The sequence below is a fragment of the Maribacter sp. genome (genome assembly GCA_020629415.1).
GTDB classification, from domain to species: domain Bacteria; phylum Bacteroidota; class Bacteroidia; order Flavobacteriales; family Flavobacteriaceae; genus Maribacter; species Maribacter huludaoensis.
The window spans coordinates 22,780-127,863 of the sequence record JAHDDL010000006.1 but is presented as its reverse complement, the minus strand read 5'-3'; the positions used below and the strand labels follow the sequence as shown (position 1 = coordinate 127,863).

Sequence of the window (105,084 nt, the reverse complement as noted above, 5' to 3'; positions counted from 1 at the left end):
GCGCACTTGATTACGGCTCAAGAGGTTACAGGTTTGAATCCTGTCGAGGTCACTGAAAATAAAAACCCTGCAAATTAAAATTTGCAGGGTTTTTTGCTTTCAATTAAAGTGCCACCTTCTAAATAAATTTGGTCATTTTACAAACATTTGCTTTTTATACTCCAGAAAATGATAAAAATGGCAATTCAAGTTAAGGTACCTTAGCTGTAATTAAAACAATAAAGACTTCATATTAAAAAGTATACTCCAAAACAATACAGAACTCAATACCATATTACAAAACCTAAAATATTAAATCCATCAAAACATCATAAATAATATGTGGTGATCTAAATTTTAAATAAACTATCTATTAATTGGCAGATAATAAAATTTTATAACTTGCCTAACATTTAGCTTAGATGACATGGAATACTTAAAGAAATGGAATAATAAATACCTCAAATTTAAACTAAGACACTCACCACAGCAGAACTTATTTTATGGTTTTTTGACTTATATAGTTGCAGGCTTTCTTTTACTATCCTTACCTATTTTTCAGAAAACCTCAACATCGTTGCTAGATAATCTATTTATAGCAACATCAGCAGTATCCACTACAGGTTTGGTCACTGTCAGTATTTTTGACAGCTACAATTTTGGAGGTCAATTTATAATTATGTTGTTATTTCAATTAGGTGGTATTGGCTATCTCACCTTTACTACATTCATGCTACTATCAACTACTAAAAGAATAACTAGGTGGCATAAGGCCATTTTAAACTCTGAATTTACCTTACCCACTTCTATTAAAATAAAAGACTTTTTAAAATCGGTAATTATCTATACTTCTATTATGGAGCTAATAGGCGCCATTTTATTTTTTGTAGCCTTTAAAATAGATGGAATGGAAACTTTCCAAGCACTATGGAATGCTGTATTTCATAGTATAAGTGCATTCTGTACTGCAGGTTTTAGTCTTTTTAATTCAGGTTTCACAGAATACATCGGTAATGGCTTCATAAACTTTATAATTTCTTTCTTGGCCATTGGTGGCTCACTCGGATTTATTGTGGTGACCGATTTTGTTCTTTTAATCAAAAAGAAAACACATAAGCTTAGCTTTACAACCAAAATAATTCTAATAGGCTTATCAATTCTATTAAGTATTGCTTTCCTATTCTTTTATTTTTATGAACCAACGATTACTACTTTAAACGGATCAACCAGAATATATGCAGCCTTTTTTCAAGCAATGTCCGCTATGACCACGGTTGGCTTCAATACTTTGGATTTTGGAAATTTTTCTACTCCTATATTAATAGCTACCGTTTTTTTGATGTACATAGGCGCGTCACCCTCAGGAACCGCCGGCGGATTAAAAATAACTACACTTACTGCCGTATTTGCCATAATTAAAAGTCGATTAAGGGGTAGTCATCAGATTACTTTTTGGGGTAGAACAATCCCATTTGAACGTCTATATATTGCAACCTCCTCTTTTATTTTTTATACCTCGCTAATTTTTTTAGGATTATTTATTCTCACCTTCTCAGAGGAATTTAGTTTAGATAAAATACTATTTGAAGTTGCTTCAGCCCTAGGCACGGTAGGTATTAGCATGGGAATAACAGGAGACTTGAGCTCCGTTGGTAAAATCACTATTATTTTATTGATGTTTATAGGCAGATTGGGCGTTCTTACCTTTGGTCTTGCAATTTGGTCTAGGTCTGTAGCCAACAACGAAAATAAAACCTTAGAAGATGACATTGCCGTTTAAGTGTATGAACAATTGATAAAAATATCATTCATAACTTTATTAAAAAAGTTTTATCCTTTTGGGTAGATATGCCTAACATATACTCTTCGCATCAGCCTCTGACTTTGGTCTTAGTGGTAACCATGATTTTACTATGCAAGTACTATGGCTTTGAACATCCTTTTTTTTACAGATGTTCATATAAAAATAGATTATTTAGTTTTAAAAATCTTTAAACATTAGCCTCAGTACAGTACAGGATGCCTTTTTTCTAAAACTCGGTTATACTTGTGAAAAGACCGATGGCTTTTTCCGTTACTTCTTAATGGAGTCAAATTTAATAGCATGAAAAGAAAAAAATTCATTCAACTATCTGCCATGGGCGGTGTAGGTTTAACATTACCATTTACAACCTTTTTAAATTCATGCAAAGAGAATTCATCCCCGCAACCACATTCAACAGAATTTAGAACACTTACATTCAATTTACTGAGAGATTGGTGCAATGGCCTTATACAAACGCAGGTCATAAATCCTAGTGATCCCAAAACACATGGTATGTTTATATGCCCTGCTTGTAATAAAGTACATGGTAGAATGATGGATGCCGTTTACCCTCTACTTGCAATGGCAAAATATACAGGTGATAAAAAATATCTAGAATCAGGTATTGCAGTAATGGAGTGGGCAAAAAATGTTACATTACCTAGTGGAGCGTGGTCCAATGATCTAAATCCAAAATCATGGAACGGAATCACGGTTTTTGGAGCCATATCGCTTGCAGAAGCATTACATTATCACGGAGATCTTCTTGATAGCGACCGACGTCAACAATGGACAGATAGATTAGCAAAAGCCGCAGATTTCGTATACAAAAAGTTTCCTTCAATGGATGTTACCAATGTTAACTACGGGGCAACCACCATATATGCATTGAACCTTATTGGTAAGATGCTCAATAAACAGGAATACATTACCCGCAGCAAAGAACTTGCGCATGCAATAAAACCATATTTTACCAATCCTAATCACTTTCTTTACGGAGAAATTAAACCAAGTGCTCACAAACTAAGTGCTAAAAAATTACCTGGTATTGATTTAGGGTATAATGTAGAGGAGTCCTTAAATAATATTGTTTTATATGCCGTACATGAAAATGATAAAGAGTTACTTGACCTTTTGGATAAATCGTTAAGCACACATTTAGAATTTATGCTACCTGACGGTGGTTGGGACAATGGATGGGGCACCCGTATGTTTAAATGGACGTATTGGGGAAGCAGAACTTGTGATGGTAGCCAACCTGCTTTGGTCTTAATGGCAGATAGAAATCAGGCATTGGGTACGGCAGCGGTAAAATACACAAAACTATTAAAAAGGTGTACCAATAACGGATTGCTACATGGCGGGTTGCACTATGTTTCACATGGCATAAAACCTTGTATACATCATACTTTTGCCCATAGTAAGCCATTGGCACATCTATTGGATAACTGGGATAACCTACCAAAAATAAGTACCTCTACCCCGTTACCTAGAAGTATCGCCAACGGCATAAAACACTATAAAGAAATTGATACTACCCTATTTGCCCGTGGAGATTGGAGGGGAACCATTACTGCATATGATGCAATTTATAAAGATGGCCATTACCGCCAAGCCACAGGTGGGGTAATGTCCCTATTATACCATAATAAAGTTGGTCTTTTATTAGCTGCAAGTATGGCTGAATACAAATTGGTAGAATCATTAAATCAACAACCCAACCCAGGAGAAGATTTTCCATTTACACCAAGAATAGAAACAAGGCTCAATGGCAAATGGTATTCTAATATATTTGACCGTACAGCAATTATTACTTCCGAAGATACCAACGGAAAAATAAGCGTAGATGCTCAATGCACCTTAAAGGACCATAATAATGATGTTGTTCAACAAACAGCCTCTGATTTTAATTTAAGCTATCACGTTTCAGAAAACAACATACGGATTATTGCAAAAACAGATAAAAAAATTACCAACAAGACAACATTTGTTTTACCTATAATTTCTCCATCTAATGAAGTGGTTACACAAGTTAGCTCTAATGAAATCATAGTGAATAAACCAGAAGGCGTAGTAAGTATAACTTCTAGCGCAGCACTTGAAATAAAAGAGACTCCTAAAAATCGTATTTTCAATATGGTTCCTGGAGCAGAAGCAATTCCTATCATGGCGGTATTCAAGGTTAATACTAATAAATTGGAAATAACAATTCAAGTATCTTAATCTATATAATTTTAAATAAAATGCATTATAACTTGATATCTAAACATATTGTTCAAGCATTCATTTGTGTGGTGGTAATCTGCCATACGGCATGTAATGAAAAGCATAACTTAACGGCCGCACAGAACTTAATAATTTCTGAAGGTTTTAAAAACCCTTTAGGTTTTTATGATAACGAACCTACTTTTTCTTGGAAATTACCAGTTGATAAGGCTATTACTGCACAATCTGCCTATAGAATTGTAGTTGCCAGTAGACCAGACTTATTACCGGACCAAGCAGATTTGTGGGATTCAAAAAAACAACTAACGGACCAATCTAATTGGGTAAAATACCAAGGAGCCCCACTAAATTCACGTCAAAAAGCATATTGGCAAATAAAATACTGGAATCAAGCGGACCAAGATTCTGACTGGAGTGAAATTCAAAATTTTGAATTAGGATTACTTAAAAATAGTGATTGGCAAGCAAAGTGGATAGGTCTAAACACTGTAAAAGATAGCATACGTGGTCGTGACAACGTACTTATTCATAAACCGCAATATCTGAGAAAACAATTTAAGCTGACAAATACAATTTCATCCGCTAGGTTGTATATCACCGCCAAGGGGGTTTTTGATGTTTCTGTAAATGGTAAAAATGTAAGTACTGATGTAATGTCTCCAGGGTTTACTACATATGATAAAAGAATTGAAACATTAACCTATGATGTTACCAACTTAATAAAAACTGATCAAAATACTATTGGCGTGGAGCTGGCATCCGGTTGGTATTCCGGTAGGTTACTGTGGGGAAAAACACCATGGGACAATTCTATTTCACCTAAAATTCTATGTCAATTAGAAATCAATATGGAAGATGGATCTAAAGAAATCATCATTTCAGATGATAGTTGGAAAGGAACAACCAACGGACCAATTCAATTTTCTGAAATATATGATGGTGAAATTTACAATGCCAATTTGGAAATGCCCAATTGGACTACCAATGAATTTGCTGATAATAAATGGCACAGTGTAGAAACCATGAACCTTGACGACCACATTGCTTTAGAACCAAAAAGACACACAACGGTAAAAGCAAAAATAACGCTGAACCCAAAAGAAATTACAAAAAGAGATGATACCGTAATTTTTGATTTAAAGCAGAATATGGTTGGCGTACCGCACGTAAATGTGCCTATGAAAAAGGGTGATACACTAAAAATTAAATTTGCTGAAATGTTATCGCCAGAGGGCAATTTTTATACAAAAAATTATCGTTCGGCAAAATCAACAGATTATTATATTCCTTCGAAAGATGGTGATATTGAGTATATACCCAAATTTACTTTTCATGGTTTCAGATATATTGAATTAAGTGGATTTGATACATCTAAACAACCTAACAAAGATTGGGTAAAAGGTATTGTACAGTATTCAGATTTTGACGACAATGGTACGTTTACATCATCTAGTGACAAATTAAACCAACTACAAAATAATATTATCTGGGGGTTAAGAGGTAATTTCTTTGATATTCCCACAGATTGTCCTCAACGTGATGAACGTTTAGGGTGGACAGGTGATGCCCAAGTTTTTGGACCAACATCTATGTTCAATGCCGATGTCTATAAATTTTGGGCAAGCTGGTTACAAAGTGTTCAAGAAGCTCAGTTTGAAAATGGAGGTATCCCTTGGACAGTGCCAGATGCACGTGGCAATAAAATTGGTAGTTCCGGTTGGGGTGATGTTTGTACCATTATTCCTTGGAAAATTTATATGCGTACAGGTGACAAGAGCATATTGGAAGATAATTTTGAAATGATGGAAGAATGGTTAAAATATCATAAACTGAAATCAAAAGACAATATTTCCAATATGATGTCTTTTTCAGACTGGCTGCAGCCCTATCCAGAAAACGGTGACAATAGAGGAGACACTTCACTTAATCTTATTGGCACTGCTTTTTATGCCCATTCGGCAAAACTTGCTTCTAAAAGTGCTGCTGTATTAGGGAGAATAGAAGAACAAAAAAAATATGAAGAGATATATAAAACAGTAGCCAAATCATTTGAAAACACCTTTTTTGATGAAAGCGGCAAAGTTAAGGGAGTATCATCTACCCAAACATCTTATTTGTTGGCCTTGGCTTTTAATTTACTATCCGAAGACAAAATAGTAAATGCCAAAAAGTATTTAATGGAAGAAATCTCTAAAGCTGATGATCATTTACGCACAGGATTTCTAGGAACCCCATTATTATCAAAAGTTTTAGATGAAACCGGCGAGATAGACATGATGTACAAATTACTTTTTAACGAAACGTACCCGTCATGGTTCTACTCTATTAATCAAGGTGCTACAACTATTTGGGAACGTTGGAACAGTTATAGCAAAGAAGAAGGATTCAATCCACAGAACATGAACAGTTTAAATCATTACGCCTATGGTGCTATCGGTGAGTGGATGTATGAAAGAATTGCAGGTATATCACCCTTAAAAGCTGGTTACAAAGTCATAAAAATTGCCCCTATACCCAACTCAGATTACTTAACCAATGCCTCGGCAACTTTACAAACTCCATTTGGCACGGTATCAAATTCTTGGAAAATTTCCAATAATCAACTTAAAATGGAAACTCACATCCCACCAAACACAACGGCAAATATTACGGTACCAAAATCTGGAGAAAATGATATTTTGATCAATAATCAACCACTAAAAGAATATAAAAAAATTAAGTTATTGAGCACCACTGATAATTATGTTGAAATTGAAGTTCTACCGGGCACTTATAAATTTACGGCACCTTACAAACTAGATAAATGAAAATTTATAACTATGTTTTTTTGATATTGGCTACGATGCTACTACCTTCTTGTCACGAGAAAAAAAATCGTACAGATACTTTAGAAGAAAAGCAGCCAAATATTCTTTTTATAGGCGTAGACGATCTAAATACGATGATAGGTAGTTTTGACGGCCCTGCAAAAACACCAAATATAGATAGGCTTGCAGCTATGGGAGTTTCCTTCACAGATGCGCATTGTCAAGCACCATTATGCGGCCCATCAAGAGCATCCTTAATGACAGGATTAAGACCTTCTACCACAGGAATTTACGGAATGACTCCAGATAATGAAATTCGACGAGAAGGAAATTCTACCACAAAAGATATTACATTTCTACAAGAGTACTTTGAAAACCACGGGTACCACACAATGGGGATTGGTAAGTTATTTCACATACATGCTCCAGACAGTACTTTTAATGAATCTGGAGGTCGTGTAAAAGGCTTTGGACCCTATCCAGAAGAAAGATTTGTTTGGGATGGATTTGGTACGGCAGACAGAAAAAAATATGGTAGAACTAGCACAGATTGGGGCGCCTTTCCTGAGAATGACACACTAATGCCAGACCACAAATCCGTTGATTGGGTCATTGATCGGTTACATAAGAAATATGATAAACCATTTTTTATGGGTCTAGGGTTTTTAAGGGTACATGTACCCTTATACGTACCACAAAAATGGTTTGATCTATATCCTTTAGACGATATTAAAACACCTCCATACAAGGCAAACGATCTAGTAGACATACCACCTGTAGGGCTTCAAATAAACGATTTACCTATGATGCCTACTACAGATTGGGCAAAAGAAAACGGAGAGTGGAAGAAAATAGTACAGGCATATTTAGCGTGTATCAGTTATGTTGATTATGAATTAGGTCGTGTTCTAGAAGCCTTAGAGCATAGTGAATACGGTGATAACACAATTATTGTATTATGGTCTGATCACGGGTACCGTTTAGGAGAAAAAGGAACTTTTGCAAAACACGCATTATGGGAAACTGCTACTAAAGCGCCATTAATATTTTCGGCACCAAATTTACCTAAAGGAAAGAAAATTGATGCTCCAGTTGAAATGTTGTCCATTTACCCTACACTTTTAGAATTAAGTGGACTACCTAAATATTCAAAAAACGAAGGGATTAGTTTAGTGAATATGATGAAAAATAATGAAGGGTTAGTCGATGCACACGCCATTACTACTTTTGGGATGAACAACCATACCATTAAAACAAACGGATATAGATATATTAGATATGAAGATGGCACCGAAGAGTTTTATGACCATAGTACAGACCCTAATGAATGGACAAACCAAGCAAAAAATTTAAAGTACAAATCTCAAATTGAAAGAATGAAAGATAAATTACCTGAACGGAATTCAAATTGGGATAAAAAATCTTCTTATACTTTTCAACCTTATTACGTAGAACAAAAAGAACGTACTAGTAACTCTAAATCCTAAAGATACCAAAATAGTTACTGCAGGTTGAAAATAGTTAATTAAAAGTTGTTTGCACCCCCCTTATAATTATTAAGAGGGGTATTTTTTTATAGTGGCCACATTTTGATTACGGTTAAAAATTTCAACTGAAATGATAAATATCTACGCGGTTTTAAAGCAATATGCAATAACCTACCAATACAAATTTTGAAATTAAAAGCTTAATAAATAATCAAATTAAAAATAAAATCGACATTTTTTAAGAATTTAATTTTTTATTCACATATCCAATAAACATTCTACATATAGCCCTTTTCAAGTTAAAAATTATTGACCACTACAGTACAGTACAGGATGAATAAAAAAAACGTTAACGATAGCTTAACATAATCAAAATGAAATTTTCAACTTTATGAAACAACTTTATGAAAACTAAACTAACATCATTTAAAACTAAAACTAAGGCATTTACTATTCTATTTGCCTTGTTCGCATTTACTTCTTGGTCTCAGCAGACCGTGAGCGGTAATGTATCGGATGAAGAAGGACCACTACCCGGTGCTTCGGTCATCATAAAAGGGACAACTAGGGGAACCACTACTGATTTTGATGGTAACTTTACAATAGAAGCAAACGCTTCAGATGCATTGCAGGTTTCCTACATTGGTTATGAGCCTCAAAGTATCACTGTTGGTAACCAAATTCAATTGAACATTATTCTTAAAGCAGGAAATAAGCTTGACGAAGTAGTCGTAATTGGTTACGGTACCCAACGTAAATCGGATTTAACGGGTTCGGTAGCATCGGTCAGTTCGGAAGACCTAACTCAGGTACCTTCTTCAAGAGTCGATCAAGTACTACAAGGTAGAGCTGCAGGTGTACAGGTAACCCAAGTTAGTGGTGCACCAGGTGCAGGTACGGCCATTAGAGTAAGAGGTGGTAATTCAATTACAGGTAGCAACGAACCTTTATGGGTTATTGATGGTATTGTAGTTGGTACCAATTTTAATTTAAACAACATTAACGCTAGCGACATTAAGTCCATAGAAATCCTTAAGGATGCTTCTTCTATAGCCATTTATGGGTCAAGGGGTGCAAACGGTGTTGTATTGGTTACTACTAAAAATGGCGTTGGTATAGGCAGCGGTAAACCAGAGGTAAGCGTTAACATATATACAAGTATGCAAATGCTACCTGAATTGCCAGATTTGTTAACACAAGAAGAGCAAATTGCATTTACAAATGAAAGCGCTGAATTTAGATCGGCCGCAATACCCTTTCCAGATGCCCCTTCTTCATATCCAGATAATGACTGGGTAGATCTACTATTGGGCCCGGCACCGATCTACAATGCAGATATTTCAATTTCAGGTGCATCTGATAATGTAAATTACTATAACTCTATCAATTACTTCAATCAAGAAGGTATTGTAAAAAGCTCTGGCTTGGAAAAATTTATTTTTAGATCAAATTTAGACATCAAACTTAATGATAAATTAAAAGCAGGTCTACGAATCAATTACTCTAGAATTAACCAAGATAATGGCTTAACTAGTTTTGGTTCTGCTGCTTTCGGCATATTGCGCACACAACCAATATTCAATGATGATGGCACATATAATGGTTTTAACGATGTAGTTGGATCTCCATTCTCGAACCCACTTGCCAATATTGAACTGAACACTAATGAAACGTTTACCAATAACCTTTTAGGAACTGTATATCTTGAATACAGGCCGGCACCTGATTGGACCATTAGATCAACCTTTAGCCCTGAATTCAATAATACAAAACAAAATAGATTTACTTCTAGCCAATCGCCCGGTAACCTAGCCATAGGCGTAACAGACGGCGGTACTGCAAGTGTAAGAACCGTTGCCAGTACAGGATGGAACAATGAGAATACTATTCAATATCAAAAAGATTTGAATGAAAACAACAGTATAACGGTACTTGCCGGTGCTTCATTTCAAAAAGTTTCTACCGAGATAACCGAAGCAGAAGCGTTCGGGATTACAAGTGATGCCACTGGCTTTAATAATTTAGGCAATTCTGACCCCGCAAGGTCTATAGTAACCAGTGGTTACAACGGTTTCCAAATTGCTTCTTTCTTTGGAAGGATAAATTATGATTACAAAGACAAATATTTATTGACATTGGTAGGACGTACTGATGGTAGTTCTGTTTTTGCGCCAGGTAACAAATATGAATTTTATCCATCTATTGCAGGTGCATGGAAGATCAGTGAAGAGGCTTTTTTACAAGAACAGACTTTTTTCAAAGATCTAAAGTTGAGAGCTAGCTGGGGCCGTTCCGGTAACCAGGCAATTGGTCCTTATAGAACATTAGGTGTTTTGACCGAAGCGAATACTACTCTAAATGGTTTTGAAGTTCCTGGATTGACTTTGGGCAGACCATCTAACCCTAATTTAAAATGGGAAACCACAACTTCTTTTGACATTGCTTTAGAAGCATCAATGTTTGAAGGTAGATTATTTACGGAATTTAATTATTACCAAAAAGAAACCAATGATCTTTTGTTAGATGTTACTATTCCAAGACAAACAGGTTTTACAAGTCAATTACAGAATGTAGGGTCACTTGAGAATAAAGGATGGGAACTATTGGTAACTTCTACCAACGTCACAAATGATAATTTTAATTGGAACACCACCTTAACACTTGCGTCCAACAAAAATAAAATCTTGGACCTTGGTGGCCAGGAATTTATTGATGTAGTCGTAGATCCTATTATAGGTTCTGGTAATACACGTTTAATAGTTGGCGAATCGGTCCCGGTATTTACAGGTGTAAATTATTTAGGAACTTGGAAGAGCCAAGAAGAGATTGATGCTTCAGGACTTTCATCACAAGTAGTTGGTGGTGCCAGATTTGAAGATTTGAACGGAGATGGAATTATATCTACTGAAGATAATGTGGTATTAGGCAGTCCATTACCAGATTTAATTTTCGGATTTGAAAATTCATTTTCATACAAAAACCTAGATTTTTCACTTTTCTTTCAAGGTACTACAGGTAATGAAGTTTATAACCTAAGAATGCGAAATCATTATTTCAACAGAGGTGAAACCGTGAAGTTCGGAGATTTAAGAGATAGATGGACACCAAGTAACCCTACATCAGACATTCCTAGAGCTGGTGCAGATTCTGTAACCAACACCCCTAGTAATTCGGAATATGTAGAAGACGGCTCTCACGTTCGTCTAAAAACAGCAAGGGTAGCATATAACTTTCCTGTTGAGAAAATGGGATGGGGAGATAGTGTTAAAAACATGAGCGTTTATTTATCAGGAAGTAATCTTTTACTATTCTCGGATTTCAGATTAATAGATCCTGAGCAAAATAATTTTGGAAGAACTGGTTTAGGAAACATCGCACAAGGATATGCGAACGGTTCATATCCAAATCCAAGAGTAATAACACTTGGTATGAACGTAACTTTTTAAAAAAATAAAATATGAAAACAAAAAATATAATTGCATACGTCTTCATAATTTTCTCATGCTTCTCATGCGAGAAATTTCTTGAAGAAGAGCCTAGGGCTATAGTTGCACCAGAAACATTTTTTGCATCGGAGAACGACGCAAGACAAGCTGTAAATGGCACATATGCCATTTTAAAAAATAACTCTATCTATGGTCAGGTTGGTCTTGATCATTTCTATGACAATGGCGCGGATATCATTGAACCTAACCGTTCAGCAAATTTCGTTGAACCCATAGGCAACTATTCATTGAACGAAGCTCTTGCAGACGTTTCTGTTCAGAAAATGAGTGTCTCGGATACTTGGAAAGATCTTTACCGAGTTATATACAATGCTAATTTTATTATTGATAGAGTAGCTGAAAACGAAGCAATTCTTGATGCGCCCAGAACAGAAATTGTTGCTGAAGTAAGTTTTTTAAGGGCATTATGCTATTGGCATATTACCAATTTGTGGGGTGATGCTCCTTATTATACAGAAGTACTTACTCTAGAAGAAATTAGTGCACTACCTAGAACAGATGAAGAAACTATAATTAACGGTGTACTAGCAGATTTACAGTTCGCACAAGCCAATCTACCAGATTCATATGCTGATGATCAAAGAGGCCGTGCTTCTAAATGGGCCGCCGCAATTATTGAGGCAAAAATTTATATGAAGCAAGAAAACTGGCTAGCAGGTTTAAATAAATGTAATGAAATAATAGACCAATCTCCTCACAGTTTATTACCTACCTATAATGAGGTCTTTGACCCGGCCAATGAATACAATGCCGAAATTATCTGGTCTTTAGATTTTGCCAGAGATATAGAGGGTATTTTTGACCCAGCTTTTCCTGGTGCAGCATTTGCAGGTAATAATAGCTGGAGACCAAGTATGTTCAATCCTAGATTGCGAGACGAACCAAAAAATTCAGATGAAAGAGCTGCTTTGAGAAATGCCCTTTCAGAAAGAGGAGAAGCTTTTAATGGTACCGGTTTACAAGTTGCATCGAAAGACTTTGCAGAAAAATTCCCAATGAACGATTTAAGAAGAGAATTGAATATTGTAGATAATTATTTGGGTTTTGAATTAAACTTTCCATACATGGCCAAATTTTGGAATTTAGATTTAGAAAGCTCTCCTCGTTTTAACCACTCGGACAATAGAATGGTATTTCGTTTGGCAGATGTCTATTTAATGGCAGCTGAATGTGAGAATGAAGCTAATGGTCCTGGTAATGCTTATCAATATATTGAACCAATTAGAAGCCGAGCGTATGAAACAGAAGCGGAGTGGAAATTAGAAGGGCTAAGCCAACAAGGCTTTAGAGAAGCAATTTATGATGAGCGCAAGTGGGAATTAGCAGGTGAAGCACATAGAAGATATGACCTTATACGTTGGGGCATTCTATTGGATGTTGTTACAAATTTAGAATATCGTTTTTGGGAACCTAACTTAAATATTAGGCCATGGCATGTTAAACTTCCTATTCCGTTACAAGAATTGGAACAAAACCCTGCCCTTCTAGAATCAGATCCAACAAATAATGGATATAGATAATAGTTATTTCGATTTAAAAAAATTACCAGCATAGGTAAGGTATATCAGTTGTTTAAAGTTAGTTGGTAGAGTGGGACAAAAAATGTTTTTGTCCCACTCTCTTTTTATGATATGTCATAAAACACAAAGACTTGAACAATCTCAATTCCAACTTTAAAAAAATTATCATGAAAAAAATATTGTCGATCTCTCTTTTAATCTTAGCTAGCACTATAACCTGCTTCGCTCAAATTAGACATGGTCTACGTGATAGTCAAGATAGACATATTATACCTAGAGGTTTCGTAATTAACACCAATGACCACAGAGGCGAAGTTTTCTTTAATTCAGATGATTATGCACGTATGGTTCGCATGGGAAGTAATACTCAAGTTATAAGATTAGAATTGGGAAAACTAAGTAAGTTCCCTGGTGGTAAATTGGACAATGATTATTTAATTAAACTCGATTCTTTAATTGATCTGGGGCGAAATGCCGGAATTAAAACGATTTTTAAAATGACCGTTTATGGTGTAGATAGTTTTATTTGGGAAGATTTTTGGTTAAATAACAATAACGAATACAATACCTATATAGCAGCTTGGCAAGTAATATGGAAAAGATATGCCAAAGAATCTTCGGTTTTAGGCTATGACATTGTCAACGAACCTAGAAAGCTTACAATGGATATCACGTATAATGAACTTACTAGAAAATACTTAATTCCGTTATATCAAAAAATTATAGATGCCAGCAATTTAATAAACCCGGATAAAAAGATACTGTTACAGTCCATTTTCATGAATAAAGGTGAAGCTATTGATAATAACCAATATGCCGAAATAACTACAAATGTGAATAGAAAAAATATAGTATTTGCACCTCACATTTATCAAAATAAAATAGAATACATTAAACCGGTAATGGATCGTTTTAATAAGGAATCTATTTTTTTGAACGCACCAATTTTAATTGGTGAATGGGGTTTTCCAACATTTGCAACAACAGACACTTTGGTTTCGGGTAAATTAGGGCAACTAGAATATAGGGAACTGTATATTAAAACCGCAGAAGTCTTTGACAGAATGGGAGTTGGCAGCATAAAAGCTTGGTTTTTAGGTAATCGAAGCATGCAGAATTTTTTACCAGGTGGTCCGTCAACATGGGCAATATTCAGTGACAAAAAAGCTGCAGGAACAGTAGAACGTAAGTATATCACAGATATTATTGCCAGACCTTATCCACAGAACATAGCCGGTGACATAAAATCATTTTTGTTCAATCATGCCACACGCACTTTGGACGTAACAATAAAACCGGATAGCAAAAAAGGATCTTCAGAAATCTTCATTGGTGCTAACAGACATTATCCAGATGGGTTCTCAATTCTTATAGACGATGATTTTGTCATGTACCACGACCCTATTAAAAATAAAGGTCTAGAGGTATATAAATGTCCAAAAAGCATGCAACCAAAAAATTTTATTTGGAATTCCTTCACCCAAAAACTTACTATACTAAAATGGCCTGACAATAAAACTGAACTTCAAATACAAATAGTACCCGGTATTAGAAATTATATTGAAGAGTCAAATTAAAAATATGTAAAATGTACTTTAAATTCAAAGATTATAATGTGATCTATAATCCTTGAAATAAAGGCTCTTTGAATAAAATCAAATAATCAATTACTTATTGACTACAACAACATCACTTGGTTTAAAACCAATTCTATGGGCTTGTACTTTAAGAGTATTATTATCCTGTAATTCAAAAGGACCGGTATAGACTTGCCACTCTACCGGTTCTTTTTTATTACTCTTTATAATCTTATAGCCAATTGAAGCTCCTTCTGTATTACACGCAATAGACACTGATGATTCATTAATATCAACGGTAGGCACTAGGGTAATGGGCTGTACATTTTTTCCATTCCATAATTGCTTTAAAAGCTCACTTTCAGGTAAATTAGGTTGATCTCCAATATTGTTTATCCAGTTATCAAGTTCATTACTTAATTCGTTCAAAATTTCTGCATATTCCGGGTTTTCCGCCAAATTATTAATTTCATGGGGATCAACTTTACAATCGTACAACTCCTCCATTGGTTTTTTGTTTCCAAACCATAAAGATTGTACAGAATCTAACTCACCGGCATCCCTTAAATTCAACAATTCTTGCATGGTGGGTATATTTTCTCTGTAATCTATAGGTAAGTAATAACCTTGTTCTGGCCTATAATTTCTAATATATTTAAAGCGGTTATTACGCACCGCACGAATTGCATCTGTAAAACCATCAAAGCGATCTGCGGCGGCATAAATGTACTCCCTCTTATTTTTGGCTGAATATTCACCTAAAAAAGCTTGACCTTGCATATAATCATGTGGCTCGGTTTTAATCAACGAAAGTAAGGTCGGTGCAAAATCTACAAAGCTTAGTAACCTATCATCTTTGGTACCTGCGTTAATTTGATTTGGAAATCTAACTATCATGGGGGTTTTCAAACCAGAATCATAAATTAATCGTTTTTGTCTTGGCATTGGCCCACCATGATCCCCATAAAAGAAAATAATGGTATTTTCCAAAAGACCATCATCTTCCAATTGCTTTAAAACAGCACCTACTTGGCTGTCCATTTCAGCGATATTATTATACATTTTCCACATATCCCTCTGCACAACTTCAGTCTTGGGCAAATAAGGAGGAATATTGAATTTTGTATCTTTTTTTAAATGCTTTGGAGTTTCTTCCTCAGACATTCTACCTTCTTTCCATTTGAAGCTTCTATCTCCTAACCGATAATGCCGTTGCTCAATATACCGATGTCCATAAGGTTCAAATAAACCGGACTCATGGGTTTCTGTAAAATTAACGACAGAGAAAAATGGCTGATTATTACTTCTATTGCGCCAATGCGCATAAGGTCCACTTTCATCCCAAGCGGTAACGGGATGTTTAAACTGATAGTCCGTTTTATAATTATTGGTGCAGTAATACCCTTCTTTACGTAAAAGTTCACTGATCATTTTAACCTCTGGCGGTGGTACCGCACCATATGCAGGTAAACCGGTTACCTCTGTGAACGATGTAGTTCTCATATGGTTTGCACCTATACTTGAAGGATACATACCTGTTGTAATCGCAGCCCTACTCGGAGCACAAACACCAGAAGTAGAATACAGATTTGGATAAATTACACCTTCTTTTGCCAACCTGCTTAGGTTTGGTGTAACTATGGTAGAATCACCAAATGATGGTAAATAAGCACTCATATCTTCTGTAACCAACCATAAAATATTTGGACGCTCCGGAAGGTCTATCCCCTTAATTTCAACATGGCTTACTTTTTTTTGCTTCGCATTATTACAACTAACGGTCAACAAAACAAAACATAAGGCAATTACCTTAAAAAAACTAAAAACTGTAGAAGTCATATTTCTTTGATTTAAACACTTGGTAAAAGCTAAAAATAATGTACTCTTAGATAAAAACCATACTGGTGTGTAGGCTATAAAAAAACACCCGAAAAACGCATACTTATACAAGATTTTAAATTATATCTTGTCAATATATATTCAGGACAGCACAGGATGGATACTACTACCTTGAAACTTAAGTTTGGTAATGCGCTCAAAAAAGGGCGTTGCGTTAAAATCAACATAAAAAACTAAAATCAACGTATGCTGAAAATAATGAGACATTTAGCTATTTTCTTATTTTGTATAATAGGAAACATATCATATGGTCAAAACAACGATAAACCAAATATCATATTTATTTTAACAGATGACCAAAGATTTGATGCCATTGGTTATGCAGGAAATAAATTCGTAGAAACTCCAGAAATGGATGCTTTGGCCAAGGCAGGTACATACTTCAACAAAGCAATTGTTACCACTCCTATTTGTGCCGCAAGTAGAGCAAGCATTATTACAGGCTTACATGAGAGATCACATAATTTTAATTTTCAGACCGGTAATGTTCGCGAAGAATATATGCAGAACTCGTACCCTACTCTATTAAAAAATAATGGCTATTACACAGGTTTTTACGGAAAATATGGTGTTAGATACGACGATTTAGAGAAGCAATTTGATGAGTTTGAATCGTATGATAGAAATAACCGCTATAAGGACAGAAGAGGATATTATTACAAAACTATAGATAATGACACTGTTCATTTAACGCGTTACACAGGACAAAAAGCTTTAAATTTTATTGAAAACAACGCATCTGGCAGTGAACCATTTTGCCTATCGTTAAGCTTTAGCGCACCGCACGCACATGACCCTGCAGAAGAACAGTATTTTTGGCAGAATAGCACCAATAATTTATTGACAGATGTTACCATACCAAAGCCTGCATTATCAGATGATAAATATTTTAATGCACAACCAGAGATAGTGAGACAAGGTTTCAATAGACTACGTTGGACCTGGAGGTACGACAACACAGAAAAATATCAACATAGTACAAAAGGTTATTACAGAATGATCTCTGGAATAGACCTAGAAATCAAAGAAATTAGAAAGAAACTAAAAGAAAAGGGTATTGAGGACAACACGGTCATTATTGTTATGGGCGATAATGGTTACTTTTTAGGAGAACGCCAACTTGCAGGCAAATGGTTAATGTACGACAAATCTATACGTGTACCATTAATAATTTTTGACCCACGGGTAAACAAACATCAAGATATTGATGATATGGTTTTAAATATAGACGTTACTTCTACAATTGCAGATCTGGCCAATGTAGAAATACCAGAAACCTGGCAAGGAAAAAGTTTAATGCCACTAGTTAAACAAGAAAAAAAATCAATAGAAAGAGATACTATTTTAATAGAACATATTTGGGATTTTGAGAGTATTGCCCCAAGTGAAGGTGTACGAACCGAAGAATGGAAATATTTTAGATATGTAAACGATAAAACCATAGAAGAGCTATACAATCTTAAAAAAGACCCTCAAGAAATCAACAACTTGATCGGTAAAAAAAAGTATGCCGAAACAGCTAATAAATTACGATCTAAATTAGATGAACTTATAAAAAAGAACAGTAATGAATTTAGAGCTGCACCCACTGATCTGACTGTAGAATTAATAAGAGCTCCGGAAACCGAAGTTGAAATCTTTGATCTTCAACCTGAATTTGGCTGGACAGTTCCTTCGGCATCAAAAATTCAATCTGCATATCAGATTTTAGTAGCTACCGATAAATCAACTATTGATGCCAATAATGGCAATGTTTGGGATAGTCAACGAGTAGCTTCTAATGCATCTACTAATGTAGAATATAAAGGTAAGCCCTTAGAAATAGGCAAAACATACTATTGGAAAGTAAGGATTTGGGATGAGGACAATCGTTTGGTAGACTATTCGGAAACTCAAAAATTTACAACAGGAAAAAGTGACAGCTATATCATATCTACTGAAAATAAATTTGTTACCACAAAGATAGAACCTGTTGTTTTTGAAAAAAGAGGGGATTCATATTTTATGGATTTTGGTAAAGCGGCATTTGCAACCATTGATTTTACCTATAATGCAGAAAAACCACACACCTTGACCTTTAGAATTGGTGAAATGATAGATAGTGAAGGTAATGTAAACAGAACACCACCTGCAAAGAGTAACATTCGCTATCAAGAGATACAAATTGATGTAAAACCAGGTCAAACAAAATATCAAATAGAAGTTCAAAAAAACGAAAGAAATACTAGACCTAACCAAGCTGTAGCATTACCTAAAGGGTTCCCCCCACTTGTTCCGTTCAGGTATGCCGAAGTAGAAGGAGCCCAAGCAAAGGTATCTAAAGAGAACTTTCAACAGCTTGCATTTCATACCTATTGGGATGAAGGGGCAAGTAGTTTTCATAGTGATGATGAAATTCTAAATCAAGTCTGGGAACTATGTAAATATTCTATCAAAGCAACAACCTTTAACGGTCTTTATGTAGACGGTGATAGAGAAAGAATACCTTATGAAGCCGACGCTTACTTGAACCAATTGAGTCACTATACTACAGACCGTGAGTTCGCCATGGCAAGACGTACCATAGAGTACTTTATGAAAAACCCTACTTGGCCAACAGAGTGGCAGCAACATGTACCTCTTTTAATTCATGCAGATTATATGTATACGGGAAACACTGAATTAATTGAAAAATACTATGAAGCACTTAAGCATAAATCTTTATTTGAACTCTCTAACGAAGACGGTCTTATAACCTCTACTAAAGTTGATAAAGAGTTTATGCGTAAACTTGGTTTTCCAGACGGTTATAAAAAACCGTTGACCGATATTGTAGATTGGCCGCCCGCCAATTTTAACGGTAGCAAAACTCCGGGAGAAAGAGACGGATTCGTTTTTCAACCATACAGTACCGTAATAAACTCATTCTTTTATGAGAACATGAAAATTATGGCAGAGTTTGCCAAAATTTTAGGAAAAACTCAAGAAGCCCTAGATTTTGAATATCGCGCAACAAAAGTCAAAAAAGCGGTCAATGAACAAATGTTCGATAAGGACAGAGGTATTTATGTGGATGGCGTAGGCACTGATCATGCTTCTTTACATGCCAATATGATGCCATTGGCATTTGGGCTAGTACCAAAGGAACATTATAGGACTGTAGTAGATTATGTAAAATCTAGAGGACTTGCGTGTAGCGTATATGGCGCCCAATTTTTAATGGACGGACTTTATAATGCAGGAGAGCAAGATTACGCCTTAGATCTACTAACCGATACCAGTGATAGAAGTTGGTACAATATGATCAAAATAGGTTCTACAATAACATTAGAAGCTTGGGACAATAAGTATAAAAACAATTTGGATTGGAACCATGCTTGGGGTGCTGTCCCTGCTAACATTATTCCTAGGGGGCTTTGGGGCATTAAACCTAAAACACCAGGTTTTGGCATTGCCACTATTAAACCTCAAATGAGCACATTAAAATCGAGCTCTATTGAGGTACCAACTGTACGTGGTACTATAAAGGGCACATATACCCACAACGGACCCAGATTACAAACCTATGAAATAGAAATACCTGCTAACATGGTAGCAGAGTTCAGTTTAAATAATTTAGACGGTAAAGATTTCATTCATAATGGCAGCAAAGTACCACCTGCATTTGAAAGTGTTAGGCTTTCTCCGGGCAAGCACACCATTCAATTAAAAATAAATTCTTTTTAAACAGTAATCATTAACTTTAATTAAAATCAAAAAATAACATTAATTATATTTTTGAAAATGAGGTTTTTTAGTTTAAAAAACCTCATTTTATTTACAACTTGTTTACCAAGATTTTAATAATGAGTTCTTTTCATTACGTATTTAAAGTCAAAAATATTCAATTAACAAGAGAATTTCACATCAATCTACTTGGTTGCGAAGAAGGCAGATATACCGAAACATGGTTCGATTTTAATTTTTAACAACCAATTATACGCTTATATAAGTACTGAATTTCCAAAACTCTACAATTGTGGAAAGGTTAATGATACAAGTGTTCCATACCATATCTTGGATGTATTTTAAATAGCTATACTTTTAAAGAAATAGAAAGATAATTTGAAGAAAGTAAAACACCTAAGGCAAGCCAATGAGGCGTTCAAAGGAGACAAATTTTAAATTCGAGGCAAGCATCTGGGTATTATACCCTTTGGCGGTGCCAATAAAATAGAGTTCGTCGTTAAACCTAAAAAAAGGTACGAAGGAAAAAACAGGAGAACAGCTTACTATGGTCGTGTTCGATTATAGTGGTAACCCACTAGAATTTAAGGCCTTCTCAAATAATGATGAAATATTTTCTTCATAAATAAACAAATAGGGCAAGTAGCTTTGACTACTTGCCCCATTATTCCTTTAAAATTTATATTATGATAATAACTTTATAACATAAACTTACTTTTCCAAGAACCCTCATAAGGTTTATTCCAATGTTTCATAGCTTCTCTATTGAACATGGTACCCTTTGTATTATCAATATCAAAATTTTGATTGATACGCGACGCAACATTTGCATAGTGAACCATAGCCATTGAAACGTTTGCATCATCTATAGGTGCTTGTAAAGATTCATTTCCTCTAATAGCTTCAAAGAAGTTCATAACGTGTACAGTAGACATATCGCCTCCGCCGCCAAGAGCAACGCCACCCTCTTGGCCACCACTTGAAACTTCTTCTATAAGCTTACCTTTTCTATCGAATAGTTTATAATGACCTCGGTTGACAAATACGGACCCTTCGGTGCCATAGATAATAACACCACGACCACTACCATATGTACTGTATGCATTTCTACTTTTACCGTCCCATTCGATCTGCTTATTATCCTCAAATGTAAATTTGGCCATCATGGTATCGTACATTTCCCATCCATCATCTACAAAGTGTTTTTTTGTAGCATCTACTTCTACTCTATTAGGCAGGTCTACATTTAAGGCCCAACGAGCAACATCTAATTCATGGGTTGCGTTATTGCCCATTTCTGCCGTACCATAGTTCCATCCGTACCAGTGCCAATTATAGTTCCAAGTTTCCGAGGTGTATTCCCTATGAACTGCAGGTCCCTGCCAGTTATTCCAATCTAAGCCCTCTGGCACAGCCGCTTGTTTCTGGTGTGGTACCGCTCCTCTCCCATTATTATAAAATGCCAATGCTTTGTACGCCTTCCCTATGGCACCGTCATGAATTTTCTGAATGATTTTTTGGGTATGTAGAGAAGAACGCTGCTGGTTTCCCATCTGCACAATCTTACCAAACTTTTTGGTTGCTTCTACAAGAAGTTCATTTTCTTCCATTGTACAACTACTAGGCTTTTCAACATAAACGTGCTTACCGGTTTTCATGGCCATGATCGCCCCAGGTGTATGCCAATGATCAGGCATGGCATTTATAAGAACATCTACTTTATCGTCATCTAAAACTTTAAAAATATCTTGCTCAAGTTTAGGACTATAAGTAATATACTTTTCAAAATTAGAAGCGGCTTTAGTCATTTGTGATTGCATTGCATCGCACAAGTAAAGCAACCTAACATTACTCTTTTTATGGGCAATTGGCTCGTAAAATGCACCCAATCTACGACCTAGGCCAGCAATGGTAACATGAAGTCGATCATTGGCCCCCAAAATGCTATTGTAACTTTTTGCACTCATACCCATTGAAGATGCACTGGCCAATCCTAGACCAGCTAATGTAGATTTCTTAACAAAACTTCTTCTACTATTATTCTTACTCATAAGTCTTAATTTTTATGTTTTTGAAAGACACTAGATCACCATGATCTTGTAATAGAATATTTCCTTTTTCCAATAGTCCAAAATTTGGCCAGTCTTTATATTTACTTTCTTCTACCAATTTCAAAAATGCTTCACTACCTCGCTCATATTCCAAAACTTTTACACCGTTCAACCAATGTTCAACTTTATTTTGCTTAGAAATTATATGTGCCGTATTCCATTCCCCTATGGCGTTCAAATGCTTATTTTCATCTGCCTTGATCAAATCATAAAGAGACCCAACTGTTCTGCTTCCTTCATGGTTACCAAGCTTTGCGTCTGGGTGACGCTCATCATCTAAAATCTGAAACTCAAGACCAATTGACGACCCTTCACCCTTATTAAGTTCAGTATCAACATAATATTTAATACCGCTATTTGCACCTTCAGTAATTTTAAAATCGGTTTTCATTTCAAAATCAGCATACATTTTTTCTGTTACTATATCTCCACCGGCAGTAGACTCGCCGCCACCTGATGCCAGTACACTTAAAATTCCATTTTCAATTTTCCATCCTTTCTTAGGAAAAGCATCTAGCTTGGCACCTCTCCAACCTTTGGTCGTCTTACCATCCCATAGCATTTGCCAACCATCTTTTTTCTCTTGAAAAGTAAGATTGTTTTTTGTGACAATAGGTTCTAATGGAGATGCTTTGCTATACGTATCCAAGTTCTGGGTAATAAGCTCCACATTTTTCCATTTGATTTCCACTCCCGGTTTTCCTTTTTTCCCAATACTATGTACTTGCAGGGCAATAAAACCCTCTTTGGTCATGTCATCTATTAAATGAGCTGCAGGTATATCATTGATCCATGTCTTTAAGGTGTCGCCAATGACTTCAATTCTAAAATGATTCCAATCATTAGGTTTATATGCTTTTTGCGCCGGTTTATTGCCTTCTAGCGGATTTAGCCATTTTCTTCTTTTTTCATCATAAATACCACCGCTCCAAGATCTTCTTGAAGGATCGATCTCAACTTGGTAACCGTGAACAATACCATCTCTATACCAAGGAAAACTGTTGCTTCTTATTTGAACGCCAGAGTTGGAAACCGAATCTGTTTTAAAATCAAGTTCCAGAATAAAGTCTGTATATGTAGCGTCCGTAACTAAAAAAGTATTCGGTGTATTGGCTACCGTTTTACCAATTATCTCACCATTCTCCACGCTATACGTAGCTTCACCACCAATAATATGCCAACCAGTTAAATCCTTACCATTAAAAATTGGTGTTAAATGATCTTTCTTTTCAGTTGTACAGCTTGCCAATAAGGCAGAAACCAAAACATAGGAAATTCCTATAAAATTCTTTTTCATTCTTTTATTCATTTGATAACTAATTTACTTATCGCTTAAAGTTAGCTCAAATTCCCTAAGAACTATCCTGTGCTTTCATGGGTAACAACTTATTCTATTTTTAGATAATTCTTAAAAAAATAGCACTAAAATTATAAGCCTAACACTACAGGACACCTTATAGGTGTCAAAATCTTAAATTGCTTTAATTCAAAATTCACTGTATGAATATGTCGTTTCAAAATTGTTTTTTACTCTTGATCCTAGTTTTTATTTCTACAAAAACTATGAACGCCCAAACATCTGAACTAACAGATCCAATAATTGATGAAAACAACTTTTTTGAGTCGCAAAACAATACAGTTGCGGTCGAGGCAGAATTTTTTTATCGACAAACAAAAGATAGTCTACGTAATTGGTACCGATTTAATAAGCACGAAATTGCGAATACTACTAATAAAAAAATAGAAAATCATAGTTATGGTGCAAGTAACAATGGTTACACACAAGTTTTGCCAGACACAAGGATCACCCATGCCGATGAACTTAAACATGGTGAGAATTTCTCCAACAAACCGGGTGAAGTCGCAATCATGCATTACAAAGTTAAAATAAAGGAACCTGGTCGTTATTATGTTTGGGTCAGAGCATATAGCACCGGAAGTGAAGACAACAGCATACATATTGGTCTAAACGGAAAATGGCCGGAACATGGCCAACGTATGCAATGGTGCGATGGCAAAAATGACTGGTCATGGTCTAACAAGCAAAGAACAAAAGAAGTACATTGTGGAGTTCCACATGAAATATATCTAGATATTGCAAAAAGCGGCATTCATGACATTCAATTTAGCATGCGTGAAGATGGCTTTAAATTCGATAAATTTATTTTAACAAAGGACAAAGATTACCAACCGGAAAGTAAAGACAAACCAGCAATAATAAAATGGCCGGAGCCTACTTATTATCAGTTAATTTCTTTATCAGATATAGATAACAAAACCTTACCTGTAGCAGATTTCCCAATGGACAATACTGGTTATTATAAAGATGCCGGTGGCCAATGGTTTGCCATAAACCCAAATAAGAATAGGAAAGCAAGCACTACCACGAATTTTAATTTTAAAGATGGAGCTTATGACATTGTATTTGTTGGTGTCGGCGAAAATGATGGACAATCTAAGTTTACAGTTTTAATAAATAATAAAGAATTAGGGTCGTTCACACCATCCTTAACCTCTAAAATGTTTGATGAAGGGGAAGATTTTAATGGCTTGTGGCAAAATGTCTCCCTTAAAAAAGGAGACAAAATTACGGTCCAATCTACCATAGGAAGTGCCGACGGTAAAGAATGGGCCAGAGCAAGATGGTCCGGTCTAATTTTTACACCAGTTGGTAAAGGCGAAAAAGTAAAAAAAGCCGATGGCACACTACAAAACACAGCTGTTAATAGCATTCCAAAGGTGAAACCACCAAAGGGTCGTATTGCCATTATAGCCGATGGAAATTCTCCTGACCCCGATGATCTTGGAGGTACTGCAGTTTCATTGGCCCTTTTAAGGGCGACAGGATTTGAAAATAGACTTGTGCATTATTCCCATAGCTGTGATCTAATCCGAGTAAACCGAATATCGGAACGAGCAGAAAAAGAAAGACACGCCATGATGCAAACTGTTTGTGATGTAACGGCAAGGCGTTGGGGAGGCTTTGATGATATTACCTTTTTTGATGCCAAATGGCAACAAGAGCAAACTATTAATGATTTAAAAAACGCCATAAACGCATCATCGACTAATGATCCTTTATGGATTGTAGAAGCAGGCGAACCAGATATTATTGGATATGCTTTACAGGCGTCAAAAAAATCTAAACACAAGTATGTTAAAGTAATAACCCACCACCCGGCCAACGATGATGCGGGAGATTTCTTTTCATGGCAAGATATTTTGGATTTTGGTGTAGACGAAATAAGAATACCTGATCAAAATACACATTTAAAAGTTGCCTTACCTGAGTGGGATTGGGCAAAAAATCATACCGACCCTAGAATGCAATGGGTTTGGCTTCAAGGTAAAATTGCCGAAGTAGATGATGTAATAAAATTTCAAAAAGGAAAATGGGACTGCTCTGATGCGGGTATGGTACTTTATTGGCTAACTGGTGCTACAAACGGCGGTTTACAACTAGGTACCGTAGAAGATGTAAAAAATATATTGTTGAGTTTTATCGAAAAGAAATAAACAAGACACAGTCAACCATAAATATTAAAGGTTATGAAAAATATTATTATTGGTATACTATTGGCAATGAGTGTAGTTTGTACGGCACAGGAAAAAATCAAAGTACTTATCGTCGATGGTCAAAACAACCATCAAATTTGGCCCAAATCGACCATAATGATGAAACAGTATTTAGAAGAAACTGGCTTGTTCAATGTAGATATATCACGTACTCAATATATATGGAAAGCTGAACGAGAACAACAATATTTAAAGCTTGCGACCGATCAAAAACAGCAACAAGTAGAACAACCTATAACCGACCCAAATTTTAGACCCAAGTTTCATAATTATGATGTAGTCATATCTAATTTTGGATGGAAGGCCGCACCTTGGCCAAAAAAGACCCAAAAATTATTTGAACGCTATGTAAAAAAAGGTGGGGGTTTTGTAAGCATACATGCTGCAGACAATTCATTTCCACAATGGGATGCCTATAATGAAATGATCGGACTAGGCGGCTGGGGTGATCGATCAGAAAAAGATGGGCCTTATGTATTTTACAATAATGCCAATAAAATGGTTATAGATACAACAAAAGGTCCTGCAGGGTTTCATGGAGCCAGACATAGGTTTCCCATAACGATAAGAGACAAAGAACACCCAATTACTAATGGAATGCCCAACATTTGGATGACCGGTATTGACGAATGTTATGCCAAAATGCGTGGTCCTGCAAAAAATATGACTATACTGGCTACAGGCAAAGATCAAAGCGCCAAAGCCCCCACTGATAGACATGAGCCTATGCTAATGGTTATAAATTATGGTAAGGGCAGAATTTTTCACAACACCCTTGGCCATGATTTGGATTCATTTGAAAATGTAGGTTTTATTGTTTCTATTTTACGTGGTACGGAATGGGCCGCAACAGGTAAAGTAACCCAAACTATACCAGATGATTTTCCAACAGAATCAAAAGCTACCAGACGTACTTTTCACTTGAAAAAATAACTAAGACAAACATTTTTCTCAAATTAATGATAGCTATTATTTTTAAAAATTCAGTCAAGTATATTTTCAGTATTAGTTTGGTGTTATCAATGTGTTTTGCCCAAGCACAGTCATTAAACCACCCGGTCATTATGACGACTAAAAGTGAAAAGGAAAAAATATTAAAAAATATTGATAATTATGAATGGGCAAAGAGCTTGGTTGAGCAATTACATATTCAGGTTGATAGCGCTTTAAACGTACATAAGACCAATCCTGAACATATATTAAGTAAAATACCCGCTTTTGCAACAAGTGACCATCAAAATAAAGAAAGACAGGCTGGGCCAATTGCCGCTGCCCATAACAAAATACTAAGATTGGCCGCCAATTCAGGTATGCTATTTTATTTAACGGAAGATGAAAAATATGCGCAATTTTCTGCGGATATCATTAATGTCTACTTTAACCATATTTCACCACTTACACCTGAAACTACGACCATTTGTGGTTATGCATTTTTTGACCCCAGAACAACATATGACCAACTTGCCATCGCCTATGATTTTATTTATGAGTATCTAAAAAAACCGGGGACTACGGTCTACGATAATTTACAAGGCACCCAGGTCGCTTTTAACAATAATAAAGCACAAATGGCCATCAAGAATATAGTAGGCAATATGTTACAAGAATATGGTGAACCCGATGTTTATGGTAAACGAATATCAAATCACCCTATACTTACAGCACCAGGTGCATTATTTGCTATTCTTTGCGTAGAAGACGATACAGAACGTGAACGTTTGTTCCATATATTTTGGGAAACTGGTACGGCTCATCAAAACTCCTTCACCAGGACCATACTACCCATGTTCTCTAGTCAAGGAATATGGCCAGAATCTTTAAGCTATAGTTTCATGCCCATAATCACCATGGTATTGAATATTGTAGATAGGGTAAAACCAGAAATGAACGTAACAGAGAACAATCGCCATATTTTTGAAGGAAATTTTCTTTTTGATTATTTAAGAAACCCAGATAGAACTTTTGTGCGCTATGGAGATTCTAAGCGATACAATGATTTTACCGCTCCTTTGTATCGTTATGCCCTAAGTATTGCAGATCGCCGAGGATTCACCTCATTAAAGGAAAAAGCAGAAGTTGCCCTACAACAATCTTACCAGTCTCAAGGCGGTTACCACCCCAATCTTGGTCAAGGAAATATTTTCAACAATTACAATGCGTTACAATTGTTTTGGGGCATTCCATTACCAGAAGCGATAGACAAAACGGTAGATTTAAACAAACCAACAGTTATCGTTGATCATGCAGGTATAGCGCTACAACGTAATTATGTAAAAACAGATAACGAATTGTATGGCCTATGTGGCATTATTGGTGGGGCGCATTATGTACACTCTCACCTTACCGGTATTACCATGGAGTTGTATGGAGCAGGGTACATTATGGGACCAAATGCCGGACTACCGCCTACGGTCTCGGAGCGTCAAATACCATTACACGAACATTATTTTAGACTTTACGCAGGTAATAATACCGTAATAGTAAACGGTACCTCGCATGGTTTGGATGAGGGTTCGTGGAAAAGAAAAGCAAACGTTTGGCAAAACACCACCGTAAATATTGCGGCAGAACCAAAACATTTAGAAGACCCAATTTCAAATGAATTTAGTTTTGCTACCCAATATCTGAACGATACCGTAAATGATGCCGAACAAGAACGCACATTAGGAATTATTAGGACCAGTGACAGTACCGGATATTATTTTGACATGTTCCGCTCAAAATCGAATATTGAAAATAAATTTCATGATTATGTCTATCACAATATTGGTGATAAAACAATACTGACCAATGAAAAGGGAAAAGCTTTATCAGTACAGCAAACGGACCGTTATAAAAATGATATTGGAGATATTGTCAAGTCTCCAGGTTGGCGGTATTTTGAAGATACCAAGTCTACCAAAAGTATAAAGGAAACTGTAAAAGTTAGGTTTGATGTAAACTATAATAAAAGATATATGCACATGATAATTCCAAAAGAATCTGAACGCGCATATACAACCGCATTGGCACCGGGTACGCGAGAGGCTAAAAACGGTTATGTAGACAAACAGACCCAAGTATTGGTCATAAGACAAAAAGGTGAAGCATGGGAAAATCCTTTCATTTCAATTTTTGAACCTTCAACGAACAAGAAATCAAGTATTCAAAAAGTTGAGACATTAAAGCAAAATGGACAAACTGTTGGCGCCATAATAATTTCAAAAGTAGGAAAGTCTTTAATTACCGATTATATCATTTGTCAAGATACCGAGAAAGCCCAGTACCAGAGCAAAAAATTAGGCATAAGTTTTCAGGGCCGTTTTGCCATTGTACGCACAACAATAGAAGACGATAAAACAGAAAATACACTCTATATAGGTGATGGCAAAAAACTCCTATTTGGGGGTAAAAAGTTAGAAACCAATGGCAACACTAGCGCAGTATTACACTATAATCCTTAAAAAATTATGAGATCATACACTAAACTAGCCATTCTTGCTCCCTTACTTTTTGTAACGGCCTGTAGTAAACCACCTCAAAAGAAAAATGTACTTTTTATACTAATAGATGATTTTGGCTATAATGATATGAGTTTTAGAAACAGTAGTTTCTATGAGACTCCGAATATTGATCAACTCGCCAAAGAAAGTACCGTGTTTAATGAAGGATACGCAAATTCTAGGGTCTGTAGTCCATCAAGAGCAAGTATCATGACAGGCAAGTTTACTGCTAGACATGGTATAACCGATTGGATAGGAGCTACAACGGGAAAAGAGTGGCGAAAAAAAGGCAGGTTCAGTAAATTATTGCCACCCAAATACATTAAGAATTTGCCTGAAGAAAATATCACCTTGGCAGAAGCACTAAAACAAAGTGGCTATAATACATTTTTTGCGGGAAAATGGCATTTGGGAGAAGAAGGTTCTTGGCCAGAAGACCATGGTTTTGATATCAATATTGCGGGTTTTGGAGCGGGCAGCCCCCCAGGCGGATATTTTTCACCGTTCAACAACCCAAAACTAAAAAATAATATAGAAGGTGAAAACCTGAGCATGAGATTGGCAGAGGAAACCGCAAAGTTTATTAAGAAAAATAAAGAGAAACCTTTTTTTGCTTTCTTATCTTTTTATGCGGTACACGGCCCAATACAAACCACACAAAACAAATGGCAGAAATACAGAGAAAAAGCCAAAGAAAACGGTATTAGAAATAGCGGCTACGCCATGGGACACTTTTTACCGATACGTCAAGTACAAGACAATCCTATTTATGGTGGATTAGTTGAAAATATGGACGATGCCGTTGGTCATATTTTAAGCTCATTAGAAGAAATGGGGTTAGATAAAAATACTTTGGTAGTTTTTACATCAGACAATGGTGGCGTTGCATCGGGAGATAATTATTCAACTTCAAACTTACCATTACGTGGAGGAAAAGGATACCAATTTGAAGGAGGTATCAAAGAACCGTATTTTATAAAAGCTCCCTGGATAAAAAACACGATTAAAGAAACAAATTTACCTGTAACCGGCGCCGACCTCTACCCTACTATTTTAGATTTAGTAGACGCCAAACTAATGCCAGAACAACATATAGATGGTTTGAGTTTGAAATCTGTTATACAAGGAGATAGTTTAAAAGAGAGACCTTTGATCTGGCATTATCCTCATTATGGTAACCAAGGCGGTGAACCCTCGTCTATTATAAGAAAAGGCAAATGGAAAATGATCCATTATTACGAAGACAAAAGAAACGAACTTTATAATCTGGAACAAGATCAAGCTGAAAGAAACGATATTTCTTTAGAAAATAAGGGGTTAACCAAATCTATGTTGAATGAGTTATTCAATTATTTAGATGACGTTGGTGCTAAATATCCAGTTAAAGACCCCAGCTATGATCAAAATCTAGAACAGAATTACCTCAACAAAATCGCTACAGAAAAACTTAGGCATTTGGAAATTGAAAGGTTAAAAATATTAGAACCTAATTTTAAACCTAACAATGATTGGTGGGGCAGCCAAATAACAAAAGATTAATATGTATTTAAAATGTATAAAATATAAAATTTCAAATCTACTTTTAATTGCATTACTGTTCACCGGTATTTCATGTAAAAAAGAGAAGGAAAAACTGCCTGAGGATTTAGTTCAAAATTTTAAGAATCCTCCAAATGAATTCAAGCCAATGCCTTTTTGGCACATAAACGGTGAATTAACTACCACCGGAATAAAACAACAAATGAAAGATGCAAAAGAGAAAGCAGGTTTCAGTGGCATTAGCGTATTACCATTAGCTCCTAAAAAAAATGGTAGACCTGGTACAACACCAAAATTTCTTTCGAAAAAATACCTAGAACGGTATCAAGATGTCTTAAATACAGCTGAAGATTTAGACATGCAGGTAATTTTATATGATGATAATGATTTTCCAAGCGGAATGGCCGGTGGAAAAATAGGCGAACTTTTTCCTCAACACACCATGAAACGTTTAGATAAGGTGGAAAAACGCATCGAGGGACCTTCAAGGTTTAAACAAAACATACCTGCTGGTAAATTAGTATCGGCTGTAGCGATGAACCAAAAAACTAGACAACTTATAGAACTCAACAGTTATATAGAAAATGAAACATTACAATGGCAAGTACCAAAAGGAACCTGGAAAATAATGTTTTTTGTCATGGTCAAGGATAGTTACCATAAGGCATTTCCTGTGGTAGATTATTTGGATACTACTGCGGTAAGGGAAATGATACGTTTAACATATGATGTTTACAAAGAAAATTTTGAATCTTACTTTGGTAATACAATTAAAATGACCTTTTTTGATGATGTAGGTTTTTTTAAACATCCAAGAACCTGGACCGGTCTATTCAATAAAAAATTCATGGATCTTAACGGTTTTGATCCAAAACCCTGGTACCCGGCATTGTGGTATGATATTGGACCCGAAACCGAAGCAATTCGTCATGCATTTTTCAATACCCGAGCAGAACTTCTTGCGGAAGGTTTTCCAAAACTTGTTGGGGAATGGACCAAAGAAAATGGACTCAAAGACACAGGGCATCCGCCAGGTAATTATGATCCTACCCCAATAGACATGAACGGAGATATTTTCAAATTTTTCCGTCATACAGAAATTCCGCTAACTGATGCCATAATCGAATATCAATTTGGTCAAAACGGTCATAAACTTATAAGTTCAGCGGCAGATTATTACGACAAACCTATCGTATCTACTGAAATTTACGGTGCCTATAAGGAACAAGCTTTCGATTCGTTAATGCTTTACCGTTCTGCAATGGATCTTTTTTCTCGCGGTGTAAATTTGGTTGTTCCCCATGGTATGTGGTATAATCCAGATCAGGTATACATTTCACCCTTGGTCTCTTCTGATAGTGAAAAATTAGCACCCACCCTACCCCGTTATTCAAACTTTGTTGGTAGGTCGTGTATGTTATTGCAAGGAGGTAAAAGAGTAGCCAATATTGCAGTGTTGTATCCGTTCGAAGAATTGGCTGGTTGGTATCATTTTGAGGCGCCAGACAATCCTCGACAAGGTTTCTACGTATCGCCAGAAACCAACTACCAAAAAATTAGTGGCCTATTGACAAATGATATTCGACAAGACTTTACATTTATTCATCCAGAATATTTCTTAGATAACAAATATAAAATAGAGCAAGGATCAGTACTATTGAACAATGCAACTAACAAACAAAAATACGACGCACTTATAATTACCGGCTGTAAAATTATTTCATTAAAAACATTACAAAAAGTAAAGAGCTATTTTGACCAAGGTGGTTTGGTAATTTCTACCGGGCAACTACCATTTAAATCTTCAGAATTGGGCCAAGATGAAAAAATTAAGAAATTAATAATTGAAATTTTCAATATAAACCCTGAAAACACCCAAGTTTCTGAAATTAAAATTAATGGTAATTCTAATGGTGGAAAAGCTATTTATATCTCAGAACCAAATGAACATACCCTATCTGGAGCTATCACAGAAAATGTGGTAACAGATGTTGCATTCAACCCAACTCCAAAACTGTCTAGCAACAAAGGCAAATTCAATTATATCCATAAAATAAAAGATGGAAAGAATATCTATTTCTTTTCTAATTCTAGCGACGAAACCATTACTACTGAGGTAACGCTACAAGGTAAACATTACCTATTTAATGCAAACCCGCATAATGGAGACATTCAAGAAATAAAAAACCTTACTCATTCAAAATTCAACAATCAAGAGTTTACAAAAGCTACACTAATGTTAAAACCAGTAAGCTCAACATTTTGGTTATCAAATCAATAGAAATATGAAAACAATAAATCAAGCCCTTATTCTAACCTTCTTTTATGCAGCTTTTGTAAGTTGTAATAATGAAGTAAAGACAAAAGCTGTTGAACAGCATAAAAAACCAAACATTGTATATATTTTAACCGATCAGTGGCGCGGGTCAGCGTTGGGCTATGCCGGTGATCCAAATATAAAAACGCCCAACCTAGATAATTTTTCAAAACAATCTGTAAACTTTACAAATGCCGTATCCGTAACCCCTGTTTGTACTCCTCATCGTGCAGCACTTTTAACAGGTAAGTTTCCTACTTCAACAGGTATGATTGTCAATGATGTTTATTTGCCATCTGAAGAACTCACAATGGCAGAAATATTTAAAGCAGAAGGCTATAATACTGCTTATTGGGGTAAGTGGCATTTAGACGGTCATGGGCGCTCAACGTTCATTCCCAAAGAAAGACGTCAAGGATTCGATTATTGGAAAGCTCTTGAATGTTCACATAATTATAATAAAATGCCTTATTATGATAATGACAATCCCCAATTAAAACATTGGGAGCAATATTCACCCTTTGCCATAGTAGAAGATGCCAACACTTACTTAAAAGAGCATGCAAAAGATGAAAAACCATTCTTAGCTATGGTATCTATTGCAACACCACATTTTCCTCATGATTCAGCGCCTCAGAAATATAAAGACCTATATCAACCAGAATCATTAAAACTTAACCCAAATGTTACTAAATCATCTATAGAAAATAGAATTCGAAAAGAATTACAAGGTTATTATGCCCATGCTACCGCCACCGATGAAGCCATTGGCCAATTACTACAGCAGATAGAAGATTTAGGCCTTTCTGATAATACGATTATAGTTTTTTCCGCAGACCACGGTGAAATGATGGGAGCCCATGGGGTAAGACCTTTTGCAAAACAAATGGCTTGGGACGAGTCTTTACGAGTACCATTTTTAATAAAATATCCTGGTATAAAAGAAAACAAAGGTGCTGTGGTAAATGCACCTATTAATACTCCTGACATATTACCTTCATTGTTAGGCCTATCTAATATAAAAATACATGATGAAATAGAAGGTGAAGATTTATCACAGTTAATACTAAACCCTAACCCAAATACAGACCGGGCCGCTTTGGTTATGAATGTTGCTCCTTTTGCAGGAAATTATAATGATACGCCATTTAGAGCTATAAGAACAAAACGTTACACTTATGCCATAAGTATTGATGGACCAAATATGTTCTATGATAATGTAGTAGACCCGTACCAACAAAATAATTTACTTGACAAACCTGAATTTAAAACTATACAGACAGAATTAGATAATACCTTAAAGGAAAAGCTAACTAAAATTGGTGATAAAATACGGCCTAGAGAATATTATTTAAATAAGTATAATTATTCTTTTGATGAGAAAAGAAAAGCAATTCCATATTGGGAATTTGATGAAGGTACCGGTGAGGTTCAATCACCTAAACCAATACAACTAGATTAATGATAAAATGTACCAAGAACTAAATGAAAAAATTTATAATACTATTCATTACTACTTTTTATTTCGTAGGTAGTAATGCACAGGAAAAACAGCCAAATGTTCTAATATTCTATATAGACGACCTAAGAGCCGAACTAGGTTGTTACGGTAGTAAAACCGCCATTACCCCGCACATTGACAAACTGGCAAATGATGGTATATTATTCAATAAAGCTTATGTACAGCAAGCTATTTGCGCGCCCTCAAGAATGAGCATGTTAACGGGTCTGCGACCAGAGACATTAGGCATATATAGCATATTTACTCCGTTGAGAAAAGTTCATAAAGAAATTGTTTCAATTCCTCAATTGTTTAATAAGAACGGTTATAAAACTGTAAGTATCGGTAAAGTATACCACCATGCCAGTGACGACAAAAATGAATGGTCAACTTATTTTGAAAAAGAACAAAACAGTTATTATAAACCAGAAAATATTGAAATATTAAGGCATTTAAAAGAAGAAGGCAAACCTTTAAAGGGACCTGCTTTTGAAAACGCAGATGTAGCTGACGACGCCTATAAAGACGGCCGTGCCGCTAAATATGCCATAGAAAAACTACACAAGCTAAAAGATGATAAATTTATAATGTTCGTAGGTTTGAGCAAACCACATTTACCATTTAATGCCCCTAAAAAATATTGGGACCTATACGATAAAAATAATTTTGAAATTCCTTCCAGAAAAAAACCAGAAGATGCGTACAGACTGGCATTAAGTCCTTGGGGAGAATTAAAAGCTTATTCAAATATTCCCGGCAAAGGAAATTTAGACGATGATTTAACACGGAACTTAATTCACGGATATCATGCTTCCGTAAGTTATGTAGATGCCCAGATCGGTAAAATAATGAAAACGTTGAACAATCTAGATCTTAGAAAAAATACCATGATTATTTTCATGAGTGATCATGGTTATAAAATTGGCGAGTACGCTTCTTGGTGCAAACAATCTAATATGGAAATAGATGTAAGAATACCAATGATCATTAGTAGAGAAACTGATCATAAAAATAGGAATACGGGTAAAATATCAAATGCCTTAATTGAAAGTGTAGATATATATTCCACATTGGTTGAAGTTTGCAATTTAAAAGGTGCCCCTAAGACAGATGGTAAAAGCATACTACCCATAATGGAAAATCCTTCTAAAAAATGGGACAAAGCAGCATATAGTGTGTATGCAAGAGGTAAAAAGATTATGGGTGTTACAACTACCGATGGTGATTGGCGCTATACGGAATGGAGGAACTCTCAGACCCATGAAATTTTGGGAGCAGAATTATACCAACATAAAAATAATCTCCTGTCGTATAAAAACCTATCCGGAAATTCAGACTTTACATCAGTAGAACAAAGAATGAAAAAGTTACTAGAGAAAGAATTTCCAAGAGATAGCAACCCATTCTTGCAGAATGATATTCCACGAAATAATTAGGAGGTGCCAAATTTATTCTTCGTCAATTAAACGGTATATCCTAAAAAAGTTAAAACATCAATTAAGCATGACATTACAGGATGATATAGATAAGTACTTCAGGTAGATTTATATCAAATATGTAAACATGAAAAGATTGATCTTAATTCTTGCAGTAATTTGCCTTAACAATTTGTTTGCGCAAGAATTTAAGTCTTTGGAACAAGGTTTCCACACCCCTCCTAATGAAGCCAAAGCAAGAACTTGGTGGCATTGGATCAGTGGTAATGTATCTAAGTCTGGTATCACAAAAGATTTGGAAGCTATGAAACGAGTAGGTATTCAAGAAGCGCAATTATTCAATGTGCAATTAGAATTTCCTTCAGGTGATTTAGAGTATTTAAGTAAAGAATGGTTAGACTTGTTTCATTTTGCAGCTGAAGAAGCAGAACGTTTAAACCTAGAATTAGCATTTCATAACAGTGCCGGTTGGTCTTCAAGTGGCGGACCTTGGGTAACACCCGAGAATGCCATGCAAACTGTAGTTTTTAGTGAAGTTAATGTGATAGGCAACCAAGTATTTAATCAAAAATTACCACAGCCTGAAACTAAACTAGACTACTATAAAGATATTGCGGTTTTAGCATTTCCAAAACCAAAAATAACCAAGAAAGTCAATGGGTTGGATTATAAAAACCTTTCGGGCCGTATTCGAAATCATTTATTGCCGGACGTAAAAGATATAATGGCAGAAGCTTTAATTAGCAAACCAGATATTATAGACTTAACTACAAAATTATCAAATGACGGAACTCTAACATGGACCGTTCCAAAAGGAGAATGGACCGTTATTCGATTTGGACATACCCCAAAAGGCAAAAAAAATCATCCTGCACCTAATGGTGGCCATGGTCTAGAAGTTGATAAAATGAGTAAAAAAGCTGTTGATGCTTATTGGAATGAAGGTGTACAACCTATAATCAATAAACTTGGTAATTTAATTGGATCAACAGTAACCAACTGCCTGATAGATAGTTATGAGGTAGGCACAACTAATTGGACAATAGGTTTTAATGAGCAGTTCAAAAGATTGAAAGGTTATAATATTACCCCATTTTTACCAACTTTAGCAGGGTATTACGTAGAAAGTGGAGAAATAACAGAACGCTTTCTCTGGGATTTTAGAAGAACTATTGGTGATTTAATGGCAGAGAACTATTATGCTCATTTCGCTAAATTATGCCACGACAATAACCTAAAATTCTCTGTAGAACCTTATTGGGGTCCTTTTGACAATATGCAAGTAGGAGCTACAGGTGATATTGTCATGTGCGAGTTTTGGAGTGGCGGGTATCCATTCTTTGACTCACCAAAATTTGTATCTTCTATTGCACATTTAAACGGTAGTGCCATTGTCGGGGCCGAATCTTTTACGGGTATTGGTGGATGGGACGATCACCCCGCGCAATTAAAATCTATTGGTGACAGAGCTTGGGCAGAGGGTATAACACGATTTATTTTCCACACCTACGTTCATCAACCTTGGGATATAGCGCCAGGATTGGCCTTAAGTTACCACGGTACAGATTTTAATCGTTTAAATACATGGTGGGAACAAGGCAAAGGTTTTATGGATTATATTGCCCGTTCTCAATATTTATTACAACAAGGTAAAAATGTAGCCGATGTTTTGGTTTTTACCGGTGAATCTTCACCTAATACTGCATTTTTATTACCTGAGATTAAAACTTTAGGTTATGATTATGACTTAATAGGGTCTAATAAATTTGATGACCTCTTGGTTAAAAACGGAAAAATATATACTTCACACTCGGGTCCTTACAGTGTTTTGGCATTAACCGATACCAATTGGATGAAACCCGAAACCTTAAAAAAAGTAAAAGAACTGGCAACCGCAGGTGCTAAGATAATTGGTGCAAAACCAAGTAAATCTCCAAGTCTTGAAAATTTTCCGGTATGTGACAAGGAAATTATCTCCATTTCCGAATATTTATGGGAAAATGGTTTAGTGAACGATCAACCTGTTATTGAATTTTTAAAAAGTAATGACCTCCCTGCCGATTTTTATATTGAAGAGGGCAATGCTGCGGACATATCTTTTGTACACAGACAAACCAAAGATGCTGATATTTATTTTATTGCCAATGCAAAAAAAGAACGTCGAGATTTTGTGGCGCGTTTTAGAGTTTCAGCAAAACAACCAGAGTTATGGAATGCAGAAACCGGAAGTATAAAAGATATGGTAGTTTTTAACGAAAATACCGATGGCACCACCAGTGTTCCCATCACATTAGGTACAGAAGAGGCAGTATTTATCGTATTTAAAAAACCTATAAACTCCAATCATCTTATCAACACCAAAATTGAGCTTGAAAGACCTAGTTCAGAACCACTTTCAAATTTAAAAATTATAAAAGCTGATTATGGTACGTTTTTACAGGAAGGTCTTTTAGATATTACAGACCTGGTTAAAAAAGAAGTGAAAGACAATCAACTTGATTTTTATGCCTCTAGACAATTTTGCGATTGTGACCCGGCAATGGGTTACGTAAAAGAATTTCGTATGGAATACCAAATAGATGGAAAAACACAATTTAAAACTGTCTTAGAAAAAGAACATGTATCTATAGATGCAGGCGATAAAGAACTAACAATAGTGAGAGCTGTTTTTGGTAAATTTAAACCTGAAACTAAAAATGTACCCAAGTATTATCCATATCATGACATTACGGAAACCATTAAAAAAAAGGTAAGATCAGGAGTTTTTGAAATACCTGTAACAGATGCATTGTTAAACAATGAAAAAATTGCAGGCAGTCATAAAACATTGAAAATTGTATTTTCTACAGATGGTGAAAAACAGACTATTTTAGTTCCTGAAGGTCAAATTTTAAAATTGTCAAAAGACAATACAAATCCAGAATTAATTTTTACCGATAAGGACATTCAATGGGTTACGCCTTATAACGGTAAAATTACATACACAACTAATACAGGGCAGACACAACGTACAAAGGTAAAATCAGTGCCAAAACCGTTAAAACTATCAGGTGAGTGGAACGTTTCATTTCCGCTAAATTCAGGAATTCCAGAAAACACAAAGTTCCCCGAATTAATATCTTGGTCTGCTGTTGAAGACGAAAGAATTCAACACTTTTCTGGTACAGCTACATACACGAAAGAATTTGAGTTAACCAGTGATTATCTTAAACCCGATAAGCAATTAGAATTGGATTTAGGCAGCGTTGCGGTAATTGCCGAAGTGACGGTTAACGGTAGTAAGGCGGGTATTTTATGGAAAGCTCCCTTTAGAATAAAAATTGATGATTTTATAAAAAAAGGCAAAAACATATTAGAAATAAAAATCACGAACCTTTGGCCCAATAACCTAATTGGTGACGAAAAACTACCATTGGACATAGAACGCAAGGGAGCCCAGACAATAGCTATACCTAATTGGTTGAAAAATATTAGGGAACGCACGTCTGGCAGAACTACATTTCCGTCATGGAACCATTACAACAAAGATTCTAATTTACTCACTTCTGGTCTATTGGGTCCTGTTCAAATTAATGTGTTATCAGTAAACAAATTATTAAATACTGATTAAAAAATTTGTAAATAATAAGCGTCATAAAATGAAAAAATCAAAAGTCATAACAATTCTTTTGGCATTCGTAATTATCACCTCATGTAGGGAGTATAAAATAAATAAAGTAACATTAGATAACCCAGCTCAGCCCAATATCATTTTCTATTTGGCGGATGACCAAGATGTATATGATTATGGTTGCTATGGTAATGAAAAAGTACATACAACTGCCGTAGACCGTTTAGCCCAAGAAGGTTTATTGTTCACAAATGCGTTTACCGGTCAAGCAATTTGTGCACCAAGTAGATCTCAACTCTTTACAGGAAAATATCCATTAAAGAATGGTTGTTTTGCCAATCATACTGCTACGAGACCAACCATTGAAAGTGTTACCGACCACATGAAAAAATTGGGGTATGAAGTAGTATTGGCCGGAAAAAGTCATGTAAAACCCTCTAATGTTTATCAATGGGATAGAGAATGGGAACCAGTACCTAAGGAAAACGTACCAAGAGATTACATTCCGTTAGATAGCATAGAAAATTATTTAAAAAATAAGACTAAACCATTTTGTATGTTCATAACCTCAAAATATCCGCACGGAAAATATTTTGAAGTTGATAACCCTAAAGCAGAGGATATTAAATTCTATCCATTTAATGAGGATAAAAAGACAGACCCAGAATATGTAAAGTCTAAAGCAGGTTATTATAGAAGTATAAAAGAAGATAATACGCAACTAGAACGTGTTCTAAATTTAGTTGACACGTATTTAAGTAACAATACACTTTTTATTTATAGTGCAGATCATGGTGTTTCTGGCAAATTCACTGTTAAGGATATTGGTCTTAAAGTACCCTTAGTAATGCGTTGGCCAAAGGTAATAAAGGCCGGCACAGTCTCTGACCAACTTGTTCATTACACAGATGTACTCCCCACCTTTTTGGATATTGCAGGCGTTAAAGCTATGCCAGATATGGATGGCAAAAGTTTTCTGCCAATCCTTAAGGGTAATGATGTTGAAATAAACGAATATGTATACGGTGTTAGAACCAACCAAAATATACTGAATTCAGAAATTTTCCCTTCAAGAATGATTCGTAACAAGAAGTACAAATACATTAGAAACTTTAATTCTCTAGAAGTAGTAGAGAATAATCTCACGGGAAAAACATATGTAGATTACTTTATTAAAAGGGGGGCAAATAAATTTAAAAATGAACCATTTGAAGAGTTATATGATATTGAGAACGACCCATTTGAACAGCACAACTTGGCAAATGTTGAAGAATTAAAATCAGTAAAAGACACCCTTTCAAAAAAAATGTTCAGTTGGATGAATTCTCAAGGCGATATTCTTAATAAAATCGCCGGTAATATGCCCATTATAACTCCTAGAGGAAATAAAGGATTTAAGTTGGATCAAGATACGCCAACACGACAAATTGCCGATTCACTAAAAAACACATTGCAAAAAGAAGACTATACCATAATTGAACATTGGTAAACATAAAAGAATTCACATGAATAGATTTTTATATATCATATTATTTTTGGCAACCTTAATATTTTCATGTAAAAATGAAAATAATAAACCTATTGTAACCCAAGATAAAAAACCGAAAAACATATTGTTCATTGCAGTTGATGATCTGCGCCCTGAATTAAATTTCTATGGTGCCAAACACATAATTTCACCAAACTTGAACAAATTGGCCAGTGAAAGTTTAGTCTTTAACCGCGCATATTGTAATATACCGGTATGCGGTGCATCAAGAGCAAGTATACTTACTGGTATGAGACCTACAAGAAATCGTTTCATTGATTATAGCACTAGAGCAGATGTGGACGTACCCTTTGCTACTTCATTACCTAAGTTTCTTAAACAAAATGGTTATGCAACACGATCAAACGGTAAAATTTATCATCAAATAGATGATGATAGTTTAGCTTGGGATGCCATTTGGTTTCCTGACGGTAATATTCGTAATTATCAACTTAAAAAAAATATTGAAGAAAACGGTAATGCCAATCTAGCTGTTGCAGGAGCTACCGCATTTGAAATGGCAGAAGTTAATGACACCGCTTATTTTGATGGCAAAATTGCCCAAAAAGGTATTGTCGACCTAAAATTGCTGAAAAACGAGAAAAAACCTTTTTTCTTGGCTCTAGGTTTTATGAAGCCACACCTACCGTTTACTGCACCAAAAAAATATTGGGACCTTTATGATAGAAACGAAATAGAATTACCTCAAAATTATATACAACCAGAAACTACACCTAGTGAAGCCTTTCATAATTTTGGAGAATTGCGCAACTATGGTAACATTCCTAAAAGTGGGGAAATCCCTGATGATTTAGCAAAAGAACTCATACATGGTTATTATGCTTGCGTAAGTTATGTTGATGCGCAAATTGGTTTGGTATTAGACGAGTTAAAACGCTTAGATTTAGAAGATGATACAATAGTTGTTCTTTGGGGAGATCATGGCTGGAATTTAGGAGATCATAAATTATGGTGTAAACATGTCACATTTGAAACGGCTTTAAGAACACCCTTACTACTAAAAGTTCCAGGGAAAACCAGTGGACAAACAACAGATGCCATAACAGAATATATAGATATTTACCCAAGTATTGCAGAACTTATTGATATTGAAAATGTTCCAAAAACCGTACAAGGCAAAAGTTTTGTCCCTCTTTTAAATGGTAAAAAATCTAGTAAAGATTGGGCAGTAAGTAAATTCAAAGATGCCGTTACATATATCAAAGGCGATCTATTTTATACTGAATGGATCAAAGATGATGGTACTGCCTACGCAAGAATGTTATTTGACCATTCAACAGATTCTTTAGAACTTGATAATTTGGCGGAGAAACCTGAATATCATCAAAAAGTTAATTTACTTTCTAAAGAATTAAGACAAAATTGGGGCAAAGATTTTTTAAACAAATAAAATTTCATGATGATCTGTATTAAATATCCGAAAAAAATAAAAACAGTATTCTTTACCATTTTTATTTCACTAATTGCCTCATGCCAAGATAAAAACAAGTCGGTTAAAAATGGGCAACCCAACATAATTTACATTTATGTTGATCAAATGAGTACAAACATGATGAGTTGCGCCGGCAACACATATTTAAATACGCCAGCTATAGATTATATAGCCAATAACGGTATTAGGTTTACAAAAGCATATACGACCAACCCGGTTTGCTCTCCGGCAAGGGTAAGCTTAATGACAGGTAGATTTCCAAGTTATTTTAAAGATAATCAGGGAAATGAAGTTAGGGAGAACAGAGCTTCTATGAAAATACCTGAGGTATCGTCAGAAGTAAAAAATACGACCATTGCATCTTTTCTTAAAAAGGCGAATTATGAATTGTATTTTGGAGGCAAGGAGCATTTACCCGAATCTTTAACACCTAATACACTAGGTTTTAACAAATTCTCTGACAATGAAAGGGGCGAAATGGTAAATAAAGCGGTAGAGATTATTAATGAGGAGCATAAAAAACCTTATTTTATGGTGGTATCATTAATAAACCCACATGATATATGCTACATGGCCTTAAGAGAAAAGGCAACAAGTGCAAATGATGCCTTATTACTTAAACGCGCAGAAGTTGAAATAGCTACCTTGAATAATGCCATGAAAATACCAGAGGGCATCAGTGAAACTGAATTTTACACAGATTACTGCCCGCCTTTACCCCCCAACTTTGAACCTCAAAAGGATGAGCCAAGGGCCATCAAAAAATTAATTAATGACAGACCCTTCAGAAAAAATGCCAGAGAGAATTTTACAGAAAATGATTGGAAACACCATAGGTATGCATATCATAGGCTAACAGAAGTATTAGATAAAGAAGTTCAATTATTATTAAATGCCATAAAAGCAAGCGGACAAGAAGAAAATACCTTAATAATATTTTCAAGCGACCATGGCGAAATGAGTGCAAGTCACCGTATGGAGCATAAATCTACCCTTTATGAAGAATCAGCTAATATTCCCTTATTGGCAATGTGGAAAAACCATATTCCAAAAGGTCAAATTAATGATCAAAATCTGATTTCAAACGGTTTAGATATATTACCTACCGTTTGCGATTATGCAAATATTACTGGTATTTCAGACGTAAGAGGTAAAAGCCTAAGGCCACTGTTAGAAGGTAAGAATGTTAAATGGCGAGAAACCTTGGGTGTTGAAAGTGAAATAGGCAAAATGGTTATTGATACTGATGGGTTAAAATACATTCGCTATGATGCAGATGGCATTGAAGAGCAATTATTAAATTTAGAACTAGACCCATTTGAGACTACTCACTTTACCAATGACCCCAACTTTAAACAAGACTTGGTTAGAATGCGTGCAATTTATGAGAAGGAGTGGTTTGATTAATTAGTATAAATTCTACATGTAATATATCTTTCATAATACTACTTACCAAAAGAAAAAAATGAATATGAAATTTGAGGCAATTTCAATAAAACACCCAATAAAATAACTATTTAACATTAATTACAACAAACCAATACAGATACTACAGGATACTGCCATAAAAAAATATTGATAAGTTTAGTTTTCAACAAACCAAGACAAAGACTTATCATATGGAAACCTCAAATTGGATACTTCAACTTTTAGGCAGGCTGCACCCTTTGCTGGTACACTTTCCTATAGGATTATTAGTTGTTTCTTTTGTTTTAGAACTACTTACCCTTAAAGGCAAAAGAAATTCTCTTAGAGAAGGTATTAAGTTCATGGTATATATTGGTGCTTTTTTTGCTATACTCTCTGCCATAGTAGGATGGTTATTAAAAACACAAGAAGATTATGCCGGTAATTTAGTAGATAACCATCAATATACTGGTATAGCTACCGCTGTACTCGCTCTAGCAACGGCATTAATTTTAAATTACAGTTTACGTAAATCAAAAAAACTAACCCTTTATAGATTCATCTTTACCATAACAATTGTTTTACTTAGCGTAGCAGGTCATTTGGGCGCAAACCTTACACATGGAGAAGATTATTTAACAGCTGTATTACCAAGTAATAATACAAAATATGACAACGAAAATACAGTTGCATTATTACAGGACTTAAAATCTGCCGATTCACTTTCTATCTTACAAAAAGATAAATTAAATCTTGAGGTAAGGGGTATTTTTGCCCATAAGTGTTACCAGTGTCATGGAGAGAACAAAAAGAAAGGTGAATTAGTTCTTGAAAATAAAGCCGGTGTCTTTAAAGGTGGTGAAACTGGTTTGGCAGTTGTGCCCGGTAATGCAAAAGAAAGTGAAATCTATAAACGAATTATTCTTCCGGCCGGTCATAAAGATGTTATGCCAACCAAAGGCAAACTACTTACTGCAGATGAAATAGAACTTGTTAGACTTTGGATCGATGAAGGTGCACATTGGTCTGATCAAGCCCTTAAAGTATTTCCTGAAGCTGAATTGTCTTTGACAAAACCCAATTTACCAAACCAACAAGATATTACACACCCCATAGACAAACTAATAGATGTTTATTTTGATAATAACAATATTGAATGGGAAGAGATTATAGACGATAGAACTTTTATTAGAAGAGTATATATGGATGCTATTGGTCTACTACCCGAACCTAAAGTAGTTGACTCTTTTGTAACGAACAACAATAGTAACAAAAGAGAAGAACTAATAGATTCTTTACTTAACGATAATCAAAATTACACACAGCATTGGCTAAGTTTTTGGAACGATCTTTTACGCAATGATTATTATAGTGTTGGTGGAAAACAACCCATTACGGAGTGGTTGTATAAATCATTGATGGCCAATAACTCTTATAACCAGATCGTCACAGAATTGGTGAACCCCATAAAAGGATCAGAAGGCTTTATTAACGGCGTAAAATGGAGAGGTGTAGTCAATGCAAGTCAAAGAACAGAAATGCAGGCAGCTCAAAATATTGGACAATCTCTGATGGGGGTAAATGTTAAATGCGCCTCTTGCCATAATAGCTTTGTAAGTAATTTGACCCTAGACCAGGCTTACGGTTTTGCAACAATTTTTTCTGACTCTATACTAGAGCTCAACCGCTGTGACAAACCTATTGGTAAAATGGCAAAAGCTAATTTCCTATATCCTGAATTAGGAAGTGTTGAAGGTAAGACAGTAAAAGATAGATTACTGAAGCTAGCAGAGGTAATGGTACAAAGAGACAATGGAAGGCTCTACCGTACTCTAACCAATAGATTTTGGCATCGATTAATGGGGCGTGGTATCGTAGAACCTTTGGACGAAATGGATAATGCACCATGGGATGCCAATGTGCTTGATTGGCTATCAGCGGACTTTATTGATTCAGGTGCAGATTTAAAACACTTAATAAAGCGTATAATGACATCTAAGGTATACCAATTACCAATTGTCAATTATAAGAAAGAAGAAGATTTAAAGACAGAATATGTGTTTAAAGGTCCAGTAACACGCAGGCTTAGTGCAGAACAATTTTCAGATGCCGTAAGTCAAATTATTGCACCAATGTACCCACAAGCGGCATTTAATCCCAACGGTGATGATATAAAGGCAATAAGAATTTGGCATTTGGAAGAGGAGTTGGAAAGGGTGGTTCTACCTGAACCTGGAAAAAGGTACTTCAGAAAATCGTTTAACGTAACCCAACAGACTTTGAAAAAAGGAACGATACTAATTTCGGTCGATAATTCTTATGAACTGTATATTAATGGAGAAAAAATATTTCAAAATAAAAATTGGAAAGCAGTAGATAAAATAGACATAACCCAATTCTTGATAACAGGTAAAAATACGATAGCCATTATAGGGGAAAACGGTGGTGTCATAGCAAACCCTGCCGGTATATTGTTCGCTTTAAAATTAGATTATGAGTCTGGCAAAAGTGTACTCATAAAATCTGACGAAACCTGGTTAAGTTCACGTGAGCTACCAAAAGGAAATTGGGTTGCCATAGATTACGATGATAGCTCATGGATGAACGTTAGGAATTATAGTACCGGCAATTTTAAAAACTGGGGACAATTACTTGATTTTACGTTTAAACCCCATAATGAGAAATTTACCCGTGCAAGTTTAGTAAAACAGCATCCTTTTATGAAAGCTTTAGGTAGGCCAAGTAGAGAAATAGTAACTACATCAAGAGAAGACCAAGCTACGTTATTGCAAGCTTTAGAGCTTACAAATGGAGAATTCTTCAATACAATTTTAGAAGAAGGAGCACAATCATGGCTAGAAAACCATGGCAACGATAGTGCAATAATCATTGACAACGTTTATAAAAGAGCATTTAATAGGCCACCAACTAATGAAGAAAAATCACTTATGCTAAGTGCGTTAACGAATACGCCTAAAACAGAACAATTACAAGATACCTTTTGGGCTGTTTTAATGTCACCAGAATTTCAATTTATCAATTAAAATCATGAAAATGGATTCACAAAACTCACGAAGAGATTTTATAAAAAAAATGAGCGCCGCAAGTTTATCGGCAGCAGCTACAACTATTCCCGTGACCAGTTTTTTAAGTTCATGTTCTCCAGAAGTACAGAAAATAGCATCTAGTGCAGATACCGTTATATTACTTTGGATGGCAGGTGGCATGGCCCATACAGAAACATTTGACCCTAAGGCTTATGTACCATATGAAAAAGGGGTAGAAAGTAAAAGGGTGTTGAGTACTTTTCCTAAAGCACCTACCGTTGTAGACGGATTGGATTTTTCAGAAGGTCTACAATCAATTGGTAATGTTATGGACAAAGGTGCCATTATACGATCATATAAATCAGCAGATTTAGGTCATATTTTACACACTCGCCACCAATATCATTGGCATACGTGCTATGAGCCGCCACAATCGGTACAAGCACCACACATAGGCGCATGGATAGCTAAAGAATTAGGTCCTTCCAATCCCGTAGTACCACCTTTCATAGCTATGGGACAACGTTTTACAATGGGAGAATCAGAAGAGTTGAAGGCTTTTCATTCCGCAGGTTTTTTAGGTGCGGAATATGGTCCTTTTTTAATACCGGACCCTTCAAGTGGTCTTGATAGTGTTAGACCTCCTAAAGGTATGTCTCTTAAAAGGTTCGAGGCACGTTACAAACTTTATAAGGAGTTGACCGATAAAAGTAAAATAATGGAACAGGGCAGCGATTATCAGCGAGAATCCTTAATGCGGTCTATGGAGCAATCCTATCGCCTGCTAAACTCACCCGAAGCTAAAATATTTGATTTATCGGAAGAGCCAAAAGAGGTTTATGATACCTACAATACAGGTCGTTTTGGATTGGGTTGCCTTTTAGCAAAACGATTAGCCATGAATGGCGGAAGATTCATTAGTGTATCTACAGAATATGAACCTTTCTTAGGTTGGGACACCCACGAAAATGGACACACACGACTTAAAAAAATGAAGGCACTAATAGATAGACCAATAGCACAACTAATAAAGGATTTAGACGAAACGGGTCATTTAGATAGAACACTTGTAATTCTCGCCAGTGAATTTAGTCGTGATGCCATTATGGAAGGTAGACCAGGAGAACTTGTTAAAAACCAAGTAAATCAACCAGATGTTATTGAACATGAAAAGCATTACGGAATGCATCGTCATTTTACAGATGGTAGTTCTATCTTAATGTGGGGCGGTGGCGTCAAAAAAGGACTAGTGTATGGCAAAACTGCAGACGAAAGACCATGCGCTTCTATTGAAAAACCTGTAGTGATCGATCAGGTACACCAATCTATATATCATGCTTTGGGCATAGATTCACAAACACATTATGAAATAGAAAGTAGACCCTTTTATACCACACCAGACGGTAAGGGAGAACCTATTTTAGATTTATTCGGCAAAACGCCAAATACAAAAGAACAGATTACCAAGAACGTATAATCATCATGTCAAAAATAGAAATCAATAGAAGGTATTTCTTGAACAGATCTGCAAAAGCAGGCTTAGGATTAGTTTGTACCCCTCATTTTAATATTATAAAATCAAAACCAAAATTATACGAAACCATTATTGGCCACAGTGATTTCAAATACCGAGTTCATAAAGATTGGGGGAATTTAGACAAAAGCCGTACGCCTGTAAAAAACTGTCATGAAATGGTTATGGATTCTCAAGGTAGACTCATCATGGTTGGTGATGATACCCATAACAATGTTTTAATATATGACAAATACGGTAAACTTTTAGATGCTTGGGGTATTCGCTATAATGGTGGTCATGGTCTATCTTTATGGAACGATGGTTCAGAAGACTTTTTGTTTATATGTGATACTAAGGGAGAAAGTGTAATTAAAACCACCATCAACGGTAGAGAACTAATGATTATAGGCCATCCATCAAAATATGGTGCGTATAATGTCAATGACAATTTTAAACCCACAGAAAGTGCCATTGCCCCTAATGGCGATATTTATATAGCTGATGGTTACGGTTCTAACTATATATTACAATTTACTAAAGATGGTGAATTTATACGTAAAATTGGAGAAGGACGCGGTACTGGTCAAAACCAATTTCAAACCGCACATGGTGTTTGTATAGATTATAGAGGAAAGGGACAGCCTACCCTACTAATAACATCTAGAGCTACCAATTGTTTTAAACGTTTTACACTTGATGGCAAGTTTATTGAACAAATAGATTTACCTGGTGCATTCGTATGCCGACCTGTTATTCATAAAAGCAACCTCTATGCCGGTGTATGTTGGTCTTCTGAAACTGACTATATTGAGGGAAATGCAGATACACACCCAACACGCACAAGTCCAAATTCTGGATTCATAACAATTCTAGATAAAACCGGAAAAGTAGTTTCAAATCCTGGTGGCGTTGAACCTAAATATAAAAAGGGTCAATTAGAAAGAATGGTTCAAAAAGAACAAATATTTAAACACTGTCATGATGTTTGTGTTGATAATGATGAAAATTTATACGTATGTCAATGGAATGCCAATAACAGCTATCCTATAAAATTAGAAAGGGTTTAAGAATGTAACCGCTAAATTATATCAATATTTTATTTCTGATAAGATGATACTTAACCAAATTTCAATTAAAACCAAACGCTAATATTATTTTGAAGCGACCCTTATTTAGCAATTAATTTCACATATCTTTTTCAATAATTTATTCTGTTTTTTGAATATAGTATTTGCCAAATAAATTTATACCCCCCTATTAATCTGTATGCACTTTATCTAAATCTACCTAAAAAATGATTCAATTAATAAACATCAAAACAAATATATTTTTCAAATATCAGTTGTACTGAATAATAAAAAAGACTGCCTATTTTAGACAGTCTCTTTTAACTCTTGAAGGATAATTTAAATAAATAAGTTTAATTTTTAATAAAAATTTCCGAACTATAAAGTTCATTGTTTATATAAACCTGCAAATAATAGGTACCTATTGGCAAGGTATTTATTGATAACTCAATTGTTTCGATACCTTTCTTAATGCGCTGTGTTTTTTCAGCAATGCTATTACCGCTATTGTCTAACAGAAGTAATTTAACCGTACTATTTTTTTTGGTATCAATGATGGCTTTTATAGAAGTCGTAAATGGGTTTGGATAAGTACGTATACTCAATTCTGCATTATTTGAATCTCCAGTGCATGCTCCCAGTGTATCCCCATGTTCTAAATGTGCTTTTACTGCCGTTTGTGCAACGCAAATTGTTTTACCCTTATGGCAAATAAGTATCTTTGGGTTGTTATCTGTTCCACAACTTACATCAATTACTTCAACCGTAATTTCCGCGGTTGCTTCGCAGCCATTAGCGTCTGTTACAATTACCGTATAGGTTTGTGTACTATCTGGGCAAACATCAATCATTTCAGTTGTTTTCCCCGTACTCCATGCAAAATTATATGGCCCTTCTCCACTTGTAACGGTTGTTATTCCAATGGTAGCACAGTGTTCTGCTCCATCATATCCTGCGTACAATACTGCATTATCTGATACCGTCACGACGATATTACTAGGTGCGGTTATTTCTGTACTTGCCGTTATGGTAGCATTTAAAGCATCAGTAACCGATACGGAATAGGTGTCTGCTGCAAGATTGTTTAAGGTTTCCGTTGTTTCACCAGAACTCCATAAATAATTATATGGTGCTATTCCTCCAGTAACCGAAACACTGACCGTACCATCATCTGCTCCGGCGCAGCTAACATTTGTGGAAACTAATTCTAATAGTAAAGGTTCTCCTGGTGGTATAGCTTCCCATACACTTCTATTATCTGTTGCAGGTACTTTACTATGTGTTACCGTTCCATCTTCATTTTGATATAGATATCTGCCAGACGTTCTAGATTCAAATCGATATGTATCTTTAGTTTCGTCATAATATATAATCCAGGTTTTATCGGTATCACCTGCTGGTGGGGCTTTTGTAGTACTTACAACTACATAAGGCCCTCCAGGACCACCAGCACCAGGTGCTCTTAAAATTCCGGTTCCTCCATTTTCGCTTTCACTATCTATATTGTAAAAAGCTCCATTTTTGACAAACGTCCATTTTGTATTTTCCGCTCCACCTGAAACTGACATGGTAACAGGTTGAGTGCTTCCTGCTCCAGCGGTTAAGAATTCTCCTGTTTCTACATTTCTTAATGCAACAACATCAACTGTTGGTTCTGGACCTGGATTAGGATTTTCATCTACTACTTCTGCTTTTTCATAGGTAGTTTCTGCCCACCTTATTTGAGCTCGTCCACCTTTTACACGATAGGCACCATATCTAATACCAGATTGCAGTCCTCTTTCTGGGTCAGGAATATTCCATTTAAAGGCTTCGCCACCAATAACCGCATCGCAATAATGTATTTTTTTTGAAGCATCGTTTGGATCAGCTCTAAACCCAATCTCTAATTCAAAATCAATTTCCGCATTTTTAGCTACTTGTTTTAAGAATACAACTTCTCTACCGCTACCTGATCCTCCTCGTTCTAAAATACGTTCTGCATAAATATCAAAGGCTATTTGCTTATCTGCATCTTCACCCGTACCATAAACGGGCTTTGCCAAATACAAACAGATTGCAGGGTCTACTGAGCCTCCGCCACCTGTATGTTTACCTTTGGCTTGTATTAAGTAACTCCCGTCTTGGTTAAAAGAACCAGCATCACCTACTTCTAATATTCTTACAATTCCTTTGAACCTTGCAAAACTTCCAACACCAGTTTCTTGAGATCTGTTTAAAGAACGCTCCATTCTGGGTTGTAACGTATTAGGCGCATCAATATGATTAGATCCATCGGTAATATTATATACACCCCAAGTTTTGCCATTGACAGAAACTTCACTGTAATCTGAATAACATGTTCTGTCATCTATAGTTCCTACATTTTCAGGGTTTGGAATATCAAAATTTCTAGTACTGTTATTGTCAAATTCACCTGAACAGGATAAATCTGGATTCGTATCTTCATCTGGAGCTGCCCCTTCTGGTATTTCTACAAATGGAATAAGTTTCCAATTACTACGATCATCAGTAGCATCGACTATAGAATGAGTTACGGTTCCATCTTCATTTTGATACAAATATCTACCAGTGGTTCTAGAGCCAAATCTATAGCTATCAGTGGAACCGTTATATTCTATTGACCACGTTTTATCGGTATCCGCTGCTGGCGGAGCTTTTAACGTACCTAAAACTACGTAAGGACCTTCTGAACTACCAGCACCTGGTGCGCGCAGTATTCCTGTAGCACCAGATTCACTTTTACTATCAATATTATAATAGTCTCCACTTTCTACAAGCGTCCAACGTGTATTTTCAGCTTCTCCTGAAGCAGACATGGTTACGGGCTGATTGCTCACTGATGCAGTGGATAAGTACTCTTCTGTCTCTACATTTTGAAACAGAAGAGTTGTTCCTACAGGAATTTGTATAACAGGAATTTCCGAAACAGCAATAAGTTTCCAATTACTTCGATCATCTGTAGCTTCAACTTCAGAATGCGTTACGGTTCCATCTTCATTTTGATACAAATATCTACCCGCGGTTCTAGATTCAAATCTATAGCTGTCAGTAGCTGCACTATACTGTATTGACCACGTTTTATCGGTATCCGCTGCTGGCGGATTTTTTAGGGTACTTACAACTACATAGGGACCTCCTGGTCCACCAGCGCCAGGCGCACGTAAAATCCCTGAAATTTCACTGTCTATATTATAATAGTCTCCACTTTCTACAAATGTAAAATGTGTGATTGGGTCGTCACCTGAATCTGACATAGTAACTGGGGATGTGCTTGCTCCAGCATCTGTTAAGAATTGCCCTGTAGCAACATTTTGTAATTTAAAAATCCCATCAGAGGGTGGTGCGTTTTGTGCTGTAACTACAAGTGTAATAAGCGTAAAACAGTAAATTAATAATGAATTAAGAGTAATTTTTTTCATAATGTGAGGTTTTCACGAAAATTATCTTAATGTTTTCTTAAAAGCATCCTGCACTGTACTGATGTCGTAAAAAAACAACAACCTATTTATTAATTATCATAATTTTTAACTAACAAACAAAACATTTCTCAACAAAACGCTTTTTTTAAACTCTACATCACTTAGACCAATTTTGATTCAAAATACCAATAGTTTTATTCACATTTATGCTTTGCTAGGAATCTAGATGTAAAAATTAATTTATTAAGCTCACCTACAATTTAACCATATAGTACAGGATACCCTAACAGTACAAAAAAAGTACATTGCCATAATTACTATCTAATAAACAAGAACTAGCATATATTAATTATGGAATTGTCAAAAATATTTTATCTATTAAAAAAACTTGGCTTCATATTGATTTATTTATTGTTGAGTTCATGTAATCAAACTACTGAAACATTAAGCTTATCTTTTAATAAACTAACTGCTAATAATTTACAAAACAGAAAAAAAAGTACACCTGTTTTTTCATGGGTTGTAACTTCAGAAGGGTTTAACAAATCGCAATCTGCATACCACCTTCTAGTTGCAAGTAAAAAAAACTTATTAAATAAAGACAAAGCAGATATTTGGAACACTAACAAAACAGCTTCGGCTAAATCAACTTTTATCACCTATACTGGCGAGCCTTTAAAACCTATGCAAACCTATTACTGGAAGGTTAAAATATGGGATGAAAAAGAACAAGAGTCCAATTGGTCTGAAATACAAAAATTTGAAACAGGTGTTGAAACCGAAAAAGAATGGGGTGCCTCTTCTTGGATCACATTAAACGAAGACAAAAGAAGATCGCCATACCAATACCGAGATTATAAAACCGGTAAAATGGATAAACCTACTGCCGTAAAAGGTTTCGCTGCCAGTTATTTTAGAAATGAAATTGATGTAACAAAAGAGATAGAAAGTGCTAAAGCGTATATCTGTGGCTTAGGTTATTATGAACTATACTTGAATGGAAATAAAATTGGAGACCACGTCTTGGACCCGGCACCATCAAATTACGATAAGCAAGCCTATTATGTAGATTACGACCTTACAGAAATTCTAGAACCAGGTACCAACGCCTTAGGTATTATTTTAGGAAACGGATTTTATGGTCAAAACATCTCTTGGAAAAATGACCCCGAATCTGAAAAAGACTTATCATATGGTCAACCTGCAGTTAGGCTTTTAATAAAGGTAACCTATACAAATGGTCAAGAAGATGACTTTTATACCGATGATACTTGGAGAGAATCTACAGGACCAATTGTATTCAACAACATTTATGGTGGAGACACCTATGATGCCAGGTACGAAATAAATGGTTGGAACACGGTAGGGTATAACGATAAAGATTGGAACCACCCAAAAGTAGCCAACCCAAAAATTAAAAAAGTCAGTGCACAACAAATACCTGCCATTAAAAAACTTAAAGAATTAGAACCTAAAAAAGTTTTTAAAAGTGTAGATGGAGAGTGGATTGTAGATTTTGGGCAAAATATAGCGGGTTGGGTCAAAATTAATGTTCAGGAAAAAGACGGACAATTAATACAGATTACTACCACCGAAGCTCTTAAAACAGATAAATCAGACATTTTCCAAGGTGCTACCGGTGGTGGTGCCAATGGTATGCCGCAGATTTATGAATATATCTGTAAAAGTAGTAAACCTGAATCTTGGGAGCCAAAATTCAGCTACCATGGTTTTAGATATGCAAAAATTACAGGCGTTTCAAAAGAACCAGATGCAAATATGATAAAAGCTGTTTTGGTCGCTACGGATATAAATGAAACTGGAAGTTTCACCTCATCAGAAGAACTATATAATAAAATGCATAAGGTAAGCAAATGGACCATTGTAGATAATTTACATGGTATACCAGAAGATTGTCCACATAGAGAAAAATGTGGTTGGCTGGGAGATTCCCATGCTTTTGCGGAATATGCACTTTATAATTATGATATGTATGATTTCTACCAAAAATATATGGAAGATATACGTACCCAAATGCGACCAACAAAAGGGCACAATAATCCGGATATCAAATTTCAAGTACCTACTATGATAGCTCCTGGTAAGCGCACATCTACCTATGCTAAGATTGATTGGGGTGTTGCCACTATGTATTTGCCTTGGTATAGCTACAATTATTATGGGGACGAAACCATAGTTCAAGAATACTATAATGAAATGAAAGAATTAACCAATTTCTATCTCTCGTTCAAAGGTGAAAACGGCATCATGCAAGACGGTATGGGCGATTGGTGTCCGCCGTTATGGGACAGAAGGTTAAATCCGAGTGCCATGGAAACAGATCCTATCATTTCTGCCAATGCATATTTTTATGATGTATTGGGCATAATGGAAATTTATGCAAAAATGAATAATGATACAGCTTTTGAAAGCAAGATGAAAAATGAAAAAGAATCATTAAAGCTTGCGTTCAACAAAGAGTTTCTTGTTGGTATACCTAATACTGAACATAAATGGTACCAGAGTCAAACGGCTACGGTACAAGCCTTACAATTTGGAATAGTTCCCGAAAAAGAGCTGCAAAATGTTGTGAACGGTTTAGAACACAACATCACCAAGGTAAAGGGAGGTCATCACGCCACTGGCATTCATGGCAATAGATATATTTATACGGTACTGACCAAATACGGAAAAGAAAACTTAGCCCATGAAATATTAACAACACCAGATTTTCCGAGTCAAACCTATGTAATGAATTCTGGCTTTACAACATGGCCGGAGCGTCAATTTGAATGGGAGAAAATGGAAGGACCTACAAATTCCCTGAATCACCCAATGCACAGTGGTTTTGCGGCATACTTTTACGAATCTTTAGGAGGTATAAAATCATCAAAGTCCAAACCGGGATATAAAGAATTCATTGTAGACCCAAAATTTCCAAAGCAAGTAAACTATACAGAAGTATGTGTACCTACACCCTATGGAAATATTGATTCTAAATGGTCTTTAGATGATACTATTTTCAAAATGGAATTAACTGTTCCATTCAATACCACCGCACTTTTACCATTAAACGAAAATGAGAAGAACAGTTTAAAGATCAATGGTACGGATTGGCAAACTTTTCAACAAGAACCAATAAGTAATAATGAGGTTAGATTAGGCTCTGGAACTTATAAAATAAGCTACAAGAAATGATAAAGACCTCCTTTATTAGAACAATGTTGCTATCCGTTTTTTTGACATTAAATTTCTCTTGTAGTTCAGATGCTATTACAGATGAACCTATGGAACAAATAACAGAGGATAATGTTAATACAGAAGAAGGTGATATGAGTGACCCTAGCACACCTAACAGCAATGCAAATGTCATTAGCTATACCGAAAATAATGGAATTATTAGCGTTGAATTTGAATCAGCTGAGGGAGATTTGGAATGGGAACGCGGAAATACATTAGATGATTTTGAAGGTAACGGCTATTTACGCTGGATTAAAGAAGATAATTTTAATACGCCAGGCATAGGCACTTTGGTCTACAAATTAAATATTGCAACACCAGGAACCTATCAGTTCGTTTGGCGTTCAAGAATTTCTGAGGGAGATGTTCAATCTGAAGGAAATGATTCTTGGCTTCGCTTTCCAGATGCCACTGACTTTTTTGGACAACGCGAAAGTAGTATAGTATACCCTAAAGGAGTTGAGAAAACACCAGTTGTTGAGGGCAGCAGCTCAAACGGTTGGCTAAAAATTTATATGAACCGTGTAGGCGAATGGTTATGGCGCTCCAATACCAGTGATAATGACCCACACAATATTTTCGTAAAATTCGATAATCCGGGCCTATACACCATGGAAGTTTCAGGTCGTTCTAAATTTCATGCTTTAGACCGTTTTGTTTTATTCATAGAAGGAAAAACATTGACAGAAGCACAAAATGCAGACAGAAGTACCATTGTACAACCATAAGAAATTACATAATACCTTAAAGTAATTTAGTTAATAGAAATCAACAATAATGAAACCAATGAAATATCAAATCTTATATTTTCTTTTCCTAGTAACGATCGGTATATCGGCACAAAAAAACAAAATGCCATACAAAGATGCATCTCTTTCTATTGAAGAAAGGGTAAATGATCTTTTACCAAGAATGTCATTGGAAGAAAAAGTAGCCCAAATGAGAATTTTTCATGCCAATATCGGCGTTAAATCAGATGAGAAAGGAAATATGGAGCTATCTGAACGGGTAATAGAAAAATTAAAGCTTGGTATTGCGGGAATAAAAAATCCAGGAGAACATATATCTCCTTTGGCTGCGGCAAAACTAAACAATGAACTTCAAAAGTATATAATAGAAAGTAATCGTTGGGGCATACCAGCATTGTTTGTCACAGAATCATATAATGGTGTTGATGCAGAAGGCTGTACAAAATTTGGAAGACCTATTACTTCGGCCGCATCATTTAACCCAGATTTGGTACGCCGCGTTTGGGACGTTGTTGGAAAAGAGGCAAGACTAAGAGGTATGCACATGTGCCATTCACCAGAGGCAGATATTGTTAGAGATCCTCGTTTTGGCAGAATGTCCGAAGCATTTGGTGAGGATACTTATTTGACCACACAAATGGTCGTCAATGCTATTAAAGGTGTACAAGGTAATTATGAAGGTTTAGGAAACGGAACTCACATTGGTGCCGTTGCAAAACACTTTGCCGGATATGGCCAAGTTCTTGGTGGTTCTAATTTTGCGGCAATAGAAATATCTCCACGTACATTAATAGACGAAATCTACCCTCCATTTGAAGCAGCGGTAAAAGAAGCTAGAACATTGGGTATAATGGCATCGCATGGAGATCTAAACGGAATTGCAAGTCATGGTAATCCAGAACTACTTACAGGAGTACTTAGAGACCAATGGGGTTTTGATGGCTATGTGGTTTCAGACTCTAATGATATAGCTCGTCTATACTATTTTATGAAAGTAGCAGAATCTCCTGAAGCAGCAGCATTATTGGGATTAACAGCTGGCATAGACATTGACCTTTACGCAGAGGACTCGTATGCATACTTACCAGAAATGGTAAAAAAAGACCCTAGCATCGAAAAAATGATCGATCGTTCTGTAAAAAGGGTACTTAGAACTAAAATGATCTTAGGTCTTTTTGATAATCCTTATGTGGATATAAAAAAGGTTAAGAAAGAAGTTCGCTCACAAGCCTCATTGGCATTGGCGCAAGAAGCAGATCTAGAATCCATAATACTCCTAAAAAATGAAGCAAACACGTTGCCACTGAAAAAAACCACCAAAAAAATTGCCTTGCTTGGACCTCTATTGAACGAAAGTACAAAAGCAGCTTTTGAGTCTGTAGCAGGTAGCAATGTAAACTTCATTGCAGATAAAGGTTTTGAACTAACTGACCAAAATAAGGGCGTACCTCAACTATTAGAAACAAGCGATAGTACCATTGATAAAATGGTAGGCATGGCCAAAGAAGCAGAAGTAACTATTCTGTTTTTGGGAGGGGATGAATTTACTTCAAAAGAAGCCTTTTTCAACAATGCGCTAGGAGATCGCGCAACCATTGATCCTGTTGGGGCCCAAGATCAACTAGTAGAAAAAGTAAAAGAACTAGGCAAACCCGTAATAGTGGTACTAAAACATAGAAGAACTCTTTCTATAAATACTATAGCTGATAAAGCAGATGCAATTTTAGACGGATGGGATTTAAGCGAATTGGGCGATTCCTCCTTAGCAAAAATAATATTTGGCGAAGTTTCACCATCAGGTAAATCTCCGGTAACCGTACCAAGATCCATTGGACAAATTCCCTTTCACTACAGCATGAAGGAAATAAATAATAAAAAAGGATATTTATTTCTTGAAGATGGTCCTATATATCCTTTTGGCCATGGTTTAAGCTACGCTCAGTTTACTTATGAAGATTTGAAAATATCCAACAGCGTAATAACACCAAATTCAGAAATTACAGTAAGCACAACAATTACCAATACCGGTAAAATGAAGGCTAAAGAAGTGGTACAAATGTATGTTAAAGATGAAATAGGTACCGTTACACGCCCAGATAAAGAATTAAAAGGTTTTCAAAAAATTGAAGTTGCTCCAGGAGAATCTAAAAATATTAGCTTCAAAATAACCCCAAAGATGCTTGAATTTACAGGTTTGAAAATGGATAAAATATTAGAGACCGGTGATTACAAGGTAATGATCGGTTCTTCTTCACAAGATGTAGTATCAGCTAAATTTAGACTAGAAAAATAGCTATGTACAGAAGGGATATGTTTAATTGGTTATTAAAAAAGCAGGGTTGCCTTAAACAACTAATGTTAATAGCTTTATTGTGCTATAATATTAGCGTATTCCCTCAAGCAACTGAACGGCCTTCTATTTGGGTAAAGCAAGCCGATAAGTCAAATATTCTCAATAAAATACATACCAATAAAGAGATAGGCACTTATTACAAAAGGTTTACAGATAGGGTGAAAAATGATTTGGAAGCATACCACAACGATAAAGAGAACTATCTAAAAAAATTGCCCTGGAACTATACCGGCATAAAAGCTAAAGAATTTCCGCCATTACATACCTACGTTAGTTTTGACAGTCATGCAAGAGATCAGCAAAGCATGCTAATACATTATTTACAGACCGCTATCGATTGTGGAGTTCTTTATTTTTTAACCGATGATGAACAATATGCCGAATATGCCGGATCGGCATTATACAATATCTCAAATGGATTATTAGCACTGCCCCAACCAGAAGCAAGCCATAATGCCGGATGGTTGTATACACAGGATCATTTAAGGGAAGCCCGTGAAATTGGTGCTCAATTACCTATTATTTATGATTTTGTTTATCATTATTTAAAAAATAACGGCAAAGTATATGACCTAGGTAAGAGTTCTATGGTTACCTACAATTTTGAGGATGGTCAAAAAGTGTTTCGTACTTATGTAAAACTGGCTCTTGAGCGTGGTATAATTAACTGTAATTGGCCTATTTTAGAATCACCAAGCCTAGTAGGCAATATATTGGCATTGGATGATGAAGGTGAACGTAAAAGACTGCTCCCCTATTTTTTGACCCTAAACACTAAACATCAAGATGCCTTGCAAAAGATTGCTGATCACTATCTAGAATACAATGGTGACTGGCCAGAGAGTATAAACTATGCTAATGGGGTAAATACTTTTCTAACCTATTTAATGACCTTACTGACCAAGTATGATCCATCTTTACATTTAGGTCAAAAGTATCCTCAAATTCTAGAAGCGTTACCCAAACCGTATTACTTAACTTATCCAAACAAAAAGGAAACTATATTATTTGGAGACGGTCATCGTGAATACAACCCAAATTATCACGCTTACGAAACGGCATATTACCTGGCAAAATTAGAAAATCAAGAAAAGTTCGCAACCATATTTGGATCTGTTTTAAAAAGTAATATCGCCAACGGAAATTATAGAAGATTTCAGTTAAGCGGGCGTAACTATGGAGCTAGTTTTTACAATGAACCTACCAAATTACTTTGGTTCGAAACCAATATTGAAGGTAGTGTCAAAGATTACCCATTGCCTGTTACAGATGAACTACCTTTTGCCGGCATTATTCTACAACGTAATTTAAACAAAAATGAAAATGCCGAAGATGACCTTATGACTTTTGTAGGTGGCGGGCATTATGTACATGGGCATGCTACAGGAATGTTTATGGAATTATATGGTAAAGGTTTTGTTTTAGGAGGCAAATCTGGCAGAAGTAGATACCGTACAGAAATTCATGAAAATTACTATAGGTTATTTGCATCTAACAACACTGTAATTGTAAATGGATCATCTGAAGGTAAAGGCGGTTGGGCCGGTCTAGAAATAAATAGGGTGGAAAAAATTGTGGTGGAACCAGAACCAAGAACAGAAGCTATTTCTCCTTATAATTCATTTTCTAGAACAAGCTTTAAAGATGATAAGGGAGATTTTACAGAAGCAACACAAGAAAGAACTTTGGGTATAATAAGAACTTCACCAACCACTGGTTATTATGTTGATGTATTCAGGTCTAAATCTGCGCTTCCAAACCAATATCATGACTATATATATCACAATATTGGAGATTCTTTAAATATTATAGGTAACGAAGCGCCACTACCGCTATTTCCTGACCAAAAGAGGTATTCGAATTCAAAAAATAAGCCATGGACAAACAACAAAAAAGCGAAGCATCCTGGGTGGCATTACTTTGAATCGGTAAAAACATCTAAACAGACATCAGAAAATGTAACTGCAATTTTTACGGCCAATAAACTTAACCCAGAACCCATAAAAATGAAAGCTTTTATTCTTGGAGCAGAAGATAGAGAATATACTTCTGTTATGGCACCACCAAGCACCGAGGGACCCAAATCTTACAGATCAGAAAAAACTCCAACATTGGTTATTCGTAAAAAGAATGAAGCTTGGCAAAACCCTTTCGCTTTGCTATTTGAACCTGTTAAAGGAGAAAATGGGAGTATAGTTTCGGTTACAGAAATTAAACAAGACAAAATTTTTAAAGGTTTTGAGGTAATAAGCTGCATTGATAAAAAAAACATAAAGCAATTAATTCTGGTTCAAGATTCAAAAGACGCCACTTTTACCGATCATCATAAAGAAATTGTATTTACTGGCAGTTATGCAGTAATTACTTTAAATGAAAACGAAAATTTACAAACAATTTATGTAGGTGAAGGGTCATACTTAAAATTTAGAAATACCATTATAAAGTCAAACTCAGGACAACCAACGGCGCTATTTATTGATTTTAAGAACAATGGACCAAAAGTTAAAACCAAAGAAGGTATTACACTTAAACGTAGTACAGATGTAAAGATTTACAACTCAAAAAACTATTAATTCTATTTAAACAATTGATAATGAAAAGTAAACAAATTAGAAAAATACTAAATACTACTATAGTATTTCTTTCATTCTTGCACATAGTAAATACCAATGCGCAAAAGAAAATTGAAAAATCAGATATAGAAAACGCTATGGTGAAGGCCATGGAATGGCAAGAAGCCCACCCTATTTTTGCTTTAGCACCGACCGATTGGACCAATGGTGCTTATTACATTGGTGTTACACGTGCACACCAAGCCACGGACAACCCTATATTTTTAGCAGCGTTAAAAACTATGGGATATACTAATGACTGGAAACCATTGTACCGTACCCATCATGCAGATGATGTCGCTATTTCATATGCTTACCTATATGCAAACTCCACTAGAAAAAATCTTGTAGACTTATCTCCCACCAAAGAATTTTTAGACATACACCTCTATGAACCAAATGCATGGAAAGACGGAACAGATAAACATGCCGAAAAAAAAATACTATGGTGGTGGTGTGATGCTTTATTTATGGCACCTCCCGTAATTACGCTATATGCAAAACAAACAGGTGAACAAAAATATTTAGATGCCATGCACAAGTATTATAAAGAAACCTATGATAAACTCTTTGATCACGAAGAACAATTATTTGCAAGGGATACACGCTATCAATGGGGTGTGAATAAAAAAGATTTAAAAGAACCTAATGGAAAGAAAATTTTCTGGGCCAGAGGTAATGGCTGGGTACTTGGCGGACTTGCTTTAATACTATCTGATATGCCTGAAGATTATGAACATCGTGATTTTTATGTAAACCTATATAAAAAAATGGCTGCTAGAATTAAAGGACTACAACAAGAAGATGGGCTATGGCGTACAAGTTTACTTTCACCAGAATCTTTTAATCATGGTGAAGTTAGTGCAAGCGGTTTTTACACTTTTGCGCTAGCCTGGGGAATAAACAACGGACTTTTGAATAAAGCAGAATATACGCCTGCAGTAAAAAAAGCATGGCAAGCATTGGCTGCTTGCCAACATGAAAATGGTATGGTAGGCTGGGTACAAGATATAGGTGCAGATCCTCAACCAGCATCTGCAGATAGCTGGCAAAATTATGGTACTGGGGCATTTTTATTAGCTGGTAGTGAAATCTTAAAACTTAAATAAGTTATTTTTAGATGAACAAAAACACTTTAAAAGCTACTTTACTTTTAGTAGTGTTCATCATCATTAATGCTAGTGGTCAAAAAAAAGAAAAAACGGTAGGTACATATAAAGACGATGTACCTACTATTTACTCCACTACGCCCAATTCTTATATTGTTGATAATAAGCTGACGGTTTACGACTACAAACTGCTCTCTCAAGTAAAACTAGCAATTAAAGAAAAAGATGACAATTTTCTACCTGCCTATAAATCGCTCATCAAAGCGGCAGATAAAGCGCTAAAAGAAGGTAGTTTTTCGGTGATGACCAAAAAGCAGGTTGCCGTTAGCAATAATAAGCATGATTATTTAAGTCTAGCGCCCTATTGGTGGCCAGACCCTAGTAAAGATGATGGTTTACCTTGGGTCAGAAAAGATGGTAAAATTAATCCCCTAACAAGGGGTCAAAACGTTGATGAGCCCGTAAAGGATAAAATGATAAATAACGTCAAAATGCTTTCTTTGGCGTACTTTTTTTCTGGAGATAATACATATGCTAAAAAAACCAAAGAGCTACTTAAAGTATGGTTCGTAGACAAGGAGACTAGAATGAATCCTAACCTGAATTATGCCCAAGGAGTACCAGGTTCCAGTACCGGAAGATGTTTTGGCATAATAGAGTTTTCAGGAATTACACATATCATTACCGCCATTGAAATTTTAGAATTAAACAATTCATTAGAACCAAATTTAAGAAATGAACTTAAAGCCTGGTTAAAAAGCTATCTAAATTGGTTACAAACAAGTGAACTGGGGCAATTGGAAAAATCGAGAAAAAATAATCATGCTACGCTTTATGAAGTGCAAGTGGTAGCTTTACTCCTATTCCTAAATAGAATAGAAGAAGCAAAAAATATTCTGTCATCAGTAGTTGAGAAACTAGTTGAAACCCAAATTGAAGCAGATGGTAAACAACCCCATGAACTTCAACGAACAAAATCATTAACGTACAGTATTTTAAATTTAACAGGATTATCAAAACTTGCATTTTTTGGCAGGAAAGATGGTGTTCAAATAGATATATGGAATTACCGGTCAAATACAGGCGATTTACAAAAAGCTTACGACTACCTCTTACCCTTTTTAAAAACTCCAGATCAATGGCCCTTTAAGCAGCTGGGCAGTATGGAAAACGCAGTGGAAAAACTAAGAAGAATGTTTAGAAACACAGGTAGCATGTTAAGCATAAAAGAGTATTGTAAACTAGGTCATAATACAAAGAAAGTAGACCATTTAGATATTTTACTATACCCATGTAACCGGTAATACATTACTATGAACCAAAACAATTATTATGATGAAACGATTGTCATTTAAAATGAAACTAAAAGCCGGTGCTAAAGAAGAATATACAAAAAGGCACAATGAAATATGGCCAGAACTAAAAGAACTGCTAAAGAAGGCTGGCGTAAGTGAATACTCCATCTTTTTAGATGAAGAAACAAACACACTTTTTGCATTTCAAAAAGTGTCAGGCAATGGTGGTTCACAAGATTTAAGCCAGAACCAGATTGTAAAGAAATGGTGGGCATTTATGGCTGACATTATGGAAACCAATGATGACAACTCCCCTATTTCAAAACCTTTGGACGAGATATTTTATATGGAGTAGTATAATAGGTTGAAAACGACTAACGATGGTAAGTTCTAAGCTGTAAACTTGATGCATTTGGAACGGTCAACTCATGAGGTAGTTTTGTAAGTTTTCCTGTTTCAATATCGCGACGAAAAATAACAACATTATCTGTGAATTGATTGGCCACTAAAAGAATTTTCCCTGAAGGATCAATGGCAAAATTTCTTGGGTGCTCGCCATGAGTATCTTGATGACCTTCTAACCCTAATTTACCTGTTTTTTCATCAATGGAATAAATAACTATAGAATCTTCATTTGGACCTCTATTAGAAGCATACAAAAACTTACCGTCTGGTGAAATATGTATATCGGCAGCCCTGTAAATTTCTTGATCACTCCTATATGTTAAATAATTTTCTATAAAATTTAAATTCCCATTTTCATAAGAGTATGCGGTAACGCTACCACTTAATTCTGCTATACCGTAAGCAAAAGAACCGTTAGGATGAAAGGTAAAATGTCTGGGACCGCTGCCTGGTCTTACCTTTACAAAACCATTGGACACTAAGTTTAATTTACTATCATTTTCTTTCTGAATTTTGAATTTCCAAATTTTATCCGATCCTAAATCTTGGGCAAATAAATACTTCCCATCTGGAGAAAAATTAGTAGAGTGTATATGGGCTTCATCTTGTCTTCCCTCTATGATACTGCTGTCTTTGAATGTAAAAATTTGATCTAATGGCGCCAAACCTCCACCCCTCTTTATATTGAAAACAGAGAAACTAGCATCAGTATAATTAGAATTTACTAAAAATTTCTCATTTTCATTTATTGATAAATGAGCCGGATTTCGTCCTCCGGAATCTTGAGTGTTTATTAACCGTAATTTACCACTTAAAGAGTCTACGGCAAAAGCCGCTATCCTACCGTTATAAGGTAATTGACTTTCTAAAACGGAGTACAAATACTTACCGTTTGGCGCAATTTTTAAAAAAGAAGGGTTGATGAGATTTTGTTCTGAGTTCAATAAACTTAAACCTCCTGTTTCAGTATCCAATTCATAAATATAAATACCAGTACTTGCTATACCTTCTGTAAAACTACCAACGAACAATAAGGTCTTAGTTGAACCTTTTGTACAAGAATTACCTAGAATTAATAAGAATATTAAATACTTTATATATTTCATAAATTTAATAGTGGGCTAAATATTGTATCTATTTTAAATTTCTTTAAAGGCATTGACATGTACAAACGAAAAGAAAGAAATATTTAGTTTTTAAAGTATAAAAATGCCGTGTTCCATTAGTAGAACACAGCATTTAACTAACTACACAAATAATCATTATTTTTCAATACTTAAATAAGTTCCTTTGAAATTCTGATTCATTACCATTACTTTTAAAGTAGTATCTGTATCATCAGGTTTTATTTCTAAAGACGCTTTACCATTGGCCATACCGATTACTTCACTTCCTGTGGGCGTACCCTGATTTTTTATGCTGCAACCACCTTCTAAAGTTTGAAAATAAACCTTCTCTTCATAATCTAAACATCTTAAACCGTTTTCATCAACGGCAATTGCGGTGATCATGTAATTACCATCATCTAGTTTTTCTGCCGTTAAATTTAATCCTACGGCCACGTCGTTTTTGATATATCTATAGTTTACCTCAACGGCATCTTCCACAACATTTCCATTTTCATGCTTGGCTACTGCCATGAGTCTATTATCTCCTTCTAAAAATTCTACATTCCAGGTTAAACCTGATGCAGGAAATTTATTGATATCCTTTACTCTTGTACCAAGAGAATTTCCATTATGAAACAGGGTGACTTCTTTACAATTGCTAAAAACGCTTATTTCTCTTTTTTTACCTTTTAGACCCTGCCTATCTGTCCAACTATGCGATTCTATATATGCAAATGGTTCTTTTGCCCAATAACTTTTAAATACATAAAATGCATCTTTAGGGTTACCTGAACGGTCAACTAAACCTTTTTGGTTCATGTACGGAATATCATTCTCTGGTCGTAATGGTGTGCCAAAATCTTTAAAAGCCCATTGCACGTTACCTACAAAAGTAGAATCTGTCTCAGAAATTCGTAAATGCCAATCAAAAAGATCTACAATATAATTCTCGCTCCAGTCGCCTATTTGGGCAATATTAGCCGCTTTGGTCTGCACTATGGCCTCTTCCCATCCGTCTGAATTTATAACGCCTTCGCCGGAAATAGGGTTTTCTGTATGCCGACCAACATGACTTGAACCACCATATTCTGCATGTAAAAAACTTTTATACTGAGGTTTGTAAGTATCTATAGCCTTTTGATAACTTTTATAGCTACCCGAATACCACCCAGACCAAATAGAAGGAGAAAATATATCTACAATATTTGCGCCTTCATAGTACTTGCGTATGGCAGTTTTTCGACTTGGGTCCATATTATGCGCAATGGTATTGAGCTCAGTTAAAAACGTATTCATGTTTTCAGTATTATCGCCATTTTCAAAATCGGGCAACCAGTACATTTCATTACCCAAAGACCATATAATAACACTTGGATGGTTAAAATTTTGATGAATCATTTCTTGTAACATATTTTTAGTGTTCTTTTGCCAAACCTCTCCACCTAAACCGCCACGACACCACGGCAACTCATCCCAAACCAACAGACCTAGCTCATCACAAGCTTTATATATTTCTGGATCTTGAGGGTAATGTGCCAAGCGAACAAAATTTGCACCCATTTCCTTTATGAGCTCCATATCTTTTCTATGAAGCTCATTAGACATTGCTGCCCCAACACCTGCATGTTCTTCATGTCTATGCGTACCACGTAACAGAACCCTTTTGCCGTTTAAGTAAAAGGGACCATTCTCCTCAAATTCAAACCATCTAAAACCTACTCTTTCAGAAACTTTATCCAATTCTTCATCACCGCTCTTTAAATGAACATCAACAGTATATAAATATGGTGAATCAATGTCCCAAAGTTTGGGTTTTTGAATGGTGTTAAAGCTGACTCTCATAGAGTTGCCCATAACTTTCTCTAATTCTGAACTTATTATTTTACCTTCAGGGTTTCTCAAAAAAACATGTAACATTAAATCAGATAAATCTTCATTTACAATTAAAGGTACATCGACAACTAATTTTGCCGATTCTCTAGAAACCGTAGGTGTGGTTAATTTTATTTTACCAATAGATTGCTCTGGTCTAGTTATTAACCAAACATCTCTTGTAATACCGCCGTAAATAAAAAAATCGCTTTTTTGAGAAGGAATAATATTTGGGTCATAGCCATTATCGACCTTTACCATTAATTCATTTTTTCCTATTTGAACATAAGGTGTAATATCAATTTCAAAACCTAGATAACCACCTATATGGGCACCGGCTTCCTCACCGTTTACGTAAACTGTTGTACTAATATTTGAACCTTCAAAATAAAGTAGATATGTATTATTTTCAATTACATTATCTAGAACAATGTCTTTCTTATACCAACTTATTGCTCGCCGGTAACCGGGTTCGCTATCTAGCACATCTTCACTGTTCCAAGTATGTGGTAAATCTATTGACTTCCAATCTAATTGAGCATTGGCAATATTAATTTCCTCCGTGGAATATTCCAAGTAAGACCAATTTTCATTAATGTTCTGTTTTGTTCTTAAACTGATATTATCCTCTTTTTGAGTACAGCTTATAAATAGAACTACGCATAAAAAAAGGTTATAATAAAATTTCATTTTCAAGCTTTTAACCTTAAGGAACACTAGGTCCTAAAAACTAGTGGACTCTTAAACATATATTATTTTTGACTGAGCAATTGGTGCATTGACTTCAAAGAAACATAGAGTCAGTTATTCATATTTTTTTTAAGTTCCGTTTCCTTAACAAGGCCTCTAAAAAATAATAATCACCATATACTATAGGCTCGTCCATTTCGTCATTTTTGGGCCAATTACCAGTACTATGCTTTAGGATAAAAGGCGCATCATTATTTGTGTCGAGTATATATTCTGTTGTCTGCAGATTTTTTAAGACTTTATCTGCATATGCTACATATTTTGGATTATTATCATACTTGGTCAATTCATAAAATGCAGACGAAACAATTGTAGCAGCAGATACATCTCTTACCGCATTTGGTATTTCCGGATCATTAAAATCCCAATAAGGTATACCATCTTTTCTTAAATTAGGATGATTTAAATAGAACTTAGCACTAGCCTTTGCCCGCTCTAAATATTTTACATCTTTGGTATATCTGTAACACATAGTGTAGCCATAAATAGCCCAGGCCTGACCCCTTGCCCATGCAGAATTTGCATTATAACCTTGATGTGTAACCTTATCCTTTGATTTCCCTGTAATGGTATCATACACCACAACATGAAAACTACTATTATCTTCTCTAAAATGGTTTTTCAATGTGGTATTTGCATGGGAAACCGCAATTTTATGATAGGTACTATCGCCAGAAATTTTAGTAGCTTCAAACATCAACTCCAAATTCATCATATTGTCTATAATTACTGGAAATTCCCATATATCCCGGTTAAAATCCCAAGAACGTAGACTACCAACATTTTTATTGAATCTAGAACTTAAAGTGTTTGCAGCGTCAATGATTACTTGCTCATAATGTGCATTAGGTGCTACTTTGAGACCTTCGCCAAAACTTGAAAAAATTTTGAAACCCATGTCATGTGTACCCCCATTTAATTTCTCTTTTTCCATAAATACCGTCCAAGCTTTTGCCTTTTTCTTGTATTCTGAATTATTGGTAAGTTGATATAAATGCCATAAATTACCTGGAAAAAACCCACTAGTCCAATCTTTAGATGGCACTTTGCGAACCTTTTTAGTCTTTAAATTATAGTTTCTAGGAAAACCTACAGAATCTAAAGGATACGCTAACAATTTGGTGTAGCGTAGCTGCAATAAGGAGTCAATTGACACCGTAGTAGTTTCCTTTTGTTCTCTTTTATTTGATTTACATGCGCTGACGAGGAAAAAGAAACCAAAAATTAAGATAATATAACTAATTCTATTCATTTATCTCTTTTTAAACATACTCCTTTGAAAACCTCAATTAATTAAAAATGAACCTCAAAGGAGTTTTGATTGAATTTAATATCCTGGATTATTAGGTGCTAAATTTGGATTTCTGTCCAACTCATCAAAAGGCAGTGGAAACAGGTAATCTCTATTGGGGTCAAAGTTAGGTTGAGGCTCTAAACCGCTTGCTCCAAAAACCTCAGGTCCAATTTGTCTTCTTTTAATATCGTACCATCTTTTGAACTCAAAAGCAAGCTCCCATTTTCTTTCTTCAAGTACCATATCCCTAAAATCTGTTTGTGAAATACCTCCTGTAATATTCTCGGGATATTCAGAGCCATTACCAGACCTTGCTCTTTCACGTACGCGATTTACATAGCCCGCAGCTTCCGCTGAACCTGGGCTAACTTCATTTAAAGCCTCTGCAGCTATTAAAAGTATCTCTGCATAACGCATTAGACCATAATTTAAGCTAGAAGCTCTACCATTACCTGTTCCTGTAGGACCTATAGCCCGTGTATACTTAGCAATGTAAGCGCTTGGTATATTTCTGGAATCAAATTCAGGAAATTTTGTAAAAGGTTCAATTACACCTCCAAAAATACCTGTTGTATCTAAACTAACGGCTTTACGGTAATCTCTGCCATCCCAAGTATTGTATACTTCTATAGAAGGTACGGCCACAGACCAACCACCACCAATATCACCTCTTTCATTACCCCTAATGCCTGTTAACGCAGGAGCGTAATCTCTACCTGTATCTCCATTACTAAATCCATTAAAATCTAAACTCAATAAAAATTCATTAGTACTTGATTGCTTGCTATAATCAAAAAGATCTTGAAAATCTGCGGCTAAACCTATTTGAAACTTCGCTTCATTATCTATTACAAATTTTGCTTGATCATACGATTTTTGATATTCACCCAATGTTAGATAAACTGATGCCAAAAAACCAGCTGCAGTTGCCTTTGTAGGGTACGCAGATGAAGGCTGCGTTTCCGGTAGCGTTGATAATGCTTGCTCTAAATCTTTAATAATGTTTGCATACACCTCATCAACAGAAGATTTAGTTAGTTGTTTCGCTTCTTCAATATCATTGACAGGTGTGTCCAAATAAGGTATTGCCCCAAACAATCTTACTAAATGATAATATGTATAAGCTCTAAAAAAATATGCTTGACCGGTTATTGGGTCTATTTGATCAGGTTCAGCGTCAATTAAAGCTGCACCGGCAATAGCTTCGTTCGTACCTGCAATTACTTGATATGCCTTTGGCCAAAGGGCTGTTACCATACCGTTATCAGGTCCCATAGAAAAGTTATCCACTTCTTGTCTGCGGCCAGGGGTACCAGCGTCGCCTATTGTGGCCATATCACTTCTTAACATGATAGGTAATGACAATTTTCTTCCCCAATATGCCTCTGTAGCCATGTTGCCAATAGCACCGTTTATTAATGTCTGTATATCTTGTGGAGAATTTACGAGACCGTCTGGTGAAAGCCTACCTACAGGTACTTCTTCCAAATCTGAACAACTTATAAATATGGCAACCAAGAGTAGTCCTAAATATTTAATATTTTTCATAATTTTTTTCTTTAGAATTTTAAGTTTACTGATATTGTATAAGATCTAATATTAGGGTAACTACCATAATCGAAACCTCTATTGGTATTACTATTTTGGTTACCGCTACTTCTATAACTAGCTTCGGGATCTGTACCCGGAAAGTCTGTAAACGTTAGCAAATTTTGTCCACTAAGACTCAGCCTAATGCCGTTCATTCCAATTTTATTAGCGACATCAAACGGAATATTATATCCAAGTGACAGGTTTTTTAATCGTACATAACTACCGTCATATACAAAACGATCTGTGATACGTTTTTCACGAACTGCCGCCGAAGGAATATTGGTATTGGTATTAGACGGGGTCCATGCATTTAAAACATCTGTGGTTGCATTAGACTCGCCAGAAGCCAACTCCAAGAAAGTATAACTAAAAATGTCACCGCCTACCGAAGCTTGAAAGAAAACATTTAAATCAAAATCTTTATACCTAAAGCTATTGTTAAGACCTGCCTGCCAGTCTGGGTTGGGGTCACCAATAATTTTACGATCATCACCATCAATTACACCATCATCATTTAAATCTGAAAATAATTCGTCACCGGCAACTGCGTTTGGATAACCAGCCGTACCAGGTTCAGGTGTACCTTGATTTACTCCTCTATATTCATAGCCCCAAAATACGCCTACAGGCTCACCTTCTCTTAACAGGTGCGTTTCATCTTGCAAGAATGATCCTGGTGAAGAATCTAAAAATATATCTTGACCATCAACTAAAGCCACAACTTCGTTTCTATTGCGCGACCAATTAAAATCTGTAGACCAAGAAAAATTCTCTTTTACGATATTTTTGGTATTCAAAGTAATTTCAAAACCTTTGTTATTGATTTCACCAATATTGCGTAAAGAGGTTAAATTTGCAAAACCTATATATTCTGGAGCAGAGGAATCCCCCAATATCAAATCTTTTGTATCTATCGTATAGAAATCTAACGTTAGCCCAATTCTATCGTTAATTAGACCTAAATCTAACCCCAAGTTAGTTTGATATGATGTTTCCCATTTTAAATTAGGATTCGCCAATTGCTCAGGAACCACAGCATTTACGACCTGATCGCCAACATTAGAGTAAATACTTTCAAAATTTGCTAAAGATTGGTAAGGTGAAATAGCCGGGTTACCGGTTACACCATAACTAGCACGTAACTTTAAATTAGAAATTGTTTCACTATCCTTTAAAAACTGCTCGTTAGAAATTCTCCAACCAAGAGCTCCTGAAGGAAAGAAAGCATATTTATTATTTTTTGAAAAATTAGAAGCACCGTCTCGTCTAGCTGTAAAAGTCACTAAATAACGATCATCATATTCATAATTAAACCTACCAAACTGAGAAATGATCTCTTGTTCTGTCAAAGAAGAAAACGGAGTTTGTATATCTGAGCCAGCACCTAAATTAAAATAGCTTAAACTGTTACTAATGAAGTTTTGTGCCGCTGCCCCATAAGATTCATTTCTAGACTTTTGATATGAATACCCTAACAATGCCGTTAAATTACCTTTACCGATCTCTTTGGTATACGTTAGGTAGTTTTCTGAAAGAATATTGGTACCTTTTAAAGACTCTACACTACCAATACCACCTTGAACACTTGCCTGCCCTATTAAGGTAGAAGGTAAAAATCTACCTCTTGTTCTATTCTCAGAACTAAATCCAAAAGTCGTTTTAAAGGAAAGACCATCTAAAATTGTATAATCAGCATAGAAATTAGCCCTGTAATCATCGGTTTTAGTTTCATCAATGGATTCTGTAGCTATCGCAAAAGGGTTATCGAACTGATCACCAACAGGATTTGTAGTATTAACACCGTTTTCATCTTGCACTGGTGTATCTGGTGCAAAACGATAGGCTGTAGAAATCACATCTCCTCCCCCACTGCCGCCGCTACCTGCCTGGCTTTGAACGCCATCTTTTGTACCTCTATTGGCATAAGCGTTAAAACCAAGTTTTAACTTATCGGTAGCCTGAACATCTATATTACTTAAAAATGAAAATCGTTCGAATCCAGAATTGATTACAACCCCCTTTTGATTGAAATAATTACCGGATACATAATAATTTATTTTTTCAGAGCCACCAGAGAACGAAAGTTGATGATTTTCAACTGTACCAGTTCTATATATTAAATCTTGCCAATCTGTTTCGGCATTACCTTGTACATATGCAGGATTAATTACTTGACGATAAGCACCGAATTGCGTTGCATTTAACAAGTCTAATCGGTTGGAAACGTTTTGTGATGAGTAACTACTATTAAGTTCTATCTGCATTTTACCGCTACGCCCCTTCTTAGTTGTTACCAATATAACTCCGTTAGCACCCCTAGATCCATAAATAGCCGTTGCTGAAGCATCTTTTAGAACCTCTATAGATTCTATATCAGTAGGTTGCGGTAAAGAACCTCCTACAAAACCATCTACAACCACAAGCGCCGCACTACTTGCACCAATTGAGGTATTACCTCTAATACTTACATTAATGGGAGCACCTGGTTCACCACCATTGTTTGACTGAACCGCTACACCGGCAGCCCTCCCTTGTAGCGCTTGTTCTGCATTTAATACGGGGAAAGCTGCAAGTTCTTCTGCCTTAACCGAAGAAACCGAACCGGTAATATCACTTTTCTTTTGTGATCCATAACCAACCACTACCACTTCTTCCAGTTGACTGGCATCTTCAACAAGAATTACATTTAATACCTTTTCACCATTTAATGTTATTGATTTTTTGGCATAACCTATAGATGAGAACTCTAAAACATCGCCCTTCTTAGCGGATATTGAATAATTACCGTCAAAATCAGTAGAAGTTCCGGTAGTTGTATTTTTAATGACAATGCTGGCTCCAGGTACAGGAAAATTTTGCTCATCTGTTACCGTACCAGATAAATTATAACTCTCTTGGGCGAAACCTAAGCCAGTTATGATCAAAAAACAACTAAAAAGTAGCATTTTGATCCATTTTGTTTTTTCATGTGTTAACATAAGTTTGATTTTTTGAGTTTTGTTGATTATTAATACATCAGATTTCTTGTTTCAACAACATAGATAAAATGGAATACTAATTATTGAATTAGAATATCTCCTTGTTTTCAAAACTATGTATATATCTGATAATAATAATCCAAAAATAGGGGGTCAAAAATACATATTCACCTAAAAAAACCTTGTAAATACTAGTATTTAATCTATATCATATAGATTTTCTGAGAATTTATCAATATATGCAGAAGGACTTAAACCGTATTTTTTTTGGAAGCACTTGCTAAAGTATTTCGGATTTTTATATCCGACCATATAACTTATTTCAGATATATTTAAACTTCCTTTCTCCAATAACTGAGCAGCACGTTTCATTCTAATTTCTTGAATGAATTCATTGGGGGTAAAATTAGTCCAAGCTTTTATTTTTGTAAATAATAAGGTTCTACTAATACCAAGTTCGGTACTAAAGGTTATGATATCAAATTGATCGTTTGAAATATTCTCCTCTACAATAGAGAGTGCTTTTTTAAGTAATTGCTCATCTAATGAAGAAATGGCTATATCATTGGGTGCAAAATTCTGATCTGCAGCAAATTTAGATCTCATTCTACTTGAAGAATCTATCAAATTTTTTACTCTTAATTTAAACTCTTTTACGTTAAAAGGTTTACTTATGTAATCATCTGCCCCACTTTCCAGACCTTCATATTTATATAACAAAGAGGTTCTAGAGGTTAATAACACTACAGGTATATGACTGGTCTTTATGTTTTCCTTAATTTTAGCACAAAGTTCTGTACCTACCATTTCCGGCATGATCACGTCTGAAATGATTAATGAGGGTATATATTTTAATGCGGTGACCATAGCTTCTTTACCATTATTTGCTTCAAGAATGTTATAAGAATCTTTCAATAAGTCTTTAATAAACCTTCTAAGGGGTACATTGTCTTCTACCAAGAGTACAACATCACGCTCCTTATCAAGGACTATTGTTTCTGTATTAAGAAAAGACTTCTCCAATAAAGTATCTGTTAATTGCGAAGTATATAAACCTAGGTCATCACTAAACTTAAAATCTTGAATTATTTCTTCATCAAGAATATGTGCACTTCCTAATTTAAGTTCTACAACAAAAACACTACCGCTATTTTTTCCATTTTGGACAGAAATATAACCCTTATGAAGTTCAACAATACTTTTTGCAATGGATAGCCCTATACCGGTACCTGTGCCTTGAACAGAATCGGCAGAAACATATTCTGGGACTTCAAAAAAGCGTTCAAAAACTTTACTTTTATACTTATGAGGTATACCCGGACCCGAATCAATTACCTTAATTATTACCGACTGTTTTTCTTTTTTAACAACAATTTCTATAGTACCATTGACCGGAGTGTATTTAAATGCATTTGAAATAAGATTATAAAATACCTGCTCTAGCTTAGATCTATCATAATAAACCAATATCTCATCATTACTTGTTTCAAAAGAATATTGGTAATTATTAACTTTTGCGAATTCTGAGAATGACAAGTATATTTCCCTTAAGAATTTTACTAAATTACCTTCTGCCGCTTCAAGCGTAAAATTTTTATGTTCAAGCTTTCTAAAATCCATTAATCTATTGATCAACTGTAATAAATGATTCGCATTACTTTCAATGACCAGAAGTTTTTTGTAAACAACTCTACTACCCTTATAATTTTCTAGCAACTGCTGTAATGGACCTGTAATTAGGGTTAAAGGAGTTCTAAATTCATGCGATATATTTGTAAAAAAACGCAGTTTGGCAGCGTTGACCTCTTGGTTTCTTTCGTTTTCTAAATGCTCTAATTGTAATTTATGCTTAAGCTTGGTTTTTGATCTAATAATATTATAGAGCCCAAACAGCCCCATAACTATAAATAAGGTATAAAGAAAAAGCGCCCAACTACTTAACCATGGCTCCGGTTTTACCAAAATAACCAATGATGTTGGCGTAACATTCCATAGTCTGTCATTATTAGCGCCTTTTACCTCAAAAATATATTTACCCGGTTTTTGTATGGTATAGTTAGCCCTGGTACGATCGGTAATTATCCAATTATCGTCTAAGCCTACCAAACGGTATTGGTATTGATTACTATCTGGATTTATAAAATTGGGTATAGAATAATCTATTGAAAAATTCGCTTTGTCATATTCTAGAACTATTTCTTTGGTAAATGGCATACTTTGCGTTAAAATACTATTTTCCCCATCTACAGAAATAGAATTATTTTTAACCTTTAAATCTGTCAAAATAACTTGAGGAGCGTAATTATTTCTGGCTAATTTACTTGCATCAAAATAAGATACACCTTCTGCCCCTCCAAAATAAAATTTTGTTTTATCAATTTTTAAAGCAGCACCACTACTAAACTCATTACCAACAAGGCCATCCTTCTTAGTGTAGACCACAAAAGTATCTTCTGGCACATTATACTTTAATATTCCTTGGTTACTACTCATTAATAAGGTATTATCGGTACCTTCTAGAATAGAATAAATTGAAGTTATTTGATTATTGGAATTTAGCTTTATATTTTTAAATTTTCTACCATCATATCGGTAAAGTCCCTTGGCCCTGATACCAACCCATATAACACCATTACTATCTTGAAAAACAAAAAGAATATCATCGCCCGAATCGGTTTCTGGATCGTAAAAAAACCTAGTAACATTGGCATTGGAATAACCTTGTTCAGAAAGAGGTAAAAGATTAAGACCGCTTTGGGTACCAATCCAAATATTTGAATTTTTATCTACCAATAAACTTCTGACCCGATCACTGGATAAACTATTTTTTTCACCAGAAAAATGTACAAATTCATCTATAGATTTACTTTTGGTATTGTACTTGATTACACCCTGCCCAAATGTACCTAACCAAACATCATTATTTATACCTGTTTTAATAGCGTATACACCTGCTTGATCAAGTAATTGATTCAGCTGGTCTGACACCAAATTGTTCTTAAATCTTTTGGTTTTTATATTATAGGTTTTTACTCCTTTATTAAAGGTTCCTATCCACAAATTTGTTTTATTTAGCATTAGTGATTTTATATTATCACTCTGCAACATATTTGAATTTACAGTATTTATATAATCTGTTTGGTTTTGTTTTTTATTGAAAATAGTTAGACCACCACCTTCAGTACCAAAATATATATTTCCATTATCGTCATTTACTATAGAGCTTACAACTTTATGTCCTAGTCGTTTTTTTCCAAAATTTTCAGTATAATTGATAAAATTGGCATTAGAAATATCCCAAATATCTACACCGCCATAATAAGAACCTACCCAAATAGAACCCTTTCTATCTTTATAAATGGATTTAATATAATTATGGCTTAAACTATTTTCATCAGATGGTTCATATGTAATAGACTTAGCATTATCATCTTTATCGAATACAGTAATTCCGTTAGAACTGCCAACCCATAACATTCCATTATCCCCAGCCCTTACGGCTCTCACATCTTCATTTTCCTTGATTGTTTTATTTGGTAAAAAACGTTCCGATATTAAATCAAATTTTAACAGCCCCATATTCTTAGTGGCAATGCACATAGTATTTTCATCGCAAGCGGAAATGTCTTGAACAAAAGGATCTTTTTCATTACCAGATGGTCTAAAAACGGTAAAATCAAATTTATGGTCTTTTGATGCTCTTACTTTACATAATCCTTTTGAGGTACCTAGCCATACGGTTCCGTTCTTCGCCTCTATTATACTTAGAACATAATTAGAAGGCAACCCACTACTACTCTTGGGATTTTCTGTATAAATATTAGTAAATCTATCATTGATTTTGTCATAAATAGAAACTCCATTTGATGTGCCTATCCAAATTTTACCATCAGAAAGTTCTTCTATGTCCCATATAGTATTATTACTAAGTGATGTTTTATCATTGAAATGATAAAATCGTTTAAATGAATCTTTAACAGGATCATATCTATTTAAACCGTTATAAGTACCTACCCATATGTAGCCATCACTATCTTCTTTTATTGCAAGTATATCACTATTGCTAATAGAGGTACTATCAAAAGCAACATTTCTGTAAACTTTAAAATCATTACCGTCATATAAGTTAAGACCATCTCTTGTACCCAACCACATACGCCCTAAATCATCTTGCTCAATAGTTATTACGGAACTTTGCGATAAACCATCAGAAGTACTTAAGTGTTTAAACTGATAAGTGTTTTTTTCAATTTGAGCAAAGCATAACCAAGGCAATAGCAAAAAACACAACTTGTATAATCTATTTATCATACTATTAAAAATGTAAACTTCTTTAGAAATAGGGTAGTAATAAAAGCAATTTTAGATAAACTTAAACACACTAGTTATATTAAAAAAATTAGCACACGAAATTAATAACCTTATTAACCCCTGACCTTTTTGTCAAAAATTTCATCTATAATTTTACTCAAATTTCTTCACAAATAAAATCTTCAGGATATAGTTTTTAAAGGTAAAATCATTCAAATCATCTGTATTAAACAAGATACTACAGGATGCATAAAAGAAAAGTAAAAAGTAGACTTGTAATATTTAAAATGAACGAATTGACCCCTTAAAATGTACTATTGTTCAAGTAAGTCCTTAGTTCGTTTAAATTAAAATTTTAAAATTTGAGAATAGTGTCAAACGATACTTAAAACAACGCTGACAAAACAAAACAATAAAGCATAATGATAAAAAAAGTAGTAGTATTAACTGGTGCTGGTGGTGTACTTTGTAGCACTTTGGCAAAAGCACTTTCTAAAGAAAGTTATAAAATTGCCGTATTAGATCTTAGCAAAGACGCAGCGCAAAGAGTAGCAGATGAAATTAATACAACTGGCGGCGAAGCTATTGGGGTTGTAGCCAATGTTCTTGACAAAAGTTCATTGGAGAAAGCAAAAAAAGAAGTCAATGACAATTTAGGTCCTTGTGATATTTTGATCAATGGAGCTGGAGGTAACCATCCATTGGGTACTACCAGTAAGCCATATTTAGAAGAAGAAGATTTGATAAATACTACAGAAGGCTTTAAGACCTTCTTTAATCTAGAAACTACAGGTATTGAGTTTACTTTTAATCTTAATTTTATTGGTACACTCTTACCTACACAGGTATTTGCAAAAGACATGATCGGCCGTAAAGGCTGTAGCATTTTGAACATATCGTCCATGAACGCTTTTACGCCATTAACGAAAATACCAGCTTATAGTGGCGCAAAAGCAGCTGTTTCTAATTTTACACAATGGCTGGCCGTTCATTTTTCTAAAGTTGGTATTCGAGTAAATGCTTTGGCGCCCGGTTTTTTTCTAACCGACCAAAACAGAGCATTATTAACGCAAGAAGACGGCTCTTTGACTGCCAGGGGCAATACAATAATAGAACAAACTCCTATGGGGCGTTTTGGAGAACCAGAAGATTTAGTGGGCACTACATTATGGTTGTGCGGAGATTACGCTGCCTTTGTTACCGGCGTTGTGGTACCAATAGATGGAGGATTTAGCGCATTTAGTGGAGTATAAAACAATTATAAAAATATGTTAGAACAAACTTGGAGGTGGTACGGACCAGAAGATCCAGTATCTCTTTCTGATATTAAACAGGCAGGGGCCACAGGTATAGTTTCTGCATTGCACCATATACCAAATGGCGAGGTATGGTCTATATCAGAAATACAGAAAAGAAAAGATTATATAGAAGAAGCAGGTCTTACGTGGTCTGTTGTAGAAAGTGTACCTATACATGAATCTATAAAAACCCAGGCAGATGGCTATATGCACTATGTAGAAAACTACAAATTAACTTTAGCCAATTTAGGGTCATGCAATATAGATATTGTCTGTTATAATTTTATGCCCGTGTTAGATTGGACACGTACAGATTTAGAGTATCAAATGGAAGATGGATCTACTGCACTACGTTTTGAAGCCAAGGCCTTTGCTGCGTTTGAACTTTTTTTGTTAAAAAGACCAAACGCAGAAAAAAGTTATACAGAAGAAGAAATATCTTCAGCTAAAACCTATTTTGATTCTTTAACCAAAAGTGAAAAAGAAAAACTGACCAATAATATTATTGCGGGTCTACCTGGTGCCGAAGAAGGCTACACTTTAGCAGAGTTCAATAGTATTTTAGCTAACTATAAAGACATTACGCCTTTAGACCTAAAAAAGCACTTGTATGATTTTCTAGGACATATCATGCCTACTGCAGAGAAGGCCAAGATTTTAATGTGCATTCATCCAGATGACCCCCCTTACCCAATACTTGGATTGCCTAGAGTAGTAAGTACTCAACAAGATATACTTGAATTGTATAGGGCTATAGACAGCCCCAACTGTGGTCTCACATTTTGCACAGGCTCTTTTGGTGTATTAGAGAATAACGATCTTCCTGAAATGGTTAAACGTTTAGCTGATAGAATACATTTTATTCACTTAAGAAGTACCAAACGAGATAGCGAAGGAAATTTTCATGAAGCTAACCATCTTGAAGGTGATGTAAATATGTACGCTGTAATGAAAGCGTTGATTCTAGAACAGGAAAAAAGAAAAAAAGTAGGCAGAAAAGATATAAGAATGCCCATGAGACCAGATCACGGTCATAAAATGTTAGATGACCTTACAAAAAAAACCAACCCAGGCTACTCTGGCATCGGTAGATTAAGAGGATTAGCGGAACTACGCGGTCTTGAATTAGGAATTAGAAAATCAATACTTAACTAATATTAAAACAATAAAAATGTCAATATCATACGAAACTAGATATGCTTCCAGTCCTGAAGCTGTAAAACAATATGACACTACTGAATTACGCGAAGAGTTTTTAATCAACAATTTAATGCAAGAAGGCAAAATCAATCTTACCTATACCCACTACGATAGGTATATTGCTGGATCTGCAGTACCTGTAGAACCGCTAAAGCTTGAGGCCATTGATCCGCTAAAATCAAAATACTTTTTAGACCGCAGAGAGCTAGGTATCATAAATGTAGGTAGTTCGGGTAAAGTAGAGGTAGATGGTACAGTTTACAGTTTGGGTCATAAAGACGCACTTTACATTGGTATGGGGGCCAAAGAAGTTACATTTAAGAGCGATGACAAAAAAAATGTAGCTAAATTCTATCTGAACTCAGCACCTGCACATACTACATACCCAACCAAAAAAGTTAGTCTTGCCGATGCAAATAAACTTGAACTTGGTTCTTTAGAAACCGCTAACCACAGAACGGTTAGCCAAATGATTATTGGCGGCGTAGTAACCACTTGTCAACTACAAATGGGAATGACAGAGTTAAAGACCGGTAGTGTATGGAATACCATGCCCGCTCATGTTCATGATAGAAGAATGGAAGTTTATTTCTACTTAGATGTACCAGAAGGACAATCTGTTTGTCATTTTATGGGGCAACCACAAGAGACTCGCCATATCTGGATGCAAAACCACGAAGCAGTCATTTCACCACCTTGGTCAATTCACTGCGGTTCAGGCACATCCAACTATACTTTTATCTGGGGTATGGCAGGAGAAAATTTAGATTATAACGATATGGACGTTGCTAAAATAACTGAGTTAAGATAGAAAATAGAAATATGAGTATAGAACTGTTTAATTTAAAAGGAAAAATTGCCTTGGTAACCGGTAGCACCCACGGACTAGGAATGGCCATGGCCAAAGGTTTAGGTAAAGCCGGCGCAATCATTGTAGTCAACGGAAATTCATCTCAACAAAAAATTGATGATGCCGTTGCCCTTTATAAAAGTGAAGGTATTCATGCGGTTGGCTACAAATTCAATGTAGCAGATGAATCTCAAGTCATTAACGCAATAAGTGATATTCAAACTCAGGTAGGACCTATTGACATTTTAGTAAACAATGCCGGTATAATAAAACGTACTCCTTTAGAAGAAATGGAGGTAGCAGATTTTAAACAAGTAATTGATATTGATTTGGTAAGTCCTTTCATAGTATCTAAACATGTTGTAAAAAGTATGATATTGAGAAAACAAGGTAAAATAATAAACATCTGTTCTATGATGAGCGAGCTTGGTCGTAATACTGTTGGAGCTTATGCAGCCGCAAAAGGAGGCCTAAAAATGCTTACCCAAAATATGGCTACGGAATGGGCCAAGCACAACATCCAAACCAATGGTATTGGTCCCGGATATTTTGCCACTTCACAAACTGCGCCCATACGGGTAGATGGGCACCCTTTTAACGAGTTTATAATTAATAGAACACCTGCCGCAAAATGGGGAGACCCTGATGATTTGGCTGGAGCGGCTATATTCCTGGCATCAAAAGCTAGTGATTTCGTTAATGGTCATATAGTTTATGTTGATGGCGGAATTTTAGCCACTATTGGTAAACCAAGTAATGAAAATTAAATATAGAGTTTTATGAGAAAATCCATCCTATTACTAAGTTCCTCTTTACTAATTTGTCTTTTTTCCTGTAAAGAAGAAGGTTTGTCCAACCCACAAATAGTTATTGAAAATACCTCGGGAACAAATCGTTCTTTTGAAACTGTTTCTGTTGATTTGGATAATTTTAAAATTGAAGATTCAGATCAGACCATAGTAATCAGAGATTTAGATTCGAAGGAGGAATTAATATCGCAAGTTGTAGATAAAGATGGTGATAATAGGATGGATATTCTTCTGTTTCAGCCCAAAATGCCCCCGCTTAGCAAAAGGACTTTTGAAGTTATTTTTAAAGAAAAAATTAAAGTACCAGATACTATACCTGCTTGTTATTCAAGATTTGTACCTGAGCGTACCGATGATTATGCTTGGGAGAACAATAGGGTAGCTTTTAGGACATATGGCCCTGTTGCTCAAAAAATGAAAGAAGATGGTGTTAAAGGCGGCACACTATCTAGCGGTATAGACGCTTGGTTAAAAAGGGTAGACTACCCAATCATCAATAAATGGTATCATAAAGAACTAAATACCGAAGGTAGTTACCATAAAGATGATGGTGAGGGTTTAGATAATTTTCATGTTGGTGTTAGCCGAGGTGTTGGCGGTATAGCAAAGAAAGTAGATTCAACTTATTATTACTCTAAAAACTTCACCACGTGGAAAACCATTACTACAGGACCCATAAGAACAAGTTTTGTATTAACTTATGAAAACTGGGACGCAAATGGAAATATGATTTCCGAGGAAAAGAAAATCTCACTGGATTATGGCAGTAATCTGTCAAAATTTGAGATTACGATAAAGGGTACAGATACTATATCCGCAGGACTTACGCTTCATGACAAGGATGGAGAAATTGCGGTAAACGACCAAAATGGTTGGGTAAGCTATTGGGAACCACATGATGATTCTGAGTTAGGTACGGCAATTGTAGTGCCTGATTATAAAATGACCGGTTATGACCATTATATTACCGATAAAAAAGATGAAAGTAATCTATTTGCAAATATTAAGGTAACTGAAATTACGGCTTTATACTATGCAGGTTTTGGCTGGAAAAAAAGTAATCAATTTAAGTCGCAGAAAGAATGGAACGGATATTTGAACATGTTTGCGGAAAGACTAAAAAACCCATTAAAAGTAACCGTTCAACAATAATTCTAAAACCAATTTACCTCTACTTTTAAGGTTTGCGGTATAGTACAGGACACTACCTTTACTACAAAACTGTAATTTTAGAATAAACCCTAAAAATTTATAATGTCAAAAAATATAATGGACGAAACCTATGATGCTATAGTTGTAGGTACTGGTATTAGTGGCGGTTGGGCAGCAAAAGAATTATGTGAAAAAGGTCTAAAGACACTTGTGCTTGAACGTGGTAGAATGGTCAATCATGTAATTGACTACCCGCATATGCACCTAGACCCGTGGGATGTACCAAATGCGGGCACACTTTCTTCTGAAGTAAAAGCAAAATACCCAAAACAGTCACGTTGGAAAATAGACGAGTTCACGAGGCATTTTTTTAATGATGACTCAGAGTATGATTATGACGAAGCCAAACGTTTTGATTGGATTAGAGGTACTCAAGTTGGTGGGCGTTCTTTAATATGGGGCAAACAAACATATCGTTGGTCAGATCTAGATTTTGAAGCAAATGCCAAAGATGGCGTAGGTGTTGATTGGCCTATTCGCTATAAAGATATTGAGCCATGGTATACCTACGTAGAAAAACACGTTGGTGTAAGTGGAGAATCACTGGGTCTACCTCATTTACCAGATAGTGTTTTTTTGAAACCAATGGAATTGAATTGTGTTGAAGAGCATTTTAAAAATGGTATTGAAAAAAATTATGACAATAGAGTGCTTACCATTGGTAGGGTGGCCCATATAACCGAAGGTTCAAAACCCGGTGGCGGTAGAGGAACCTGCCAAAACAGAAATAGGTGTAAACGTGGTTGCCCTTATGGTGCATATTTTAGTTCCAATTCTTCAACCATACCAATGGCCGAAGCCACTGGAAATATGACCTTGAGACCAAATTCTATCGTAACGGAAGTTTTGTACGATAAAAATAAAAAGAAAGCAACCGGTGTTCGTGTAATAGATAGAATGACCAAAGAAGTTATAGAATTCAAGGCAAAAGTCATTTTTCTTTGTGCTTCATCAATGGCATCTACAGCAATATTAATGCAGTCTAAATCAGACGCTTTCCCAAACGGTATGGGTAATGCAAGTGGCGAACTTGGCCACAATATTATGGATCATCAGTTAGGCGGTGGCGCATCGGCAAAAATTGATGGTTATGATGACAAATATTACAAAGGAAGAAGACCTAATGGTTTTTATATACCCAGATTTAGAAATATAGATTCAAAATCAAGTACAAAAGACTTCATTAGAGGTTATGGATATCAAGGTAGTGCCGGCCGTAGTGATTATAGTACGGTAATACCGGAGTACCAATACGGAGCAGAATATAAAGCAGAGATGTTAAAACCTGGCGGATGGAGAATAAATCTAGGTGGGTTTGGAGAAGTACTGCCCTACCATGAAAATCACATGTGGCTAAACTATGACAAACTAGATCAATATGGTTTACCCACTATTGTATTCGATGCCGAGTTTAAGGAAAATGAAAGGCTAATGAAAAAAGATTGGATCATTCAAGCTCAAGAAATGCTGGAAAAATCTGGTTTTAAAGATGTAAGGGCCAACAAAAGAAAATCTCACATGGGCGGTGGCATTCACGAAATGGGAACTGCTAGAATGGGACATAACCCTAAAACATCGGTTTTGAACAAACATAATCAACTACACGAGGTTTCTAACGTTTATGTTACAGATGGTGCTTGTATGACCTCATCTGCAAATCAAAATCCGTCATTAACATATATGGCCCTTACAGCGAGAGCCGCAAACCATGCTGTGGAAGAATTGAAAAAACGTAATATTTAATAGCTAAGTTTTGGGCAAAGTCGGTAAGTGATCGGTAAATCATTTACTGGCGCCCACTTAATTTCTCTAAAGCTTTCATTACTATAATCCCCTCCTTTACAGAACAAGGATTTTCAGATTCCCCATTAAAATAAGATACCACAGATGCAATCATAGGTTCTTGAATATGTTTAGGGTTGCTAAATTTTAAAACATCATTTCTGGTTTTAGTTTTTAAAACCACACATTCACCATAGAAAGAAAAATTTATATTACCGTTTGTACCATATATTATACATTCTTCTTTATTGTTAACTTCAGATCCGTTAAAATTCCAAACCCCTCTAAATTGAACACCGTTATTAAACGCTATTATGCCGTTTACCGTATCTTCTATCATCTCATTTGTAACTGAAGTAGAGAACCCTGCTATGCTTTTAAAAGCACCAAAATAATGATACATTAAATCAATTTGGTGCGGTGCTAAGTCATAAAATAATCCGCCACCAGAAACCTTGGGATCCAAACGCCAATTTTCTTCTGATTGGGCAACTATTTTAGATTTTTTAGGCTGAAGAATTTGTATATCTACAACTAAAATTTCACCAATACTGTTAGCATCAATTAATTCTTTCACCTTTACAAAAGCCGGTAATTTTCTTCTATAATGCGCTACACTTAGTTTTCCTTTTGATTGTTTTACCGCCTCACCGATCATCTCAGCTTCCACAGAAGTCAAAGTCATTGGTTTCTCTAGATATACATTTTTATCTAGGGACAAAGCTTTTAAAGCGTACCTTAAATGAGTTGAGGGCGGAGTTGCAACATATATAGAATTAATATCCTTATGGTTTAATAAATCATCGGCATTATCTGTCCAATAAGGAACATTATGCCTTTTGGCAAAATCTTCCACTTTTGCCCGGTTACGTCGCATGACACCAATTAATTCTGAATTTTCAATTCTATTAAAAGCTGGTCCGCTTTTTACCTCAGCAACATCTCCACAACCAATAATACCCCACCTAATAACCTTCATAACGCCATATACGTTTAAATAATAAAACTAATAAAATGTACTAGATTTGGTCTGGCTTTACGATAGCAATAGTATTTAATAAAGTAGTATACGCTATATAGTTAAAATTTCTTTTGAAACTTTTTACTGAACATTAAAAACAATACGCCGCACAGTAACCATGCAGGTAAGGTAACAAAGGACAAGAAAACTTCAAATTGAATAGATATAAAATAAAAAAGACCAAAACTTATACCCCATGCCAATAGTACCGATTTGCTAAACTTTTCTCCGGATACTTCTGCGTAATTCTTTACGATACCTACTTGTTTATGAAAGAAATGTTCAAATACGATTACCGCACCTACAGGAGCTAAAATAAAACCATACAGTGCTACAAAATCCAGTAATTTCATGGCAAATGCCGGAAAAAGACCAGCAACCGTAGCAATAGAACCTGCCAAAATGGTTACCCAGAATGTAGACGTCTTAGGCATGATCGCTTGAAATGCAAGACCAGCTCTATATATTGTAGGATTAGCGGTTGTCCAACCTGCCAATACTACAGCAAGGATACCGAATACCCCGATTGCGTTGTAAGCCAAAGGACCCGGAGCAACATTAGGAGCCTGACCTTGACTCAATAATGCTTGAGCTTCAGGCGATTGTACGTAAACGGCATATAACAAAGCCGCTGCTATCCAAGCCATATAATGCCCCACATACATACCTGCGGCAGTTGTCCACCCAGAGCTTGCTTTTTTTGCAAAACGAAAAACGGAAAGATCTGACATACCTATATGCATGGCCCCATTTGCAAACCAGGACCAAAAGAAAACATGCCAAAAAGTATACTTAACTTGACCCGGAAATGGCTCACCACCATCACCCCAAATATTCCAAAAATCTTCAAAACTACCAACACCCAATTGTTGTAATGCAACAATACCGCAAGCTACAAATGCCAGAACGATAATTGGAGACATCCAGTTAGCCGCTTTGGAAACGGTATCATAACCCTTAGATGCTATTAATGAAATAACGGCACCGATAACCAGTACTATAATTATCCAAGTAGGACCATTAGGCAAAGTATCTGTCAATTTTGGCATCTCCATATTAAAAGGTATACCTACGGCAGTTGCCGAAACGGTAATCATTGCACCCGCCAAAAAACAGAACAAAATACCGTTGGCCAAATTATAACCGATGACCAGTTTTTTACCGCAAATTTTTTCCAATTGATAATAAAGGGTAAGTCTTCTTTTAACCGCGATTTCCGATGTTAGAAAACGCCAGCTTAATACTGCCATTAAATTGCCCAATAATAACCCTACAATCAAATCAAAAGCACTAACGCCCGTTGTTAAAAACAGGGGACCAATAACAAATTCTGTACCTGCAGCATGTTCGCCCGCGTACATGCCAAGAAAGCTTTTCCAGCTTTTTAATTTAGATTGGGGAACCGGTTCTCTTTCAAATTCACCGCCAGCAATTTCTTCAACAATATCTTCTTCGTGATGGTTTTGGCTCATAATTTTGGTTGTTTTTATTTAATTAGGTGGTTTGGCAAATCTTCGACACGATCGCAACAAAGCTGATCCATTACCTGCTTAAACTGTGTTTTCAACATACTAATAGTGTGATCGCCTCCTTTATTCCCAAGGGCTCCAGTTCCATAAATGAAGGAACGTCCCATGAAAGTAAATTTTGCACCACTTGCCATGGCTCTAGCAATATCAGGACCTGACCGTAGACCACTATCCATCATAACTTCAATTTGATCACTGTATTTTACAGCAATTTCCTGCAGCGAGTTTATAGTTGATTGAGCCGCATCTAATTGTCTTCCACCGTGGTTGGAAACGATAACGCCATCAAAACCCATGCGTATTGCATCTTGTGTATCTTGTTCCGAAGCTACTCCCTTCAATACCAATTTACCCTTCCATTTATCCCTTATCGGCTTTATTTTCTCTTCATTTAGCCTACCGGAAAATGTTTTGTCCATAAAGGCACCCAATTGTTTTAAATTAAGTCCTTCTGGAGTATAAGGTTTTAAAGTTTCAAAAGAGGGTTGGCCATACTTAAGTGTATTCAATGCCCATGTAGGGTTGCCCAAAATCTGCATAATGTTCGCTGCGGTCATTTTAGGTGGTAGTGCCAGTCCATTTTTGAAATCCCTAGGTCGGTAACCAAAGGTGGGAACATCACAAAGTAACACCAATACAGGACAACCTGCTGCTTCGGCCCTGTCAATAATATCATCGCGAATAGCATCATCTACAGGATTATATAATTGAAACCAAGCATTACCTTCTGTAAGTTCACTTGCCTTTTCAATATCCATAGTAGTTACCGTACTAAGTATAAAAGGTATATTATGCTTAAAAGCGGACTTTGCCAAAATTGCAGGTGTATTTGGCCACATTAACCCCTGTAAACCTACCGGTGCTATGCCAAAAGGAGCATCGAACTCCATTCCCATAACTTTAGTTTTAATGGAGCTTGTACCATGATTTCTTAGATAACGGGGCTGTAGTTGAACCTCTCGTATTTCTGAAGTATTTCTGGATATACTAACATCTTCGTTACAACCACCATCCAAATACTCAAAAGCGAACTTTGGAATTCTCCTCATTGCTTTATTTCGTAAATCGTCTACAGATGGATAATCTGAATTGAATTCCTTTGACATATAATTCTACTTATTTGATAATAAAGGGAACGTGTTTTTTCAACGCGTAGTTCTTTTTTAAGAATTTTGAATTAAGCTTCGTGTCAGATATAGCAATGGCGGCACCCAAAGCCGAACCTAATGATGAATCTGTGGTACGTAATTCCATGTTTCTTAGGTAATGGGATACCAGCTTTATATAGACATCATTATCACTAAAACCGCCATCTATGTATAATTTCTCTATATCATCATTACCAGCCGCAGTTTTTATGCTATCTACCTGTAATAAAACCAACTCAACCATTAGTTGATGGTAGGCATGCTCAAATTGATCAAAATTGAATTTTGTTTCTGCCGGCATATTTTTATCAGCAATACTTTCCCATTTAAAGCAATAATTAAAATCTTTCATTATTGCAAAAAACGTATCATAACTAAAAGCGACCGATTTATGATAATCATTGGGCACATTAAAATACTGGGTCAATTTTTTTACTTGCAAACTATATTCATTACCCAAAAATATACGGCTTGCTTTCGCTGGTTTGCCGTTAATTCTCATGTAATTAATACAATTCTTTTCTATATCTTTTTCCGTTAAGTGCTTTTGAGAAAAAGGGTTTAAGGCAATACTCCATGTTCCGGTAGAAACCAAGATAAATTTTTGCTTAATACTTCTTACATAGGGTAGCAATGCCGCAGAACTATCATGAATACCTACACCTATTTTAATGCGTTTACCATTATAGTTCATATTAATACTTGTCTCAGTAGAAACAATTGGGGGCAGTATACGATCTATACCTTCTTTGTAAACCCAAGAATGGTAATCTTTATCTGCATAGTTCCACAAGCCTGTATGACAACCAATACTAGTGTATTCACTTAACGGAATACCCGTAAAAACATAACTTAGGTATTGGGGTAAATGTAATGAAAATGCAATTTTCTCATAGATTTCCGGTTTCGTGTGTTTTATCCAAAACAACTGCATGCCTGAATTTAACATACCCGAATCAGAAGAACCTGTAGCTTTTACAAATTCATTTTTAGGACCATACTTTTCATAAAAATCATTCAAAACCTTTTCATCCATTGGTTTTGTATAATTATACAAAGGGGTAAGTACTTTTCCGTTTTCATCTAGATGTACAAAACTGGCACCGTAAGTAGAAAAATTTATGGCCGTTATATTATGTTCCTTAGCATTAAGAATTCTATCAAAAACCTCTTTTAACCATATCTGTAACGAATGTAAATCTTCCGTCGGATGACCATCTTCATCTTCAATAGGCTCAAATCGAGTATATTCTCGATAGATTTCCTGATAATCTTCGTCAAATAGAAAAAACTTTTTATTGGTCTTTCCTATATCAAATACTGCGGTTACGTTGGTTTTCATACTCTTCATTTATAATCCCGATGCTACCGAGTTCACTCCTCTTTCTTTTATTAAACCTTCTCTTACTTTTAATGCTCTATAAGTTTCTATAGGGTTGATTGCTCCTCCTCTACCAACTCTTGCTTTTTCTATTAAAGGTCTCACATCTGTACGATAAGCATTCTGAAGAATTTCTTGACATTTTACAACATCATTATTCTTTTGTGCAGCAGCAAGTTCGTTTTGATCAATTAACAATGCCTTGGCATACGCTTCTTGAATTGCCTCTAAAGATTGTATCAAATCTTCTAAAGGATCTTTAATATTATGACTAGCATCTATCATCCAAGCCGGATATGGATTTTGAGGATTGTTTTCCATTCCGTAAACCAAAGAGTTAAAGATCAAGAACAAAGAATAAGGTTTAATACTACCAACGGTAACATCATCATCTCCATACTTACTATCATTAAAGTGAAAACCACCTAATTTACCTTTCATCATCAATGTTGATACGATCTGCTCGATATTCGTATTGGGTAAATGATGTCCTAAATCCACCAAGCTATATGCTTTTTCGCCACAAGCATTCGCCAGCATAAATGACGTTCCCCAATCTTGAATTACAGTACTATAAAAATTTGGTTCATAGGGTTTGTATTCTATAAACATTTTCCAATCTTCCGGCAATGCTTTATATATTTCCTTAACACTATCCTCTGTATTTTGAAGTACATGCTGAAAATTGCTTTGACCAGGAAAATTAGATCCATCTGCCAACCAAATTGTTAAACTTTTAGAGCCTAATTTATTACCTATATTAATAACATCTATATTATGTGCTATTGCTTGATCGCGAGAAGCTTTGTTAATATTTGACAATGACCCAAACTTATAGCTCTCTTTAGCATTTTTTTGATCTTGAAAAGTATTACTATTGACAGCATCAAAAACAATATTATGAGCGGCAGCTACTTCTTTGATAGCTTTATAATCACTTGGTACATCCCAAGGAATATGTAAAGAGATCGCCCCGGCCGTTTGGGTTAATTTATGAATGATACCTACATCATCTATTTTTTGCTCCAATGTACTAGGTTCTCCCTGAAAGCCAAAGCGTCCAAATCTGGTTCCACCAGCTCCTAATGCCCAACTAGGAATGGCTACCTGAAAATCTCCAAGCATTTTAAGGATGCCATCAACATCTTTTCCTTGTTTTGACAATATGTTGCCCAAAAAATTATATTTCTCATCATGTAAGGACAGATGTTTTTTATTTATTTCGTCTAATTGATTTTCGTCTACTCTCATAAGTATTAATTTCCCATTAAAAATAAGCTTCTATAGATTTTCATCTATAAAAGCTTTTAAAAAAACTACAAACAACTACCTTACAAATGCATTGGCCATACCGCCATCGACATTAATAATATTACCTGTTGATTTGTCTAAAATTCCTACACAGGCAAAAACACCGTTAGCAATGTCTTCTGGATAAATGATCTCGTTCAATAAATTTCTTTTAGCGTAATGTGCAGGCAACTCATCTACAGTTATTCCATACGCTTTGGCACGACCTTCAGCCCAGTCACCTTCCCAGATCTTACTACCAACAATTACCCCATCAGGATTTACAACGTTAACCCTAATTTTATCTTTGCCTAGTTCCGCTGCCAATAAACGGCTCATATGTTGTTGCGCTGCTTTAGAGGTACCATACCCAACATTGTTAGGTCCAGAAACTAATCCGTTTTTACTGGCTATACTAATAAAATTACCTCCTAAGCCCTGATCTCTCATTACGGCAACACCTTGCTTAGCCAGGTCAAACTGACCTTTAACTAGCACGTTCTGTAACAAATTCCAATCTTTGTCGGTAGTTTCCTCTAATGGTTTGGAAATGGCCAAACCAGCACTGTGAACTATGATATCTACACCGCCGAATTCTAAACATGCTTTTTTAAAGGCATTGGCTATAGAATCAGTATTGGTAACATCACAAACAGCATAGCTGGCTACATCCCTTTTGTAGGTTGCCACACCTTCAACCAACCGATCTTCAACAATATCGGTAAGCACTATATTGGCGCCCTCTTCAGCAAGTTTATCTGCTATAGCTTTACCAATACCGCCACCGGCGCCGGTAACCAGAGCTACTTTCCTAGACAATGGTTTTTCTTTTGGCATACGCTGTAATTTAGCTTCTTCCAACAACCAATATTCAATATCAAATGCCTCTTGTCTTGGCAAAGATGTATACTCGGTTATAGCCTCGGCACCACGCATTACGTTTATGGCATTAATATAAAACTCGCTTGCCACCCTTGTAGTCTGCTTATTCTTTGCAAAACTGAACATACCTACCCCAGGATAAATAATAATTACCGGGTTAGGATCCCTCATTCCAGGGCTATTATCCCTTTTACAATTTTCGTAATATTCAGCGTATTCTTTTCTATAATTTTCAAATGCAGGAGTAAGTTTTTCCAATACCTTTTCACTATTGGAAAGATCCTCATCTGTACTTAAGGTAAGAACCAATGGTTGAATCTTGGTTCTTAAAAAATGATCCGGACAAGAAGTCCCCATAGGTGCCAATCTCTCCAAATCATTACTATTAATATACTCCAATACTACATCCGTATCGGTAAAATGACCGATCATTTGATTTTCTGAAGAACAAAGTCCTCTAAGTAACGGCATAAGTTTAGCTGCTTTTTCCTTGCGCTCTTCTTCAGGAAGACTTTCTACTTTTTGCCCACCAAATACACTACCGTTCTCTTTAATTTTTTTCTCAATGTATTCAGAGGCCATTTCAATAACCTCTAAACTATTAAGGTAACACTCGTATGATGTATCTCCCCAAGTAAAAAGACCATGGCTACCTAATACAATACCTCTAATACCAGGGTTGTCATTTAAACATTTTTCAAGTTGCAGACCTAAATCGAAACCTGGTCTTTGCCATGGCACCCACCCCATGGTATCTCCCCAAATTTCTTTGGTAACCTTCTCGCTGTTTTTTGCCGCAGCTACCGCTATTAATGCATCAGGATGTAAATGATCTATATGTTTAAAAGGAAGTAAACCGTGTAAAGGGGTGTCAATTGAAGGAGCTTTGCTGTCCAAATCATAAATACAATGATTAAACAGCCCTACCATACGGTCTTCATCTTCTAGACCACCATAAACATTCTTCAAATTTCTAAGTCGCTCTGTATACAGGCCCGCTATACCAGCTTTTGTAAGAGTGCCAATATCACCACCTGAACCTTTGATCCACATTACTTCAACCTCTTCATTTGTAAGAGGATCTTTTTCAATAGTTTTACAGCTAGTATTACCACCACCGAAGTTTGTTATACGAAGGTCTGCTCCTAAAATATTTGACCTGTAAAGAAACAACTCTACCTGGTTGTCCCCTAGCTCTGACGCTTTTGATTCGTCCCAAAGATAATCTACGTGTTTATATGTTTTGACCTGCATTAATCTGTTTTTTTAATTATGGTTGTCAACGAAAATAGAGCATGAATAAAAACAACGCATCCTGTACTATACTGTTAGTTAAATTCGATAAAAAAAATAAAAAGCCAAAAAGATTACATAAGTTTGAATTTGATTAATTCTGTATATACCCTAATTTAGGTCATAAAACTAAAACCGCACAACTTGAAAAAACTTGAATATATTTATGTAGACACTGAATCCCGTATTCCTAAATACAAACAAGTTATGGACTCTATAATCAATAGCATCCATAAAGGTGTATTGAGTATGGGAGAAAAAATCCCTTCAATTAACGAGGTAAGCGAAGAATACCTACTCTCTAGAGATACGGTAGAAAAAGCCTACGGTCTATTAAAAGAACAAAATATAATTATATCGGTAAAAGGCAAAGGGTATTACATATCAAAGACAGATCTAACCATAAAAGCAAAAGTGCTTTTTCTTATTAATAAGTTAAGTACTTACAAAATGAGAATTTTCAATTCATTTGTAAATAGTCTAGATGCGAATACCCATGTAGATTTAGATATTTACCACTGTGAACCTTTAGTATTTAGCAACATAATTGAAAATAAAAAAAACTTATACGATTACTATGTTATAATGCCTCATTTTAAAAATGAAAATCTTCAGCATATGGGTTGTACCGATGATATTTTAAAAGCAATTCATTCCATACCAAATGGAAAGCTGATCATTATGGACCGGAATTTAAAGAGTTTATCAAAAGAGGCAGGCAGAGTATATCAAGACTTTACGGAAGATATTTATAATGCCCTTACCGCCGGATTAGAAAAATTATCAAAATATAAAAAAGTCATATTGGTATACCCTAGCAAAGGTGTTTATCCATACCCTAAAGGTATTGTAACAGGTTTTAAGAGATTTTGTATTCAACATGATATGGACTACGAAATACTTGATGAAATTTATGACAGCATGGAATTACAATTGGGGGATTTATATATTATAATAGAAGAATCGGATTTAGTCAATTTGGTAAAACAAAGTAGAGATAGACATTATAAACTAGGTGAGGATATTGGCATTATATCGTACAATGACACACCTTTAAAAGAATTATTGGGTATAACCGTAATTAGTACAGACTTTAAAAAAATGGGTGAAGAAGCGGCTAAAATGATCGTTGAAAACAAAAGAGTAGAAATAAAAAATGATTTTAATTTTATTGACAGACACTCTGTTTAAACAAATTTTTACACCTAAATAACATATCCTTATTTTAAAGCTTTCTTCTATAATAATTTTTTTTGCAGCAAGACTATAAAAACAATTATTAAAAATTTGACTTTCAGATATTTAACGATTTAACCCTATTTTTTTTGACGCCTCTTACCACCATCCCTACAGTACAGTACAGGATGCCTTCACAACTTCTTGTTAATATAATTGTTGAGAATCTAATAATTTTTAGGTCGTTTTATTGGTTAATAATTAATAAAAATCCTTAAAAATTAGATTAAGTCAATTTAATATTAACAAAACTCAACTCAAAATGAAAAAAAAGTGTAACAAACGCTCGCGTATTGCTACCTTCTCTGTATTGGCTACCGTGATCATGTTCATGATAACCAGTACATCAGCTTTTGCACAGGTAAGTACCGTAAAAGGTACAGTTACCGACGTTAACGGAGAACCTTTGCCCGGCGTTAACGTAGTACAAAAAGGGACAAATAACGGTATGTCCAGTGATTTTGATGGTAATTATACTATTAATTTAGTACCAGGTTCTAGAGTATTGACCTTTTCCTATATTGGTTTTAATACCAAGGATGTAACGGTTAATTCCTCTAGCATAAATGTGACATTAGAAGAAGATACCGAAGCCCTGGATGAAGTTGTCGTAATAGGTTATTCATCCGTTTCTAGGGAGAAGGTATTAGGTTCATTAAGTTCTGTAAAATCAGAAAAAATTGCCGAGGTAACTCCTTCAAATGCTTTTGAAGGTGTACAAGGTAGATTGGCCGGGGTACAAATTGCAAGTAACGGAGGTCCAGGTGCTGGTTTTGATATTAGAGTAAGAGGTACATCAACCTTTAGTGCCGGTGGTACGGGACCTTTATATGTAGTAGACGGTCAACAACTGGACAATATAGACAATATAGACCCAAATGATATAGCTTCCCTTGAGGTTTTAAAAGATGGTGCCACCACTGCAATTTACGGTACACGTGGTGCAAACGGTGTTGTTTTGATTACCACAAAATCTGGTAAGAGAGGTGATGTTACCATAGATGTAAACGTAGTAAGTGGAATAAACACATTAAACGGAGCTATACCGGTTGCCAATACCAGACAACGCTTATTTTACGAAGATGTAAGACGTACTGCGGCACAACGTGAAAATCCCACAGGACTGCAACGAGATTCATTAAGTCTTAGAAACCGTAATTCATTTGATCTTCAAGAATTGATTACCAAGGCTGGTATAAGAAATCAGGTAAACGTAGCAGTAAGTGGAGGTGGCGAAAAACTAAAAGCTTACTGGAACAACGGTTTTTTAAATGAAGAAGGTATAGTTATCAATAGTAGTTTTAAAAGAATCAATAGCCGATTTAAATTAGATTTCACCCCATCTACAAAACTAACGTTAAGTACAAGCTTTAACGCATCATTTGAAGAATTTAGTGGATTAAATGAAAATCAGGTTTTTCAGCAACTTGTTGAACGTATTGCCTACTATCCTGTATTTGAACCGGACGGTAGTTTTACCCCAGAATTTGGTGGTAGACAAAATCCGGTTGCCGAAGCGCAACTTAGACAATTAAAGTTAAGAACGTGGAGGGCACAAAGCTTTAATTCTGTTCAATATAAATTTACTCCGTCCTTCTCTATAAAATCTACATTAGGTATCAACTTTAGATTGAGACGTAATAATGATTTTCAACCTTTATTGGTTTTAAACCCTAGAAACACAAATCCTTTAGGTAGCCTTAGAGATAGAATCGACTATGATATACAACAAGAAAATTTTATAAACTATAATAAAGATTTCGGTAAACATAGTGTCTCCTCTTTTGCCGGTATGCAAATACTTCGTAGAAGTGAAGAAAATTTTGGAATTTCAAATGCTCTTTTCGTTTCAGAAGACGTACAGACATTTAACAATGTTGATCCAAATGGTATAGGTATTAACGGAGGACAAACTTTTAACACAAAAAGTAACCTTTACTCACTCTTTGGAGGTTTCAACTACGACTTTGATAACCGCTATCTTATAAGTGCAACGTTAAGACGAGATGGTTCATCAAGATTTGGAGATAACAATGAATTTGGTTATTTCCCCTCAGGTTCAATTGGGTGGAGAGTAAGCAATGAACCGTTCTTCAAGAACAGTAATAGTAAAATCAACAACCTTTTGTTAAGAGCCAGTTATGGTGAAACCGGAAATGATCGAATTGGGGATTATGAATTTACATCTGCTTTTACACCTGGTGCAGTTTACGATGGTATTAGCGGAGTATCACCTACCAGATTAGGAAATCCAGAATTAAGTTGGGAAAGTACGGTTGCCACTAACCTAGGTTTTGATTTAGGAATGTTCAAGAATAGATTTACTATAAATTTTGATGTTTGGAGAAAAGATACCAAAGATTTATTGGCCAATGTACCTCTACCGGAGGAGTCTGGTTTCTCTGGCATAAGACAGAATGTTGGAGCAGTAAGAAATCAAGGTATTGACCTAAATATTGGTGGAAGCATCATACAATCCAAAAATTTTAGTTGGAATAGTAATTTCAACATTAGTTTTCAAGAAAATGAGGTTACTCAACTCTTCGGTGGTACATCATTTCAATCAGGTGACTACTTAATTGAAGAAGGTCAACCAATTGGTAATATTTACGGTTTTAAAAACTTAGGGGTTTTTCAATATGATGAATCTAACGCATTTACAAATGATGGCGTTCAGCTGACACCTAATTTTGACAATTCTGGAGAGTTTGTGAATTATACCCTTAACGGATCAGAGTTTACCGGAGATGTGAACCAAATAAGAAATGACGGTCGTGTTGCCCAAGGTGGTGATATCTTTTGGGATGATGTTGATGGTGATTTCGTCATAACAAACGAAGACAGACAGACCATAGGAAATGGTTTACCAAAATCATTTGGTGGATTCTCAAACGATTTTAAATATAAAGATATAAGCCTTAGCTTTTTGTTTGACTTTACTTTAGGAAACGATACGTGGAGACGTTGGGACGAAGCTAGAAATGATTTAAACTCAGGAGGTGAGACACCGGGTCCAGACCGTATAGAGGGTGCTTGGCAAAATCCTGGAGACATTACGGTTTATCCAAGATTAACCAGGGTTCCACAAAACAGGGACAGACCTAATAGTTTCTATGTAACTGACGGTAGCTTTATAAAACTACGTTTTGTTAGACTGGGTTATGACTTGCCTAAAAAAGCTTTAGAGCAGTTTGGTTTTGTTAAAAAGTGTTCTTTTTATATATCTGGTAACAACTTGCTTACTTGGACCAATTATCCAGGCTTTAATCCAGAATTAGGAACAAGAGGTAATCCGTTACAACCAGGGGTGGACAACCTAAGGTTTCCAAATGACCGTGAAGTAATCCTAGGTCTTAATCTTAAATTTTAAATAAACTAAAATGGAACTACGAAAATTAAATAAATATATAATAGGTAGTGTTGCCGTTCTGTTGGGAGCCCTATCTATATCATCATGTGAAAATTTAGTTGATGAATCACCGATCAGTGAAATTTCGCCAGATAATTTTTTCAGAAATAATAATGATGCCTTAGCTACTGTAATAGGAATGTACGACGGTATGCAACCTGCATTTCGGTTAAAACACTATTATTGGGGAGAGTTTAGAGGTGATAGTTACATAAATGGAAATGATGGTGCCAACGCAAATAATATTGAGCTTACTACCAACGACGTTACTTCTGGTAATGCAGGTGTTTTAAGATGGAACGATTATTACGATTTGATCAACAGAGCTAATCTGGTAATTGCCAACGTACCTAATATTAGTGGTTTTGACGCGGAATTATTGGCAGAAGCACAAGCCATGAGAGCTTATGCATATTTCCAAGCGGTTAGAGTATGGGGAGACGTACCATTGTTCACTGAACCCGTTATTGGTGCTAGTCCAGATTTACAAAGACCTAGAACAGAAGCCAATACGATAATTAATGAAGTTATCATACCTGACATGCTTGCCGCAGAGGAAAATATGGATATAGTAAGTAGACCATATAGATTTTCATTAACCAGTATTTGGGCACTACAAGCCGAGGTCTATGGTTTTTTAGGTGATGATATAAAAACCAAAGAAGCTCTTCTTAAGATTGTGGAGAGCAATGAGTTCAGTTTGGTTACCAGTGCTAGAGATTGGCAGAATTTGTTTTTAAACGATAACATAGACCCATTTGCACCAAATCCATCTAGCTCCGGTCCATTAAAGATACAACAAGGTCCTGAATTGATTATGTCAATCGGTTTCAGCTTAAACGAAGAGCCAGGTAGTGGCAACCGAAACAGAGCAGGTATTTTTAATTTGTTCTTTGCAGGTATACCTTCTTTTACGTTATCACCGGCACTGGAACAAAAATGGCGTGAAAAATTTCCTATAGATTCTCTTGAATGGGTAACTAAATATCCTGACACTGACCCAGTGCTTACCACTACTAACGAAGAAGGTGAAGAAGAGTTTGTTTATGGAGATTATAGATACTACCTATCACGAGAAGGTATTACCAATCTTGAACTAAAGGGAGTAGGTAATGCTAGAATGGCCAAATACAATAAGGCAAATTTTAATCAAACATTAGATGATAGTGATATGGTTCTTTACCGTTATTCTAACATTGTATTATATCTAGCAGAGGTAGAGAATAGACTTGGTAATGAACTAAGAGCCCTGGAAATCATAAATGAATTTAGAACTGCAAGACAACTACCATTAGTAGACGCGGCTGAATTTGGGGCTACACAACAAGAACGTGAGCTATTTATATTAGACGAGCGTCAGCTAGAACTTTTGGGCGAAGGCCAACGCTGGTGGGATTTGAGAAGAACAGGAAGAGCTCTTGAAATTTTAAACCCAATTTTAGATACACTTACAGGTGGCCGTACATTAACGGACGAGAGACTGCTTTTTCCAATATTTGATGAGCATTTAGTTGAAAACCCATTATTGGAACAAACACCAGGGTATTAAAAAATAAATCTTAAAAAATACACACCAAAATGAAAAGAATAAAAGCACTAAAATTTTGTGGAACGTTTCTACTGATGTTTGCATTAATAGGATGCGACATTGATTTACAAGAGCGTTTCGTCTTTGAACCGGAAGTTGATCTTACAGACCCATATGGTGAAATGACAGCTTGGCAATTCCTTAATACTCCACAAGTACTAAAACTGAACGAAGATGGCACTCTGAACGGTGACGGCCTGAACTATTTTAAAGCTGCTATAGAGGCCGCTGATATGGTAGCCGAATACAACACAGCAAACAATGGCAGAACATTTCTAATGCTGAACAATAATGCTTTTGAAGGTAATGGTGATATCATCGCCTTAGTGACAGGATCAGCAGATATAGAAGAAGGTGAAACACCTACGGAAGTTATGGCAAGGGCAGATGTTGATGTATTACGCTTAATACTTCAATACCATATCATTACCACGTATATAACCCAGAACGACCCATTATTGGTTCGTGACGTTAACTACGAGTTTCAAACATTAATACCAGGTGAAGATGGTAAAATTGTTCTTAGAAGAGATAGCCAACTAAGAATTGATGTTAATAGGTCACCTGCACCTTTGCCTAGCACGGCAACTGGAGGAGGCAATAATGAAAGGCTTAGAAATTATAATTATGTTTTTAATAACGGCATAGGTCATAGCTTAAGCGATCCGGTGAGAAATAAACCATATCCAAAGCCAAATAATTAAAGTTAAGTTCGTGTTGAGTTAGTTTAAAAAACCCTTTACGTAATTGAGCACTACGAGAAGGGTTTTTATTTTTAGTGGTGGGGTTAAGTGCCAATGATAATTTGACTATTTAACAAAAAACGACACTAACATTTTTCTATCTTTAATTTAAAGACGAAGTAATTTAAAATACTACCTTAAGATAAGTAGATAACAAATAGACAACAGTAAAAATAAAATTTCGCAGATTCTCCAGGATTTAAGCATTTTCAACAATAGGTTTGAATCCTGTCGATATCACTACAAAAAGCTCCATTTTTATGGAGCTTTTTTTTATTGGTTTAAATAATGACAACCATTTACACAAATACTTTCATAGTTAGTTTAGTTAATTAAGAAATCTAAACCCAACCTGTTTTAATCTACCTTTCACTAAAAATAATGGAATAAAAGTAACATGTATTGCTATTGGCTCTATTATTTGCATTATAGTGTAAATTGTAATAGCTATAAATTAATCTGTAAAGAGCGATCACCATTAAACATTACTTATTTTGAAAATATAACAGAAACCTTCCTAAGAACACTTAATACCTAGCAGTTACAAAATGGAATAATTATTTCCTATAAACTTATAACTAAAAAATAACCGATATATTGGTATTTCTATTGCCTACATTATAGTAGTATCATCCTTCATTGACTACTAACTCTTAGAGAAAAATTGCGACAATCTACCTACGAGCATTATCGATTGTCAATTGCTTGACATTTAACATTTATTATCCACAACAATCCTCAGCTTTTCATAATTTTTAAATAATTAATGAATAAAATTATTAATTACACAATAAATGCAACATAAATCAATATTTTTATATAATGTAATCCATTACATTATATATATTTCGCATTAAATCGCACAATTATACCAAAAATGAAAAATCACCTATTAAAGACCAAATTATTACTTGCGACAACAGCTACATTTCTTATTAGTTGCGCTGAAACTCCTAAAGACAATGCCCCTTGGGTGGATCTTTTTGATGGAGAAACTTTAAACGGATGGCATAAATTAGGAGGAGATGCAACCTATGCCGTTAAAGAAGGTACCATAGTAGGAACCACAACACACAACACTCCTAATACATTTTTAACTACCGATGAAATGTATAGCGATTTCATATTAGAATTAGACTATAAGGTAGATTCTACCATGAATTCGGGAATTCAAATTAGAAGTAATAGTATACCAACATATAGAGATGGCAGGGTACATGGATATCAAGTTGAAATAGACCCTTCTGAAAGAGCATGGAGCGGCGGTATTTATGATGAGTCAAGGCGTGGTTGGCTAAACCCTATGACCGATAATCCCGCTGCACAAAAAGCCTTTAAGCAAAACGATTGGAACCATTATAGAATTGAAGCTATAGGTGATACGATTAAAACTTGGGTAAATGACGTACCAGCCGCATATCTTATAGATGATAAAACCGCAAAAGGTTTTATATGCCTACAGGTGCATAGCATACATAAGGATCAAAAAGCAGGAACAGATATTATTTGGAAAAATGTAAGAATCATAACCGATAGTGTTTCCAAATACTCAAGAAATTCTCCTTTAACACCAATTATTACCAAAAATCAACTGACCATAGATGAAAAGAAAGACGGCTGGAAACTTCTCTGGGACGGAAAAACTACTGATGGTTGGAGAGGTGCCAAGTTAGAAGAATTCCCTGAGAAAGGATGGAAAATTGAAGATGGCGTTCTAAGCGTACTTTCTTCTGGAGGGGAAGAGTCTGCCGCAGGTGGTGATATTGTAACCAAAGAACTTTATGGAGATTTTGAATTGAAAGTTGATTTTAAATTAACCCCAGGAGCCAACAGTGGCATTAAATATTATGTTGACACTGAGATCAATAAAGGTGAAGGCTCTTCTATTGGCCTGGAATATCAAATATTGGATGACAATCTTCACCCCGATTCAAAAAAAGGAAACCATGAAGGCAGCAGAACTGTTAGCTCTCTTTACGATTTAATTCAAGCAGATGTAAACAAACCCATTAAACCTATAGGTGAATGGAATACAGCTTATATCATATCTAAAGACAACCATGTAGAACATTGGCTAAACGGGACCAAAGTTCTTGAATATGAAAGAAAAAGTGATGCATATAGAACATTGGTTTCTGAAAGTAAATATGCCAAGTGGCCCAATTTCGGGGAATTGGATCAAGGTCAAATACTACTACAGGACCATGGAGATTTGGTATCGTTCAAAAATGTAAAAATCCGAGCTATAAATAATACAAAAGAATAAATACGATGAGTTCAAACAGAAGAAATTTTATTAAGAAAACAGCTTTGGGTGCAGTTGGGGCTACAATAGCCAGTAGTACCGCAAATGCGATGACAGCAAAGAGCTATTCTAAAATAATAGGTGCAAACGATAGAATTCATGTAGCTATTCAAGGTTTAGGTAGAAGGTATGGTGCCTATATACCTGCTATAGCACACAAAAAAAATAATGTTGAGCTTACCTATTTATGTGATGTAATGAAAAGTCAGCGAGACAAAGCTGCCACAGAAGTTTCATCTAAAATTAGCAGCAAACCAAAATTGGAGAACGACATCAGAAAAATATTAGATGATAAAAATGTTGATGCCATATTTATGTCCACACCAGATCATTGGCATGCACCAGGTGCCTGTATGGCAATGCAAGCCGGCAAACACGTTTATTTAGAAAAACCTTGTAGCCATAACCCGCGCGAAGGTGAGTTGGTGGTTGCCTATCAAAAAAAATTTGATAAAGTAGTGCAAATGGGCAACCAGCAAAGATCTGCCCTAGAATCTCAAGAAGTTATAAGAGATATACACAACGGCGTAATTGGTGATGTTTATAAGGCAACCGCATTCTATATTAGTGCAAGAGGTCGTGTACCCCACCAAACCAAGGCAAACCCGCCAGAAGGTTTAGATTGGGAACTTTTTCAAGGACCGGCTCCAAGAAGAGCGTACACGGACAACACTTGGGATTATAATTGGCATTGGTACGGATGGGATTATGGTACCGCAGAAATGGGCAACAATGCCACCCATGAACTTGACATTGCAAGGTGGGCATTGGGTGTTACCTATCCCGAACAAGTATCTGTAGATGCTGGCAAGTATCATTATAAAGATGATGGATGGGAAATGTATGACACAATGGAAGCAACTTTTAAATTCGCTGGAAACAAAACTATTAAGTGGGATGGAAATAGTAGAACCGG

At 35.6% G+C, this 105,084-nt stretch carries 57 protein-coding genes; 41 read left to right on the top strand and 16 right to left on the bottom strand.

The window, feature by feature from the left end; all coding sequences use genetic code 11:
- Positions 1–406: 406 nt before the first annotated feature.
- The 7 genes from QZ657_RS04375 to QZ657_RS04345 all read left to right on the top strand — a co-directional run bounded on the left by QZ657_RS04375 (position 407) and on the right by QZ657_RS04345 (position 14,906).
- The gene (locus QZ657_RS04375; RefSeq protein ID WP_291965215.1) at positions 407–1,759 is read left to right on the top strand and encodes a TrkH family potassium uptake protein; all 1,353 of its coding nucleotides are present in this window, start codon (positions 407–409) and stop codon (positions 1,757–1,759) included.
- A 324-nt stretch (positions 1,760–2,083) separates the two neighbouring features.
- Positions 2,084–4,006 carry a hypothetical protein gene (locus QZ657_RS04370; protein WP_291965213.1) on the top strand — a complete coding sequence of 641 codons (1,923 nt, stop codon included), beginning with the start codon at positions 2,084–2,086 and terminating at the stop codon, positions 4,004–4,006.
- Between the two features lie 32 nt (positions 4,007–4,038).
- Entirely contained in the window at positions 4,039–6,816 is a 2,778-nt protein-coding gene (locus tag QZ657_RS04365) for an alpha-L-rhamnosidase (protein ID WP_291965211.1), read from the top strand.
- On the top strand, positions 6,813–8,303 hold the full coding sequence (locus tag QZ657_RS04360) for a sulfatase (protein WP_291965209.1): 1,491 nt from the start codon (positions 6,813–6,815) through the stop codon (positions 8,301–8,303). The genes QZ657_RS04365 and QZ657_RS04360 overlap by 4 nt, the downstream gene beginning before the upstream one ends.
- A 404-nt stretch (positions 8,304–8,707) precedes the next feature.
- Positions 8,708–11,749 (top strand): SusC/RagA family TonB-linked outer membrane protein, encoded by a 3,042-nt coding sequence (locus tag QZ657_RS04355; RefSeq protein WP_291961896.1) that lies wholly within the window; start codon positions 8,708–8,710, stop codon positions 11,747–11,749.
- 11 nt (positions 11,750–11,760) lie between these two features.
- Positions 11,761–13,329, top strand: coding sequence for a RagB/SusD family nutrient uptake outer membrane protein (locus QZ657_RS04350; protein WP_291961898.1), 1,569 nt, complete (start codon positions 11,761–11,763; stop codon positions 13,327–13,329).
- A gap of 167 nt (positions 13,330–13,496) precedes the next feature.
- Positions 13,497–14,906 carry a cellulase family glycosylhydrolase gene (locus QZ657_RS04345; protein WP_291961900.1) on the top strand — a complete coding sequence of 470 codons (1,410 nt, stop codon included), beginning with the start codon at positions 13,497–13,499 and terminating at the stop codon, positions 14,904–14,906.
- 90 nt (positions 14,907–14,996) lie between these two features.
- Here the strand turns inward: QZ657_RS04345 and QZ657_RS04340 are convergent, their stop codons facing one another.
- Positions 14,997–16,745, bottom strand: coding sequence for a sulfatase-like hydrolase/transferase (locus tag QZ657_RS04340; protein WP_291965207.1), 1,749 nt, complete (start codon positions 16,743–16,745; stop codon positions 14,997–14,999).
- 246 nt (positions 16,746–16,991) lie between these two features.
- Between QZ657_RS04340 and QZ657_RS04335 the strand changes: the two genes are divergently transcribed.
- Complete coding sequence (locus QZ657_RS04335) at positions 16,992–20,510, top strand: sulfatase-like hydrolase/transferase (protein WP_291965205.1); 3,519 nt, start codon at positions 16,992–16,994, stop codon at positions 20,508–20,510.
- A 698-nt stretch (positions 20,511–21,208) separates the two neighbouring features.
- Here the strand turns inward: QZ657_RS04335 and QZ657_RS04330 are convergent.
- The gene (locus tag QZ657_RS04330) at positions 21,209–22,561 is read right to left on the bottom strand and encodes a Gfo/Idh/MocA family protein (protein ID WP_291965203.1); all 1,353 of its coding nucleotides are present in this window, start codon (positions 22,559–22,561) and stop codon (positions 21,209–21,211) included.
- Positions 22,554–23,918 (bottom strand): DUF1080 domain-containing protein, encoded by a 1,365-nt coding sequence (locus QZ657_RS04325; protein ID WP_291965201.1) that lies wholly within the window; start codon positions 23,916–23,918, stop codon positions 22,554–22,556. Before QZ657_RS04325 ends, QZ657_RS04330 begins: the two co-directional genes overlap by 8 nt.
- Before the next feature lie 266 nt (positions 23,919–24,184).
- On the opposite strand from QZ657_RS04325, the gene QZ657_RS04320 reads away from it, so the two are divergent.
- From QZ657_RS04320 to QZ657_RS04255, 14 genes are all read left to right on the top strand, one after another.
- Entirely contained in the window at positions 24,185–26,137 is a 1,953-nt protein-coding gene (locus tag QZ657_RS04320; protein WP_291965199.1) for a hypothetical protein, read from the top strand.
- A gap of 33 nt (positions 26,138–26,170) precedes the next feature.
- Positions 26,171–27,130: a ThuA domain-containing protein gene (locus tag QZ657_RS04315; RefSeq protein ID WP_291965197.1), complete on the top strand. Its 960-nt coding sequence runs from the start codon at positions 26,171–26,173 to the stop codon at positions 27,128–27,130.
- A gap of 131 nt (positions 27,131–27,261) precedes the next feature.
- Entirely contained in the window at positions 27,262–29,640 is a 2,379-nt protein-coding gene (locus QZ657_RS04310; protein WP_291965194.1) for a hypothetical protein, read from the top strand.
- Positions 29,641–29,646: 6 nt separating this feature from the next.
- On the top strand, positions 29,647–31,218 hold the full coding sequence (locus tag QZ657_RS04305; RefSeq protein WP_291965192.1) for a sulfatase: 1,572 nt from the start codon (positions 29,647–29,649) through the stop codon (positions 31,216–31,218).
- A 1-nt stretch (position 31,219) separates the two neighbouring features.
- Complete coding sequence (locus QZ657_RS04300; RefSeq protein ID WP_291965190.1) at positions 31,220–33,499, top strand: glycosyl hydrolase; 2,280 nt, start codon at positions 31,220–31,222, stop codon at positions 33,497–33,499.
- Between the two features lie 4 nt (positions 33,500–33,503).
- Positions 33,504–34,997 carry a sulfatase gene (locus tag QZ657_RS04295; protein ID WP_291965188.1) on the top strand — a complete coding sequence of 498 codons (1,494 nt, stop codon included), beginning with the start codon at positions 33,504–33,506 and terminating at the stop codon, positions 34,995–34,997.
- 23 nt (positions 34,998–35,020) lie between these two features.
- Positions 35,021–36,472: a sulfatase gene (locus tag QZ657_RS04290; protein WP_291965185.1), complete on the top strand. Its 1,452-nt coding sequence runs from the start codon at positions 35,021–35,023 to the stop codon at positions 36,470–36,472.
- Between the two features lie 127 nt (positions 36,473–36,599).
- A complete protein-coding gene (locus QZ657_RS04285) occupies positions 36,600–40,082 on the top strand; it encodes a glycosyl hydrolase (protein WP_291965182.1) in 3,483 nt (1,160 codons plus the stop codon).
- Between the two features lie 28 nt (positions 40,083–40,110).
- Positions 40,111–41,571 carry a sulfatase gene (locus QZ657_RS04280; protein WP_291965180.1) on the top strand — a complete coding sequence of 487 codons (1,461 nt, stop codon included), beginning with the start codon at positions 40,111–40,113 and terminating at the stop codon, positions 41,569–41,571.
- A gap of 16 nt (positions 41,572–41,587) precedes the next feature.
- Complete coding sequence (locus QZ657_RS04275) at positions 41,588–43,021, top strand: sulfatase (protein ID WP_291965178.1); 1,434 nt, start codon at positions 41,588–41,590, stop codon at positions 43,019–43,021.
- Between the two features lie 6 nt (positions 43,022–43,027).
- Positions 43,028–44,470 carry a sulfatase gene (locus QZ657_RS04270; protein ID WP_366934154.1) on the top strand — a complete coding sequence of 481 codons (1,443 nt, stop codon included), beginning with the start codon at positions 43,028–43,030 and terminating at the stop codon, positions 44,468–44,470.
- 212 nt (positions 44,471–44,682) lie between these two features.
- Complete coding sequence (locus tag QZ657_RS04265) at positions 44,683–47,514, top strand: DUF1553 domain-containing protein (protein ID WP_291965176.1); 2,832 nt, start codon at positions 44,683–44,685, stop codon at positions 47,512–47,514.
- A gap of 10 nt (positions 47,515–47,524) precedes the next feature.
- Positions 47,525–48,994 (top strand): DUF1501 domain-containing protein, encoded by a 1,470-nt coding sequence (locus QZ657_RS04260; protein WP_276471847.1) that lies wholly within the window; start codon positions 47,525–47,527, stop codon positions 48,992–48,994.
- Between the two features lie 5 nt (positions 48,995–48,999).
- The gene (locus QZ657_RS04255; protein WP_291965174.1) at positions 49,000–50,100 is read left to right on the top strand and encodes a 6-bladed beta-propeller; all 1,101 of its coding nucleotides are present in this window, start codon (positions 49,000–49,002) and stop codon (positions 50,098–50,100) included.
- Positions 50,101–50,453: 353 nt separating this feature from the next.
- Here QZ657_RS04255 and QZ657_RS04250 read toward each other — a convergent pair whose 3' ends face one another.
- Entirely contained in the window at positions 50,454–53,522 is a 3,069-nt protein-coding gene (locus QZ657_RS04250; RefSeq protein ID WP_291965173.1) for a hypothetical protein, read from the bottom strand.
- Between the two features lie 351 nt (positions 53,523–53,873).
- Here QZ657_RS04250 and QZ657_RS04245 point away from each other — a divergent pair, with 351 nt between their 5' ends.
- Genes QZ657_RS04245 through rhaM form a run of 7 tightly spaced genes read left to right on the top strand, consistent with a single transcriptional unit; the run spans position 53,874 to position 65,235 of the window.
- A complete protein-coding gene (locus QZ657_RS04245; RefSeq protein WP_291965172.1) occupies positions 53,874–56,720 on the top strand; it encodes an alpha-L-rhamnosidase in 2,847 nt (948 codons plus the stop codon).
- Positions 56,717–57,490: a hypothetical protein gene (locus QZ657_RS04240; protein WP_291963271.1), complete on the top strand. Its 774-nt coding sequence runs from the start codon at positions 56,717–56,719 to the stop codon at positions 57,488–57,490. The genes QZ657_RS04245 and QZ657_RS04240 overlap by 4 nt, the downstream gene beginning before the upstream one ends.
- Positions 57,491–57,548: 58 nt before the next feature.
- Positions 57,549–59,804: a glycoside hydrolase family 3 N-terminal domain-containing protein gene (locus tag QZ657_RS04235; RefSeq protein ID WP_291965170.1), complete on the top strand. Its 2,256-nt coding sequence runs from the start codon at positions 57,549–57,551 to the stop codon at positions 59,802–59,804.
- Between the two features lie 2 nt (positions 59,805–59,806).
- Positions 59,807–62,437: a hypothetical protein gene (locus QZ657_RS04230; RefSeq protein ID WP_291965167.1), complete on the top strand. Its 2,631-nt coding sequence runs from the start codon at positions 59,807–59,809 to the stop codon at positions 62,435–62,437.
- A 20-nt stretch (positions 62,438–62,457) separates the two neighbouring features.
- Positions 62,458–63,585, top strand: a complete 1,128-nt coding sequence (locus QZ657_RS04225) for a glycoside hydrolase family 105 protein (protein ID WP_291965165.1) — start codon at positions 62,458–62,460, stop codon at positions 63,583–63,585.
- Positions 63,586–63,596: 11 nt separating this feature from the next.
- Positions 63,597–64,889 (top strand): alginate lyase family protein, encoded by a 1,293-nt coding sequence (locus QZ657_RS04220; protein WP_291965163.1) that lies wholly within the window; start codon positions 63,597–63,599, stop codon positions 64,887–64,889.
- Between the two features lie 28 nt (positions 64,890–64,917).
- Positions 64,918–65,235 (top strand): L-rhamnose mutarotase, encoded by a 318-nt coding sequence (rhaM, locus tag QZ657_RS04215; protein WP_366934153.1) that lies wholly within the window; start codon positions 64,918–64,920, stop codon positions 65,233–65,235.
- Between the two features lie 19 nt (positions 65,236–65,254).
- Here rhaM and QZ657_RS04210 read toward each other — a convergent pair whose 3' ends face one another.
- The 6 genes from QZ657_RS04210 to QZ657_RS04185 form a co-directional block, all read right to left on the bottom strand.
- A complete protein-coding gene (locus QZ657_RS04210) occupies positions 65,255–66,391 on the bottom strand; it encodes a lactonase family protein (protein WP_291965161.1) in 1,137 nt (378 codons plus the stop codon).
- A gap of 156 nt (positions 66,392–66,547) precedes the next feature.
- A complete protein-coding gene (locus tag QZ657_RS04205; RefSeq protein ID WP_291965159.1) occupies positions 66,548–68,956 on the bottom strand; it encodes a glycoside hydrolase family 2 protein in 2,409 nt (802 codons plus the stop codon).
- A 118-nt stretch (positions 68,957–69,074) separates the two neighbouring features.
- A complete protein-coding gene (locus tag QZ657_RS04200; RefSeq protein ID WP_291965157.1) occupies positions 69,075–70,268 on the bottom strand; it encodes a glycoside hydrolase family 88 protein in 1,194 nt (397 codons plus the stop codon).
- Positions 70,269–70,343: 75 nt separating this feature from the next.
- Positions 70,344–71,858, bottom strand: coding sequence for a RagB/SusD family nutrient uptake outer membrane protein (locus QZ657_RS04195; protein ID WP_291965155.1), 1,515 nt, complete (start codon positions 71,856–71,858; stop codon positions 70,344–70,346).
- An 11-nt stretch (positions 71,859–71,869) separates the two neighbouring features.
- Entirely contained in the window at positions 71,870–74,881 is a 3,012-nt protein-coding gene (locus QZ657_RS04190; protein ID WP_291965152.1) for a SusC/RagA family TonB-linked outer membrane protein, read from the bottom strand.
- Positions 74,882–75,079: 198 nt separating this feature from the next.
- Positions 75,080–79,192 (bottom strand): two-component regulator propeller domain-containing protein, encoded by a 4,113-nt coding sequence (locus QZ657_RS04185; protein WP_291965151.1) that lies wholly within the window; start codon positions 79,190–79,192, stop codon positions 75,080–75,082.
- Between the two features lie 422 nt (positions 79,193–79,614).
- Between QZ657_RS04185 and QZ657_RS04180 the strand changes: the two genes are divergently transcribed.
- The 6 genes from QZ657_RS04180 to QZ657_RS04155 all read left to right on the top strand — a co-directional run bounded on the left by QZ657_RS04180 (position 79,615) and on the right by QZ657_RS04155 (position 86,304).
- Entirely contained in the window at positions 79,615–80,445 is an 831-nt protein-coding gene (locus tag QZ657_RS04180) for an SDR family oxidoreductase (RefSeq protein ID WP_291962601.1), read from the top strand.
- 15 nt (positions 80,446–80,460) lie between these two features.
- Positions 80,461–81,645 (top strand): mannonate dehydratase, encoded by a 1,185-nt coding sequence (uxuA, locus tag QZ657_RS04175; protein ID WP_291962603.1) that lies wholly within the window; start codon positions 80,461–80,463, stop codon positions 81,643–81,645.
- A gap of 16 nt (positions 81,646–81,661) precedes the next feature.
- Positions 81,662–82,501 carry a 5-dehydro-4-deoxy-D-glucuronate isomerase gene (gene kduI / locus QZ657_RS04170; protein ID WP_276471836.1) on the top strand — a complete coding sequence of 280 codons (840 nt, stop codon included), beginning with the start codon at positions 81,662–81,664 and terminating at the stop codon, positions 82,499–82,501.
- Between the two features lie 11 nt (positions 82,502–82,512).
- Positions 82,513–83,307 (top strand): gluconate 5-dehydrogenase, encoded by a 795-nt coding sequence (locus tag QZ657_RS04165; protein ID WP_291962605.1) that lies wholly within the window; start codon positions 82,513–82,515, stop codon positions 83,305–83,307.
- A 12-nt stretch (positions 83,308–83,319) separates the two neighbouring features.
- Positions 83,320–84,501 carry a DUF4861 family protein gene (locus QZ657_RS04160; protein ID WP_291965148.1) on the top strand — a complete coding sequence of 394 codons (1,182 nt, stop codon included), beginning with the start codon at positions 83,320–83,322 and terminating at the stop codon, positions 84,499–84,501.
- Between the two features lie 102 nt (positions 84,502–84,603).
- The gene (locus tag QZ657_RS04155) at positions 84,604–86,304 is read left to right on the top strand and encodes a GMC oxidoreductase (RefSeq protein WP_291965146.1); all 1,701 of its coding nucleotides are present in this window, start codon (positions 84,604–84,606) and stop codon (positions 86,302–86,304) included.
- Positions 86,305–86,347: 43 nt separating this feature from the next.
- Here the strand turns inward: QZ657_RS04155 and QZ657_RS04150 are convergent, their stop codons facing one another.
- The 6 genes from QZ657_RS04150 to QZ657_RS04125 all read right to left on the bottom strand — a co-directional run bounded on the left by QZ657_RS04150 (position 86,348) and on the right by QZ657_RS04125 (position 94,848).
- On the bottom strand, positions 86,348–87,322 hold the full coding sequence (locus QZ657_RS04150) for a Gfo/Idh/MocA family protein (RefSeq protein ID WP_291962610.1): 975 nt from the start codon (positions 87,320–87,322) through the stop codon (positions 86,348–86,350).
- A 101-nt stretch (positions 87,323–87,423) separates the two neighbouring features.
- Positions 87,424–88,836 (bottom strand): purine-cytosine permease family protein, encoded by a 1,413-nt coding sequence (locus QZ657_RS04145; RefSeq protein ID WP_291962612.1) that lies wholly within the window; start codon positions 88,834–88,836, stop codon positions 87,424–87,426.
- A gap of 14 nt (positions 88,837–88,850) precedes the next feature.
- On the bottom strand, positions 88,851–89,999 hold the full coding sequence (locus tag QZ657_RS04140; protein WP_291965144.1) for an alpha-hydroxy acid oxidase: 1,149 nt from the start codon (positions 89,997–89,999) through the stop codon (positions 88,851–88,853).
- 10 nt (positions 90,000–90,009) lie between these two features.
- Positions 90,010–91,383, bottom strand: a complete 1,374-nt coding sequence (locus tag QZ657_RS04135) for an FGGY-family carbohydrate kinase (protein WP_276471829.1) — start codon at positions 91,381–91,383, stop codon at positions 90,010–90,012.
- A gap of 9 nt (positions 91,384–91,392) precedes the next feature.
- Positions 91,393–92,673, bottom strand: coding sequence for a sugar isomerase (locus tag QZ657_RS04130; RefSeq protein WP_291962616.1), 1,281 nt, complete (start codon positions 92,671–92,673; stop codon positions 91,393–91,395).
- 75 nt (positions 92,674–92,748) lie between these two features.
- Positions 92,749–94,848 (bottom strand): bifunctional aldolase/short-chain dehydrogenase, encoded by a 2,100-nt coding sequence (locus tag QZ657_RS04125; protein ID WP_291965142.1) that lies wholly within the window; start codon positions 94,846–94,848, stop codon positions 92,749–92,751.
- Positions 94,849–95,031: 183 nt separating this feature from the next.
- On the opposite strand from QZ657_RS04125, the gene QZ657_RS04120 reads away from it, so the two are divergent.
- From QZ657_RS04120 to QZ657_RS04095, 6 genes are all read left to right on the top strand, one after another.
- A complete protein-coding gene (locus QZ657_RS04120; protein WP_276471826.1) occupies positions 95,032–96,078 on the top strand; it encodes a GntR family transcriptional regulator in 1,047 nt (348 codons plus the stop codon).
- A gap of 307 nt (positions 96,079–96,385) precedes the next feature.
- On the top strand, positions 96,386–99,493 hold the full coding sequence (locus tag QZ657_RS04115; RefSeq protein WP_291965139.1) for a SusC/RagA family TonB-linked outer membrane protein: 3,108 nt from the start codon (positions 96,386–96,388) through the stop codon (positions 99,491–99,493).
- Between the two features lie 10 nt (positions 99,494–99,503).
- Positions 99,504–101,081, top strand: coding sequence for a RagB/SusD family nutrient uptake outer membrane protein (locus tag QZ657_RS04110; protein WP_291965137.1), 1,578 nt, complete (start codon positions 99,504–99,506; stop codon positions 101,079–101,081).
- A 29-nt stretch (positions 101,082–101,110) separates the two neighbouring features.
- The gene (locus QZ657_RS04105; protein WP_276471823.1) at positions 101,111–101,824 is read left to right on the top strand and encodes a hypothetical protein; all 714 of its coding nucleotides are present in this window, start codon (positions 101,111–101,113) and stop codon (positions 101,822–101,824) included.
- A 916-nt stretch (positions 101,825–102,740) separates the two neighbouring features.
- Positions 102,741–104,129, top strand: coding sequence for a DUF1080 domain-containing protein (locus tag QZ657_RS04100; RefSeq protein ID WP_291961159.1), 1,389 nt, complete (start codon positions 102,741–102,743; stop codon positions 104,127–104,129).
- Between the two features lie 5 nt (positions 104,130–104,134).
- Positions 104,135–105,084: Gfo/Idh/MocA family protein (locus tag QZ657_RS04095; protein WP_291965135.1), on the top strand; the 950-nt coding region annotated here is incomplete at its 3' end.

What these genes read in the sequence shown, in the direction of transcription:
- QZ657_RS04160 (WP_291965148.1), top strand. Translation starts at nt 83,320, where the DNA reads ATGAGAAAATCCATCCTATTACTAAGTTCCTCTTTACTAATTTGTCTT.
- QZ657_RS04255 (WP_291965174.1), top strand. Translation starts at nt 49,000, where the DNA reads ATGTCAAAAATAGAAATCAATAGAAGGTATTTCTTGAACAGATCTGCA.
- QZ657_RS04250 (WP_291965173.1), bottom strand. Translation starts at nt 53,522, where the DNA reads ATGAAAAAAATTACTCTTAATTCATTATTAATTTACTGTTTTACGCTT.
- QZ657_RS04200 (WP_291965157.1), bottom strand. Translation starts at nt 70,268, where the DNA reads ATGAATAGAATTAGTTATATTATCTTAATTTTTGGTTTCTTTTTCCTC.
- QZ657_RS04220 (WP_291965163.1), top strand. Translation starts at nt 63,597, where the DNA reads ATGAACAAAAACACTTTAAAAGCTACTTTACTTTTAGTAGTGTTCATC.
- QZ657_RS04180 (WP_291962601.1), top strand. Translation starts at nt 79,615, where the DNA reads ATGATAAAAAAAGTAGTAGTATTAACTGGTGCTGGTGGTGTACTTTGT.
- QZ657_RS04280 (WP_291965180.1), top strand. Translation starts at nt 40,111, where the DNA reads ATGAAAAAATCAAAAGTCATAACAATTCTTTTGGCATTCGTAATTATC.
- QZ657_RS04205 (WP_291965159.1), bottom strand. Translation starts at nt 68,956, where the DNA reads ATGAAATTTTATTATAACCTTTTTTTATGCGTAGTTCTATTTATAAGC.
- QZ657_RS04270 (WP_366934154.1), top strand. Translation starts at nt 43,028, where the DNA reads ATGATGATCTGTATTAAATATCCGAAAAAAATAAAAACAGTATTCTTT.
- QZ657_RS04140 (WP_291965144.1), bottom strand. Translation starts at nt 89,999, where the DNA reads ATGTCAAAGGAATTCAATTCAGATTATCCATCTGTAGACGATTTACGA.
- QZ657_RS04260 (WP_276471847.1), top strand. Translation starts at nt 47,525, where the DNA reads ATGGATTCACAAAACTCACGAAGAGATTTTATAAAAAAAATGAGCGCC.
- QZ657_RS04150 (WP_291962610.1), bottom strand. Translation starts at nt 87,322, where the DNA reads ATGAAGGTTATTAGGTGGGGTATTATTGGTTGTGGAGATGTTGCTGAG.
- QZ657_RS04310 (WP_291965194.1), top strand. Translation starts at nt 27,262, where the DNA reads ATGACGACTAAAAGTGAAAAGGAAAAAATATTAAAAAATATTGATAAT.
- QZ657_RS04115 (WP_291965139.1), top strand. Translation starts at nt 96,386, where the DNA reads ATGAAAAAAAAGTGTAACAAACGCTCGCGTATTGCTACCTTCTCTGTA.
- QZ657_RS04100 (WP_291961159.1), top strand. Translation starts at nt 102,741, where the DNA reads ATGAAAAATCACCTATTAAAGACCAAATTATTACTTGCGACAACAGCT.
- QZ657_RS04155 (WP_291965146.1), top strand. Translation starts at nt 84,604, where the DNA reads ATGTCAAAAAATATAATGGACGAAACCTATGATGCTATAGTTGTAGGT.
- QZ657_RS04285 (WP_291965182.1), top strand. Translation starts at nt 36,600, where the DNA reads ATGAAAAGATTGATCTTAATTCTTGCAGTAATTTGCCTTAACAATTTG.
- QZ657_RS04225 (WP_291965165.1), top strand. Translation starts at nt 62,458, where the DNA reads ATGAAAAGTAAACAAATTAGAAAAATACTAAATACTACTATAGTATTT.
- QZ657_RS04355 (WP_291961896.1), top strand. Translation starts at nt 8,708, where the DNA reads ATGAAAACTAAACTAACATCATTTAAAACTAAAACTAAGGCATTTACT.
- QZ657_RS04165 (WP_291962605.1), top strand. Translation starts at nt 82,513, where the DNA reads ATGAGTATAGAACTGTTTAATTTAAAAGGAAAAATTGCCTTGGTAACC.
- QZ657_RS04185 (WP_291965151.1), bottom strand. Translation starts at nt 79,192, where the DNA reads ATGATAAATAGATTATACAAGTTGTGTTTTTTGCTATTGCCTTGGTTA.
- QZ657_RS04305 (WP_291965192.1), top strand. Translation starts at nt 29,647, where the DNA reads ATGAGATCATACACTAAACTAGCCATTCTTGCTCCCTTACTTTTTGTA.
- QZ657_RS04315 (WP_291965197.1), top strand. Translation starts at nt 26,171, where the DNA reads ATGAAAAATATTATTATTGGTATACTATTGGCAATGAGTGTAGTTTGT.
- QZ657_RS04265 (WP_291965176.1), top strand. Translation starts at nt 44,683, where the DNA reads ATGGAAACCTCAAATTGGATACTTCAACTTTTAGGCAGGCTGCACCCT.
- QZ657_RS04325 (WP_291965201.1), bottom strand. Translation starts at nt 23,918, where the DNA reads ATGAAAAAGAATTTTATAGGAATTTCCTATGTTTTGGTTTCTGCCTTA.
- QZ657_RS04240 (WP_291963271.1), top strand. Translation starts at nt 56,717, where the DNA reads ATGATAAAGACCTCCTTTATTAGAACAATGTTGCTATCCGTTTTTTTG.
- uxuA (WP_291962603.1), top strand. Translation starts at nt 80,461, where the DNA reads ATGTTAGAACAAACTTGGAGGTGGTACGGACCAGAAGATCCAGTATCT.
- QZ657_RS04190 (WP_291965152.1), bottom strand. Translation starts at nt 74,881, where the DNA reads ATGTTAACACATGAAAAAACAAAATGGATCAAAATGCTACTTTTTAGT.
- kduI (WP_276471836.1), top strand. Translation starts at nt 81,662, where the DNA reads ATGTCAATATCATACGAAACTAGATATGCTTCCAGTCCTGAAGCTGTA.
- QZ657_RS04330 (WP_291965203.1), bottom strand. Translation starts at nt 22,561, where the DNA reads ATGAGTAAGAATAATAGTAGAAGAAGTTTTGTTAAGAAATCTACATTA.
- QZ657_RS04195 (WP_291965155.1), bottom strand. Translation starts at nt 71,858, where the DNA reads ATGAAAAATATTAAATATTTAGGACTACTCTTGGTTGCCATATTTATA.
- QZ657_RS04230 (WP_291965167.1), top strand. Translation starts at nt 59,807, where the DNA reads ATGTACAGAAGGGATATGTTTAATTGGTTATTAAAAAAGCAGGGTTGC.
- QZ657_RS04245 (WP_291965172.1), top strand. Translation starts at nt 53,874, where the DNA reads ATGGAATTGTCAAAAATATTTTATCTATTAAAAAAACTTGGCTTCATA.
- QZ657_RS04145 (WP_291962612.1), bottom strand. Translation starts at nt 88,836, where the DNA reads ATGAGCCAAAACCATCACGAAGAAGATATTGTTGAAGAAATTGCTGGC.
- QZ657_RS04320 (WP_291965199.1), top strand. Translation starts at nt 24,185, where the DNA reads ATGAACGCCCAAACATCTGAACTAACAGATCCAATAATTGATGAAAAC.
- rhaM (WP_366934153.1), top strand. Translation starts at nt 64,918, where the DNA reads ATGATGAAACGATTGTCATTTAAAATGAAACTAAAAGCCGGTGCTAAA.
- QZ657_RS04295 (WP_291965188.1), top strand. Translation starts at nt 33,504, where the DNA reads ATGAAAACAATAAATCAAGCCCTTATTCTAACCTTCTTTTATGCAGCT.
- QZ657_RS04350 (WP_291961898.1), top strand. Translation starts at nt 11,761, where the DNA reads ATGAAAACAAAAAATATAATTGCATACGTCTTCATAATTTTCTCATGC.
- QZ657_RS04125 (WP_291965142.1), bottom strand. Translation starts at nt 94,848, where the DNA reads ATGCAGGTCAAAACATATAAACACGTAGATTATCTTTGGGACGAATCA.
- QZ657_RS04275 (WP_291965178.1), top strand. Translation starts at nt 41,588, where the DNA reads ATGAATAGATTTTTATATATCATATTATTTTTGGCAACCTTAATATTT.
- QZ657_RS04300 (WP_291965190.1), top strand. Translation starts at nt 31,220, where the DNA reads ATGTATTTAAAATGTATAAAATATAAAATTTCAAATCTACTTTTAATT.
- QZ657_RS04110 (WP_291965137.1), top strand. Translation starts at nt 99,504, where the DNA reads ATGGAACTACGAAAATTAAATAAATATATAATAGGTAGTGTTGCCGTT.
- QZ657_RS04105 (WP_276471823.1), top strand. Translation starts at nt 101,111, where the DNA reads ATGAAAAGAATAAAAGCACTAAAATTTTGTGGAACGTTTCTACTGATG.
- QZ657_RS04340 (WP_291965207.1), bottom strand. Translation starts at nt 16,745, where the DNA reads ATGACTTCTACAGTTTTTAGTTTTTTTAAGGTAATTGCCTTATGTTTT.
- QZ657_RS04360 (WP_291965209.1), top strand. Translation starts at nt 6,813, where the DNA reads ATGAAAATTTATAACTATGTTTTTTTGATATTGGCTACGATGCTACTA.
- QZ657_RS04210 (WP_291965161.1), bottom strand. Translation starts at nt 66,391, where the DNA reads ATGAAATATATAAAGTATTTAATATTCTTATTAATTCTAGGTAATTCT.
- QZ657_RS04135 (WP_276471829.1), bottom strand. Translation starts at nt 91,383, where the DNA reads ATGAAAACCAACGTAACCGCAGTATTTGATATAGGAAAGACCAATAAA.
- QZ657_RS04235 (WP_291965170.1), top strand. Translation starts at nt 57,549, where the DNA reads ATGAAATATCAAATCTTATATTTTCTTTTCCTAGTAACGATCGGTATA.
- QZ657_RS04370 (WP_291965213.1), top strand. Translation starts at nt 2,084, where the DNA reads ATGAAAAGAAAAAAATTCATTCAACTATCTGCCATGGGCGGTGTAGGT.
- QZ657_RS04375 (WP_291965215.1), top strand. Translation starts at nt 407, where the DNA reads ATGGAATACTTAAAGAAATGGAATAATAAATACCTCAAATTTAAACTA.
- QZ657_RS04335 (WP_291965205.1), top strand. Translation starts at nt 16,992, where the DNA reads ATGCTGAAAATAATGAGACATTTAGCTATTTTCTTATTTTGTATAATA.
- QZ657_RS04290 (WP_291965185.1), top strand. Translation starts at nt 35,021, where the DNA reads ATGAAAAAATTTATAATACTATTCATTACTACTTTTTATTTCGTAGGT.
- QZ657_RS04345 (WP_291961900.1), top strand. Translation starts at nt 13,497, where the DNA reads ATGAAAAAAATATTGTCGATCTCTCTTTTAATCTTAGCTAGCACTATA.
- QZ657_RS04130 (WP_291962616.1), bottom strand. Translation starts at nt 92,673, where the DNA reads ATGAGAGTAGACGAAAATCAATTAGACGAAATAAATAAAAAACATCTG.